The sequence below is a fragment of the Mucilaginibacter conchicola genome (assembly GCF_003432115.1).
Taxonomy (GTDB): Bacteria; Bacteroidota; Bacteroidia; order Sphingobacteriales; family Sphingobacteriaceae; genus Mucilaginibacter; species Mucilaginibacter conchicola.
In genome coordinates, this window is record NZ_QWDC01000001.1 from 1844900 (window position 1) to 1960242 (window position 115343).

Sequence of the window (115343 nt, forward strand, 5' to 3'; positions counted from 1 at the left end):
ACGTTTAACCTGGCCCTGCATGCCTGGTACGAGCCTATTGAGCGATTGGTGGAATACAGCAAGCAAAAAAACATCGACCTTTTCCTGCCCGAGCCAGGCTGCCCTACCGATGTTAGCACTTACAACTCAAACTGGTGGAAGAAATTTATGAGCGAGGGGGCATAAGCCTTGCTTGCTGTGGGTAGCTCCTAACGGAGCAAAAAAGTTAGGCTTATTATATTTCTACAAAGCGGTTGTCCCGACGGGACATTTGTTGGAATTAATAAAGTATCCCCCCACAGTGCTGCCCTGTTAGAGGCTACCGCTTTGTAGCTAATGGCAATTGCTCCTCTTTGTGCCGCAGATACAAACCTAAAATTCTTCCGAAACGGTTGCTCTAAGACACATGATTCTACCCCTTTATACTGCCTTAGATTGCCTCGTTAGAGGCTACCGCTTTGTAGCTGATGGCAATTGCTCCTCTTTGTGCCGTAGGCACAACCCTCACTCACCGCATCAAACAAAAAAAGGCCCCTCTATTGAGAAAGCCTTTAATTGCACAAGATTTAGGAGGGATATTCTTTACAGACCTTTAAAGGGTCGTATACATCATGATCAGGACAGTGCATTTCATCATGCACTGTTTTACCAATACAAATATAAAATAAGTCACCATTTAGTGACATATTTTAGTGAATATTTTTTTAGAGCTAAATGGTTTAAAACGTGTAAGTAATGCCCTATTCATTATTTAAAACGTATTTGGGTTTTAAGCGTTATCATTAAAAGGAGAAATTGTGATGGCTAATTTTAAAGATATTATTGCTTCAGAAAAACCCGTTTTGGTTGATTTTTCGGCAGAGTGGTGCGGGCCTTGTAAAATGATGCCCCCTATCCTAAAACAGGTTAAAGATGCGCTTGGCGATAAGGTTACTATCCTTAAAATAGATATCGACAAAAATCCGATGGCAGCTAATGCCTACCGTGTACAAAGTGTGCCTACTTTAATTGTATTTCAAAAAGGCGAAGCCAAATGGCGCCAAAGCGGCGTTGTACAGGCAGGGCAGTTGCAGCAGATCATCCGCGAGTTTATTTGATCTTACAAATAACTCAACCACCATTGGCGGTGTGTTTTCTTATAATTAGAAAACCACCTGCATGGGTAGTAAAGTGTAAGGATTATCCCCAACCAAAACAAATAAACTACACCGAGATTAAATCCCAATCCCGGCGGGGTAAACAGGAAAGGGTCGTTTGGTGTGATGATCTCAGATGTTTTAAATCCTTTGATAAAGAATACCGCTACCGTTACCAGCCTTATCAAATAAAAGTGCAGGATGTAATAAAAGAATGGCACGCTGCCATAAGTCTTAAAAAACGCCGCTAATTTTCCCGATGCATTCTCTGTTAAAGCCAGTATCAGCAACCCTACTGATAGCGTTAAACAACAGTACATTAATGATGGCGGATATTTGCTGATGTTAATGAACGACATGAATGTGAACACACCGTCCTTTTGCACAGCCCACGGCGCAGGGTCTCCGTAACCGTTAATAGATCGTAATACGATAAAAGCTGCGAATAACGAGAGCGAGCTGAGCATTAAAAAACGTTTGCGGCTCTCTGCCTTATAGTCGCTTTTATAAAGCGTACCAAACAGGTAGCCCAGGAACATTACTCCCGTCCACGGCAGGATGGCATACAGATCAAAAACAAAATGGCTGTTATCTAACGCAAATACCGAACCTCTGGCGGTGAAGAAGATCTTCATTAATACATCTTCTGAAGTATTTGGCGCAATTTTAAGAGTGGTTAAAGCATCGTGACCAACAATAAGCAGGATACCTATTGCACCAATAACGCGTATGGGTAACCAGCTTAATAATGCCAGCAATATCATGCTTACACCTATGGCCCATATCACCTGCAGTGCTACAGAATTATAAAGCGGGTTTAACGAGAATGCCAACGACATCAATACAATTTCTACCAATATCAGCCACAAACCACGCTTTATGAGGAAACCCGTGAGCTCACTTTTAGTGCGGCGGGTGCTTACCAGGTAAACAGACACACCGCTCAGGAAAACAAATATCGGTGCGCAAAAGTGTGTTACAAATCTGGTGAAAAACAGGATAGGCGTAGTAGTCTTCAAATTTGTTGGATCACCAAATGCACCGGCATCATGCAGAAAATCGCGCACGTGGTCTAAAGCCATTACCAGCATAATAATGCCGCGCAGTATATCAATTGATTGTATCCGCTGTTTGATGGATAAAGTGGTGGCCATTGCTTTCAGGATTTGGTTGCCTGAAAATACTTAAATTATTTAGTTTCGGCAACCGGTGCTTCCTGTTTATCAGCACGTTTGCGCAGGTACAACCACGATAAAAGATAAAGGCATAACACACCAAGTAAAAAGCCGCCCAATACATCAGTAAACCAATGCGCGCCCAGATAAATGCGCGACACCGGTATGGTAAATATCAAAAAGCCGCTAATAATAATAATCGGGTACTTTATCCATTTGGCTATGCCTTCCAGTTGCAACATCAGCAATATCAGGAAACCGAAAAATACCACATAAAACATCATGTGCCCACTGGGGAAACTTTGCTGGGTGGTTTTTAAAACTATACGCACCAGGTCTTCAGATGGCCGCGGGCGGTTAACCAGTGCTTTTACTATGGTGCTCACCAAGCCGCTAACCCCGGTAAGCAACACAAAGCCTGCCGCTTTTTTGTATTTAAACAAAAAGAACACCAAAGCTGTCGACAACACCAATATCACCGACTCCGGCATGTAGCCCGGCGTGCTGATCAAATACATCATGGTATCGATAAAAGGATTTTGATGCTCTTGTATCTCGCGCGAGAACTTAAGATCGATAGAAAGCTGCGGATAGATATGCACCACAACCGACAGCGCTATAAAGCCGACAGAAATAAGCAATAACACAAAAAGTAAAATACGCTGCCGGCGTTTATTCATGAGTTTATATCAGGTCTTTAAAATGTTTATAGTTCGATTTAATGGTATCTATCACTTCGTCCATACGGCCGTTGAGCATTAGTTTGGTCATGGATACGGCCATGCCTTTTACCTGGCTTAGCTCTACTTTTGGTGGCATGGCTAAGGCGTTAGGGTCGGTCATGATATTGATCACAGCCGGGCCATTGTACAGGAACGCCTCGCGCAGCGAATGCCTGGCCTCGTCGGGATCATTAATGGTAAATCCTTTTATGCCCATAGCTGTTGCTACCATAGCAAAATCAGGGTTCATCATATCGGTTTGCCAATCGGGCAGGCCGGCCACTTCCATCTCAAGTTTCACCATCCCTAAGGAGCGGTTGTTAAACACCACTATTTTTATCGGTAGGTTGTATTGTGTAATGGTTGCCAGGTCGCCTAACAACATGGATAGCCCGCCATCACCACAAAGCGCAACTACTTGCCTGTTTGGCATTGCCAGTGCAGCACCTATCGCCTGCGGCATGGCATTAGCCATTGAGCCGTGGTTGAATGAACCTATCATCCTGCGCTTACCAGTAGCATTAATATACCGAGATCCCCACACACATGACATGCCCGTATCTACCGTAAATATAGCATCTGTAGCGGCAATTTCGTCAAGCAGGCTGGCAATGTATTCGGGGTGGATGTTGTCTTTTCGGCCTTTGTCTTCCACATAAGTTTTCATGTTCTTCTTCACCTCGCCGTAAAACTCTAATTGGGCTTTGGCAAAACTGTCGTCCTCTTTTTGGTTAATGAGTGGTAACAAGGCGGTGAGTGTATCTTTGATATCCCCGTTCAAGCCAACTTCAACCTTAGCCCTGCGGCCAATGCGCTCGGGTTTGATGTCAACCTGCACAATCTTGCAATCGGTAGGCATAAATGGCGTGTAAGGGAAGTCGGTACCTAACAATACCAGTAGTTCGCTCTCGTGCATGGCGTGGTAAGCCGATGGCAGGCCAAGTAGACCGGTCATCCCAACTTCGTAAGGGTTATCATACTGAATAAGCATTTTAGAGCGGAACGAATACGCCACCGGCGCATGCAGTTTCTGCGACAAGGCAACTACTTCGTCGTGCGCTTCACCTGCACCTATCCCACAGAATATGGTGATCTTTTTATGCGAGTTAAGCAGATCAGCGAGTTTTTGTATATCCTCGTCAGACGGGCGGATAACAGGCACCGGATTATAATTACTGGTAGATGAGGTGATCTCCTCTGTATCCATACTCGTAACATCACCCGGCAAGCCAACTACTGCAACACCTTTACGATGCAAAGCAGCCTGAATAGCGGCTTGCATCATCCTCGGGAACTGTTTTGGCGTGGTAGCTACCTGGTTATAATGGCTGCAGTCATCAAAAAGTTTAATGGTGTTTGTTTCCTGAAAATATTCGGTACCGTACTCAAAACTGGCAACGGTTGAGGCTATAGCAATCACAGGTGCTTCAGACCGATGGGCATCATACAAACCGTTTATGAGGTGTACATGGCCGGGGCCGCTGCTGCCTGCGCAACAGGCGATGTTACCTGTGAGCTGTGCTTCTGCACCTGCGGCGTATGCTCCTGCTTCCTCGTGGCGCACGTGGATCCACTGAATGCTCCCCTCACGTCGCACAGCGTCATTCACTTCGTTTAAGCTGTCGCCGGTTACGGCATAAATACGTTTTATACCCGCGTTTACCAGCATCTGTACCAGTTGGTCTGCAATCTTGCCCATGTTATCCTTTTTGTAATAGTACAACCTGGTAAGCCGATGCGGGTTTTAAATATTTAGGAAAAGAAGCTGGTTTCTGAAATCAGAAAAATCGGGCCAACAAAAAAGCCCCGATGAAAATTCACCGGGGCTTTTGTACCTTAAAGAAGTAATATAAATTACTCGCCTTTTTCAGCGTTTTCTTCTTTGTCAGACGCTGCAGGAGCTTCGGTTGCAGGTGCTTCTTCAACTGCTGGTGCAGCCACAGCTACAGGAGCGGTTTCTTCTACTACAGCTGCTTCTTCAAAAGCAGGAGTTGCTTTAGTTTCTGCAGCAGCTTTACCTTTACCAGAACCACCACGACGACGTGATTTTTTCTCAGTTTTAGCTTCTACGTCTTTACCGTAAACTGTGTTGTAGTCAACCAGCTCAATGATCGCCATTTCAGCGTTGTCACCTAAACGGTTTTCTAACTTAACGATACGAGTGTAACCACCCGGGCGGTTAGCAATTTTCTCGGCAATTTCACGGAACAGGATGTTCACAGTGTCTTTGTCTTGTAAATAGCTAAACACTGTACGGCGAGAGTGAGTAGTATCGTTTTTTGATTTTGTTAACAAAGGCTCAACATACACACGTAAAGCTTTAGCTTTAGCCAAAGTAGTAGTGATACGTTTGTGCAGGATAAGTGAAGATGCCATGTTAGACATCATTGCTTTGCGGTGGCTGTCGGTGCGGCCTAAGTGATTAACTTTTTTTCCGTGTCTCATTTTTTTGTTGTTTGTGGCACGTGCATACCGTTGGGCGGCGGGTAAACGTCAAGCCCTCGGAATTACGCGGTGTTTGTATTTAGAATCAAGAGCCAAGAATCAAGAAACAAGACAATCTTGACTCCTGATTCTTAACTCTTGCATCTTTTACTATTCTTCGTCTAACTTAAATTTAGACAGGTTCATACCAAAAGATAAGCCTTTTGATTTAACCAGGTCCTGGATCTCAGTTAATGATTTTTTACCGAAGTTTCTGAATTTTAACATATCAGCAACGTCGTAAGAAACCAGATCTGCAAGGCTGCGGATATCAGCAGCTTTTAAACAGTTAAGTGCACGTACTGAAAGATCAAGGTCAACCAATTCGGTTTTAAGGATCTTACGCATGTGCAGGATCTCCTCATCAACTTCTTTAGTTTCTTCTTTAGCCTGCGCCTCAAGCATCATGTTCTCATCAGAGAACAGCATAAAGTGCTGGATAAGGATCTTAGCAGCTTGTTTCAATGCATCCTCAGGGTGGATTGAACCATCTGTAGAAATATCAAGGATAAGTTTCTCGTAGTCGGTTTTTTGTTCTACACGATAGTTTTCTAAAGTGTATTTAACATTTTTAATAGGCGTAAAGATAGAGTCGATAGCTATCACACCTACTGCAGCATCAGGGTTTTTATTCTCTTCGTTTGAGATATAACCGCGGCCTTTAGCAACAGTTAGCTCAACCTCAAGCGTTACTGATGAATCCATGTTACAGATAACCATATCAGGGTTCAACACAGTAAAGTTATTTGAGAATTTGGTGATATCACCTGCTGTAAAAGCATCCTGACCATTGATGATCACAAATATCTTCTCATTATCGCCCGAGTCGCCTGTTTTTTTGAAACGCACTTGTTTCAGGTTCAGGATGATCTCGGTTACGTCTTCAACAACACCTTTGATGGTTGAAAACTCATGCGTTACACCTGAAATACGTACAGATGTAATAGCAAAACCTTCTAATGAAGATAGTAAGATACGACGCAGAGCATTACCAATGGTTACACCGAAGCCTGGTTCTAACGGGCGAAACTCAAATGTGCCGTCAAAATCGTTCGATTTCTGCATGATAACCTTGTCTGGTTTTTGAAATGCTAAAATTGCCATTTATATCTTTGGTTTATGTTACTACTTGGGTTGGATTTAACCACGAAAATGATTGACATAAAAATGCCAATCATCTCCCTGGAAAATATCGTTATTATTTTGAATATAACTCGACGATTAAGTTCTCCTTGATGTTCTCAGGAATCTCATCGCGGTTTGGATAAGCAAGGAATTTGCCTGTTAACTCAGCAGCATCCCACTCTAACCAGCTATATTTATTGATCTTGCGGCCAGCTACTGAATTAGAGATAGCTTCAAGAGTTTTTGATTTTTCGCGCACTGCAATAATATCGCCCGGTTTTACCTGGTATGATGCGATGTTAACAACGTTACCGTTTACAGTGATGTGTTTGTGGCCTACCAACTGGCGTGCACCAGAACGTGTAGGAGCGATACCTAAACGGTAAACAGCGTTATCTAAACGTGCTTCTAAGAACTTTAACAAGTTCTCACCGGTGATACCTTCTTTAGCAGATGCAGTGTGGAATAAGTTCTCGAACTGACGCTCTAATACACCGTAAGTGTATTTAACTTTTTGTTTTTCCATTAACTGTACTGCGTACTCAGATTGCTTGCCTCTTCTTTTTGAAGCGCCATGCATACCCGGGCCATAGTTTTTTCTTTCTAACGCTTTATCCGGACCGAAGATTGGTTCACGGAAACGACGAGCGATCTTTGATTTTGGGCCTGTATATCTTGCCATTGTATGTGTGTTTTAAAGTATCAAACAGCCCGCAGCTGTTGAATCTTAGCTTTAAAAAAATAGTGAATTAAACTCTTCTGCGTTTTGATGGACGACAACCGTTGTGCGGAAGTGGAGTGATGTCCTTAATGGTAGTTACCTCGATACCTGTTGTTTGCAGGGTACGGATAGCAGACTCGCGGCCTGAACCCGGGCCTTTAACAAACACCTCAACTTTACGTAAACCTAAGTCGTAAGCAACTTTACCGCAATCGGCAGCAGCCTGACCGGCAGCGTAAGGAGTGTTCTTTTTAGAACCTTTAAAGCCCATTTTACCAGCTGATGACCATGAAATAGCCTGGCCGTTTTTGTTGGTAAGGGTGATGATGATGTTGTTAAAAGTAGCGTTGATGTGTGCTTCGCCTACCGGCTCAATAACAACGATACGTTTTTTGGTAACTTTTTTAGTTTTAGCCATTTTCTTAATTATTGATCTGATGGATTACTCGGCTTGCTCTGAAGCTCTGGACCCGACAGTCTTTTTGGTTAATTATATTCCTAATGACCGGAGAGCATAGACCTGATCTGTGCTCTCCAATCACTAATCTATTTATTATTTAGTAGCTTTTTTCTTGTTAGCAACTGTCTTACGTTTACCTTTACGGGTACGTGAGTTGTTTTTAGTACGTTGGCCACGTAGAGGTAAACCTTTACGGTGACGGGTACCACGGTAGCAACCTATATCCATTAAACGTTTGATGTTCAATTGAACTTCTGAACGTAAAGCACCTTCAACTTTAATTTGATCGTTGATGATAGTACGGATAGCAGTAAGTTGATCATCAGACCAATCTTGTACTTTAGTATTGAAATCAATACCTGCCTGGGTTAAAATGTTTTTAGCTGTAGTGTGGCCAATACCGTAAATGTAGGTTAAGCCTATCTCGCCTCTTTTGTTCTTTGGTAAATCAATACCTGAGATCCTTGCCATATTTTTAAATTGTTTTTTGAGTGAACAACCGAACGGCGGCTACCGTTGTACGAATTGCTCCAATGCTGTTTTGTTTACTAATTACCCTTGACGCTGTTTGAACTTTGGATTCTTTTTGTTGATAACATAAAGTTTCCCGTTACGGCGAATGATCTTGCAATCAGCGCTGCGTTTTTTAATGGATGCTCTAACTTTCATCTCGTTGCTTATTTATATCTATAGGTTATTCTACCCTTTGTTAAATCGTATGGGCTCATCTCCAGTTTCACTCTGTCGCCAGGTAAAATTTTGATGTAGTGCATACGCATTTTGCCGGATATGTGCGCAATAATCTCGTGGCCATTTTCAAGTTCAACTCTAAACATCGCGTTAGATAACGCTTCGCGAATTGTACCGTCTTGCTCAATCGAGGATTGTTTTGCCATATTTTGTTGATTATTACTTGTTTATCCGCCCACTAAAGCGGGACGCAAAATTAATAAAAATTTCTTTATTATTTATTTTTTTCTTCCAAAACTTTTTCGATATACGAAAACGTCGAAAGGATATCAGCCTGGCCCTTTTTAACAGCTACCGTATGCTCATAATGTGCTGATGGCTTTTTATCTACGGTTGATACTGTCCATCCATCGTCCCAAAACTTAACACCGGCACGGCCAGCGTTTATCATCGGTTCAATGGCTATCACCATGCCATCTTCCAGCTTAATACCTGCGCCACGTTTACCGTAGTTTGGCACTTCTGGTTTCTCATGCAAGCGGGTACCAACCCCATGCCCTACTAACTCCTTAACCACGCCAAAGCCATGGCTCTCGGCGTGCTCTTGTACAGCACTGCCAATATCACCAATACGCATACCCACTACGGCTTTCTCAATGCCTTTGTAAAGGCTCTCTTTAGTAACACGCAGTAAAGTTTGGGTAGCCTCAGGGATCTCGCCTATCGCGAAAGTATAAGCCGAGTCGCCGTAGTATTTGTTTAGCACAACGCCACAGTCAACAGATACCACATCACCCTCTACAAGCACATGCTTGCTCGGGAAACCATGTACCACCTGGTCATTAAGCGAAATACATAACGAAAATGGGAAACCGTTATAATTGAGGAAGGCCGGCACACCGCCATTATCACGTATAAACGTTTCGGCCAGTGTGTTTAGTTCTAAAGTAGTAACACCCGGGGCAATAACCTTGGCTATTTCCCCGAGTGTTTTAGAAACAAGTAAAGAACTTTCTCTTATGAGTTCTATCTCTTCGATAGACTTATAATGGATCTTTGACATGTATAGTATTAAATAACAGGCGGCGTTGCACCTGAAGCAGTTGGAACGGCTGTGCGTCCTTTGATCCTGCCTGTTTTCATTAAACCATCGTAATGGCGCATTAACAGGTGGCTCTCTATCTGCTGCAGAGTATCAAGTACCACACCCACTAAAATGATAAGTGAAGTACCGCCAAAGAATCTTGCAAAAATGCTGCTTACACCTATCATGCTTGCAAGCGCCGGTATAATGGCAACCATAGCAAGGAAGATAGAACCCGGCAAAGTGATCTTAGAGATAACATCATCGATAAAGCTGGTAGTTGGGTTACCCGGTGCAACACCTGGTATAAAACCACCATTCTTTTTCATGTCATCAGACATTTGCTTAGGGTTGATAGTGATAGCAGTATAGAAGTAAGTGAACAGGATGATCAGGATCGCGAATACCAAGTTGTGCTCCCAAGAGTTGTAGTTTGATAATGCGATAAGGATCCCGTTTGATGCTGCATTAGGGAAAAACTGCGCAATAGTAGCAGGGATAAACATCAATGCCTGCGCAAAGATGATAGGCATAACGCCCGCAGCATTTACCTTTAAAGGTATATACTGGCGCACACCGCCATATTGTTTGTTACCCACAATACGTTTTGCATATTGTACAGCTATCTTACGCGTACCCTGTACGATAAGGATAGTGAACATGATAACGCCTAACAAAGCAACAATCTCTACAATGAAGGTAATTAAACCACCGGCACCTGTAGTACGGTTGTTAAACTCGGTAACAAACGCACCCGGCAACTGGGCAATAATACCCACCATAATGATCAATGATATACCATTACCAATACCTTTATCAGTGATTTTTTCACCTAACCACATTACAAATAAAGTGCCTGCAGTTAACACGCAAGTGTTTAATATTGTAAAGTATGGGTTAGCAATAAGCATAGCATCAGCGCTTACCTGTGATTTCAGGTAACCGATAGCCTGCAAACCTGTGATAATGATAGTCAGGTAACGAGTCCATTGGTTGATCTTGTTACGGCCGCTTTCACCCTCTTTTTGTAACTTAATAAAGTAAGGTACCGCAATACCTAACAATTGCACCACGATAGAAGCTGAGATGTACGGCATAACACCCAATGCAAAAATAGAGGAACGTGAAAACGAACCTCCTGCAAACATGTTAAGCAAGCCAACCAGGCCTTCTTTGTTTTGTGATGAGTTAAGCGATGCCGCGTTTACACCCGGCAACACTATAAATGAACCAACACGATAGATCAAGAGAAATAAGAGTGTGTTTGTTATACGCACTCTTAGATCCTCAATTTTCCAGATATTGGATAATGTGGTGAAAAATTTCTTCATTGAAATTACAACTTAACGATGGTACCACCTGCTGCTTCAATTGCTTTTTGAGCAGTAGCAGTAAATGCATGTGCTTTAACTTCTAATTTGGCTTTTAACTCACCACGACCCAGGATTTTCACTACGTCGTTACGTGACACCAAACCATGTTGTTTTAGCGTATCAAAATCAACTGAAGATAATGAGAATTTTTCAGTTAATGCTTGTAGCACGTCAAGATTTACACCAACGTACTCTACACGGTTAGGGTTTTTAAAACCTACCTTAGGTACACGGCGTTGTAATGGCATCTGGCCACCTTCAAAACCTACCTTGGTAGATGTACCTGAACGTGAACCGGCACCTTTATGACCACGGGTTGATGTACCACCACGGCCCGAACCGGTACCACGGCCAATTCTTTTCCTATTTTTAGTAGAACCTTCTGCAGGTTTCAGATTACTTAAATTCATGATATTAGATATTTTCTACCGCTACCAGGTGGTTAACTTTTCTAACCATACCTATAATAGCTGCAGTAGCTTCAACTTCCACACTGTGGTTAATTCTCTTAAGACCTAAGGCCTCAACGGTTTTCTTTTGGCGCTCGCTTCTGTCGATAACGCTTTTTATTTGTGTTATTTTAATTTTCGACATAACTGATTATCCGTTAAATACTTTACCTAAACTAATACCGCGTTGCTGAGCTACAGTATGCGCATCACGCAGTTGCGCTAATGCAGATACAGTTGCTTTAACCACGTTGTGCGGGTTTGATGAACCTTTTGATTTTGCAAGTACGTTGTGTACACCTGCAGATTCTAATACCGCACGCATCGCACCACCAGCAATTACACCGGTACCGTTAGCAGCTGGTTTAATGTATACGAAACCACCGCTGAATTTACCGATCTGATCATGAGGGATAGTGCTGTTGATGATAGGAACTTTTACTAAGTTCTTTTTAGCATCATCAATACCTTTAGCAATAGCTTCAGTTACCTCTTTAGCTTTACCCAAGCCGTAACCTACTACACCGTTCTCATCACCTACTACCACAATGGCAGAGAAGCTGAAAGTACGGCCACCTTTGGTTACTTTGGCAACACGCTGTATGCTTACCAAGCGGTCTTTTAATTCGATCTCGCTTGATTTTACTCTTTTTATGTTGATTGTTGACATTTCTCTTTCTTATTAAAAGTTTAAACCACCTTCACGTGCACCTTCAGCCAATGATTTGATACGGCCGTGGTACAGGTAACCATTTCTGTCAAACACTACATCAGTAATACCGGCAGCTTTAGCTTTCTCAGCTACAAGTTTGCCTACTGCAGTAGATTGGTCTGACTTAGTACCATTAGCTGTAAACTCTTTTGATTGAGATGAAGCCGATACTAAAGTTTTACCTGTTACATCGTCAATAATTTGTGCGTAGATGCCTTTGTTGCTTCTGAATACAGATAAACGTGGGCGGGCTGCAGAACCAGAAAGACGCTTTCTGATACCTTTTTTAATCCTGTCTCTTCTTGATAATTTCATGACGATTATTTTTTAGATGCTGATTTACCTGCTTTTCTTCTTAATACTTCGCCAGCAAACTTGATACCTTTACCTTTGTAAGGCTCTGGCTTACGTAACGAGCGGATCTTCGCTGCAACTTGGCCAATCAATTGTTTGTCGTTTGATTCCAGGATGATGGTTGGGTTTTTACCCTTCTCAGCAGTGGTGGTAACTTTAATTTCTTTTGGTAGTTCAAATACATAGTGGTGAGAGAAACCCAACACTAAGTCTAAGGTATTGCCTTGGTTAGTTGCGCGGTAACCCACACCTACTAACTCTTGCGTTACTGTGTAACCTGTTGTTACACCTACTACCATGTTATTTAAAAGCGCGCGGTATAAACCGTGTAACGCTTTATGACGTTTTTGATCTGAAGGGCGTTTAACCAATAACTGGTCGCCTTCTTGCTCGATAGTGATATCTCTATCAATTGCCTGATGCAACTCGCCTTTAGGGCCTTTAACAGTTACTACGTTATCTGCCGATACGGTAACAGTTACGCCACTTGCAAGTGCTATAGGTGCTTTTCCTACTCTTGACATTTTCTAATTTCCTCCTATTAATAAACGAAGCATAAAACTTCGCCACCCACGTTTTGCTGACGTGCTTCTTTATCGGTCATAACACCTTTAGAAGTTGATAAGATGGCGATACCTAAACCATTTAATACACGTGGCATGGTGTCCATACCTGCGTATTTCCTCAAACCTGGTTTGCTGATACGGTTAATGCTGCGGATAGCAGGAACTTTAGTTATTGGGTGGTATTTTAATGCCACTTTAATGGTGCCTTGCGGGCCATTTTCCTCAAACTTGTAATTAGCAATGTAACCTTTTTCGAAAAGCACCTTAGTGATTTCCTTTTTCAGATTTGATGCAGGAATTTCAACAACCCTATGGTTGGCTTTAATAGCATTCCTTACTCTTGTAAGATAATCTGCGATTGGATCTGTATTCATTATTATTGATTATGACAGTGGTTTCCTGCAGGTAACATCCCTGCCGACCTTCTATCGGTTAATTCGTAAAAAAATTCGAGCCGCAAAAATATAAAAAAATTCAAAACAAATTGTGGTCTGTTCTGAATAACTTTTACAACCCTCATTTTAGGTAAAAGGTGAAAGGCTAAAGGTAAAAGGTTGTTATAAACCTTTCGCCTTTTACCTCTCACCTTTAAGCCCTATATTACCAGCTTGCTTTTTTAACACCCGGGATCTTACCAGCTAAAGCCATTTCACGGAATGTTACACGTGAAATACCAAACTGGCGCATGTAACCACGAGGGCGGCCGGTTAATTTGCAACGGTTGTGCAGTTTTACCGGAGATGCTGCTTTAGGCAATTTGTCTAATGCTTCGTAATCACCGGCTGCTTTTAACGCTGCTCTTTTTTCAGCAAATTTTGCTACTAATTTGGCACGTTTTACTTCACGAGCCTTTACGCCTTCTTTAGCCATTGCTATTCTGATTTTTAAATGGTAATCCAAATTGTTTCAGTAACTCCAATGCTTCAACATCGTTGGTAGCAGAGGTTACAAAGGTGATATCCATACCCTGGATCTTGTTGATCTTGTCAATGTTGATCTCCGGGAAGATGATCTGCTCAGTGATACCTAAAGTATAGTTACCGCGGCCATCAAAACCTTTATCGTTGATGCCTTTGAAGTCACGGATACGTGGCAGGGCAACAGCAATTAAACGGTCTAAAAACTCATACATTGTGTTATCACGTAAAGTTACGCGTACACCAATTGGCATACCTTTACGTAATTTAAAGTTAGAGATATCCTTTTTTGATTTTGAAGCAACTGCCTGCTGACCAGTGATGGTAGTTAACTCAGTGATGGTGTTCTCGATCAATTTCTTGTCAGTAGAAGCACCGCCAACACCCTGGTTAATGGCAATTTTCTGCAATTTAGGAACCTGCATTACCGTTTTGTACTGAAATTTATCTTTCAGCGCGGTGCGGATCTCTTCTTTATACTTTGTTTTTAATCTTGGTGTGTAAGTCATTACTTAATTTCCTCCCCTGATTTTTTAGATACCCTTACTAATTTGCCGGCATCGTTCAATTTACGGCCTACGCGGGTTGGCTTACCTGTTTTAGGTTCAACCAGCGCCAGGTTTGAAATGTGTATAGCAGCTTCCTGCTTTACAATACCACCGTTAGGGTTGGCAGCATTTGGTTTAGTGTGTTTTGACACAAGGTTTACACCTTCAACCAATGCTCTGTTTTTGTCAATAATAACCTCAGTTACTTTACCTTGTGAGCCTTTAGCGTCACCAGCTATAACCTGTACCAAATCACCTTTACGGATCTTTAATTTGGCTGGCTTTGTGTTCTTTTTGCTTTCCATATTACAATACCTCCGGTGCTAATGATACAATTTTCATAAACTGTTTCTCACGCAGTTCTCTTGCAACTGGGCCAAAAATACGTGTGCCTCTTGGCTCATCCTGGTTGTTTAACAAAACTGCTGCGTTATCGTCAAAGCGGATGTAAGAACCATCTTTTCTGCGTATCTCTTTCTTGGTTCTAACTACTACGGCTTTAGATACAGTACCTTTTTTAACGTTACCTGACGGTATAGCGCTTTTTACGGTAACCACTATCTTATCACCAATAGAGGCATATCTTTTACCGGTACCACCTAATACGCGGATCACTAAAACTTCTTTAGCACCGCTGTTATCAGCTACATTTAATCTTGATTCCTGTTGTACCATGTTATTTAGCCCTCTCTATAATTTGAACTAACCTCCAGTTTTTGTTTTTGCTCATTGGGCGGGTTTCCATAATCAATACGGTATCACCAATACCACAGGTATTTGCCTCGTCATGAGCCATAAATTTGGTAGTTTTCTTTACGAATTTACCGTAGATAGGGTGTTTTACCTTACGTTCTACGGAAACAACGATAGATTTCTCCATCTTGTTGCTAACTACCAGGCCGGTACGTGTTTTTCTTAAATTTCTTTCCATTTTTTCCGACGCTTAAAATTAATTTTTAGCAGTGGCTGCTTCAGCCTTGCGTTTTGTTAATTCAGTAGTTAAACGAGCAATGTCTTTACGTACTTTAGTGATACGTGAAGGATTCTCGATAGCTGAAACCGCATGAGCAAATTTAAGCTTGGTAAGAGTTTGTTTCTCTTCGCCCAGTTTCGCTGCTAACTCTTCGGTTGAAAGCTCTATAATTTCTGAGTTCTTCATTTTACTTTAATTAGTTGTTGTAATGTTTAAAAGTTCAAATGTTTTAGTGTTACCTAATGGCTGCAATCAACTCTTTACAACCTTTAACATTTACAACTTTTCAACCTACTGTTTACGCTTCTACGTAGTCTCTACGTGTTACAAATCTGGTTTGCACTGGTAATTTTTGTGCTGCAAGGCGTAATGCCTCTTTTGCAATTTCCAAAGGCACACCTTCGGCTTCAAAAATCATGCGGCCCGGGCGTACAACGGCAACCCAATATTCTGGGGCACCCTTACCTTTACCCATACGTACCTCTGCTGGTTTTTTGGTTACAGGTTTGTCAGGGAAGATCCTGATCCAAACCTGGCCTTCACGTTTCATGTAACGTGTAACAGCAATACGCGCAGCCTCGATCTGGCGGCTGGTGATCCATGCCGCTTCGAGTGATTTTATACCGAAAGATCCGAATGACAGGTCTGCACCACGAGTGGCTAAACCCTTCATTCTGCCTTTTTGCATCTTTCTGAACTTGGTTCTTTTTGGCTGTAGCATTTTGTTAAGCTTTTATATCCTCACGGATATACATTCTACTTTTGTTAATGAAATTATCTCCTTGGACCACCCGGGCGATTGCCGCCTTGTCCACCACGGTTACCACCCTGGCCACCGCCTCTGCGGTCGCCGCCTGGTTTGCGGTCACCTCTGCGTTCGCCGCCTCTTTCGCCACCACGAGCATTGTCGCGGCCACCAAAGCCTGCTGCGCCTTCTGGGCGTCCACCTTTACCACTTGGGTTGCTTGTGCTGCCGATGTTCGGAGACAAGTCGCGTTTTCCGTATACCTCGCCTTTGCAGATCCATACTTTAACACCTATTTTACCGTAGGTAGTTAATGCTTCTGCTAAAGCGTAATCAATATCAGCGCGGAAGGTATGTAACGGAATCCTTCCTTCTTTATATTGTTCGGTACGGGCCATCTCAGCACCACCTAAGCGGCCTGATGTCATTACTTTAATTCCTTCAGCACCCATTCTCATGGTTGAAGCAATTGTAGTTTTCATGGCACGACGGAAAGAGATACGTGCTTCAAGTTGTTTAGCAATACCTTCGGCAACTAACTGGGCATCAAGCTCAGGGCGTTTGATTTCGAAGATGTTGATCTGAACATCTTTTTTAGTTAATTTCTTTAACTCTTCTTTGATCTTATCAACCTCCTGGCCACCTTTACCTATCACAATACCCGGGCGGGCAGTGTGGATAGTTACAGTGATGCGTTTTAAAGTACGTTCAATTACTACTTTAGCTACGCCACCTTTGTTAATACGGGCTGATAAGTATTTGCGGATTTTTTCGTCTTCAACTAATTTATCGGAGTAGTTATTTCCACCGAACCAATTAGAATCCCAACCACGGATAATGCCTAACCTGTTACCTATTGGATGTGCTTTTTGTCCCATCTTAAATTAGTTGTTATCGTTTTTACTATCCACAATAAGAGTTACGTGGTTAGAGCGTTTACGGATACGGAAACCTCTACCTTGAGGTGCAGGGCGTAATCTTTTCAATTGACGGCCACCACCTACTGATACCTCTTTTACATAAAGGGTAGTATCTTCAAGGCGTACACCTTCGTTTTTGGCTTCCCAGTTTTTGATAGCCGATAACAAAAGTTTTTCTACGCGTATTGCAGCTTCCTTGTTGGTAAATTTTAAGATGCTTAAAGCTTTGTTTACTTCAACACCGCGAACCAGGTCAACTACCAGGCGCATTTTGCGCGGCGAGGTAGGGCAGTCCTGTAACTTCGCAACAGAAGCGCCACCTGTTTGAGCTTTTGCAGCTTCTTTTTGTTGCCTGATTAAAACAGACTTTTTAATTTTTGTTGTTGCTTCCATTGCGTGTTATTTTTTCTTTTCTGCGTGTCCACGGAATGTACGGGTTGGGGCAAACTCTCCCAGCTTATGACCAACCATGTTTTCTGTTACGTACACAGGGATAAACTTGTTACCGTTGTGTACTGCGAATGTATGACCAACGAAATCAGGAGAAATCATGCTACGACGTGACCATGTTTTTACAACCGATTTTTTGTTTGATTCATTTAATACCAGAACTTTTTTGTCCAGGTTATGATCAATGTAAGGTCCTTTTTTAATTGAACGTGCCATTGTTATTTCTTCCTTCTTTCAATGATGTAACGATCTGATCCTTTTTTCTTGTCACGGGTTTTGTAGCCTTTAGCTAATAAACCTTTACGTGAACGTGGGTGACCACCTGATGCACGGCCTTCACCACCACCCATAGGGTGATCTACCGGGTTCATGGCAACACCACGAACGCGAGGACGACGCCCTAACCAACGTTTACGGCCGGCTTTACCTAACACTGCGTTAGCTTTTTCGCCGTTTGAAACCGTGCCGATAGTTGCCAAACAAGTTGACAAGATCATACGGGTTTCGCCTGAAGGCAATTTGATGATAGCGTATTTGCCATCACGTGCTGATAATTGTGCGTAAGTACCTGCACTACGTGCGATAGTACCACCCTGACCAGGGTTAAGCTCAATGTTGTGGATGATAGAACCCAGAGGGATGTTCTTCAAAGGCATGGTATTACCAACCTCAGGAGCAACACCTTCGCCAGACAATACTGTCATGCCAACTGTTAAACCTTCTGGTGCGATCATGTAACGTTTCTCACCATCAGCGTAGTGTAGCAGGGCTATACGTGCTGAACGGTTTGGATCGTATTCGATTGTTGCAACTTTTGCAGGAATGTCAAACTTGTTACGTTTGAAATCAATTAACCTGTATGCTTGTTTATGGCCACCACCCAGGTAGCGCATAGTCATTTTACCGCTGTGGTTACGGCCGCCTGATCTTTTGTTGTTAGCAACAACTAAAGACTTTTCAGGAACGTTTGTTGTAATATCTGAGTTAGATACATCAATCCTGAAGCGGGTACCCGGTGTAACCGGTCTAAATCTCTTTACTGCCATGTCTTATTATATATTGCTGTAAAAATCAATTGTTTCACCATCCTTCAGTGTAATGATGGCTTTTTTGTAAGTAGCAGAGCGGCCTTGTACTGCACCTGCTTTTGTGTTGCGGGTTTTAAGTTTACCTACGTATTTCATTGTGTTAACAGCTGTAATGTTTACACCATACATAGCCTCAATTGCGCTTTTGATCTGAATTTTGTTAGCTCTGTGATCAACTTTGAATGCATAGCGATTAAGCTTCTCAGTTAATTGAGTTACCTTTTCAGTAAGTAGTGGTTTCTTTAAAATTTCCATAATTACTTAGCGAATGCTTCCTCCAAAGTTTTTACAGAACCGGTTGTTAACAAAAGTTTGCCAGCGTTTAACACATCATAAGTGTTTAACTGATCGGCAGTAACAACTTTTGCTCTTTTCAGGTTTCTGCTTGATAAATACACATTGTTATTTGCAGCAGGCAATACCAATAAAGTTTTCTCATTGGTAAGGTTAAGGTCCTCTACCAGTTTAACAAAGTTTTTAGTTTTAACAGAGTCAAAATTAAAATCTTCCAAAACCACGATATTGCTATCCTGTGCTTTGTAAGTTAAAGCTGATTTACGTGCTAAAGCTTTTAACTTTTTGTTCAGTTTAAAGCTATAGTCGCGCGGTTGCGGGCCAAATACACGGCCACCACCGTTAAACAGAGGTGATTTGATGCTACCTGCACGTGCACCACCTGTACCTTTTTGTTTATGTAATTTGCGGGTTGAACCTGCAATTTCATTACGTTGTTTTGCTTTGTGCGTACCCTGGCGCTGGTTAGCTAAGAACTGCTTTACATCTAAGTAAATAGCATGATCGTTTGGCTCAACACCGAATACGGACTCAGGAAGCTGCACCTTGGCACCTGTTTCTTTACCTGATACGTTTAATACGTTAACTTCCATCTTACTTATCCACTATTACGAATGAACCTTTAGCTCCAGGTATGGAACCTTTAACTACTATTAGGTTTTGCTCAGCAAAAACTTTAACTACTTCTAAGTTTTGTACTTTAACACGAGCGTTACCGGTTTGACCAGCCATGCGCATACCTTTAAATACGCGTGAAGGCCATGATGACGCACCCAGTGAACCCGGAGCGCGTAAACGGTTGTGCTGACCGTGTGTTTGCATACCTACACCACCAAAACCGTGGCGTTTTACAACACCCTGAAAACCTTTACCTTTTGATGTACCAACTACATCCACAAAATCGCCTGTTGCGAAGATCTCTACGGTAACAGTGTCACCCAAAGATTTTTCATCTTCGAAAGATTTAAATTCAACAAGTTTACGTTTTGGAGTAGTGCCGGCTTTTTCAAAATGGCCTTTTAAGGGAGCAGAAGTGTTCTTCTCTTTTTTCTCGCCGTACGCTAATTGCACAGCGGCGTAACCGTCTGATTCAACAGATTTTACCTGGGTTACTACGCAAGGACCAGCTTCGATTACAGTACAAGGGATATTCTTGCCTGTTTCGTCGAAAATGCTGGTCATTCCTACTTTTTTACCAATAATTCCTGACATTTTATTTATTTTATTTGTGCCCATCGAAGCAGTAGGGCTTCGTTCAAGGCAAATTTGTCCCTCTTAAGGGACGGCAAAGATAGAAATTTTGTATTAACTGTCAAATAGTTACTGAATTATTTTTTAATATTTCTGCCGCTCTTCTTCCGCTACACATCGGCATGATTATCAGGCTCAAATTTGTACTTTACCCGTACCCATCTTATCTTTACAAAGTACACTCCTAAACTTTAAACTATGGCATGGGGAATTTCTCCGCGTAAAACTGAGATCATACCACTAAATGATTACAATTCTGATCATTATTTAACCCTGCTTTACCACGCTTTTGCCAACCTTGGCTGGCATATAGGTTACTTTAACCGCGATGGCATTATTGGCTATACTAACATATCCTGGCAATCATACGCCGAAGAAGTTTCTGTACGTATTGTTGGCGATAAAGCCATAGTAAAAAGCGAATGCGTTGGTTACCAGATGCTTTTTACTGATTATGAAAAGAATAGTAAAAACCTTGGGGCGCTTTACAATGAGATAAATTACGTAGAGTTTCATCTTAAGGATACCCTGCAAGCCACCACACAAGACCTGATAGACAGCATACCCGATAGCCAGTTCATTAACCTTAACGATCCGCCACTGGGCTTTAAAGAAAAGCTAAATCATTTCTTTTCGGTATTTAATCCTAAACCCGGCTATACCGTTACGCCCATCCTGGTATTACTTAACATTGCCGTATACATAAGTATAACCATGGTTATGGTTGCCAAGATATTGGGCGCTGCCATACTGGCGCAAAAAAACGGTATTACAATACCGCCAAATATCAATATGGAAGAAATGTATCTTTCATTAGGTTTCAGCAACAGGTTGCAGGTTCTTAACGGGCAGGTTTGGCGCCTGCTAAGTAATACCTTTCTGCATTTTTCATTTATGCATATTTTTGGTAACATGATTGTGCTGATATACATCGGCTCGATGCTGGAGAGTAAATTGGGCAAATGGAATTATCTTTTCCTATATCTGCTGGCCGGCATTTGCGCAAGTGTTTCATCTGTATTATGGCACAATAACGGCGTAATGGCCGGTGCATCGGGCGCAATATTTGGCTTGTTTGGCATATTACTGGCTTTACTAAGTACTAAATTTTATGAAAGCCATGCCCGCCGTGCTTTATTAATAAGTACAGCAATTTTTGTGGGATATTGTATTATTCCAAAAGGCGGTAATATTGATCATGCTGCACATATTGGCGGCCTTGTAGCCGGGTATGTTTTTGGATGGATAGCTTACTTATGTATCAAAATCAAGAAACAAAATTTAACGGTTGCCTTTGCCGCAGTTATCGCCATCCTGTTTACCGGCATCAGCGTGTCAATGGCGCCTGTTTACCAATTAAAAGAACTACAACAGCTATCAGAAAAGGTTACCGGGTTAACCAACGACCTGAACGATAGCTTTTATCGACAAACCAACCTTAATCGTCAGGAGCACCTGGCTTTGCTTAACACAGTTGCTGTAAAGAAAATGGATACATTAAACAGCATAGGGAAACAGATCGGCAAACTTAGCCTGCCTAAGAAACAAAAGCAGATAGCACAGTTACAGGCTGCAATAGTTACTAAAGAATGTGAAATATTCGGTTTGCTTTATAAAGAATTTAAGGAAGATAATAAGGTTAAATACCGCTCAAGCATTTACACCATTACCGAACAAATGAATGATTTGCGTTATCAATGGGGTAAACTGGAAGAAAAAGAATAGTTACAAATACAACTTCGTTTGCGTTATTTGAATGTTACAGGGCTATTAAAATGAACATCATTTCTCACACCATCAACAATAAAGAAATTGCCGAAGTAAGTGCCGAACGGATACTTATCCAAAGTATTGAGGACGCCTTAGACCTGATAGGCAATATTTACTATCAGGGCTTTGATGCGATGATCGTATATGAGAAAAACCTCACGCCAGATTTTTTTGAACTAAAGAACAAACTTGCCGGCGAAGTTTTACAGAAGTTCACCAACTATCGTATGCGCCTGGCCGTTGTAGGCGAGTTCTCTAAATTCGACAGCAAAAGCCTAAACGATTTTATTTACGAAAGTAACAAAGGTAAACAGGTTAATTTTGCAGGCAGTATTGAGGAAGCTTTGGAAGCGATGGCGAAGTAAAGATATTCTAATGCCCGCGCGAGATTAGCGATAGCGTATCTCTTGTGAAAGCTTACTGCATGGTCACGGGTTGGAAACCCGCGACGGCAGGAAACCTCAAACGTCATTGCGAGCGATAGCGTGGCAATCCCCTATTTGCAGAGCGGCTCTGTATGTATGGGATTGCCACGTCGGCTACGCCTTCTCGCAATGACGGGAAACATACCTAACTCGTCATCAATCGTTTGATCAATTCAGCACTCTGCCTGTTACCTTCTTCCAGCCTGCCGGTGAAAAATGATTGTACATCGTTAAAATGTTTCTTATAGCCTTCCATATCGCCGTAGCCTATGATAGCGCTCCACTCGCGTACGGCAGAGTGAAACTCCAAGTCGTCGCCGCGGATGGTTTTATCGTAAAGGGCCGTTTCTATCGATTCTTCCAGCAGTTCCTCGTTCTTAAATAGATATTCGGCAATGCCGAGTCTTAAACGGAACGGCGGCGTTTGGCAGATCAAATTATCATAAGGGTTTACACCCAAATGGTACCAGGCATCAACCATACTTAATATACTCAAGTGCGAGTTTGGCTTTTGCTTATGTGCATTATCTGACAGGGAGAACTCGCGCATTACGGCGTCATTCAGCATAATGGGTTTGCGGCTTTCGTGGAAAACAAAATCGCGGGCCTTATAAAGCCGCTGCCTGAAATCGGTCTCCTCTTCTTGTATCATCAGCTTAAACAACTCCGACTCTGACATAGCATACTGCCTCACCTGCTGCCTCGCGTAAGGATTAAGAATAGCCAGCCCTGCGTAAACGTGCGCCTTATAACTGAAGATACGCAACGTGGTGAGGATCTTTACGTTATCGATACCACCCACATAAGAGGCATTCTCCCACGGAAAAAAACCTGCTGCTTTCCAGGCAGTGCCCATGCTCTCGAAACCCACGTGGGTAACAGCCTGTGTATCGGCTACAATCTGGTCATGCTCGTGGTAATCCTTCATCTCCACTATATCACTATCAACAGCTTTGAAGAGTGCAAGCATCTCTTCGTAACCTTGCTTATCGGTACGGTGAGGTATCAGGATCAGCTTCTGCCCTTTTACCTCAAAGCCGGGGCCGTGCATGGCGTGGAAGGTAACGATACGTGCATCTGCAGGCAGGTGCTTTTCAAACAGCGCTATTTCGGGGTGCTTTACAGATGTTTGGCCGGCTACTATGGCGCCGTATTTAGTTACAGGTCCGTACTCGGCGACTACCTGGGCCAGTTTATCGGCCTCAACAGAATAGATAACCAGGTCGCTTATGCGGGCTACATCCTTGCCGTCGTCCATCAGGGTTATACCCAACGGGTTCAGCTCATCTTCAAGGCGCTGGCGATTGGCGGGCATATCGCAACCCACAACCTTGTACCCGGCTTTTGCAAAAGCTTTGGCGTATAGTTTACCCATATCGCCCAAACCTATCATTCCTATCTGCATCGTATAAATTTGAAAGGGGCTAATATAGTGGTTTGGCAATTACACCTTATAACACGGGCTTAACATCTTTTTTATACTTTAGCCGCAAAAGTTCTGTTTTTGACGCCCGAAATCGATTTTTACGCCCATTTTTATGGTGATACATAACAGAAACTTTAAATTAAATTTTTACGTTTGACTATAATAGTTTACATCCCCATACTTTAATTATATATGATGAAGCTTTCTAACCTGTGGACACTCGTTTTATTGACCCTGATGTTTAACCTTGGCAATGCCGCGTATGCACAGGATAGTACCAAAAAGGCCAATCCTGCTGTAAAGCCTGCTCCATACAAAAAAAGCCCAGCCATACCTGCTGCACAAACACCCGTTGCAACCACGCCGGCAACTACCACACCTGTACGCACGCAAACCCAGCCTGCCCCGCAGCAACCGGTTGATAAAAGCCTACATGGCCAATACCTATATTTACTTACCAAAGTATATAATTACCAGCAGCCACTTGTTGGCGCACTGGTAAAAAACTATAACGATACGCTGAAAGCTACCCGCAAGCAATTACTGGATGCACAGGCAACGGTATCTGCGCAGGCTAAAACCATTGATACATTAAAAAAATCATCAACTAATAAAGACCAGTCGCTGGCCGATTCGCAGGCCAAGGTGAACGAAGTTAGCCTTTTGGGCATCCCTATTGACAAAGGCACTTACAATTTAATTATGTGGGGCCTGGTGATCGTGTTTGGTGCCGTTGCTGCCATAGTTATAGCCCGCTCGGGCGCGCACAGCCGCGAAGCCAAATACCGCGTTAAGCTTTACAACGAATTGGAAGAAGAATACAAAAACTACAAAGCCAAAGCCAACGAGAAAGAAAAGAAACTTGCCCGCGAACTGCAGACTGAGCGTAATAAGCTTGATGAGTTGACCGGTAAAGGGTAGCCCCCCAGCCCCCTGAAGGGGGAGTAGGATATGGAAGCATCTTTGACTAACAATATTAATAATTCCCCCTTCAGGGGGTTAGGGGGTTCCTACCTCTTTGGCTGGAACCCGCATAAATTTGAATGGGCTGATCTTGATAAAGACATTGCCCGCCTTACCGCAGGCCAAAAGGTTGAGGACAACTGGAGCGTTGCCAGCCACAAGAGCATCAAACCCGGCGACCGCGCCTATGTGGTGCGTGTGGGTGTTGAACCTAAAGGTATATTTGCATCAGGTTATGTGTCATCAGAGCCGTTCCTGGCATCGCGCAAAGGGCGCACTTATCACCGCATTAATATTGAGTTTGATGTTTTGCTTAATCCTGATAAGGAACCCATCCTCTCTTTAGATATCCTGAAAACAGGCGCACTCGCCGATCAAACCTGGACGCCACAAGCATCAGGCATATCCATCCGCCCGCAATTGGTTGAGGAATTGGAAGGGGTTTGGTTGAATTTTCTGGGAGAGCATCCTAAGTTTGGCGTTATATAAATAAACGTCGCAATTAGCCCCTTAACTTGTCGTTTTTGCACATTTGCGGGCGTTGGGTAATGCCCTACCTTTGAGTAAACTAAAAATCAGAAACTCATGGCAACTCAAATCTTTTTAAATCTACCGGTTGAAGACCTTAACAGATCGGTAGCGTTCTTTACCAAATTAGGATATACTTTTAATCCGCAATTCACCGACGAGAAAGCGACCTGCATGATCATCAGCGATACTATTTACGTAATGCTGCTCACCAAACCTTTCTTCCAGACTTTTACCAGCAAACGTATTATAGATGCCCACAAAGAAGTAGAATGTTCTATCTGTATATCTGCCGACAGCAAAGATGCCGTGAACGAAATGGTGGCCAAAGCAGAGGCTGCAGGAGCCGTTGTACCTAACCCTGCCACCGACTACGGCTTTATGTACCAGCACAGCTTTGCCGATCTTGACGGCCACCACTGGGAGTTTGTATGGATGGACCCGAACGGTGTGCCTGAGCATCAATAATAGATTTGTCATGCTGAACGTAGTGAAGCATCTTTCTGCGTTTCTTGTAGGCGTTTAGATTCTTCGCTGTCGCTCAGGATAACAACTCAGGGGCAACAAAAAAGCCATCCGTCAAATTGAGGATGGCTTTTTTGTTAATTAAAACTAAGCTATATTTAGATAGACCATAGGCAAAATTGCTTTTATAAATACAGAAGTCACCGATTTAACAACTGGTGAAATTTATATTTAACACATTTTTTAAACCAACTTTTATCATAAATTTACATGAAACCTAAACCATTATGAGAAAAATATTTATGCTTTTGTTTGCAGCTACATTCTGTTTTGCCGGATGCAAAAAGAGCACAACACCACCGGCAACCCCACCAAATTCTTTACCCTTAAAAATAGCTTTATATAGCGGCGAGTACCAAACAGCAAGGGTTGGCGAATATTTACGGGATAGTATGGTTGTTAAGGTGACAAGCAATGGCCAGCCCGTATCAAATATAAATGTAGAATTTAAGGCATCGGGATGTAATGCTGAGTTTCCGGTGGTAGTAAGCACAAAAACCGACGGTAAAGCTAAATACCACTGGCAAATGGTAGGCGAAGCCGGCGAACAAAAGTTAATGGCAGTGATTTTAGATAACGGCAAACGGGTTGACTCTGTTGCTATCACAGGAACTGCATACACCAACTCCAGTTACCCCATACTGGGTTCATGCACTCCGCCAAATTCGCTACCTATGGATATACGCCAGTTATCTACAGGCAGGTTAATTGCATGCTTTTCCGGAAAAAATGCTATCAGATACTCTGATGACTTTGGAATTACTTGGCAACCATTAACTACTTTCTACAAGGACTTTTTTGTGACTGCTTTAGTAACGACACCTAATGACGAAATATTTGCTGCCACCCAGAATAGTGGTTTATGGTATTCAAAAGATGCTGGTTCAAACTGGATAGATATCACGCCTCCAAACTATCAAAAATCAGCTTTTCCGTTAGATATTGCGTATACCAAAAGTGGCAAATTGATCCTTACAGGCGAATTTTCAGGCGTTTTTATAACATCAGATAAAGGCAAAACATGGATTCATCCCCAAACCGGGTTACCGCAACAAGAAGATTATAATATCCCGATTGAATTAGCCAATGGAGATCTTTACTTAATGGGTTTATCTTTAAACCTTTACAAATCAACAAACGGAGGAAATAGCTGGATAAAATTACCTGGTGATAAATATTTACAAACCATACAAGTTGATAAAAATGGGTGGATGTATAAGTGCTTGTATGATAATCAGGGAAGCCACATTCTAATCTCCAAAGATAATGGCGTCACATTTACAAATTACACCTTAATACCGAAACTTGTGAGCCGGATGAATATTGATGATAATGGTGATATATATTATTATAATATACTTCGTGAAACCAGCCAATTCTTCATTAAATATAATTTAGACAGACCATTTGGTTATAACCCAACCGTCTCAACCCTTACGTTACTTAACTTACCATCACAAAGAAACTGGTATATTCAGGCTGCTCCCTACAATTTCCTATACTTTTCAGGCTTCAATATTAGTCGGAATTCTAACTGAATATAAAAGCCATCTGTTAAATAACAGATGGCTTTTATATTCAGATCTTCCGGTACTATCACACTTTGATCTCAACTTCAACACCGCTTGGCAATTCAAGCTTCATCAAAGCATCTACAGTTTTTGAGTTTGAGCTGTAGATATCCAGTAAACGTTTGTAAGAACATAATTGGAATTGCTCACGTGCTTTTTTGTTTACGTGTGGTGAACGTAATACAGTAAAGATTTTCTTTTCGGTTGGTAACGGAAGTGGTCCGCTAACTACAGCGCCTGTTGGCTTTACTGTTTTTACGATCTTCTCAGCTGATTTATCAACCAAGTTGTAATCGTACGATTTTAATTTGATCCTGATTCTTTGGCTCATTTTGTTTGTTTTTAATGACCATCCCTAAGAGCTATTTATTAGGGATGATTGATTTATTGAATTAATGAATTATCGAATTAGCTTTTGAGCATTCACTCAATCACTAATTCAATAATTCAAAATTGATTTTATTCATCATCACCACCTTTACGGCGGCCTTTTGATTTAGCTACAACCTCGTCTTGTACGTTACGTGGAGCTGGTTCATAGTGGTCAAACTCCATGGTTGAAGTTGCACGGCCCGAAGTGATAGTACGTAATTGAGTTACGTAACCAAACATCTCAGAAAGTGGCACCATTGCTTTGATAACCTGCGATCCGTTACGAGTGTCCATACCTTGAAGCTGGCCACGACGACGGTTCATGTCACCGATAACATCACCCATGTTTTCTTCAGGTGTAAGGATCTCGATTTTCATGATAGGCTCTAACAATACCGGTTTTGCTTTTGGTAAAGCTTCGCGGAATGCTGAACGACCAGCGATCTCAAATGACAATGCATCTGAATCGACCGCGTGGAATGAACCATCTATCAAACGAACTTTTAAGCTGGTTAGAGGGAAGCCTGCAAGTACACCGTTGTCCATAGCTGATTTAAAGCCTTTTTCAACAGATGGGATAAACTCGCGAGGGATAGCACCACCCACAATTTCGTTAACAAATTGTAAGCCTTCTTTCTCGTCATCAGCAGGTGAAATAACAACCTGGATATCGGCAAATTTACCACGACCACCGGTTTGTTTCTTGTAAGTTTCGCGGTGTTGTACTGTACCAGTGATAGCCTCTTTGTAAGCTACTTGTGGCGCACCTTGGTTAACCTCTACCTTAAACTCGCGTTTAAGACGGTCCATCAAGATATCTAAGTGAAGCTCACCCATACCAGAGATAACTGTTTGACCAGTATCTTCATCAGTTTGTACGCGGAAAGTTGGATCCTCTTCGGCTAATTTACCTAAAGCCATACCCAATTTATCAACGTCGGCCTGAGTTTTAGGCTCAATTGCCAAACCGATAACCGGCTCAGGGAATACCATTGACTCAAGAACCAATTGGTTTTTCTCGTCACATAGTGTATCACCTGTTTTGATATCTTTAAAGCCTACTACCGCAGCAATATCACCTGCACCTACGTTAGGGATAGGGTTTTGCTTGTTAGCGTGCATTTGGAATATACGAGAGATACGCTCTTTGTTCTCAGAACGCATGTTGTACACGTATGAACCTGCATCAAGGTTACCAGAGTAAACACGGATGAAACATAAACGACCTACGAATGGGTCGGTAGCAATTTTAAATGCTAATGCTGCAAACGGCTCTTTAACATCCGGTTTAACCAGGATCTCAGCACCTGTATCAGGGTTAGTACCAACAACACCTTTTGAATCAAGTGGCGAAGGCATAAGCTCCATCACGTAATCAAGCATCGTTTGTACACCTTTGTTTTTGAAAGATGAACCACAAGTCATCGGAACGATCTTACCTGCTAAAGTAGCCTGGCGTAATGCGTCTAATACCTCGCGCTCAGTAATTGTAGTTGGATCTTCGAAGAATTTCTCCATCAAAGAATCATCAAACTCAGCTACTGCTTCTAATAATTTCTCTCTCCACTCAGTTGCTTCATCCAGCATATCATCAGGGATAGGCACTTCGGTAAAGGTCATACCTTTATCGTGCTCGTTCCAAACAATACCACGGAAGTTGATCAGATCAACCACACCTTTAAATTGGTCTTCAGCACCGATAGGTAACTGCAAAGGGATAGCAACGCTGCCCAACATTTCTTTAACCTGTTTTACCACGTTAAGGAAATCGGCACCACTACGGTCCATTTTGTTAACAAAACCAATACGAGGTACGTTGTAGTTGTTAGCTAAACGCCAGTTAGTTTCTGATTGCGGCTCAACACCATCAACCGCGCTGAATAAAAACACCAAACCATCTAATACACGCAGCGAGCGGTTCACCTCTACGGTGAAATCCACGTGGCCCGGGGTATCAATGATGTTCATGTGGTAGTTGTGGTTACGGTACTTCCAGTTAACTGTAGTAGCAGCAGATGTAATGGTAATACCACGCTCCTGCTCTTGTGCCATCCAGTCCATGGTAGCCGCACCTTCGTGTACCTCGCCTATTTTGTGGCTAACGCCGGCATAGTAAAGAATACGCTCGGTTGTAGTGGTTTTACCAGCATCAATGTGAGCGGCAATACCAATATTTCTTGTGTATTTAAGATCTCTTGACATGTTTGTTTTTTAAATGAGTGAATGAGTGACTGAGTGAGTTTGCGAATAAGCAATTTATGGATTAGGTAAATGTTACCTTTTCAATAAATCACTCATTCAATCATTCACTAATTCTCTCATTAGAATCTAAAGTGTGAGAACGCTTTGTTAGCCTCAGCCATTTTGTGCGTATCTTCTTTCTTCTTAACAGCAGCACCTTCGCCTTTAGCAGCAGAGATGATCTCGCCGGCAAGTTTCTCCATCATGGTTTTTTCGCCACGTTTACGTGCGTAGCTAATTAACCATTTCATACCTAAAGCGATTTTACGCTCCGGACGAACCTCAGTAGGAACCTGGAAGTTAGCACCACCTACACGGCGGCTTTTAACCTCTACAGCTGGCATAACGTTGTTAAGCGCCTTTTTCCAGGTATCTAAACCGCTTTCGCTGGTTTTTTTCTCAACAATGTCAACTGCGTTATAAAATATAGCGTATGCGGTAGATTTTTTACCATCATACATCATGTTGTTTACAAACCTTGTAACCAAAGTATCGTTAAATCTTGGGTCAGGAAGGATAATTCTCTTTTTTGGTTTTGACTTTCTCATTGTTTTCTATCCTCCTTTATTATTTCTTTTTACCTTTTGCAGGGGCTGCAGCAGCTTGTCCTGGTTTAGGGCGTTTAGTTCCGTATTTAGAACGACGCTGGTTACGGCCTGCTACACCAGATGTATCTAATGCACCACGGATGATGTGGTAACGTACACCAGGTAAGTCTTTAACACGACCACCACGGATCAAAACAATTGAGTGTTCTTGTAAGTTGTGGCCTTCACCAGGGATGTAGGCGTTAACTTCTTTACCATTTGTAAGGCGCACACGTGCAACTTTACGCATTGCTGAGTTTGGTTTTTTAGGGGTAGTGGTATATACACGTGTACATACACCTCTTCGCTGTGGACAGCTGTCCAACGCCGGAGACTTACTCTTGTCTTCCAGAGCTACTCTACCTTTTCTAACTAATTGCTGAATAGTAGGCATTCTTTGCTTTTTGTTTTTACAGTTTTATCCTTATTTTAAGGACTGCAAAGGTAGGCACTATTTTTTGATTTTCAAGCGCTTGAGTAAAAAAGTTTTTTGTAATTAATTGAGTGGGTGGTGCAAGTGGGCGAATATGGCTGCGGGTTACCTTTTATTAAACACTGTATCAATACCAAACCACCACATGAAAACCGTTTGGCTAAGCATTAAACAACACCCTATCCCTGCATTTTGCTACCTGTTTTATCTATTTATATGTTATGGCGCTATAAACAACTCAGCTTATCTAAGCAGGCAGATGAAACTCCATCCCGATCGTGGCGGTATAGCAAACGGCGGAGAAGCTGCTGCTCTCACAGGTGGTTTAACCTATTTCGCCGGTTTTATTTTGCTCCTGGTCTGCATCATTCGCGGTAGTTCAAAAAACGGCGATAGCAATTTCTATCTCTGGTTTGCACTTGCCATCATCATCCCGATGGTTGTTGCCGGCAATGCATCAGAATTTGTAAAGTAAAGCAACGCTATTACTACTATCTCCCGCCAGCCCCGCTTTCCGCTTATACGGCACGGGCCTTAGGCGCGGGGCAGGTATCCGCTGCAATCGGGTTTAGAGATGCAGGGCTTGTTTTGAACCATAATCTATGGGATTAGATGATTGCCATGAATCACCAAATTTGTCATTCTGAGCGTAGCGAAGAATCTATAAACTGTACAGAGAACGCGGTTAGATCTTCGCTACGCTCAGAATGGCAATCTGCCAAAACGCGGGTAAAAGCCCTACAAAAAACCGGGCCAAGGTAAAGGCCTGCGGGTGGAAGGATTTTTTTGTCTTGAGCTTTTGCTTCTTTTGTATCAAGACAAAAGAAGTAGCCTCTGCGGCAATGAGCAGACTGCCGTTAATGCAAACAAAAGCTTAACCCAGGCACACTGTTGTTCGTGCAACACTAACAGCATCCAGACAGACTTAGTGTGTGAGATGCCGAAATAAATTCGGCATGACGTTTTGGTGGCGTTCACGAGTGTTCATGATGTTCATGCGCGTTAACGTGAACATCGTACACCTTCATAAAACCCTCAATCTTTTACCGGCAACGCTTTCTTTATCCGTTTACCCACTATTTTCAACTCAAACAATGTCAATAGCCAAAAACAGCCTATTAGAAATAACGGGAGCACAAAACGGTCATAATCGTCTTTCTCCGCAAGCGAGGAGACTACCGACAATATAAACACCAATGCCAAAAAAATTACAGCTATAGTTGATAACAAACTATACCGAAGCTTATACTCAAACACTGTGGGGTCTTTTGAGAACACAATAACCACCCTGGGTAAAAATCTTTCTAAAGAAGTTCTTAGGCGCGAAAACTGCACATTCTTTTTCCCATCGTAACCTACAAATAGCTTATCAGATCCTATGTCACTTTGGGCAGATTGATAATCTAAAGGCAAACTGCGCTTAAGTGCGCGCTTGCGCATGGCTTGTTCAAGTTGTTGCCTTTCGGCATCCGTTTGTTTAATTCGCTTAAGGGTGATCATGATAAGGGGCTTATGAGCTAACGAAAATACAGATATCAGATTTTTTTTTAAATATTTTTTGCTATTAAAACAAAAATCCTACTTTTGCCACCCCAACGCGAAAGTAGCTCAGTTGGTAGAGCACGACCTTGCCAAGGTCGGGGTCGCGAGTTCGAATCTCGTCTTTCGCTCAAAAGCCTTCCCAAACGGGGAGGCTTTTTTTATTTACCCTGTTTTACTTTCACCCACTCTACAGGTATATCATTCATAAAAGCCTTATCAATGTTGCCATTGGCATCCTTTGTAAATTTGAGACTAAAACCGGGCTCATCATTATAAAATTCCAATTCCCCCGTTCTGAAAAATTCCAGCACGCCGCCGTCCCACGATTGAGTAAGCATCAGCTTACTACCTGTAGCTTTAAAGGTAAAAGAAATCGGTTTACCATTCTGAGCAAAGGTTCCCTCAAAAACTTTTAAATCAGCAGGCGTAAAACCAGCTTCCAAACTTTTGATATGGTTAATAAACGAGGAATTCTCCTTATCAATTCCCGATGCCAGTTTATAATCGGCCAACGCTGCTTTATTATAACCTGCTCCCTCATAAGTCGCAGCCAGGCTACCAAGTGCCACCGGGTTCTCTGGATACCATTTTGTTGCCTGCTTTAATACCGCAATGGCTTTTGCATAATGCTTCTGCATGGTAAGGCTCATACCATAATTAACCAGATCCCGCTCCGAAAAAGTGTAACCCCTTTTCTTTAGCACATCAAATAAGGCGGGCGCTTTCGCGGTGCCATGTTTCCGCAATTCATCAAAAAGCACGGCCATGGTTTGTGGTTCGTCATAACCCAGGTGAAGCCACTTCATGGCCCAGGTAGTTTGTTTGCCCATAAACATATCTACCAATTGGTCGGTAACTTTTAGCGCACGGTTGCCTCGGGTAAAAAATACAAAGCTTTGCCCTTTTTTTGGGTAGGCCATAAAGAATGAGTAAAAATCATCGGTACTGCCCCAGTGCCAAATGGCATCGCCTTTCTCGTTTTGCTGCAGACCGATACCTAAGCCCCAATCTATATGTGTATCAGCCGCGGTACTATCGTGCCCTGCCCATTGCGCATCGCTTTGCCTGGTAAACATCAATTGGCGGGTAGCTGGCTTAAATCCTTTGCCCGCCAGCAAGGCTTGCAGGAATATATTATAGTCATGCGCGGTGGTGAGCAGGGAAAAGGCGGCGTTGGGGTACATCCCTGCCATATCTTTGCTAATAGTTCCTAAACTCAGGCTGTCCATTTGGTTGGTTTGCACATAAGTACTGCTATTCATCCCAAGAGGAATAAAAACCTCTTGCTGCATGATATCCTCAAACGGCTTGTTTAAAATATGCTCCACCACTTTCTGCAGGAACCAGACCCCTTCTCCCGAGTAAGAGAATGTGATACCCGGCTCAAACAGCAATTTAACCTTTCCCTCGTTCATCTCAGAAAACTCAGCAAGGCCCGAGGTGTGGCTAAGCACCATCCGCGCGGTAATTTTTCTGTAACGCTGATCATTGTTGTCAAACCTATTGTAATTATCTATGTAATTAAGCAACGACTTATCCAGATCTATCAGGCCTCTGTCATACAAGCGCAGCACTGCATAGGCAAACACACATTTACCTAACGAGCCCGCCCTGAAAAGATCATGAGAAGTTAATTTTTTATCGCCGTTTGGCCGGTTAAGGCCTGCCTGGTATAAACTTGTTTTACCATTGGCTGTATAAGCTATCTGGATGCCAGGCAAATTATTATCATCTATCAACTCATTAAGCCCCTGCCTGCTTATATTTTGAGCGTATCCGCAAACAGTGATAAATAACAACGAAAGTAAAATATAATTCTTCATACAGACACTAAAGATATCAAATATGAAATTTTATATTGATTTATTAATAATAATCAGAATTTAATTCCAATAACATCAAAATATAAATTCGACCACTCTATTTCGCTATTAATTTTTAATATAATTTTTATACTAAAACAAAACACACAGAGTTATAACAACTTAACTAACAGATTTATTCAATCGGTCAGTTAATAGTTAATAAGATTTACGAAAGCAGGTTATAGCGCAAGGCCACACCTGCTTTTTTTATTTTATTTCATTTCTGATTTTTCCTGCTGACATAGGGTTGTCACCAGCCGGTTGTTGCTTTGAATTGTAAACCAAAAACAACAACATCATGTCACTTATCAATTTCTATCTGAAACAACTTAATGAAGAATCTGTAACCACCCGCCGTATGCTTGAACGCGTACCAACAGAAAAGCTTGACTGGACGCCCCATGTAAAAAGCATGGACATCCGCCGCCTGGCAACCCATATTGCCGAGCTGCCAACCTGGATCACGATGGCGATAACTACAGATGGACTCGACTTTGAGAGCAACCCTTACGAAGCAAAATTTATTGATAGTAACGAGGAACTGATGGCACTTTTTGAAGAGTCGTTAGCCGATGGCCGCAGCCAACTGCTTGCCGAAAATGAAGAGAGGCTAAACTATCCATGGATATTGCGTAGCGGCGATACCATCCTTAGCGAAAGCACAAAAAGTGGCATTATCCGCATGGCCTTATCGCAGATCATCCACCATCGCGCACAGCTGGGCGTTTACCTGCGCCTGTTGGATATCCCAATCCCGGGCAGCTACGGCCCAAGCGCTGATGAAGCTACCTTTAAGCAGGATGAAGAAGCGGTAGGGGTATAAAGCTATAAATCCAACACGTCATTGCGAGCGATAGCGTGGCAATCCCCGATATGCAGAGCGGCTTTGCATATCGGGGATTGCCACGTCGCTGTCGCTCCTCGCAATGACGTGCCAAGTAGAGTGCCCCTCTACTGCACCCACACCTTGAACACCGTATCATTAGCATCCCAGGCAACGCCTGTGGTATAAATAAATACACCCTCGGCTTGTTGCTTAAACTTAAGCGATGAGCCGTTACTGAGTAAGGCCACCTTGCTCACTTTCTCTTTTACGCCCGGGATAAATACATACGCTTCATCGGGCTGGTTAAATACGTGGGCATATAGCGTTTTTGCTTTAGCGGTAATAACGCCCCATGGCTGCGGCGATACGTAACTGCCGCGAGTACCGTAAATGCTTTCGGCGTTTTTGTTTACCCACTGCCCTACAGCGGCCAGCGTGTCGGTAAACTCTGATTGCACTTTACCATTTGGCATCGGGCCTATATTGAGCAGGAAATTGGCGTTGCGGCCTGCTGCACCTGCCAGGTAGTGGATGATCTGTTTGGTGGTTTTATAGTTGTTATCTTTAATATCAAAACCCCAGCTGCCGTTAATGGTCTCGCAGGTTTCTAATGGCAGCTTGCCAATAGTGGCATCGGCACTAAAGCCGGTGTGGTTTTGGCCGGGCAGGTCTTTCTCAAACATCTGGAAATCCTCGCCATCTTTTGGCGCAAGGTGGTGGTTATTGCCTACCATTATGGCAGGGTTCAACTTATGTATAAGTCCATAGATCTCGTCATAATGCCAGTTAGCTTTGCGGCGTTCCCAATCGCCATCAAACCAGATGCCTTTTACGCCGGGGTATTTGGTGATCAGTTCGGTTAGCTGATCCTTCATAAATTTAATATAGCTATCCCAATCGCCTTTAACCGGTTTTCCATCTACTATTTCACTGCCAAAGGCATAGTCAGAGCGCCCCCAATCCAGCAATGAGTAATAAAAATGCAGCTCTATCCCTTCTTTCTCACACTCTTTAGCCAGTTCCATCAGTGGGTCTTTATGGTAAGGTGTGGCATCAACAATGTTGTATTTTGAGAATTTGGTACCAAACATGCTGAAGCCATCATGGTGGCGCGATGTAATGGTGATGTACTTCATGCCTGCTTTCTTGGCTATCTGCACCCATTCTTTGGCATTAAATTCCTGCGGGTTAAAAAAATCGGCCAGGCGCTTGTAGTTATTGTATGGGATATTGCGGTTATGCATCACCCATTCGCCATCGCCAAGTTCACTGTATATCCCCCAATGAATAAACATCCCAAATTTCATGTCCTGAAATTTCTGGCGCTGCTCCAGGTTTTCTTTTGATGGTGTGTATTTTCCCTGGGCAAAGGTGTTAGATACGCCGCACGCAATCAGCGCAATAAATAAAAGCTTTCTCATATTGGTTATAGTTGAAAAATTTTATCCATTAACATCCATTTCGCCCCCGCAGGTGTGCCCGGCAAAGCCTGCTGGTATTTCCACATCAGCATTTCCCATTCTTGTACTTTGGGGTTAGCGGCGTCAGCAACGGCTTTGGCTTCAAAAGTGAAATCGTCATTTGCCTCAACCAATAACACGAGACGGTTGCCGTAACGGTAGATCTCCATATTAGTGATACCTATGTCGATAATACTCGCATGTATCTCTGGCCAGATGGCTTTATGATATTCCTCGTATTCGGCAATTAATTGGGGATCATCTTTCAGGTCGAGCGCAAGGCAATAACGTTTCACAGCTTAATGTATTGGTATTACAAGTAAGCAAATGTTTGCCTTAAAAACAATCCATCTGTCAAAATTTAACCTATCTGTGTGGTAGCAATCCACTTTTATTAATTTAGTTACCAGATGATCACAACAACCAATCTCACCCTGCGCCGCTTTATCTTAGACGATGCACCTTTTGTTTTTGAGCTGCTGAACACCCCCACCTGGATCCAATACATCGGCGACCGCAACATCCATACCTTGCATGACGCTGAGAACTATATCAGCATGCTGCACACCAATTTCTATGATCGATATAATTACGGCCCGCTATTGGTATCATTAAAAGAAGATGAAACCCCTATAGGTTTATGCGGTCTGTTCAAACGCGCCTACCTGGACAGCCCTGATATCGGCTTTGCTTTTATGCCCGGCCATGCAGGCAAAGGTTTTGGTTACGAAAGCTGCCGGGCTATTATCGATGATTACCCGTTTGAGGTATTGTACGCCACCACTACCGATGAAAATATCCGTTCGCAGAAATTGATAGAACGCTGTGGATTAGTATATCAAAAAGATATTGAAACGCCTGAAGGCACCTTACTTAGATTATACCAGCGTATTTTTATAAAATCATAACACAAGCATAATTAAACAGCATACTTGTTTAACAAGGGTTTAATATATTAGCAGCCATGTCAGATACCCGCAGAGATTTCTTAAAAAAGGCAGCCATGCTAACCGGTGCCGCCGGCCTTAGCAGTGTTTTACCAGCCTCAATACAAAAAGCATTGGCCATTAACCCTGCCCCCGGCAGCACCTGGATGGATGCCGAGCACGTGGTGATACTGATGCAGGAGAACCGCTCGTTCGACCATTGTTTTGGCTCGTTGCGTGGCGTGCGTGGCTTTAATGATCCGCGGGCTATAGACCTGCCCAACCAAAACCCGGTATGGCTGCAAAGCAATGCCAAAGGCGAAACTTTTGCACCTTTCCACTTAGATATTAAGGATACAAGAGCCACATGGATGAGCTCGTTACCGCATAGCTGGAGCAACCAGGTAAATGCCCGCAACGATGGTAAGTTTGACCAATGGCTGATAGAAAAACAATCGGGCAACCCTGATTATAAGGATATGCCGCTTACCCTGGGTTTCCATACCCGCGAGGACCTGCCTTTTAACTATGCCCTTGCCGATGCCTTTACTGTATGCGATCAGCATTTCTGCTCATCGCTTACCGGTACTACGCCTAACCGCAACTTTTTGTGGACAGGCACCATCCGCGCCAACCAAAATGAGGACTCACGCGCTAACGTTTGGAACGAGGATTCGGATTTTGAAGGCGCCACCTGGACCACCTTCCCCGAGCGACTGGAAGATGCCGGCGTATCATGGAAATGTTACCAAAACGAGCTATCGATAGGTGTAGGCTTTGAGGGCGAAGAAGATTCATGGCTGGGTAACTTTACCGATAATAACCTGGAATTTTTTAAGCAGTTCCATGTTAAACATCACCCGGAGCATGTTGCTTATCTAAAAAAGAGACTAAAGGAATTGCCTGCCAAGATACGTGAGAGTTCTTTGAAGATAAGAGGCTTCTCCGGCGATGCAAAAGAGATCCAAAAGCTGGAGAAAGAGCTTGCCGAAATGCAGAAAGAGCTGCAGGATATCAAAGCTGATAAAGCTATCCTGGAGCCGGGAGCTTTTGCAAAGCTGAGCAAACGCGAACAGCGCCTGCATCAAAAGGCGTTTAGCACTAACCGTAACGATCCTAATTACCATAAGCTGACTACCCTAACCTATAACGATAACGGCACCCAGCGTAAAATGCAGGTACCCAAAGGCGATGTGTTGTACCAGTTTAGGCAAGATGTAAACACAGGCAAATTGCCAATGGTATCATGGATTACCGCGCCCGAGAACTTCTCCGACCACCCCGGCGCACCTTGGTATGGTGCATGGTATTTATCGGAAGTGATGGACATCCTTACCAAGAATCCTGGGGTTTGGAAGAAAACTATCTTTATCCTCACTTATGATGAGAATGATGGCTACTTTGACCACATCCCGCCGTTTACTGCACCGCACTCGCATAAAGAGGGCACAGGTAAAGTATCTGCAGGGATAGATACCCGCGTGGAATTTGTAACGCTTGATCAGGAGCTTGACCGTAAAGGTTTCCCTAATAATTATAAACGTGAAAGTACCATAGGCCTGGGTTATCGTGTGCCGATGGTGATCGCTTCGCCGTGGAGCCGTGGCGGGTATGTTAACTCTGAGGTGTTTGACCATACCTCGAACCTTCAGTTCCTGGAGACCTTCATCGCCCGCAAAACCGGCAAAAAAATAAAAGAGACCAACATTAGCGAATGGCGCCGCACTATTTGTGGTGACCTCACCTCTGTATTTCGCCCATACAACGGCGAGCAGATAGCCAAACCGGCGCCCCTTCAAAGGGTTCCGTTTGTTGAGGGAATCCACAAAGCACAGTTTAAAGGTTTACCTACCTACACCAGGTTAAGCGACGCTGATATTAAAGCCATAAAAGCTAATCCGCGTACTGCCGTGCAATTGGCTAAACAGGAAAGAGGCACCCGTTTGGCCTGTGCTTTACCGTATGAGCTTTATGCCGATGGCCGTTTAAATGACGAGAGAACGGCTTTTGAGCTCAACTTTAAAGCGGGTAAAGATCTGTTTGGTGATGCCGCTACCGGCGGGCCATTCAACGTATATGCGCCGGGCAAATACACCAGCCTTAACGCACCGGGCAAAAAAGAAGCCGTACGTACCTGGAGCTATGCCGCCAAACCCGGCGATACCCTTACCGATAAATGGCCGCTCGCCGATTTTGAGGATGGCAAATACCACCTGCGCACTTATGGGCCAAATGGTTTCTATCGCCAGTTTAGGGGCAGCGCCAAAGACCCGGGGCTTGTAACCCATTGCGGGTATCAAAAAGATGGCAACGTGGTGCTTACCTTCTCGTTACTGGGCACTAAAAAACCTTTAACAGTCGAGGTAACCGATAACGCTTATAAAACCGCATCCAAACAATTAATTGTGCGCGAAGAAAGCTTTGCCCCTCAAACTATTAAGCTTGATCTGAGTAAACAGCAGGGTTGGTATGATTTCACCATCCGCGTAAAAGGCTTTGCCGATTTTAAGAAACGTTATGCTGGCCGCGTGGAAACAGGTAAAACAAGCATCAGTGATCCGTACATGGGTGGTGAGGTATAGGTTTTTAGATGCTGTGCTATAGTTAGAGCTAACCCCGTAGGGGTTAAAGGTCGGTAGCATATAAGTTAAAAATGTAAATCGCTCCGTTAGGTGCGATACAACAGGGTTGCATACCTACGGCATGCGATGCCCCTCTTTATTATTTCTACCGACCTTTAGCGCCTAAGGCGCTTTTCAAATGCGGGTATCTAAATAAAGAAGTGTAAGCTCATCTTACGATAACCACTTCCATTGGCGTAACCAGCTCATTGCGAGTAGCACGGTTCAGGAATTTGGGTTTTAAGCGTGATATCCAGTAGCGTTGGAAGCTCACCTGCTTTTCTACACGGTAACCTTTAGCGCGCAACGATTCGACGACTGTAGCCGGCCCGTAGAAGATAAACGGAGCTTGTGGCAATTTACCGGTACCATCTTCATTAATAACTGTGAGCGGCTGATCAATGTAAAACTCCATGGGATAGTTGGCATCTTCCCAGCTTTGCACCAGTGGTAACTTTTGCGGGTTGTGATTGTTGATCCAAACAGCGGCTTCGCTGCCTGCCTGGTATTTTAACAGTGATGGATAGAACGCCAGGTTCAGATACAAATTCACGATGAAGGCCACAATGAGTGTACGGAAGGCAGTTTGCCTGTAATCTGCAGAGGGGAAGCGATTGGGGATAACGATTAATAACCCCAGCCAAACAGCGAGCGTTATGGTATCGTCCCACTCAAATTCATCCGGCCGAAAGTAGTAGTGCAAGGCAACTATTGCCAGCAACAACAACACTACCAGTCCAATCTGCACACCGCGAACAGCGCGGATGGTACGCTCTGTTTGTAAGCCGGCCAGATAATGCGCAGTAATAATAGCAAAGAACGGGAATACGATATTCAGGTAATGCGGCAGTTGAAATTTAGAGGCCGAGAACAGCAGAAAGGTAAGCAAGCTTCCGCTGATGCAAAGCCACTCGCGCTGATGCACGCTTTTAATACCTATTTTTATAAAATGCCATATTGCAGCAAACAATATCAGCGACCATGGCAAAAAAGCCCAAAGCGTGGTATGGATAAAGAAGCTCGGGTCGCCCTTGCCCTTAATAGGCCCGGTGTTAAAGAACCGCCCGAACTGGCTATCCCAGAAAAAGAATTTGACGCCTGATACATCCGTTTGCCCGAATACTACTTTCTCCGGGTGAGCATCAAACTGTTCATATAAACAATAAATCTCGGGCAATATAAATATACCGATGAGCACCGCGGCCACCAGCCAGCGCCAGTTAAAAAGCTGTTTCCATTGTTTGGTGATAAGTAGATGACCCGCTATTGCCCCGCCGATGGGTACCAGGGCAAACATGCCTTTGGTCATAATAGCGCAGGCGGTGAATAGTGCGCCCCATACCAGTTGCCAGAGTTTGTTGCGGGTGTAAGCTAAATAGAAATAATATACCGCAGCAATGAGCAGCCCGGTGAGATAAGGCTCGGCACGAACATCGTTGTTCGACAGGATGATGTGCTGTGAGGTAAGCAAGATTAGCACGCTCCACAGCGCAACTTCTTTATTATACAGCAGTTTAGCCAACAGATAGGTGTACCATGCCCCCATCAGCATAAACAATATTCCAGGCAGCTTGTACGCCCAGGTACTTATCCCGAATAATTTAAAGGAAAAAGCCGCCATCCAGAACGGGAAATGCGGTTTATCCAGCCAGTCGGCATTGTGAACAATAAGGTTTACAAAATCACTGCGCTGTGCCATGGTTTTAGCGATAACGGCATACAGCGTACCATCGGGCGCAAGGATAGGAATGAACAATCCCGTAAAATTAAGCAGCACCGCCAGTACTATAAATAAGTACAGCCACTGGGTTTTGGTATTGCTTTGTTGCGTGGTGGTCATTGGTGGGGTAAAGGTAATGAAGTGTTGAGATAGTTAGGAGAAGGATTTTAAGGTTTCAGTGCGCTCATTAACGTTAGCCTGCTCATAGCCGCAGGGGCCTATTACTTTTTCCTTGATGAAAAAGTAACAAAAAATCAAGACAAAAAAATCCTTCGGCCCGCAAGCATTTACCCTTTGCCCGGTTTTTTGTCGGGCCTTTCCCCGCATCTTTACTACTTACTGTCATTCTGAGCAATAGCGAAGAATCTAACAGCATTTTCTTTATTCTGTAAATCCTTATTCAAAAATCCCGCGTTAGCGATCGCAGCGGATACCGGCCCGCGCTTAAGGCCTGCAGGCGTATGAGCGGAAAGCGCGGACCATAGGTAACGCCACAATCAGGGCAACCAACACTCGCCTTGCTGCGTCTTTATAAAACAATATAACTATTTAACAATCCGGCAAATACTCCTTGCAAACCAATAATTTATCATTAATTTTAAATATCCGCCATCACCCCTGTCGCGGTTTAATTGCAATATTTTTTATGAAAAAACTAAGCCTCATGCTCCTGATGCTTTGCCCTGCGCTTTTGTTTGCGCAAACGGGCAAGGTGTATGACAATCTCACGCTCAACAGCAAGATCCTGAAAAGCGAACGCAAGTACGCCGTTTATCTGCCGCCCGATTATGAAACCAGTGGTCGCAGCTACCCTATCCTGTACCTGCTGCACGGTGCCGGCGATGACCAGACCGGCTGGGTACAATTTGGTGAAGTGCTGAACATTACCGATAAAGCCATCCGCGATGGGATTGCCACCCCTATGATCATTGTAATGCCCGATGCCAACACCGGTCGCAGGGGGTATTTTAACGATATTAAAGGCGATTGGAACTACGAGGATTTCTTTTTTAAAGAACTGATGCCTTTTGTAGAGAAGAAATACAAAGTAAAAACGGACAGGCGTTACCGTGCCATTGCCGGCCTTAGCATGGGTGGTGGCGGCAGCTTTGTTTACGCATTGCATCACCCTGAATTGTTCTCGTCCGCTTGTCCGTTAAGTGCGGCTACAGGTTTTTTGAGTCTGGATGATGCAAAGGTTGCCATTAGCAAGAACACCCCGGGACTTGCAGATAGTACCGTAAGCAACTTTTATAACAGGTACAGCGTAATCCCTTTGATGAACGCCATGCCCGATGCCAAAAAGAAAGATGTACGCTGGTACATTGATTGCGGCGACGATGATTTCCTTTACGAAGGCAACGGACTGGTGCATAACCTGATGCGTAAAAAAGAGATTCCTCACGAGTACCGCATACGCGACGGCGCCCACAACTGGACGTACTGGCGCGCATCATTACCATCGGTGCTGGAATTTGTAACGCAAGGGTTTCATCAGTATTGATTAGCTAATAGTTGATAGTTCATGGTTCATGGCAGGCTTTCGGGTAACTATGATCTATAAACCATCAACTATGAACTCAGAGAAAAATCTAATCCAATCCTAATCCGATAATTATTTAACTGAATAAAATAACATCTACCTTTAACTAATTTATTATCAACATGCAACGCCGTAAATTTTTAATAAATACAGCATTAACTGCAGGCTCTTTTTCTTTACTGGGAAACAGGAGTCTGGCTGCTATGCTGGCTGCGCCCGAATACAAGCTTACCCCGCTGCGTAACAACGTGGGTATTTTTACCGAACAAGGCGGCACTATCATCTGGATGGTGAATAAAGAAGGCATTGTTTGCGTGGATGCGGAGTTTCCGGAACAGGCAGGACATTTGATAACCGAGCTGAAAAAGAAATCAGAACAACCTTTTCAGTGGCTTATTAATACCCACCACCACGGCGACCATACCAGCGGTAACATTGCTTTTAAAGGCCTGGTTAAAAACGTGGCGGCACATGCCAATTCGTTAACCAACCAAAAAGCTGCGGCGCAAAAACAGGGCAATGACGACAAACAGCTTTACCCCGATACTACTTATACCAACAACTGGAAAGTAAAAGTTGGCGATGAGCGCATCACCGCCCATTACTTTGGCGCGGGCCATACCAATGGTGATAGCTTTATCCATTTTGAGAATGCCAACATTGTGCATTGCGGCGACCAGGTGTTTAACCGCCGTTACCCTTATGTAGACCGCTCGGCAGGTGCATCATGCAGGCACTGGGCTGTAGCTTTAGAGGCTGCGCAGAAGCAGTTTAACAAGGATACCATATTTGTGTACGGCCACGCTTTTGACCCTGAGAAAGTGGTAGGCACTATGGCCGACCTTAAAGCCATGCAGAACTTTATGGAGCGGCTTGTTGACTATGTTGGCAGTAGCATAAAGGCAGGCAAAACAAAAGAGCAGATACTGGCCACAACCGCTATCCCCGGCGTTACCGAATGGAAGGGCGACGGCATTGAGCGCGGCTTAACTGCCGCTTATGAAGAGCTTACTGCTTAATTTGACAAACAATAATACCCCTAATAATAATGAAGCACTTAGTATCCATCATCACGTCCATCATCACCTTGTTATCGGTGTGGGGCTTTACTTCGCCAAAGCAATTAACTTCGGCGCAGGTGATCAAAAAGATGTACACCCGCTATTATAACAAGTGGCACACATCATTAACCTTTACCCAAACTACCGGCCGTTACCGTAATGATACGCTGATAAAAACCGATACATGGTACGAACGTATTGTTTACCCCGATATGCTGCGGATAGATTTTGGCGGCGATAACAGCGGCAATGGCGTGATATATCGTGGTGATTCGTCGTACGTTTTCAGGAACAATAAAGTAGTACGGGCAGCCAAGGACGAGAACGAGTTGATCTTCTTTTTAGGCGGTATGTACTTTCGCCCGATAGATAACGTTTTTGACCATTTTAACCAGCTGCATTTTGATCTTGGAAAATTTCATGAAACCAAATGGAACGGTAAAGATGTGTATGTGATTGGTGCTGCTAAAGACGGCGAAAAAGTAAACCAGCTTTGGATAGATAAAGAGAAATTGGTTGCTGTACGTTATTTTAAATATGAAGGCAGTACCAAAACCGAGGCTACTTTTGAGGAACACAAAATGGTTGAAGGAGCCTGGAGCGAAACGCTGTGCAAATTTTACATCAACGATAAGCTTTTACAAACCGAGGTTTATCACGATATAAAAGCCAACCAAGAAATTGATAAAAAGATATTTGACCCTGCTTTGATAGGTAGCTAAGCATATTTTCAATTTAAAAAGAAAGGCCCCGATATTATCGGGGCCTTTCTTTTTAATATCCTATAAACTCCTTTTGCTTTACCTCTACCGATCCTTTATTATTATCGGTACTAATGAGCATAGTGATGTTGTAAAACTCGTTATCAAACTTATAGATGTTATTGTTTTGATCCTGCCCCTGAAATTTCATGATCAGTTTGGCGCGTTTAGCCTGGGCTATCAAGTTAACAATATGCTGCGGATCTTGTGTGGTGTAAAACACCGTACGCAGAATAGTTCGGTTAGCAGTTATCTCATTCTCGCCTATCATAATGGTCTGCGGAGCAGCCTTAACTGATTTTGATTTAAAATACTCTATCTTTTTACCATTCACTTCCTGCACATAATCCTGTTTAAATATGCCACCTAAAGCCAGGTAAGTATGCGCTTGCCCGTCACTAAGGTTAGTGAGGTTGGTTAAATCAAAAAAGGATATACTTTGCCCGTAAGAGCGCGTAGTGGCACAAACAGACAAGACAAGGAATAATGCTGTTAAGTATTTCTTCATCAAAAGCTTAAACAAATATAGCAGAATTTTGATTGGATTATTCCCGTATACTCTAATCTTTCTGCTTTGTTAAACACTGAGGTTTTAGCTATACATTTCTGCTATAACCTACTGTATTTCTGAAATTTGTATTCAAAAATAGTCAGCCCCTTAGCTATAAATATCACATCGTGATTTCGGGTGTTTTTGATAATCGCGGTGATAGTTTGGTCAGCTTAAAAGCAACTTGCTTATACCTTTTTATGCGTTTAAACATCATATTGTAACATTCTTGCAATAATTACCGTCATAATAACAATATATTTTTACGCCCGTTATTCATTGTGTACCTTTGACACTTATGATTATCTAACCGCAAAGGAATAATTTTTGCGAAGATGATAATCACACTCAAAACATATTGAAAAAAGCAGCCGCAAAGGCTTCGCTATAAAGAGCTTGGGTAAACACATGTTATCTGAGGTTTAGTTGATTAACATTATTTGAGAGATAATGTTATAGTGCGTTCCGGGGTGAGATACGGAACGCATTTTTTTTGCTTCCTTTTACCAAATCCAACTAATCTCAAATCACAAATCAGCTAATCTCTCTTATACCTCGCCATCAACAGCAACACCATACGGTTATAGGTTTCTAATCCTTGCGGTTGGTTGTTCGCCTTTAAAAAATTATCATAAAACACACTGCTCACCGCATTCAGTTTGGTTTGATAGGATAGCCAGTACTGCCGCTCGGCTTTAAAATCGGCACGCACCTGCGGGGATATCGTCTCTCGCAGTTGCTTAAATATAACGGTATCGGTAAAGCGCATGGTACGCATAAGCTCGCCCACAGCGAGGTTGTAGGCCGAGTAGCGCAGCAGCCTGTCTTTTGAGCCGGAAGCCGCCAGGTAACCCACAAAGTTAGCCTCATCCTCGGGGCCGTAACCCATCTGGTGCGACATCTCGTGGCAGGCCACAAAGGGGCGGTTAAAAACCGGCATCTCGTAGTTCATCTGCGCCTCGCCGGTAAAGGGGTTGTAATAACCCGATGTGCCAATGTAATTCATCACAAAAGTGATCATAGATGGCTTTATCCGCGGGCTGTACGTTTTAAATTCTTCTGATGTATTGGACAGGGCTATTATAGCCTGCTTAGCCCTGCTGTAGATGGTATCATTTCCCGTTTGCAGATCGGCAGACCGAACGCGACTACGGGTACTATTGGCACTATCGATAAGGATAGCTGTAACGCGTTGCAGTTCGGCAGTGGTATAGGTGCTGTCGCGCAAGTTCAAACGCTCAGCAGCAGAGGGGCGGAAATAGTTCAGTCCCCAGAAAACATAAAATATCAGGATGCCTGATTGTACACCGATGGTAACTTTCAGCACCAGCAAACCAGCTTCGGCCCAGCGTTTTTTAAAACAATGTTTAATGAACTTTACTACCGCAATTACCAGGAAGATGATCACCGTTAAATAAACCAGATCGCCAACACTAAACGGGAACAGGTTAAAAATCGGGTGGAGCACATGGCAGATAAAACGGTATGTGCTTTTTGAATAGTACTTTTCTACCGCTGCAGGATGATCGGCAAAGAGAAACAGCAGATTGCTAATGAGGAACAGAGCCAATATGGCTATCCCGCGTTTAATGAAAGCTTTTTTTACGTTATGCCTCTGCATTTATGCAGTAAATATATAATGTTTTGGCGGCTGTGCATAAACTAAAAAACCCCGGCGTTTGGCCGGGGCTTTTATCATATTCAGATAATTAGTCTATCCATTCAAATTTGGTGTATGGCATCAAGGCCTCAGGTATTTTAATACCCTTTTCGGTTTGGTTGTTCTCCAGTAACGTAGCTACAATACGCGGTAATGCCAGTGCACTACCATTTAAGGTATGGGCTAACTGGGTTTTACCTTCTGCATTACGGAAACGCAATTTTAAGCGGTTAGCCTGGTAAGTCTCAAAGTTTGATACTGATGATACCTCTAACCAGCGTTGCTGTGCTGCACTCCAGGTTTCCATATCATAAGTTAAGGCGCTTGTGAAACCCATATCACCACCGCAAAGGCGCAATACGCGGTAAGGCAGGCCAAGCTTCTGCAGCAGGCTCTGCACGTGCAGGCTCATGCCTTCCAATACTTCATAAGATTGATCGGGGTGTACTATTTGTACTATCTCCACTTTATCAAACTGATGCAAACGGTTCAAACCACGTACGTGGGCACCGTAAGAGCCAGCCTCGCGGCGGAAACACGGTGTATGTCCACAATTCTTAACAGGCAACTCCTCACCTTTCAATATCACATCACGGTACAAGTTGGTGATAGGCACCTCGGCCGTTGGGATAAGGTAAAGCTCATCCTCGTTCACAAAGTACATCTGCCCTTCTTTATCCGGCAATTGACCCGTTCCAAAACCCGAAGCCTCATTTACTACCAACGGCACGCCTACTTCGCTGTAGCCTGCTTTTTCGGCCTCATCAATAAAGAAATTGATCAAGGCACGCTGCAGCTTGGCACCTTTATTTTTATATACAGGAAAACCTGCACCCGTGATCTTTACGCCCAGTTCAAAATCTATCAGGTCATATTTAGCAGCCAGTTCCCAGTGCGGTAAGGCATTGGCAGGCAGTTCGGGTTTGCTTCCGTTCTCTAAAACAACTTCGTTATCATCTGCAGATACCCCCTTTGGCACTGATGTATGAGGAAGGTTTGGTAATACAACCAGTTTATCCTGAAGCTCGGTTTCCAGCGCGGTCAGTTGCTCGGCCAGTTGTTTAATTTCTTCTTTCCATTTACCGGTGTTGGCTTTAATGGCTTCGGCCTCATCCTTTTTGCCGTTGCGCATCAGTTCGCCAATTTGCTTAGCGGCCGCGTTAGCCTGCTGCGATACGTTATCCGACTGGTTTTGGGTTTGGCGGCGTTTCTCGTCCAAAGCAATTATCTCATCAACCAATTCGGGCTGTTTAAAATTTTTAACAGCCAAACGTTCTAAAACTTTATCCCTGTTATCGCGGATATAACTAACTTGCAGCATCTTTTTAAGATTAAAAGGCAAAGATATTTTTTAAGTAGCAGTTTTAAGTAGCAGTTGCAGCTTTTTTTAATTTTATACTGCTACCGCAACTGCCACTGCAACTATTAAATATGGACCAACCAACAACCGGAAAACTATACTTAGTGCCTACGCCTATCGGCAACCTCGAGGACATGACCTTCAGGGCCATACGTGTATTAAAAGAGGCCGACCTGATACTGGCCGAGGATACGCGCACATCGGCACCTATGCTGAAACATTTTGATATACAGAACAAGATGTTTGCGCACCATCAGCATAACGAGCACCAGAGCAGCAACGAGATCATAAAGTTTTTACTGATGGGGCAGAATATTGCGCTGATATCAGATGCAGGCACACCGGCCATATCTGACCCCGGATTTTTCCTGGTGCGCGAGGCTTTGAAATTTAACATCGCCGTTGAATGCCTGCCCGGTGCAACCGCTTTTGTACCGGCACTGGTAAATTCGGGTTTCCCTACAGATAAGTTTTGTTTTGAGGGATTTTTACCACTTAAAAAAGGCCGCCAAACCCGCTATAAATTCCTGGCTACCGAAGAGCGCACCATTATACTTTACGAATCGCCGCACCGTTTATTGAAAACGCTTGAGGAAATGGCCACCTATTTTGGTGCCGACAGGCAGCTTTCCGTATCCCGCGAGCTTACCAAGATGTTCGAGGAAACCGTACGCGGTACCGTAACTGAAGTAAAAACTTATTTTGAGACCCACCCCATTAAAGGTGAGTTTGTGATATGCGTAGCGGGCGCTGAAGAAGTTGAGGGGAAGAAGAAAAAGAAATATGGGAACGAGGAGGATGATTAGTCATAAAAACCCATGTCATTGCGAGCGACAGCGTGGCAATCTCGTCGCATGCAGATGGAACGCCAAGAGATTGCCACGTCGCTGTCGCTCCTCGCAATGACATAATAGAAGATATCAAATGAAAAAAAACATACTCCTATCCATATTCTCGGGCTTGCTGCTTTGGATAGCCTGGCCGCCTACGCATTACACCACGTTTATGCTGTTCATTGGCTTTGTGCCAATGCTGGTGGCGATGGAGAACATCATTACGTCGGATAGTAAAAGCAAGGGGAAAAAGATCTTCAATACCACCTTTCTGGGCTTTTTTGTGTGGAATACGCTTTGTGTTTACTGGGTGTACAATGCCTTAAAGATCATTGGCCCGATAACAGCCATACCTGTTACACTGATACCTTATGCTCTTGGCCCTGTGCTGATGGCTACGGCTTGCTGGTTGTATTACCGGCTGCGTTTAAAAATCAATCGCGCCATAAGTTTGGCCGGGCTGGTTTGTTTCTGGATAGGTTATGAATACCTGCACCAAAGCTGGGACCTCAACTTCCCCTGGATGACTTTGGGTAACGGGCTTGCCACTACCCACCAATGGGCGCAATGGTACGAGTACACCGGCGTTTACGGTGGCACCATTTGGATCTGGGCCATCAATATCCTTGTATTCCTCATTTATATCGGCCTGCGGGAATCGCAAACGAAGCAAACGAGATTGAAGCTGATAGCCGCTTCGGTTCTGGTATTTATCCTGCCAATAAGCTTTTCGCTTTATAAATATTACAACTACGAAGAGCGCTCGAATCCATCAAACGTGGTGGTTGCGCAACCTAATATAGACCCTTATGAAAAGGAAGGTACCGTGCCACCTGCTGAACAAATAGCCATCCTCACAAAACTTTGCGACTCCATCGGCCAGCGTAATACCGAATATTTTTTATGGCCTGAGACCGCCATTGTAAATGACATGGATGAAGATCGCATCCGCACGGATAATTCATATCTGCAGGTAAAACGTTTTTTAGAGCCATTCAAAAATGCGAACGTACTAACCGGCGGCGAGACACATAAATTTTACACAACCCGAGCAACTGCAACAGCCACCCCAATGGAAGATGGTGCATTTTACGACAGGTTCAGTACCGCTATCAACATCGAAAATTCCGACAAGGTACAGTTCTATCATAAATCGCGGCTGGTGCCGGGGGCCGAGTCATTGCCTTTTGGTAACGCTTTGTCTTTTATAAAGCCGGTATTTGAACACCTCGGCGGGGCGGTTGGTGCTTACGGTTTGCAAAGCGAACCAAGTGTATTGTTCTCACAAAGCGGCATAGGCGCAACGCCTGTTATCTGCTACGAATCGCTTTGGGGCGAGTGGGTGGCAAAATCAGTGAAACAAGGTTCACAATTCATCGCTATTATCACCAACGATGGCTGGTGGGAAAATACATCAGGCAAGGACCAGCACCTTGATTATGCCAAGCTGCGCGCCATAGAGAACCGTAGGTGGGTATGCCAGTCGGCCAATACGGGTATCTCGGCATTTATCAACAGCCGTGGCGATGTGGTTCAGCAAAGCAAATGGTGGGTACGTACTGCTTTAAAACAGGATATCAACCTCAATAGCGATATTACCTTTTATACTGACCATGGCGATTATCTGCCGAAGACAGGCAGTGCCTTAGCAGTTTTGGGGATGGTGTTTTTGTTGATAAAAATTAGAAGGAAATAACGGATGATCACCGCGCCGTTGTTGGTGTTGTCACCAACAACTCTCCACGGGCAATAACCCGTTGCTCTTTATACGGCTTGTTGGTGACAACACCAACAAGGGCAAAAAGGGAATAGAAATCTTTAGATAATTTTAAACTTCTAATTCGCCATATCCCTCTTCAGGATAAACTCCTGCAGATCATTAATAGGCTGGCGGATGATCTTGCCTACATGCACACCGTTCTCCCTGCAAATGGTAGTCAGTTCATCGGCAAAAACGTAGGCAATGGAGCCAACAAAGTGGCACTTAAATTTCTCGTACTGTGGGTATGATTGCTTTACGTTGGTATCAACAAATTCCTTCAGTCCGCTTCTTAAAATATCTTGTCCGTATTCCGTAGGGCGTATCTCGCTCAAAAACTTGGAGAACGAAGCCAGGTAAGCGTTACCTCTTGGTTTACGGTAAACGTTCTCAATAACGGCATCTTTGGTTGGGTTAAAGGTCTTTTTAAATTTCGCAGAAATATCGGCTGGCATGCGGTCATACAGGTAATCGGTCAGCAATGCTTTGCCAAACCAGGTACCGCTACCTTCGTCGCCTAATACGTAGCCCAGCCCATGCTGGCCATCGTGGATATCTTCGCCATCGAAAAACGAAATGTTTGAGCCGGTACCCAATACGCAACAAAAACCTTTTTCGTGGCCACAGGTTGCATAAGCCGATGCCAGCAGGTCGCTGTCGACACTTACATAAGCATCAGGAAAAAGAGTACTGATGGCGTTGGTAACTATCTCATGCCTATCCGGACTGGAGCAGCCCGCGCCAAAAAAGTAGATCTCGGTAATATCCTTAGCCAGGGCAACCATCTCCGGCACCTGTTCCTGAATGATCTTAACGATCTCTTTTTCGGTTAAGAAATATGGGTTTAAACCGGCACATTTAAATGCCTTATTGCCTTCGCCGGGGATGGCTAACAGCCAGTCTGTTTTTGATGATCCGCTATCTGCTACTAATATCATGTAGTAAGTTCTCCCAGCGCCTCATGCGTTAACGGCTTATGAACAAAGCGTGTAACATACCGGTTTCCCAGTGAGTTGTTCATATCCGTCGGGTCAAGCGACGATGAAAGCATAAATATTTTGGTGTGTTCTTTATCGATACCAAGCTGCTCGTAAGCCTGCAAAAACTCAAAGCCACTCATTTGCGGCATTCTGATATCCAAAAATATCACATCAGGTTTTACTGTTCCGTTATCAAGGGCATCAAGCGCCTCAACGGGAGATTGTATTACAATTATCTTTTCTGCAAAACTGCCGCTCTCCAAAATCTTGCGCGTAACAAAGTTGTCGATGTAATTATCGTCAACCAGCAAACAGGTGTGAAATTGGAACGCCATTTTTCAAAAGTATACATTTTTGGTATATTATTGTATACTTATACTGTTAGTAATCTGCTGCAAAGTAACCTCGGCCATTTTTGATTGATATAAGGCATTAGAGTAAACAGATTGTGCATTCAGATAATTACGCTGCGCCTCGCGGATCTCTAAAGGCGTAATATTTCCCAGGCGATATTTTTCCAAAGATATCTCCAGGTTCTTCTTAGTAAGGTCAACGTTAGATTGGCTCAGCTTTATCAGATCCAACCCTGCAAGGTACGCAACAAAGAAATTACTTATCTGCGCCTCAACATCCAGCTGGGTTTGTTTTTGGCTGATGCCGGCATTATCTATCTGCAGCTTTGCATTACGCTCTTTTCGCCACTGGTTAAAACCATCAAAAATATTAATGGACGCGGTTAAACCGTAAGCCAAGCCGTGCGTATTCTGGCTAAGCGTAAAGCCTGCCGGCGTACGGCTGTTAGTGAAAGTATAGCCCGATGTTACTCCTACTACCGGGTAACGGGTAGAGCGTACCTGTTTCAAATTGATCTCGGCCAGGCGTTTGTTGATCTGCGCCGCCAATATTGCCGGGTTTTGCGTTTGCGCCTTTGAAAGGATATCGCCCAATACCAGCTGGTTGCTTATAGTGAGCGTACTATCTACCGTAAAATCTGTCTGCAGATCGCGCACCAGTAATTGGTTCAATTGGATTTGTGTGGTTTTAAACGCCTGTATCTGCGTTAGCAAACTTGCGGTATCGGTATTCAAAGCTATCTGCGCGTTGTATACATCCAAACGGGAAATACGGCCTACTGCAAACTTATCATTGGCATAACGCAATTGCGTGCGCGAGATATCGATAGCTCCTTTTAAAGCCTGTATCTGCACATTTTGCGCTACCAGGTTGTAGTAGGTAGTGATAACCCCTGCAATGGTTGCCTGTATGGTATCCTGTAAACGGATGGCACCTAACTTATCCATCTGCTTGAGCATATCATAATTGGCAAACATATTAAAGCCATCAAAAACCGTCCAGTTAAGGTTTACGCCGTAGTTGTTGTTTGTGTTGTTTGCGTTAAGGTTATTAACGGTACCATCATTACGTGTCTGTTTCACTTTTTGGCGACTTCCGTTTAAGGCAGCATCGCCGGTTACCACAGGCAGCATACCTGCGTTGCCAATTGTAACGTTGTTTTTTGCTATGGTTGAGTTATTCTGCGACAGCTTAATGTTATAATTATTCTTTAACGCCAGCTCAACAGCATCCTTAAGCGATAAACGCGGCGCCGCCGGGTTGGTAGTTGTTTGCGCACGCAGGCCCGTTGCCAAAGCAACAAGGCAAACCATCAAACAAAGTGTTTTTCTGATATTCATTATTGCTTAAAGTTTTTCTATTAATAAAGGTGCTTTAGGTTCAGTATCCTCATCGGGTTCCGCATCAGGGTCGCGGCGTGTTTTTGAGGCAAATACCATGTACATGGTTGGGATAACATAAAGCGTTAATACCAATGAGAACAGCATACCGCCAATAATTACAATACCTAATGATACACGGCTTTTTGCACCGGCACCCAACGCCAGCGCAATTGGCACCGAACCTAATACCACTGCCAAACTGGTCATCAAAATAGGGCGAAGACGCGATGTTGCCGCTTCTACCACCGCCTCGTATTTACTTAAACCATGCTCCATGCGCTGGTTGGCAAACTCAACTATCAAGATACCGTTCTTGGTTACCAAACCCACAAGGGTGATGATACCTATCTGACTAAATATATTAAACGTTTGATCGAACAACCAAAGCGATATAAAGGCACCGGCAATAGCCAGGGGCACGGTAAGCATTACAATAAACGGATCTACAAAGCTCTCGAACTGCGCAGCCAATACCAGGTAAATAAGCAACAATGCAAAACCAAATGCGAACAGTATGTTTGATGAACCTTCTGCGTAGTCACGAGAAGGGCCGGAAAGGTCGGTACTGAATGTTTCATCAAGCAAACCTTTGGCAATACGATTCATCTCGGCTATACCATCACCTACAGTATGACCCGGTGACAGGCCGGCTTGTACCGTTGCCGATTTAAAGCGGTTAAAGTGATAGATGGATGGCGGCGTAGCACTTTCTGATACCTTTACCACGTTATCCAGTTGCACCAGGTTGCCTTTGGTACTGCGTACGTAGATAGATTTCAGATCGAGCGGCTGGTCGCGGTTGGCGCGGTCAACCTGGGCTATAACCTGATATTGTTTACCGTTGATGAGGAAGTAGTCCAATCGGCCGGCACTATAGTACAGTTGCAGCGTCTGTGCAATATCTGCTACGGATACACCCAGGTCACGGGCACGTTCGCGATCTGTTGTTACCCTAAGCTCAGGCTTGGTGAATTTCAGATTCACATCCGTTCCCTGGAAAACGGGGCTTTTTGAAACCTCGGCAAAAAACTCGGGCAGTACCTTACGGATCTTCTCAAAATCCTGGTTCTGGATAACGTACTGTACCGGTAAAGATGTACGGGCACCACTACCACCACCGCTTATGGTTTGCTCCTGCACCACAATGGCGCGGGCATCAGGCATCTTAGCAAGTTTCTTGTTCAGCCAGTCGGCCAGTTGTTGCTGGGTACGCTCGCGCTGATCTGGCGCTACCAAACCTACGCGACCAAAACCGCTGTTGGCCGAACCACCACCGAAGGATGGCGATACGATCTCGATATTTACATTAGCCTCGGGCATAGAATCGGTAACCAGGTTGGCCACTTTATCCATGTATCGGGTCATATATTCATAAGTAGCACCCTCAGAACCTGTAACCGAATAACGCAGCAAACTACGGTCATCCAGTGGTGCTAACTCTGATGGTGTTGTTTTTAACAAGATACCTGTTACGAGCAATGATGAACCCAATATCACAAATGATACCCAGCGGCGTTTCATGAATTTCACCAATGATTCGGTGTAACCGTTGGTCATATTCACAAAGAACGGCTCGGTAGCAATGTAGAATTTTGATTTCTTTTGCTCCTTACGGATCAGCTTCACGTTCAGCATCGGTGTTAAGGATAGTGATACGAAAGCCGAGATCAATACCGAACCGGCAACCACTACCGCAAATTCGCGGAACAAGCGACCGGTAAAACCCTGCAGGAACATGATAGGCAGGAACACTGCTGCCAGTGTTATTGATGTGGATATAACCGCAAACAATATTTCTGCCGAGCCTTCAAAAGCGGCTTTACGAATAGCCATCCCCTCTTCTACCTTTTTATAAATGTTCTCCGTTACCACAATACCGTCATCCACCACCAAACCCGTGGCCAGCACAATACCCAGCAGCGTAAGGATGTTGATAGAGAACCCGCATACATACATGATAAAGAATGCACCTATCAGTGATACCGGTATATCAATCAGCGGACGGAAGGCGATGAGCCAGTCGCGGAAGAACAGGTAGATAATAATTACAACCAGTACAAAGGAGACGATCAGTGTTTCTTTTACCTCGGTGATGGAGTTGTTAATGAACTTGGTATTATCCAATGCCACTTTCACGGTAATATCAGGCGGCAGGTCTTTTTCTATCTGTTTTAATCGAACGTAAAAATCTTCGGCAATTTGCACGTAGTTGGCACCGGGCTGCGGCACCACGGCCAAACCTACCTGCGGCACACCCGATTCTTTAAATGCGGTCTCTTCGTTTGCGGATCCTAATACGGCGTAACCCACATCGCGCAAGCGAACCACGCGGTTACTATCGGCACGGATAATGAGATTGTTAAAATCTTTCTCATCGGTGAGTTTGCCCAACGCACGGATAGTAAGCTCGGTGTTATTACCTTCAATTTTACCTGCAGGCAGCTCCACGTTCTCACGGCTTAGCGCATCACCAATATCGGTAGCAGTTAATCCCAAGGCAGATAGCTTATTAGGGTCTATCCATAAACGCATGGCGTACTGGCGCTGGCCCTGTATGTTAATAGCACTTACACCGGGGATGGTTTGTAAGCCTTCCTGCAAAACGTTCTCGGCATAATCATTCACCTGCATAATATTACGGGTGTTACTGCTTACAGTAAGGGTAATGATCTGGTCGGCGTTAGCATCGGCCTTGGTTACTACCGGCGGGGCGTTAATATCCTGCGGGAGCTGGCGCGCTGCCTGGCTCACCTTATCGCGCACGTCGTTAGCAGCGGTCTCCAGGTCGGCATCCAGATTAAACTCAACCGTAATGCTGCTTTGCCCAACCGAGCTGGTTGATGATATATTACGGATACCCGGCACACCGTTGATGGCTTTCTCCAGCGGCTCGGTTATTTGTGATTCTATTACATCGGCGTTGGCACCGGAGTAGCTTGTAGATACTGAAATAATGGGCGGATCTACAGAAGGGAAATCGCGCACGCCCAGAAATTTGTAGCCTATGATACCAAATACAACTATCACAACAGACATTACTGTTGCAAGTACGGGTCGTTTTATACTTACTGACGATAAACTCATACCTGTGCTTATTTGATAACTTTAAGAACTTTCAATGGCGCCTTAGGGCGGATCTGGATCAAGCCGGATACCACCACACTATCGCCCGATTTTAAACCGTCAACTATTTGCACCTTGGTATCGGTACGCAGGTCGGTTTTTACGTTTTTGGCCAGCGCTACGCCGTTGTGGTACACGTACACCTTGCTGCTTTTCAGGTCGGGTATAACGGCCTCGGTCGGCACCATAATGGTTTTCGGTATCTGATCTAACGTTAAATTTATCTTGGCAAATGCGCCTGCAGTAAGCAGATTTTTAGGGTTCGGTGCCTTTGCACGTACCGTTATGGTGCGCGATGTTGCATCCAGCGCCGGCTCAATGGCATAAACCGTTGCAGCAAATTTATCCTGCGAACTCTCTATGGTAAAACTTACCTTACTGCCCGTTTTTATAAGCGGCAGATAACGCTCAGGCACTGAAAAAGTAACCTTAGCCGGATCGATATTTACCAGTGTGGCAATTGGCGTGGTTGGCGAAAGGTAGCCACCTGGGCTGATGCTTCTTAACCCGATAACCCCGCTGAACGGCGCACGTATCTCGGTGCGGCTTATTTGCGCACGCATATTATCGGCCTGTGCCTTAAATGCATTGTATGATGATTGCGAGGTTTCGTATTCTTCTTTGCTGATAGCTTCTTTCTCTACCAGTATTTTGTTACGGCGGTTAATATCTTTGGCAAGTGCCATTTGGGCTTGTACCTGCAGCAACGATGCCTGCAAGTCCTGATTGTAGACTTTCACCAGCAGCTGGCCTTTGCTTACACGCTGGCCTTCGTTAAAATATATACCGGTTATAGCGCCTGCAGTCTGGCTCACCAGGCTAACTTTCTCATTGGCATCAATGGTACCGGTAATATCTATCTGGTTTACTACGGCGGTATCATGCACTATCATCACGTTGACAGATACCGGGCCATTTTTCTTTTTGCCCTTGCCTGCTGTAGCCATTTTGTTTTCCTCAGCATGCTTGCTAAAGAATTTGTTGTAGATAAGGAACGCTACCAGCAGCGCCAATAAAGTGTATATTACGTAACGTGTTTTCATTTGAGCAGTGCTGCTTCAATTTATGGTTTAATAATTTGCGGCACCAGTACACCATAACTGATATACGGAGCAGATGTTTTGCAATATTAACGAGTTCATTCTCAAATTGCTTGCGTGTATCATCCATTTTACAACGTAACAGGTTTTTGACGATTTATTTAAGAATATTATTTTTTTAACTTGCAGCATGAAAAAACTGACCTCATCAGCATTAGCTTATTTAATTACACTTTTTATGACCTCTGCTTTTGCCGCTGCGCCTGCTCCTGCTAAAATTTCTTACAACGTTACTTTCCCCGAAGCACAAGCGCATTATGCCGAAGTTGAAATGAATATTACCGGCCTTGCACAACCCTCGCTTGAGGTAAAAATGCCGGTTTGGGCACCCGGCTCGTACCTGGTACGCGAGTTTGCGAAAAACATCGAATCGCTTAGCGCCAACACCAAAGGCAAAGCCATTGCGGCCAGCAAGATCAATAAGAACACCTGGAAAATTAACACGACCGGCATCAGCTCGGTAACGGTTAAATATAAAGTTTACGCGTTTGAGCTATCTGTACGCACCAGTTTTATCGATGCATCGCACGCCTTCCTTTCAACCACAGGTATTTTCCTGTACCCTAAAGGCATGGTGAGCAGCCCCTCAACCATCCACATCTCACCTTACAAAGACTGGAATAAAGTATCAACCAGTTTAGAAACCGTAAATGGCGATACCTTTACCCGCACTGCGCCAAACTTTGATATCCTTTACGATTCTCCGTTAGAGATAGGCACCCAGGATGTTTTTGATTTTGATGTGGATGGCACACATTACGAAGTGGCTATGTACGGCGGCGGTAACTACGATAAAGAACGCCTTAAAGTTGATATGGCTAAAGTTGTACGTGCCGAGGTTGCCGTATTTGGCGAGAACCCTAACAAGCATTACACTTTCATTGTACATAACAAACAACGCAACGGCGGCGGTCTGGAGCACTTAAGTTCTACCGTTTTAGGTGCCTCGCGCGAGCAGTACAGCTCACCGGGCGGTTACCGTGGCTTTTTGAGTCTGGTTGCACACGAGCACTTCCACCTGTGGAATGTAAAACGCCTGCGCCCTATTGCTTTAGGTCCGTTTGATTATGATAACGAGAACTACACCACCAACCTTTGGATAGCCGAAGGCTTTACCGCCTACTACCAAAACCTGATACTGCGCCATGCTGATATCTCTAACCAGCAGGATTATCTTGGCGACATGACCGGCGACATTAACACTGTTGAGAACCAGCCGGGCACACGCGTGCAGCCATTATCGGAGTCGAGCTTTGATGCATGGATAAAAGGCTACCGCCCTAACGAGAACTCATACAACACCGGCATCTCTTACTATGATAAAGGTGCGGTTGTAGGTATGTTGTTAGATCTGGAGATCATTAACGACAGCAATGGCAAATTCTCATTAGATGACGTAATGAAGTACATGTACGATACTTATTACAAGGGCAAAAAACGCGGCTATACCGATGCCGAATTTAAAGCAGGCTTTGAGAAATTTGCAGGTAAAAAACTGGACGATTTTTATGCTAAATACATCAACGGCCTTGATGCTATCGATTACAACAAATACCTTAACTACGCAGGTTACAAATTAGTTGATAACCTTGCTGACACCCAGGAGCCATCATTGGGCGTGTTCACTAACTCGCGCAAAATAATTACTACCGTATTGCGCGATGGTGCGGGTTGGGTTGATGGTTTGAACGTTAACGACGAGATAACTGCTATTGACGATACCCCTGTAACCGATATGGCTGCCATTTTAAAAGGTAAAAAAGTGGGCGATAAAGTAAACGTTACCGTAAACCGCGACGGACAACGTTTTGTTATCCCTGTTACCCTGCAACGCAACAACAACGTTAAATACAGCATTAACGAAATTGAAGGCGCTAACGCTAAGCAATTAGCAGTGCGCAAAAAATGGTTAAAACTGTAATAACTGCAAAGTAATCATTGCCGTTGGCTTCAGCCAACGGGATAAAGCAAAAAACTCTTTCACCGTCGGCTAAAGCCGACGGCAATGAACAGGCCCGAATTTAAAAAGCCCTCTCCGTTTTGCGGAGAGGGCTTTTTTGTTTGATGTGCAGGGTGGCAAGCATTTTGTTATGTAAATGTTATTAAACAATAAACCCACATCCACCAAAATGAACTCATTATTATATACCATTGCCGTTGTACTGGTTATTTGCTGGGCAATAGGCTTCTTTTTTGCTGCATTGGGTGGCATTATCCACCTGTTACTGGTTATAGCTATTATCATTATCCTGTTAAAGATCATCCGCAGGCCCACGGCTGTTTAAGCATTACACCTATGAAGATCCCTTTAACACCACAGCTATTAGGCGACCTGATTGAGAAAGGCTACACCTATGTATTATCAAACAGTAAAGACCTGCCCGATGAAACAGACGGCGGCTATATTATATTAAAACCCCTGCGCGAGAAACCGCAGTTGAACAACCTGCCCGATGGTTTTGAAACCTTTTACCGCATCACCCGCGAACCTATGCAATTGGCATGCGGTATTGATGGCGTAACCGTTGAGGTTGATTATCATACCATAGATTCCTCAATTACCGGAGAGGATATTTTTGAGGACAGTTACTTTAGGATAAGTGAAGATTTTTATCACCAGGTGCTGGATAGCCTTGAAGATTATGCCGTGATAACTACTGATAAGAACGGCGACATTAACAGCTGGAACAAAGGTGCCGAAAAGCTTTTGGGTTACACCGAGCAGGAAGTGATAGGCCACAGCGCCAAAGTGTTCTTCACCCCCGAAGACAAAGCCACAGGCGCCCCGCAGATAGAAATGGAAACCGCCATGACCGAAGGCCGCGCCATTGACGAGCGTTACCACATGCGCAAAAACCAATCGCGGTTTTGGGGTACGGGCTTGATGTTTCCGCTGTATGATTATTATGGCAAGCACCGCGGCTTCACTAAAATAATGCGCAACATGCGCGAACAGCAGGAAGCCGAAACACGCGGCGCCCCACATTAAAAAAAGCCGGGCTATTTGGCATAGCACCGGCTTCTCATTTTTGGGATATGGTTTAACTTAACTGATTTGACTATTTTATCTTGATCTGGTATTGGGATTTAGCTTTGGTAGTTACTTCTACAACACCGGCTTCACCATCTTTGCCATATTTTAATAAAGCATTTTTATCTTTCAATACGGTGATAGACTGGATATCATTAGGATTGAGATTATTTACGGAAGCTACCTTGGTGCCATCTACAATATACAAAGGTTGTTTGTTGCTTTTTAATGAGATCCAGTTTTTGCTGCTGTCGGCCAGTATGGTATAGTTTTTAGGCTGATTATCGGGTATGTAACCCATTTTCTTTTCTTTACCACCATCCTGCACCTCAAGTGCAAAGTTGATAGGCACTGCATATTGTACCCTCACCGTATGCCCGTTTTGAATACCTGGTTTCCATTTTGGCGAACTCTCTAATACACGCATAGCTTCTTCATCCGTTCCGTAGCCAACACCGCGCACAATTTTTATATTCGATAATGAGCCATCTTCTTCAACAATAAAAGAAGCTATCACACGGCCCTGTATATTTCTTTCTCTGGCCTCTTTAGGGTACTTAACAGTGTGGCTGATAAATTTAGAGAAAGCTTCTTCTCCGCCGGGGAAAGATGGTGATTGTTCAACCGCTGTAAACACCGGTTTACCATCTAATTGCTGTTGGGTTTCTACAGATGCCTTTGCATCAGCAGCTAATGTAAAATTGATCGGCACACTCATTTGGCTTCTTACCGGTTTCCCGTTGCTGATACCGGGTTTCCATTTCGGTGAAAGTTTAAGCACCCGTATAGCTTCTTCATCGGTACCGCTACCAACGGCTTTGGCTACCTTAAAATCAGACAGTGAACCATCCTTATCAACCATAAAGGTAATAACAGTACGCCCTTCTACTTTCTTATTCCTCGCTTCAGCGGGGTATTTAACATTCTTAGCCAGGAACTGCCCGAACGCTTTATCGCCCCCGGGGAAAGCAGGCATTACATTAACAATGTATTTGTCCTTACCGGGTACTGTATCCGCCGCAGCATTGTAACTTGAATGTTCATCGGGTTGCACAGCATCGGTAAGTAATTTATACTTACCCGTTACCGAACTTTCTAAAACGGCATCGGCTTTTTTGTTGATGGTTTCAACCGCTTTGCTGTTGCTGATAGTTGCTGATGATAACACCAGCATCAACACAAATAATGGTGCAGATAAGCCATACTTGATGAGCTTAATACGCTGCGACTTGTTTTTCTGTAACATAATGATACGTTGTTTGAGTAGACTATGATTAAAGAACGGATTAACCAGGCCGTGCGCAGGCGTATCAAACGTTTGGCTCAGCAGCAACATGGCGTAATCTGCCTTGTTTGTTCCGGTATCGAGGGTATGTTTATCAGCAATAAACTCGTGCACGTGCTTAATGGCGCGGCGGTACAGGTAAACTATCGGGTTAAACCAGTTCATGATCATTACCGCTTCAATGATCAATACATCTGCCGAGTGAAACTGGCGGGCATGCACCAGCTCGTGGTTATGTATCACTTCCTGCCCGTCTATCTCCTGCCCTACTTTTATCTTGTTAAAGAAAGAGTATGATACTTTTGGCGATGGATCATTGATAACCCTGCGTAACAGCACCAGTTGTATCAACAGTTTAGCTATCAATATAACAACACCGATGGCATACAGTACGCCCAATACTTCGCCCACGGTAAGCGGGTTATCTTTAAGCGGTGTAACGTTGGCTAAAGTAATAGCGGTGGCACCATAAATAGAGTACTGCACCTGCTTGGTAATAAACAGATCCTGCACCCAGTCACTATGCATCAGCGGGATAAAGAACGACAATATGGCCGTCCCTACCAGGTAGATCCTGTTCAGCTGAAAAAAGGTTTCGCGGCGTAACAGCAAGCTGTAAAAGCCGTAGAACAGGCACAGGTAAATATTTACCAGTATTAAATAATGCCACCAGCTCATAACTATTTCTCTTTAAGTTTTTCAATCAGTTTCATGATCTCATCAGCCTCTTTAAGGTTGATCTTCTCTTTCTTGGCGAAGAACGACAGTATCCTGTTTACCGAATTATCAAAGTAGCCGCTCAAAAGCTTTTCGGCCGCAAAATCCTTATAGGCGTCTTTGCTTATGAGCGGGTAATACTCATGACTTTTACCAAAAGCATTATGGCCAACAAAGCCCTTGGTCTCCAGTATCCTGATAATGGTTGATACGGTGTTGTAAGCTGGCTTGGGTTCTGGCAAAACGTCTAAAACGTCTTTTACAAAGCCCTTATCCAGCTGCCACAGCACCTGCATAATTTGTTCTTCGGCCCGGGTTAACTCTTTAATTTCCATGGATCGTGCAATAATTGTAAGTACTTAAATCTAAGGTATAACTAATAAACTAATTATACAACTAAAAGTTTAGTTAATTTTAAAAGAAACTTTAATTCACCATTTTTGGTTACCTGTAACAATCAATTATAAATGGAAATAACCTTTCACGGTGCTGCCCGTAACGTTACCGGCAGCAAACACCTGCTTCGCTTAAATGATGGCACTACGGTTTTATTAGACTGCGGCATGTTCCAGGGTCTGGGCGAGCAAACCGAAGACATGAACGAACACTTTGGCTTTAACCCCAAAAAGATAGACTACCTTATACTCTCGCACGCGCACATCGATCATTGTGGTTTGATACCCCGCCTGGTTAAGGAAGGTTTTGAGGGCAGCATCTTCTGTACATCTGCAACAATGGACCTGGCGCGTATCCTGCTCATGGACTCGGCCAAAATACAGATGCAGGATGTGGAGTACAGCAATAAGCAGCGTAAAAAACGCGGTCAGCCTTTACTGGAAGGGTTGTACACCGAAGATGATGCCATGGAAGCCATGCGCCTGTTTAAGATAGTAGACTACCACCAGGAGTACGCCATCAACAAAAACCTGCGCTTTAAATTTACCGATGCAGGGCACATTTTAGGCAGCGCTGCAGTGCACCTTACCGTTGTTGAGGACGACAAAGAAACCCACATTACCTTTAGCGGTGATGTTGGCCGTTACGGCGACCTGATACTGAAAAGCCCGCAGACTTTCGAGCAGGCAGATTATATTCTTTTAGAGTCTACCTATGGCGACAGCCTGCATAAAGACATCGGCCCTATTGAGGACAATCTGCTTGAGGTGATCAAAGAAACCTGCGAGCGCAAAAAGGGGAAAGTAATTATCCCGGCTTTCAGCGTTGGCCGCACGCAGGAGTTGCTGTACGCATTAAATGCATTAGAGCTGCGCGGCGAATTGCCGGATGTTCCTTATTATGTGGATAGCCCGCTATCAGAAAAAGCGACTGAAATACTAAAAGACCATCCCGAGGAGTACAATAACAACGTGAAGAAAGTATTGCGCGTTGATCCGGATCCGTTTGGGTTTAAAGGCTTGAGGTTTATCGAGTCGACACAGCAATCCATCGCTTTGAATGATGATCCTCGCCCGTGTGTTATTATCTCTTCATCCGGCATGGCCGAGGCCGGCAGGGTGAAGCACCACATCAAAAACAATATCAATAATTCTAAAAACACCATCCTGCTGGTTGGCTATGCCGAACCTAACTCGCTTGGCGGCCGCCTTGCCCGCGGCAATAAAGAGGTACAGATCTTTGGCGATGCTTACCAGGTAAATGCCGATGTACGCTCCATCAAAAGCATGAGCGCCCACGGCGATTACGAAGACCTTCTGCACTTCCTCAACTGTCAGGATCCTGCAAAAGTGAAAAAGATATTCCTGGTACACGGCGAGTACGAAGTACAACAGCACTTTGCCAATACTTTAAAGCAGCACGGTTTTAAGAATATCGAGATCCCGTACCAGCATGAGAAAGTGGTGTTGGATTAAAAGTTAACAATGTCATTTCGAAAGGGCCAAGTCCTTCCCCGCGCGTCATTGCGAGGAACGAAGCAATCTCTACATAGGCAGGTTTGCTCTGTATAGTTTGGAGATTGCTTCGTTCCTCGCAATGACGCGGTATTTATCGCTCGTTCGAAATGACAAAATCATTTGTTTATTTTGTATCAGACTAATAAACCTTTGAATGAAACTTCTGATAATCTGTATATCGCTTTTTACTTTATTTCCGCGTTGCGCTAACAATGCTCAGCCTGAAGCCACGGAAAAAGTAGCTGAAGTTTACAATGCAGAGAAAGGGGAAAAATTATTCAGGTCGAAATGCGGTGCCTGCCATGGTATTGGCATACGGATGGTCGGGCCGGCACTTATAACCTTCGACAACGTAAATAAAGCTTACGATCCCAAAAAAGAGCCACACAGATCCACAAAGGTTACTCCGCAAGAGTTAAAACAGATATCTGACTACGTTGACAAAAACAGAGTTTTTATCGACAACAAATAAAGCGGATATTCTGACAAACAGAAGAGCGGACATCCTTCCCCCGCGCGTCATTGCGAGGAACGACGCGGTATATGCAGCTCGCTAAGAATGATCCAATTTTCGTTATCAATTGATAAACAGACGTTTAAAATCTACGGTGACACAATCATGTCAGCAAAAAACAACTGATTATCAGGCGTTCACGAGTGTTCACGATGTTCATGCGCGTGAACGTGAACACCTATCAATCGTTGACAAACTCTACTCACACTCTGTCATTTCGAGCGAGCAGAAGGGATGGACCCAGGCGTGGGGGCGACGAGAAATCTTCTGCACCGTAAGTATCGCGCGTAGAAGATTTCTCCTCGCTGCCGCTCATTCGAAATGACATAGTCTGTTGTAAAAACAAAAAGTCACCCGCCGTCGCGAGATTAGCGCAGCGTATCTCGTGTCTAACCATGTGGTTAGACACGAGCTGAAAGCTCGCGCCAGCATTTATTAAATTAAAAAGCCCCGCAGTGCAGGGCTTTTTAATTTTGACTTTTAAATTTTTACTTTTTCAAGCCTATTTCTCTCAGGCGCTCATCAAGGTATTCGCCTGCAGTGGTATCGGTGTATAGTTTTGGGTGCTCCGCATCAATGGTCGATGGCAGACTGGTCAAATCCATGGTTGATTTTGGGTGCAGAAAGAACGGTACAGAAAAACGTGAGTTCTTCATTTCCTCGCGCGGCGGATTTACTACCCTATGCGTAGTTGATTTTAATTTGTTGTTGGTTAAGCGCTGCAGCATATCGCCTACGTTAACCACCAGGTCTTCGCCATGTGCCTTAACCGGGAACCAGCTGTTATCGCGGGTAAGTAACTCCAAACCATCGGCACTGGCACCTATTAATAAGGTGATGAGGTTGATATCCTCGTGCGCACCGGCGCGTACAGCATCAGGAGACAAAGCATCAGGGTTCTCTATCGGGAAATAATGTAGTGTACGCAAGATAGAATTACCGTTGTGTACTTTATCGTCAAAGTAATTCTCATCCAAACCTAAATACACGGCAATAGCGCGTAACAGGTGGATACCTGCTGCTTCCAGTTTCTTGTAAACCTCAAGCGTTACGGCATTAAACTCAGGCTGCTCGGCAACCTGCACGTTATCAGGATAAAGTTCCTTTTCGGGAGCGTCATCAGTAACGGTCTGGCCTATCTGCCAAAACTCTTTCAGATCGGGCACTTTAAAGCCTTTAGCCGTTTCCTTGTTTTTACCCGTATAACCACGCTGACCGGCCAAACCCGGGATCTCGTATTTCATCTTCACATCCTCGGGCAAAGCAAAAAGCGATTTTACGCGGGTATAAAGGCTATCTATTAATTCTTTACTTAAGCCATGGTTGGTAATGGTAACAAAGCCGGTTTCATTAAAAGCCTGGCCAATAGCATCAGAAAAGGCTTTACGCTCTTCGGCGCTGCCATTTATATAAGTGTTAAGATCCAAGCGAGGGATATTTACTGTGCTCATAGTCGATATAAGTTTAAAGCCAAAATTATCTATTTTTTTCCTGAGAACGTACTTGCTACTTATAAAATAAGCTGTGCTATGTAAATGTTTTATGACAATGGCTATAAAACATTTATAGGGTTAAACGTTTGTGTTAATGGTTAGTCTGTAATATAAAACCATACTAAACCAATACTACTAAACATGAAAAAATTAGGAAAAATATGGGGAATAGCCTTAGTGGCATTCATGCTGATGGTATCAGCACCCAACAAAATATTTGCCCAGGGATATGTATCAGACCAGGAGTTTTATGATGAACTATCACCCTACGGCACCTGGGTTTACGATCAGCAATACGGTAACGTATGGATACCTGATGTTGACCAGAATTTTCGGCCTTATGGCACCAACGGCTACTGGGCGTTAACAGAATATGGTAATACCTGGGTATCTGATTATCCATGGGGATGGGCTACTTTCCATTATGGTCGCTGGAGATTTGACAACTATTATGGCTGGGAATGGATACCAGGTAACGAGTGGGCACCCGCCTGGGTTAGCTGGAGAGATGGCGGCGGTTACTATGGCTGGGCACCAATGCAGCCGGGTATTGATATAAGCCTGTCATTCGGTGGAGGCTATTCTGTACCTGATAATTACTGGATATTTGCTCCGCAGCAATATATCACATCGCCTAACATATATAATTATTATGTGCCGGCTTATCGTGCGCATACCTATATCAATCGTACCACTTACATACGTAATACCTATGTGCATAATAATATAACTTATATAAGTGGCCCGCGCCGTGAAGATATCCAGCGCATTACGAGGCGCCCTGTAAGGGTTTATAATATTACCAATATTAACAGACCATCGCGTACAACTATTAATAACAATAACATTAATATTTACAGGCCAGTTATAAGGAAGGATGATAATGCCCGCCCTACCCGCGTGGTTGATGCTGCGGCATACCGTCGCGAAAACCCGAGCCAGCGTATAGCCGGCGGCAATGGCCGAGGTTACAACCAGGCAAATGCTTCTAAACTTGCGGCAACCGCACGTAGCAGCAACCCTAATACTAATGTTGTACGTGTAGATAACAGCCGCGGTAACGCCGATGGCCGCACAGCACGCCCCGGCACACCGGCCACAACAACGGCCGATCAGCGTAATGTTGAAAGACAGCAGAACGGTCGCCAGCCTCGTCAACAAGTGCAGCCGCAACAACAAACTGATCAGCAGCGCCGCGAGGCACAACAACAGGTACGTGATCAACAACGTCAGCAAAGTCAGCAGCAGCGTGAGCAACAACAACAACAGGCTGAGCAGCAACGCCAGCAGCAAAATAATGCCCGTACCCGCGAACAGGCCACTGACCAGCAACAACGCGAACAATTGCAACAGCAAAGGCAACAAATGCAGCAGCAACGCCAGCAACAGCAAGACCAAATACGCCAGGCCCGCGAACAGCAGCAACAACAACGCGACCAGCAATCTGCCGAGCAGCGCCAACAGGCTCAACAGCAAATTCGCCAGCTGCAACAACAGGCCCGTGATGAGCAGCGCCAGCAACAAGAACAATTGAGGCAGCAACGCTCTCAGGTGCAAGATCAGCAGCGCCAGCAACAAATGCAACAGCGCCAGCAGCAAGAGCAGGCAAGGCAACAGGAACAACAAGCCCGCCAGCAACAGCAGCAATTGCAACAACAGCGCCAGCAACAGGAACAGCAACGCCAGCAAATGCAAGAGCAGCAACGCCAGCAGCAACAGGCTCAGCAGCAGCAGATGCAGCAACAACGCCAACAACAGGAGCAGCAGCGCCAACAGCAAGCGCAGCAACAACAACAGCAGCGCGAGCAACAAAGGCAACAACAGGAACAACAACGAGCCCAGCAACAGCAACAGCGCGAACAAGCTCCGGCGCGTAACGCACGCCCTGCAAGGCAATAATTAAATACGCATAAAAAAGAAAGGCTCCCGAAATTCGGGAGCCTTTTTCAATCTGTTACTTTTAATTGCTTACGTGGTCACAATAAATGAACCTACAACTAAAGCGGTTACCTGCTCTTTGGTCAAAGGCTCATCAAACGATGCTGATGCAATCGCGTTTGAAACTTTCAGCGCAGCAACCAGATCAACACCTCCCTGGCTTACGTTTTCTTCACCAGCATAGTTAGCATTTGCAGCAGCAACACCGGTATCATTACCTAAAGTAGCTGTGCTTACTATCCACGGTTTGGTATTGGCATCCTGGTTAAGATCATGGCGCAGTTTTCTTACCGCCGATGCGTGGCGGGCCTCAACAGCGTGGATTCCAAGGGCTGCTGTTAAAACAACCTGGTTACCTAACAAAGCCGGTGCCTGCCCTTTATATGCACGCACACCTGTATCTTCAAACACCTGTGCAACAGCAAGAAATTGGGCATAATCTGTAAACACAGATTTGAACGGGCCATTGCCTTTATTGTTACCACCGGTAAAATCATAGGTACCTGCAGTAACAGCGGTACCATTAAGCGATGTGATCACGTCTTGTAAAAATTTAACGTGAGCAACCTCGTCTCTTTTTATCAATGCCAGATAGCTTGTATTAGCGGCAGGCACTAAACCTGCTTTTGCAAGGCCTTGGGTATAAAAGGCAGCTTCGAGATGCTCCAAGGTTAATGCATAGTTCAATACATCAAGCACAGTTGAGCTTGATTGGCCATAGGCTTTCTTGAACATTGTTCCTAAAGCAAATGGCAATGCGGCTGCGGCTACTTTTGAGCCAAAGCTGGTAATATTTTTAATGGCCGCACGACGAGGATTTAAACGCTCGTAAACTTCGGGATCCACTTTTTCTATTTCTTCTATTATGTTGAATACATTCATGGCGATATCGATTAACCGTTATAATTAAATGCTTTTGCAGTCACTTTTGTCTTAAGGAAGGTGTTAGCAATAGGCAACACCTGCGCAATGGTTGCAGACTTATTTAAACCATTACCATCAACCTGATCGTCGGGTACAAAAGATCCCGGAGAGATCAAATTAGCTATCAGCGCTGCGTGTCTTGCCTCAACAGATACAATTTTACCCGCTATAGTAAGATACTCTGGTGTTTTGATAAGAAAACCGGCACCATCGTAAGCTTGCACCCCAAGGTCTTCAAAGGCCTTGGCTGTTGCCAGCACACTGGTTCTGTTTGAGAAATCTATCTTGCTAAAATCAGGCGTTAAAGACATGATAGCATTAGACTTTAAAGCGGCTTTAAAAAATTCGCGGTGTACTACCTCATGATCGCGGATATCGGTCATATAGTTTAATTCAACCGTTGAGATACCTGTGTACGCATGGGCAACAACTTCGGTGTAAAAAGCTGCCTCAAGTTGCTCAAGTGCGTAAGCGTAGTTAAGGATACCTATATCGTCAGAACCAATGTCGGATGTACCGCCCGGGTTAACAATAACACGGTCTTTGTGGCAGGCTGTTACACCTACAACGGCTGCAGTAGCAACGCCGGCTCCTGCATAACGCAAAAACGACCTGCGGGCCATATTCACATTACCGGTAATTGGGTTAATGTCTGTTTTCATAAAATTTGTTTTAGTTTATTACAGTTTAAGACCAATTACGCGCGTTTGTTCTGGCCGGATTGGCGATTCGGATGCTTTATAGCAAAGCAGAGTTGTTATAGCAAAGCAGAGTATTCGATAATAGAGTGGGCACTCAAAAACAGAGTAAAAACAATAAAAAAGGCCGGAAGACTCTCGCAGTCTTACGGCCCTACATCTACCTATGAAAAACTCCCTTTGAGAAGGGTATTAATACTTATACAAACCTGATGCCCTTTTCACAAACGTCTTCAAATTGCTTAAAAAGGCCTGTTTTTAAATTAATGGAAATAAATATCGTAGAATTTTCGTCCCAAGATGTAGAAATTAACTCAAAGGCTATCTCATGCTATCAAACGAAATATTTGAACCTTAAAACGGATTTTATAACGTAATGGATAAACACGAATGAGCGAAAACTGCGGTAAATAAAAAAGGCCGAAAAACTCTCGCAGTTTCGCGGCCCTACATCTACCTATGAAAAACTCTCCCTTTGAGAAGGGTATTAATATATATACAAACCTGATGCCTGTTTAAAAAACACCCTAATTTGCCTAAAAGGCGCCTTTTTTAAGTATGCCGATAATTTTAGTGTAGAAACCGCTTCCCAATGTGTAGAAAATTAACTCAAACGCTACATCAGTAACGAGGCAACCGGGATAAAATTCTAAATACGGGATTGTATGATCATGAAAGGAAAGCCGGGTAAATAAAAAAGGCCGGAAGACTCTCGCAGTCCTACGGCCCTACATCTACCTATGAAAAACTCCCTTTGAGAAGGGTATTAATACTTATACAAACCAGGTGCCGATTCCTGATACCATCCAATTTGCCTTAAAAAGGGGCTTTTTTAAATGTGCCGAAATTTTTATCGTAGAACTTACTTCACATTATGTAGAAAATTAACTCGTAAGCCATAATACACAACTATAAGTACTAAACTTTTGATGATATTTTTTAGAAACTTATTAGAACTAACTATGTTACAATAGGTATGGATTACAATGTGTATTTATTGGCGACAGACCCCAGCAACCCTTGCCGGGATGTAATACACTCAAGAGATACCAGTTTGAAGATACGAGTGTATTGTTTAAGTGAAGATCAGTTTACCCCAAGTGATAACGAGATACAGCTATATGGGTATGCGCATAATAAGCTATATGCGTTTGAAACCATTAACATTAATGCCGAAGATGCCCTTGACGTAGTAAGCGCTATACAATGGTATGCCGACTATATTGAGTATCCTGAGATGGAAATTTTGCCCGAAGACCCGCGCGGGAACCACGAAATTGCCATGTGATAAAATTTATTTCATTGCTTTTCTGCCACTTATATTTTTTTTGAAATATTTTTTTGACACATTAAAAGTAAACTCTATATTTGCATTCCCAAACGCAAGGGAGCTCAGCTAATCAGAAATGATTAAAAGGGCAAACAAAAAGGGAGCATAGCTCAGCTGGTTCAGAGCATCTGCCTTACAAGCAGAGGGTCACAGGTTCGAATCCTGTTGCTCCCACGAAAAGAGAGTCAAACAGNTTAGCTTATCTACTGATAATTTGTTTACGCAAATCAGATGGCTACAATGCAATTATTACTATAGCTTACTAAGCTCAAGCTTATAAATAAAACAATTACTAACTTTTACCGCATAATACAAGCATCCACCTCAATTGGTGATGAATATCAACCCCACCCCCTGCAGATTATCGTAAACTTGCTTTAGATTTATTGTAAAACCGAGAACACCGGTATATTTACAACAACTGATGAGGAATTTTTTAAAGATCTTAAGGATAGACGAATATTCTATTACACCCTACTACGCCCAGATATACAACTCTATACTGCGCGCCATTGAGGATAACCTGATAGACAAGGATGATGTACTGCCTTCTATCAATGATCTGAGTATTGCGCTCGATATCTCCAGAAACACCATCACCCGTGCTTACAACGATCTTAAAAAGATAGGTGTTATTAATTCGGTGCCTGGCAAGGGATATTTTATCTCAAATACACGGGTTGACCAACCTGTGCGTGTTTTACTCTTGTTCAACAAACTCAGCGCACACAAAAAGTTATTGTATGATGCTTTTGCAGGTGCACTCGCTAACAAGGCCTCTATTGATTTTTATATTTATAACAGCAATTTCAATTTCTTTAAAAAACTATTACTCGAGAAGCAGGATAAGTACGATAAAGTGGTGATAGTGCCCCATTTTAGAGATAAGGCTGATAATGCCTTTGAGGTGATAAACGAGGTGCCAAAAGAAAAGCTGATACTGATGGGCAAACTGATTGACGGGGTAACAGGCCAATTTGGTGCGGTTTATGAGGATTTCCAGAACGATATTTATAATGCCCTAACCAACCTGGCTGATAAAGTACGCCAGTACACTTCGTTAACCATTGTATTCCCTAAGCAGAGCTATTTCTCTACAGATATACTCATCGGCTTCCTCAACTTTTGCAAGGCACATAACTGCGATTATGATATCATCTCAGATTTTAAGTCGGAAACCATCCTCAAAAACTCGCTGTATATTACGCTTACCGAAGATGACCTGGTTGAACTGATTGATAAAGCCCTTAGCATTAACTATAAAATGGGAGAAGATATCGGCATTATATCTTATAACGAAACCGCTTTGAAGCGACTGATACTTAACGGCATCACCACCATATCAACCGATTTTGGTTTTATGGGCGAAAAAGCGGCAGAACTGGTTTTAAATAACTCAACAGAACACCATAAAGTACCGTTCAATACCATCATCAGAAACTCTATATGATGCGCTGTAAGGGTAGCCCCTAAGGGCAAAATTCTCACTGCTGTTTACTCTACAAAGCGGTTGTCCCTACAGGACATTTATTACTTTTTTAATCTGAAGCATTATATTTTCATCATCCTTGCGCAAAACTACCCCATCGGGGCTAACGCTTTGTAGAAAATAAGACGGATACTCCTCTGCTCCGTAGGAGCTACCCTGCCTGCTAACAAGAACATCCCGATTGCCAGTCGGGATGTTCTTATTGTATATCGCATTACTTTAATAACTCACCTTAAACTGATAGCTGCCGGCAGCTACAGAGTAGTTTGCTGTATTTTTTATCTGTGCGTTATTTAAATAAACCTTTGCCTTTGCCGCATCAGGGAAGGTTATGGTTGCCGATGAATTTGCCGGGATGGTAACTTTATACATCACATCCTGCCCCTTACGCTCCCATGATGAAATGATCTTACCGTAAGGCCCGTTATGCGATGCCGTGAAGAAGTTTAAACCCGAAACAAAATTTGGCTTCAGCAACACGTTTTTAAAGCCCGGATGTGCCTCATCGGGCAGTATGCCGCCCAGGCCTTTAAAGAACCAGCCGCCTATTTCACCAAACATCATGTGGTTTAACGAAATGTCGCGCTCGGCTTGTATGTTCCAGTTCTCGTAAAGCGTGGTTGCACCGTTCACTATCCACCACCCCCATGATGGGTAGGTATCCTGCGAAGCCAGTTTATAAGCTGTTTCTGCTTGTCCGTTATTGCTCAATGCATTCAGTACAGCCTTTGCGCCTAATACACCAACATCAATATGCATTTTATCGTCTGCTACTCGTTTCGCAAGGTTTTGGGCCACTTTGGTTCTGTATTCGTCAGGTACAACATTCCATTGCAGGGCCATGCTGAGTTCCGTTTGCACGCCGCTGCCGTAAATGGCTGTAGCTTTGTTAAAATACTTATCGTTGATGGCTTTTTTGATCTTAGCCGCCAGTTCGGTATAATGGGTATAGTCTGCCTGTTTACCAAATAATTTGGCTGCCTTTGCCAGAATAGTTGCATCTACATAAAAATAAATTGACGAAGTGTATTCCAGCGACGATGATGACTTAACCGGCACCCAATCGCCCCGGCCAAACGTTGTCAAATTATTTGTGCTGATGCCATCTACATAATTCACGTACGCGCGGATATTATCATAATTATCAGCCAAGGCCTTACTGTCGCCATAAAACATATACAGGTTCCATGGAATAATGGCAATGGTACTTGTCCAGTCGGTGCCGTTTGCTGTGCCATAGCCCCAGCCGCCGGTCGGGATAATATCTGGCAGTACACCGTTGGGTTGTTGTTCATCACGATGATCGCCAAGCCATTTTTCGTAGATAGTGATGCCATCAAAATTGAACAAACCGGTTTCTACGGCGAAGTGACCATCGCCTGTCCAGCCGTTCTTTTCGCGCTGAGGGCAATCTGTAGGATAACCAAAAAGGTTTGATAAATAGGAGTTATTGGTGGCCCACCACAAACGGTCTATCAACGGGTTTGATGACGTGATCTTACCTGCGGGCTCCACATCGCTGTGCATAAAATACCCGGTAACGTCTTCTTTCTTAAGGTCGATAGGTTTGGTGCTGGTTACTTCAACATACTGGAAACCTTTATAGTTGAATTTCGCCATAAACTCAACCGTACCTTTACCATTAAGGGTGATGATATCCGTACCAAAAGGATCGCTTTTATCTTTAGGTCGATAGTAAACATCAATGTTCGACATATCTACATGTCCATCAGGGTAAAGCCTTTCGCCATGTTTAACGCGCACTACTGTCCCGTCATCGCCTTTTAGCTTCACTTTAGTTACACCCGAAATGTTCCTGCCCAGGTCAACCACATAAGTGGTATCATTAAATTTCTCAATAGATTTCGCCTCTATCTCATCCACATTGCGGATAGGCTGCATTACCTGGCTAACAATTTGTTTTGACGGTGCGGCACGTAACATTACTTCCTTCCAGTCTTTATCATCAAAATCAGGCTTATTCCATCCGGGTAATTCCAGGTGGCTGTCGTAATGCTCGCCGGTGTAAATACTGTTGAAGGTGATGGGGCTGGCATGGGTTTTCCAGCTATCGTTGGTTGCAACTGTCGCAATTGTCCCGTCGGTATAGGTTATCTTCAGGTCCATACAAAAGGTTGGCCTGTTACGCCACGGGGCACGGTCAAAGTTCCATACGGCTATAGATTGCATGTTGTACCAGCCGTTACCTAACAATACCCCTATGGCATTTTTGCCTTGCTGCAGTTGCTTGGTAACGTCATAACTTACATAAAGCGTGCGCCTGTCAAAGCGGGTATACATAGGATCTAAACGGTGGTTACCTATTTTTTGCCCGTTGATATACAGTTCATACAAACCGCCAACGGCTATATACGCTCTTGCCGACTTTACCTTTTTCCCTGCCGTAAATGCCTTGCGGAAATAAGGCGCAGGCAGGGTATTGATGCTGCCCATATCGCTTATCCACGAGCCTTTCCAGTTATTAGCGCCCATCAGCCCGGTCTCAAAACTGCTGATCCGGCTATCTGGCAATTGTTTGCCGCTGCGGCCCCAGGTGCGCACCAACCAGTAATATTTAACTGAGGGCTGCAAGGCCTTGCCCTGATAGGTAATATTGCTTACCGATGATGTTATTTTGCCGGAGTTCCATACCGCCGGTGATTTTGCCAGTTGCACCGAATCGGTACCTACCAAAACCTGATAAGCAGATTGCGCCGCACCTGTGCGGCTATCTTCCATTTGCCATGAAAGGCGTGGATGACGGGCATCAACCCCTATGGGCGATACCAGATGCTCGCATTGCAAAGCCGTTGTGCGTTGTGCGTATGCAACAGAGCTTGCTAACATGATATAAATGACCCCTAATGTGGTGATGTAATTTAAACGCTTCAAAATATTCCTATTATAATTTATTGTTTGCCACCGCCTAATTTCCCTATCCATATATTGATCAACACCTTTATTATAAGTGTGTAAAAAGGCATGTATTATCTTAATGACACCCAAAACTAACATAATGCAATAAATGCAAGCATGGCCACTTTTTAAAAAGTGTATCCATACCCTTTGATCATCGGAGTTTTTTGGGGTTAAACTGCGCCTGTTATTGGTTTAAAAGACGCTCTTAGTTAAGCTTACCGAAAATATTCTAAATAATTAGCTCAACTATACCCAACTCTACCATTGCCATACAACTAAAGCAGCATGGTAACAGATAGGCATAGTTAAATAAACACTTAACTTTATTATTGTAATAACCATTTATAAACCCTTTTTAGAGAACCTTGAATTATGCAGGCATTGTTTGGCGTTATTCTGCACTTTATCGGCGGCTTTGCTTCCGGGAGTTTTTACATTCCCTATAAAAAAGTAAAAGGCTGGGCCTGGGAAAGCTTCTGGATAGTAGGCGGTATTTTCTCTTGGCTTATTGTGCCACCTGTTGCCGCCTGGTTAACCATACCCGGCTTTACAGATATCATAGCGCAAACTAACGGCAAAATATTAACACTCACCTATTTCTTCGGCCTGCTTTGGGGCATAGGCGGCTTAACTTATGGTTTGGGTGTACGTTATTTGGGCGTATCATTGGGCAGTACCATTATACTGGGACTTTGTGCGGTCTTCGGTTCTATCATTCCATCTGTTTATTATAACTTTTTCCCGCAGGAAGGCAAAGACAGTTTCAGCATGATGCTGCATAGCCATTGGGGGCAAATGGTGCTGCTGGGTATAGTAATATGCAGCCTGGGTATCATCATTTGCGGTAAAGCAGGTACTATCAAAGAGAAAGAACTGGCACAAAAACAAACCGTTGCCGAAGAGAATAAAGACTACCGTTTTGGTCTGGGCATATTTGTAGCCATTGTATCGGGCGTGTTAAGTGCTTGTTTCAACTTTGGTATAGAGGCGGGCAAATCAATGGCCGATGTAGCTAACCAGGCCTGGCAAGCCACGCACCCAGGTCAGGGCAATTTCCTGTTCCAGAACAACGTGATCTACGTAGTGCTGCTTTGGGGCGGCCTTAGCACCAACTTTATATGGTGTATGATCTTAAACGCCCGCAACAAAACGTTCGGTAACTATACCGATGGTACAAAACCGCTGTTAAAGAACTACATCTTTTCGGCACTGGCGGGCACAACCTGGTTTTTGCAATTCTTTTTTTATGGCATGGGCGAAAGCAAACTGGGCAACGGTGCCAGCTCGTGGATATTACACATGGCGTTTATTATCCTGATAGCTAATATATGGGGCCTGTTATTAAAAGAATGGAAAGGCGTAAGCAAAAAAGCAATCTATACGGTGATGGCAGGCATAGCTACTATCATCGTATCGGTATTGGTGGTGGGTTATGGTAATTCGATAAAATAAGCCTCAGCCCGCCCTCTCCAAAAGAGAAGATTCTGAGAAGTATGTTTTTAAAGCCCTCTCCTTTGGAGAGGATTTAGGTGAGGCTAAATAAGACGCAAGATCAAAACAGATAAAAACAATAATTCATAAAATCGACAATTCAGTAATTAATAAATATGTCTGCTACAAAACAATTTAAACATGTAAGCTACTTATGGGACGAGGCCAAAGCTGCAGAGCTGGCGGGAGATGAAGTAGCTTTATTGATATACCGCTCAAACCTGCTTGGTGCCGACCTGCGCCTTACCAACTACGGCGGCGGCAATACCTCATGCAAGGTGTTTGATAAAGACCCCTTAACCGGCAAAGAGGTTGAGGTAATGTGGATAAAAGGATCGGGCGGTGATATTGGTACGCTAAAAAAAAGCGGACTGGCGGCTTTATATGTTGACAGGTTACGCAGCCTTAAAAACGTTTACCGAGGTATCGAGTTTGAAGATGAGATGGTGGAACTTTTTAACCACAGTATTTTTGACCTTAGCTCAAAAGCACCTTCTATTGATACACCACTACATGGTTTCCTGCCGTTTAAACACATTGACCACCTGCACCCCGATGCAGCCATTGCCATTGCAGCAGCTAAAGACGGCGAACAAATAACCAAAGAATTATTTGGCGGTACTATTGGCTGGGTAGGCTGGCAGCGCCCGGGTTTCGACCTTGGTTTGCAATTGAAAGAGTGCCTGGATAACAATCCCGGTATCCGCGGTATCATGTTAGGCTCGCACGGGTTATTTACCTGGGGCGATACCGCTTACGAAAGCTACATCAATACCCTTGAAGTGATCGAAAAATGTGCCGAATACCTGGAGCAAAACTACGGCAAAAAAGGCCCTGTATTTGGCGGCCAAAGGCTACAAAGCCTTGCTGCTGATGAGCGCAAAAAACAGGCGGCTGCTTTGGCCCCTGTTCTGCGTGGTTTCTGCTCATCAAAGGTTTCCATGATAGGTCATTTTACTGATGATGCACGCGTGCTGGAGTTTACCAACTCAAACGATTTGGACAGGCTGGCTCCGCTGGGTACCAGCTGCCCGGACCACTTCTTAAGAACCAAGATCAGTCCACTGGTATTGGATCTTAAAGCCGGTGATGACCTGAGTGATGTAGCTGCGCTAAAAGATAAACTTGCCCCTGCGTTTGAGGCCTACCGCCAAATGTACACCGATTATTATAACACCTGTAAACACGATAACAGCCCTGCTATCCGCGATGCTAACCCGGTAGTGATCCTGTATCCCGGCGTTGGTATGTTCACCTTTGCAAAGGACAAACAAACAGCGCGCGTTGCGGCCGAGTTCTATATCAACGCCATTAACGTAATGAAAGGCGCTGAAGCTATCTCTCAATACACTTCCCTGCCCCGCCAGGAAGCTTTTGATATTGAATACTGGTTGTTGGAAGAAGCTAAATTACAGCGCATGCCAAAACCAAAAGCCTTATCGGGCCGTGTGGCTTTGGTAACCGGTAGTGCAGGCGGCATCGGCAAAGCTATCGCCAAAAAGTTTGCCCAGGAAGGTGCCGTTGTTGTATTAAACGACCTGAACGAAGAGCGTTTACAAGGTGCCGGCGAAGAATTTAAAGGCCTTTTTGGTAAAGATGCCTACGCCTTAGCTGTTATGGATGTTACCAATAACGACCAGATACAAGCGGCTTTGGATGTTGCCGCATTGCAATTTGGTGGTGTAGATCTTATAGTGAACAACGCGGGGCTTTCTATCTCTAAAACTATCGGCGATACCACCGCTACAGACTGGGACTTACTTTATGACGTTTTAGTAAAAGGCCAGTTCTTTGTTACCCAGGCTGCTGTAGCTGTGATGAAAAAACAGGATATTGGTGGAGACATTATTAACGTAGTGAGCAAAAACGCGTTAGTAAGCGGCCCTAATAATGCCGGTTACGGTAGCGCAAAAGCGGCGCAATTACACCTTAGCAGGCTAAACGCGGCTGAGTTGGGTGGCGATAAGATCCGCGTTAACGTAGTTAACCCCGATGCGGTGATCAGCGACAGCAATATATGGGCAGGCGGCTGGGCCGAAGGCCGTGCAAAAGCTTACGGCATCACAGTTGATGAGTTGCCGGCCTACTACGCCAAGCGTACATTATTGAATGAAAGCATCTTACCTGAAGATATTGCTAACGCCTGCTTTGCATTTGCAGGTGGCTTGCTTAACAAATCAACCGGTAACGTACTGAATGTTGATGGCGGTGTAGCAACGGCTTTTGTAAGATAAAGACTTCTCCTTCCCTCTCCAAAGGAGAGGGAAGGAGAAGTAAATTGATGATTCTAAACCTTTTGGTGCACCAATCACTAAAGGGCTTTATACCTACATAATTATGCAGATAGAAAAATATTTGATTGATGAGCACAACCATCAGTTATCCACAAAACACCAGCGTAATTTTGAGCACGTTGCGGCTGATATAAATAATCTTGATGGTGTTTTAACCAAACTACAGGCCTTTAATGTGGCTATCCCGAGCTGGGCTTTGGGCACAGGCGGCACTCGTTTCGGCAGGTTTAGCGGTGGTGGCGAGCCGGGCAGTCTGGAAGAAAAAATTGAAGATGTTGGTGTTATCCATGCATTGAACAGATCGAGCAACTCCATATCACTGCACATTCCGTGGGATATTCCTGACAATGCGTCGTCGATAAAACAACTGGCCACACAACTGGGGCTACATTTTGATGCCGTAAACTCCAATACCTTCCAGGACCAGAAAGATGCCGAACACAGCTATAAGTTCGGCTCGTTGCACCATGTAGATAAAGTGGTGCGTGCGCAGGCAGTTGAGCATAACATACAGGTAATTAACTACGGCAAAGAGCTTGGCTCAAAAGCGCTGTCGGTTTGGTTGTCTGATGGTTCCAACTTCCCCGGGCAATTAAATTTCAGAGAAGCATTCCAACGTACACATGAGAGTTTGCAAGAGATCTACAACGCTCTCCCTCATGATTGGAAGATCTGGATAGAATACAAACCTTATGAACCCAACTTCTACTCAACCACCATCGGCGATTGGGGGCAATCCCTGTTGCTGGCCAATAAATTGGGCGATAAAGCGGCTACCCTGGTAGATCTGGGCCATCACTTGCCAAATACCAATATCGAGCAGATCGTATCACTCCTGTTGATGGAAGGTAAACTGGCCGGCTTCCATTTCAATGATTCAAAATACGGTGATGACGACCTTACCGTAGGCAGCATCAACCCATACCAATTGTTCCTGATATTTAACGAACTGGTGGAAGGTATGGATGCCCGCGGCATGGCGCACGCCACTTCAATCGGCTGGATGATAGATGCATCGCACAACGTAAAAGACCCTATTGAAGATCTTTTGCAATCTGTACAGGCCATAAAAATTGCTTACGCACAGGCTTTACTGATAGATACCCCAGCATTAAAAACAGCCCAGCAAAATAACGATGTGGCACTGGCCCAGGAAATATTGCAGCAGGCCTACCGTACCGATGTAAGGCCATTGATAGCTGAGGCAAGCCTGCGTGAAGGTGGTTCGTTAGACCCAATAGGTGCTTACCGCAAACTTGATGTGCGCAACAATCTCATAAAAGAGCGCGGCTTAAAAACTGTTGCAACAGGTTTATAAAAACAGGCAATATGAGTGCAACACCCGTTATAGCCATATTTGATGTTGGGAAGACCAATAAAAAACTATTCTTGTTTGATGAGAACTACCAAATAGTTTTTGAAAAGACCGCCCGTTTCTTGGAGACGGTTGATGAAGATGGCTTCCCCTGTGAGAATATTGAGAGCCTGAGGCTTTCGGTGTTCGATTCGCTGAGCGAGGTTTTCAGGATGCCTCAGTTTAAAGTAAAAGCGGTAAATTTTTCGGCCTATGGCGCAAGCTTTATTTACGTTGGCGAGGATGGCAAACCGCTTACACCCTTGTACAATTACCTGAAAGAGTTTCCCGAAGAACTGAGCGAACAGTTTTACGCCAAATACGGCGGTAAAGATAAAGTAAGCGTGCAAACAGCATCACCTGCACTGGGTAGTTTAAACAGCGGTTTACAGCTTTACCGTTTAAAAAAAGAACAGCCGGATGTATTCAATCGCGTGGCGAACGCGTTGCATCTGCCGCAATACATGAGTTACCTGCTCACCGGTAAAGCCTATTCTGATCTCACCAGCATTGGCTGCCACACCTGCCTTTGGGATTTTGAACAGAACCGCTACCACGAGTGGACACAGCAGGAAGGTATCGCGTTAAAACTGCCATCCATCCAACCCGCCAACAAGGTGATGCCGGTTTTATTTCCCGGTAATAATTACAAGGTGGGTATTGGTTTGCACGATAGCTCTGCTGCGCTTATCCCCTACCTGGTTAACTTTCATGAGCCTTTCATACTTATAAGTACCGGTACCTGGTGCATCAGCTTAAACCCTTTTAACCAGCAGCCTTTAACCACCGATGAGTTAAAAGACGATTGCCTCAGCTACCTGCAATACCAGGGCAAACCGGTAAAAGCATCGAGGTTATTTTCTGGTAACGAGCACGAGCAACAGGTAAAACGCATTGCCGCCCATTTTGATACGGATATCATCAAATACCGCAACGTTGTTTTTGACCCTGAGATCATCAATTATTTAAAATCGAAAGAGTTATCAGTAGAGCAGGATCCACGCGCCAAAATCTCAGCCTTTGGCAAGAGGGACCTTTCTGAGTATCGTAACGATACTGAGGCCTACCATCAACTGATCCTTGATCTGGTTAACATCCAGGTATACTCTACAGGGCTTGTGTTAAAAGGTACCAAAGTGAAGCGCATATTTGTAGACGGCGGCTTTAGTAAAAACAGTGTGTTTATGCACCTGCTGGCGCAGGCATTTCCAAACATAGAAGTATTCTCGGCGTCAATGGCGCAAGCTACCGCGGTTGGTGCTGCGTTAGCTATCCACAAAGAATGGAATTCCAAACCTGTCCCAAATGATATAATTCAATTAAAATATTATTCGGCCAACCAAACAATTGATATATAAATAAGCAATTGCCGTAGAGTATCGCGAATATTAACCATCTGTAACTACTTAAGAGTAAGCATATCTTGAACAAGGTGGCTTTTCTTTAATGCACCTGCTTATGCAGCCATTTGTTAAGCTTAAAAGTTAAGAACGCCGAGCCTGCCCCTACCAGCGCGCCACCTAATACATCGCTGGGGTAATGCACACCCAGGTACATACGCGAGTAACCCACCGCAGATGCATAAGCAAAAGATGGTGCTATCACATACCATTTAGGAAAGCTCAAACTTAACGATGTAGCCGTTGCAAACGCTGTTGAGGTATGGCCTGATGGGAAGGAGTAATCGGTAGCGTTTGATTTGCCGTAAAACAACTCCGGATGTGCGATATATGGCCTGTCGCGGTGAACAACATTCTTTAGCAATACGGTTGCACCCTCAGCTAACAATACAGCGCCGCCGGTTTCAAGTGCTTTTATTTTCAACTCTTTATCGTTTGTGGCAAAGCCTGTAGCCAGCATGGCAACAGGTGCGCCAAACACTACTATGTAATCGCTTTTTGATACGCCTTTCCAAAAACCATCAGCACCGGATGGCGGGCCATTGAACTGTTGCAGTAAACGAATATCTAAATTTTGCGCCCCGGCACCTATCGAACTAAATACGCAGATAACAAGAACAAATGCATTTCTGAACTTTCGCATTCACTAAAGAATGCCTTAAATCTGTTTAAATTCTGGAATTTTTATTAGAACATTGGCCGGGCATAATCCCTATATTTAAAAATAATGGCAGGGCAATTAATTTCCACAAAATTTATCCAGAATTGATGATGAGCTTTGAAACCATTGTGAAAGTATTGGTAATTGAAGACGAGCCGGGCCTGCGCGACAGCATCCGCGATTATTTTACCGAGGGCGGTAATATTTGCGAAACTGCCCATGATTATGAGAGCGCGCTGCAAAAGATAAACCTTTACAGGTACGATTGCATCCTGCTGGATATTACCCTGCCCAACGGCAACGGCCTTGATATACTGGAAACCCTGAAAGCCAACCATCACCCTGACGGGGTATTGATCATCTCGGCCAAAAACTCGTTAGACGACAGGCTGCACGGCCTTGATCTTGGAGCCGATGATTACCTGACCAAGCCTTTTCACCTTTCAGAACTGAAAGCCCGCGTTATGGCCATCGTTCGCCGTAAATCATTTAACGGTAACCGCGAGATCATCTTTAACGAGATAACTGTTGACCTTTTAGCCAAACAGGTTTCTGTAAACGAAACACCGGTTAAACTCACCAAAAAAGAGTATGCGCTATTGTTATATTTTATCGCCAATAAAGGTAAGGTGATCTCTAAAAATGCTATTGCAGAACATTTATGGGGCGATGAGATAGATATATCAGACAACTTTGATTTTATCTATTCGCACATCAAAAACCTGAGGAAAAAACTGATAGATGCCGGTGCAGGCGATTACATTCAATCAACTTACGGCATGGGCTATAAATTTGGCGAACATTGAAATTAATAGACCGCTACAACCGCATAAGCCTATTGGTGACAATTGCTATTATCATTGTCACGGGTTTTGTGTACTATCTCACCATCAGCTATATCCTCACCAACCGGGTTGATCGCGACCTTCTTGTTGAAGAGAACGAGATCTTCGCCTACGTAAAACTGAATAAAGCCCTGCCCCAGGTATTTAAATCAGATGGCTTAAAGATCAGGTTTGTGCCTTCTGCAACAGACGATATTGCCCGCAGTTTTGGCAACGCCATGTTTTATAACGAGGAAGAGAACGAGCAGGAAGCCGGGCGCATGCTCACCAGTTCGGTAAAGGTGGGCGGCAAAACTTATCGCATCGAGATCATTGAATCAAAAGTGGAGACCGAGTATCTGATCAGGTTTATATTTTTCATTACACTGGGCATTATACTGGTACTGCTAACACTTTTGCTTATTATTAACCGCATTTTGGTGAGGCGTTTATGGAAACCTTTTTACCGCATACTGGAAGGTATTAAACTTTTTAACCTGGCTGATAAAAACGGTATTAACCCGGTAACAAGTGATATTGACGAGTTCAGAGATCTAAATGTAGAGGTTACTGCCATGTCTGGCCGGGTGATGAATGATTATCAATCACTAAAAGGTTTTGTGGAGAACGCCGCCCATGAGTTGATGACACCCTTGGCTGTGATCAACTCCAAACTGGATACCCTGATGCAGGTAGGCGAAATGACCGACAAGCAAGGCGAGATCATCAGCGAAGTGTATCACACCGTGGGCAGGTTAAAAAAGCTCAACCGCTCAATGTTGCTCCTCTCGAGGATAGAGAACAAGCTAATGGCCGAGCGTGAAACGATAGACCTTGCTGAGTTTATTGACGATAAGCTTAACGAATTTCAGGAACTGCTGGCAGAGCGTGGCATCGGTATCAGCAAAGATTTAAAACCGTGCCCCGTAACCATTAACCGCGACTTATTAACGGTGATGCTAAACAACCTGTTGGGTAATGCTATTCTGCACAATACAGCAAACGGGCAAATTGAGATCCGTTTAAACCAAAATGAACTGGTAATTTCTAACACGGGTGCCAACACTGCCTTAAACGAGCAAAAGGTTTTACAGCGTTTTTACAAATCGCCAGAGTCTGAAGGCAGCGGCCTGGGCCTTACCCTGGTGAAAGAAATCTGCGATAGTTACGGCTATCTGTTCGGCTATAGTTTTGAGGCCGGGCTGCATTTATTTGAGATAAAATTTCAATAGCCATACGCATCCAAAATTTATCCAGAATTGGCATTTAGTTTCGTTGCATGAAGCAACGATATCTCTTCTTGTTCCTCATACTCATAAGCACTGTTGCCAGGGCGCAAAATCATACGCTTGACGATTTTGTACAGTCGGCCATCAAAAACAGCCCCCTCATACGCGATCTGAACAACCAGATCCTGGCCGGCCAGATAGATAGTGTGCGATTGCGCGCAGGTTTCAGGCCACAAATTACAGGCAGCGTAATGGGGCTATATGCACCTGTTATAAAAAGCTACGGCTACTCCACCGCTATCACCAACGGGCAGCAGTTAACCGGACTGGTTACTATAGATAAGCAATTCATAGGCAAAGGATATCTGAATGCGCAATTGCTCAGCATCCTTAATCAAAAAGATTCTATAAAAAACACCATCCGCCTCTCTGAGCAGGACCTGCGAAAAACTATAGCGGCGCAATATATAACCGCCTACGGCAGCCAGGAACAGCAACGTTTTAATGCCGAAATTGTACAGCTACTTACCAAAGAAGAGCAGGTACTGTTAAAACTTACCCGCAGCAATGTTTACCGACAAAGTGATTACCTTACCTTTCTGGTAACCCTTAAGCAGGCCGAGCTACAAAAGAAACAAGCCGAACTGCAATACAAAGCCGATTACAGCACCCTTAAATACCTTGCAGGTATGCGTGATACCGTGTTGGATACCCTGAGCAGGCCCGACATCAGAAACACCTTACTCGCAGACAGATCATCCAGCATTTTCTTTAAGCAGTTTCAGTTGGATAGCGTCAGGATCAAAAATGCGCATCAGTTGATTGATTATAGTTACAAGCCCAAATTCCACCTTTTTGTCGATGGTGGTTACAACTCAGATCTTACGGTTGATTATTATAAAAACCTTGGCGCCAGCGCGGGCTTCGGGTTAAGCATCCCTATTTATGATGGCGGGCAACGGAAGCTGGCGCACCGTAAAATTCAGTTAGAGGAGAATACCCGCCAGCAATACAAGCAATTTTTTGAGCAGCAGTACAGCCAGCAAATTTATCAGTTAAAAGATCAGATAAAAGGCTACGACCAGTTACTGGCTGATATTAAAAGCCAGTTCAAATATTCTGAATCGCTTATTAAAGTTGATACCAAACTGATGCAAACCGGCGACCTTAAAATTGCCGACCTGATATTGGCCATCAACAACTACCTGTCTACTAAAAACCTGTTGACCACTAACCTTATAGCGCAGCTACAACTCATTAATCAATTGAATTATTGGAACAAATAATATGACCAGGCACCACTATATTTTAATGCTCGTTTTAAGTGCTTTTGCGTTCTCATCCTGCTCAAGCGGCGGCAGCACAGCTGAAGAGGAAAGCACGCCGACCGCTGTAACCCATGTAACCGTTACCCATATAGAGCAAGGCGCGCTCACAGACACCATAACACTCAATGCAACCTCAACATTCCTGCAAAAGAATTACGTTAAGGCCAATGCCATTGGCTATATCAACAAAGTAAACATCAAGCCAGGCGAATATGTGCATAAAGGCCAACTGCTTTTTACGATTAAAACCAAAGAGGCGCAAAGCATTGGCAACACTATCAATGTTCTGGATACTACTTTTAAATTTTCGGGGGTTAACCGCATTGTTGCGTCAACCAACGGCTATGTAACGCAATTAACCCACCAACTGGGCGATTATGTGCAGGATGGCGAACAGTTAGCTGTTATAAGTGACCATAACAGCTTTGCTTTTCTGCTGCAGGTACCTTATGAGTTGCACCAGTTGATGGCACATAACCAAACCCTGCAACTCACCTTGCCCGATGGCACTCAATTAAACGGGCAGGTAGCATCAACTATGCCATCGGTTGATTCGCTTGCCCAAACCCAGGGCCTGGTGATAAAAGTGAATAGCGCGCAGCCTTTGCCGGAGAACCTGGTAGCCAAAGCACGCTTGATAAAAGCGGCAAAGAGCAATGCGGCCATGCTGCCAAAATCTGCCGTGTTAGCCAACGAGACGCTGACTGAGTTTTGGGTAATGAAGATCATCAATGATAGCACGGCAGTGAAGATACTCGTGAAAAAAGGCATCGAGACCAGCGCTAAGGTAGAACTCCTCTCGCCGGTGTTTCAGCCGTCAGACAGGATCATTGAGACCGGAAATTATGGATTGGCCGATACCGCCAAAATAAGGATAACACAATAATGAGAACAGCTGAAGACTTCTTTGTACGGCACAGAAAGCCGGTGAGCCTGCTACTGCTCATTATATTGCTGGGAGGCGCCTTTGCCTACTCGCGCATGCAAACTTCCCTTTTCCCCGAGATCACGTTTCCTAAAATAAAGATCATTGCCGATGCCGGCCTGCAGCCGGTTGATAAGATGATGGTAAGCGTTACCAAACCTCTGGAGAATGCGGTTAAACAGGTACCCGGCCTGCAATACGTGCGCAGTACCACCAGTCGCGGCAGCTGCGAGATCTCGGCCTTTATGAACTGGAATGCTGATATCGATATCAGCCAGCAACGGATAGAATCGAGCATTAACCAGATCAAAAACAACCTGCCGCCAGAGCTGAATGTGACGGTTCAAAAAATGAACCCATCTATATTGCCGGTAAGCGGGTACACGCTGGAGAGCCATACTAAATCGCCAATTGAACTGAAACAAATAGCGACTTATACGGTAAAACCTTTCCTGTCGCAGGTTTCGGGCGTGTCTGATATCCGTGTTATAGGTGGTAAAAACAAGGAATACTGGCTTATCCTCAATATCCAAAAAATGAGCGCGCTGGGCATTACGCCTGATATGGTGAGCAACGCGCTTACGCAAACAAACTTCATCAAATCAGAAGGGTACCTTTCGGCTTATAAAATGCTTTACCTCACGGTGATGAACGCTACGGTAAGCACCCGCGACCAGCTTTCTGAAGTGGTGATCAGCAACGACCGCAAGCGCGTGGTACAGCTAAAAGACATTGCCGATGTACAAATAAACCCGGGGATTGAATACACCAAGATCAACGCAAACGGACACGATGGTGTGCTGGTAGCAGTCATTAAACAACCTGATGCCAACCTTGTGCAGTTATCTGATGATATGGGTAAAAAAATCTCGGCGCTGCAAAAGATCTTGCCCGCCGGCGTAACCATTAAACCATATTACGTACAGGCCGATTTTGTGAATACCGCCATCCGCAGCGTAAGCGATTCGCTTTGGATAGGTTTGGCGCTGGCCATTGTGGTGGCTATCATCTTCCTGCGCTCGGTAAAGGCAAGTGCCACTATCTTGATAACTATTCCGGTTACATTGGGGCTTACATTGCTCATTCTTTATGTACAAGGCTACACGCTCAACATTATGACGCTGGGTGCCGTTGCCGCAGCCATAGGTTTAATAATTGATGACGCTATTGTAGTGGTTGAACAGATCCACCGCACACACGAAGAGCATCCCGAAGAATCTACTAAAACCCTGCTGCATAAAGCCATCAGCTATTTACTTCCAGCAATGATAGGCTCATCTATCAGCACCATAGTTATATTTGTACCCTTCATATTGATGACCGGTGTGGCGGGTGCCTATTTCAAAGTAATGACCAGCACCATGATCATTACGCTCATATCATCATTCTTCGTCACCTGGTTAGGTTTGCCTATTATCTATTTGCTGCTTACCAGGCATAAACCAAAAAAAGCAGCCCTAAAGCAAGAAGAGCATCATGTAAAAAAACAGCGCTGGGTATCATTTTTCATCCACAAACCCGTGGTCAGTATTGTGTTCGCATTGATATTAATAGCCGTTATAGCTTTCATACCCGGCAGGCTGGATAGTGGCTTTTTACCCGACATGGACGAAGGCAGCATTGTATTGGACTATACCTCGCCGCCGGGAACCTCTTTAGATGAGACAGACCGGATGCTGCGCGAGATTGAAAAAGCTATTATTAAGCACCCCGATGTTGCGGCCTACTCCCGCCGTACGGGTACACAAATGGGATTTTTTATCACCGAACCCAACACAGGCGACTACCTGATACAACTAAAAAAGAACCATAAAGAAACATCAGAAGAAGTTATCAGCGATCTGCGTACAGCCGTTGAAACAAGTCAACCGGCTTTACGGGTTGATTTTGGCCAGGTGATAGGCGATATGCTGGGCGACCTGATGACCTCTACCCAACCCATCGAAATAAAAGTTTTTGGCGATAACCAGGCTACACTGCAAAAACTCTCCAAACAAATAGCAGATGTAGTAACGAAGGTAAAAGGCACAGCCGATGTATTTGACGGCATAGTGATAGCTGGCCCATCGGTTGAGTTGCAGCCTGACTACAGCAAGTTGGCGCAGTACAATTTAACACCAAATGCTATACAAACACAGTTGCAAAATGCCTTAGATGGCACACAGGCCGGCATTGTGATCGAAAAAGAACAGCAATCTCCCGTGCGTATGGTTTACCCGGGGAACCGCTCGCTGGATATTAATGGCCTATCTAAACAAAGTATCTTTTTGAACGATGGTCGCCTTTTACCACTTTCAGAAGTAGCAAAAGTTAATATACATGCCGGCGATGCCGAGATACAGCGCGAAAACCTGCAGGCTATGGGCGTTATCACCGCCCGATTAGACCAGGGTAGCTTAGGCAGTGTGATGCCTGTTATCCAAAAGGAGATCCAACAAAAGGTCAACTTGCCATCGGGTTATCATGTAGCTTATGGCGGTGCTTATGCCGAGCAACAGCAATCATTTAAAGAACTGCTTATCATCCTGGTAACGGCAAGTTTGCTGGTATTTTGTGTGATATTGTTTCTGTTCCGCGAGGTTAGGGTGGCATTTATCATTCTGAGTATAGCTGTGTTGGGTATCAGCGGGAGCTTTCTGGCTTTATTTTTAACGCACACGCCTTTAAACGTTGGCAGCTATACGGGCCTCATCATGATAGTAGGTATTATTGGCGAGAATGCCATTTTCACCTTTTGGCAGTTCAGGGAAAGTGCACGTGAGGGTTCTGTTGATGATGCCATAGTGTACTCGATCTCTACTCGCTTAAGGCCAAAATTGATGACAGCCCTCGGTGCTATCATCGCCCTGATGCCACTGGCCTTGGGTATAGGCGCGGGTGCACAGTTGCATCAGCCGCTGGCCATAGCCGTAATTGGTGGCTTTATAGTCGCCCTGCCCCTGCTGTTGGTTGTATTACCAAGCATGCTGAGGATAGTTTATCGTAACAAACCTTTGACAGAATAAGGCCGCATTTTACAGGATTAAAACAGATTTGACCATCATCATTGTCATAAAAAATAAGATATGAAAACACTAAGAAGATCAGCCTTTATAGTTGCAGCGATGGCCTTATCAGGCACTGCATTTGCGCAACAGCATAATTTGCATGTAAGTAACTCTTTCCCCATTAAAAGCAATGGGGGCTGGGATTATCTTACGGTTGATGCGCCGGGTAAACGCATCTTTGTATCGCATGGCACACAAGTAAATGTGATAAGCACTACCGGTGATTCGTTAGGGGTGATAAGCAATACTGCCGGTGTGCATGGTATTGCGCTTGTACCGGCTTTAAACAAAGGTTATACCAGTAACGGTAAGGCCAACGCCTGCACCGTATTTGATATGCAGACCTACCAAACTTTGGGTACTATCCCGGTTGGCACTAACCCTGATGCTATATTTTACGATGCTTACTCAAAAAAGGTATTCGTATTTAACGGCAAAAGCCAGGATGCCACGGTGATAGACCCGGCAACAGATAAAATAGTTGCTACCATCCCGTTGGGCGGCAAACCCGAAACCGGCGTATCTAACGGTAAAGGTTTGGTTTTTGTAAATTCAGAAACTACTAACGAGGTGGTGGTGATAGATGCTAACGCTTTAAAGGTAGTGAAGCGCTTTAAACTTACCGGTGGCGATGAACCATCGGGCCTGGCTATTGATGTGGCTACCAACCGATTATTTGCGGGCTGCGGCGGCAATGCAACCATGATTATTCTGGACGCCACAACAGGTAAAAACCTGGCAAAATTTAAGATAGGCGATTGCGACGGAGTAGCCTTTGATCCTGAGTTAAAGCAAGCTTATTCGTCTAATCATGAAGGCACGTTATCGGTTATCAAAGAGGTATCGGCAAACAAGTTTGTTCAACTGGCCGATGTAAAAACCGAACCGGGTGCACGCACAATTGCGCTTGACGCATCAACCCATAAAATATACTTGCCTACCGCAAAAACAGAATCGGTACCGGCAGGCTCAACAGAGCGCCCCAAAATGATACCGGGGACATTCCATGTCCTTGAAATAAGTAAATAATCCTTGACTGATAAAAAGAAGCCTGCAATTATGAATTGCAGGCTTCTTTACGTTAAGGCGATATTAATTATCTGGGACTTTCAAATTGAGAACTGATCTGCTTTTTTCTCCAGAATTTCTTCAGAATTGAAGGAGACATTAGCCGATTGTGATAATCCCCAAAAAGAAAGACCAAACAAATGAGGTACGCCTTTTCAAAAACCGACAGGGAAAGAAGTTTAAAAATTTACATCGCAGCATCACTTGAACATAACGGCGTTTCAAAGGCAAGCAGCAAACTGGGTGTTATGTCTGATAAGATCGTACTTATATACAAAGAGCTTGAGGAGATCAACGATTATATTTCGGCCGAAGATTTCAGGATCCTCTTCATTTCAAAACAACTTCCAAATATATCTATCGGCACTTTCTATAAATATTTACAATGGCTGGCAGATATCGGGATGGTGCACCGCCAAAAGCATCACCATAAACCCGACCTTTTTAGAGCTATTGGAACAATAATTACCTAAGGCAGCCCACATAAGCAAAAAGCTGCCGAATTTTTCCGGCAGCTTAGTTTATAAAACATACTTACTCTTAGTTTCTTAAAAACAGAGATCAGTCTGCAGCAACTTTGATAAAATTACCGCTGCTATCAAACAATATATCTTTTCCGTTCACCTCAGCTTCGTAATTAACTTCGCCATTAGCTTTGGTTATCTTTGCCGCCTCTTTTATCTTGGCGCCTTTATAATGGTCTTTTATGTAAACCATTACATTACCGGGCAGGTCGGTTGGTTTTATCTCTGCTTCTGTTTCGGCCAAACTGCCATCAGCTTTAAATACGGCCGACATTTCTGTTGCACCTTGTTTAAAACCAGCCTCAAAATCGCCCTTTTCTTTTTCCCACTTTACTCTCTTAACCGCCGGGAACGTTTTCTCAAACGTAGCTTTAACAACCTGAGGTACCTGAGTTGATGGGATTGACTGCGCCATACCTACCGAACCGATGGCAATTGCTACAAGAGTAGCTGCGGTGATCTTTAAATTTTTCATACTTAGTTTTTTTACTAAGCTGGGCTACAAATCTGAAGAAAGGTTGGATGAAACCTGTAGAAACGTAGGAAAAAAATAAAACTTTACAGAGCAACTAACTTGTACTACAAAGGCAAAATACAAACGTGAAAATACAATCGTAAAAACAACAATAAACACTCACCTTTTTACTCAAACCGGCTTATTTTATTGGCAAAATTGCAGCGGATAACTAAAAACAGTAATGTGGCACAAGAAAACAAGAAACTTGTATCTTCGTCAGTACAATTTTAGTGTCATTTATTTACCCCTCAGGCCCCTATTATTCAGTAAAATGGGACTGACGAGGCGAAGCTTTGAAAAAAATTAACCGTTGAGCTCTAAAGCGATCCAAATTCAAAACCTGTCAAAAGCCTATCAACTTGGCGAATTTAGTTCAGGTACTATTTCACGAGATCTGCAGAGATACCTCGCCCGTATACTTGGCAAGGAAGATCCCCTGTTAAAAATCGGGGAGACGAATGACAGGTCGACAAAAGGAAAAAGCGATATAGTCTGGAGCCTGAAAGACATTAGCTTTGAAGTTGAGCAGGGCGATGCTGTTGGTATTATCGGCAGGAACGGGGCCGGAAAAAGCACTCTCCTTAAAATTTTAAGCCGGGTTACCTCTCCTACTACAGGCTCTATAAAAGTAAAAGGCCGCATAGCAAGTTTACTGGAAGTAGGCACGGGTTTTCATCCCGAGCTTACCGGGCGTGAAAACATTTATCTTAACGGTGCTATACTCGGAATGCGCAAAGCAGAGATCACCAGGAAGTTTGATGAAATAGTTGATTTTTCTGGTGTTAGGCGCTATATAGACACCCCTGTTAAACGTTACTCTTCGGGGATGTATACACGTTTGGCCTTTGCCGTTGCAGCTTATCTCGAATCGGAAATATTGATAGTGGATGAGGTCTTAGCTGTAGGCGATGCCGAGTTTCAGAAAAAATGTCTCGGCAAAATGAACGATGTGAGCAGGAATGAAGGCCGGACGATATTGTTTGTAAGCCATAACCTTTCAAGTGTTATGAAACTTTGCAACAAAGGCATTATACTGGTAAACGGTGAAATAACAGCCTATGACGATGTAATAACGGCAGTACAGAAGTATAATAGTAGCGATGATGAAGAAAATTTACTTGAGAAAACCGTTAACCCTAATGTTTATTTTAACAAAATAAGGTTTTACGATCGGGATAATATTACCAGGACAGAGTTTTTGCATACCGAGCCCATAAAAATAGCTTTCAAGCTAACTGCGCCTAATCTCGATAAGCATTATAGAATATTTGTAACCATACTAAACGCTCAAAAAAATAAGATATTTAGCACCGAGGTTGACATTTTAGAAGGGAAGAGCGATTATGAGCTAACCATCAACTCTCACTTTTTAGTTAGAGGTGCTTATTCGCTTAACTGCTTTATACACTCGCCGCTTGTGAGCCTGATAAGCGAGGTTGAAGACTATTTTAATTTTACTATTATTGACGATAATTCAACCTTTGCGTTATACGGCCCTTTTGATTACGGAAACGTTTTTGGTAACTGTTCCTGGCAATAAAACAAACCTCTCTCGGTTAGCCCGTAAATAGGCTAACAATTTCAAAAAAAACCTTTAATGATCTATCTAATTAAAAAAGCTGTAAAAAAAGTGGCGGCATGGTTTAAACCTAACCAGTCATCAAACTTAACCTACAGCCAAACTGGCGAGGATGTAATAGTAAGACATATATTTTCACAGTTAGGTATTTATAAACCTACTTATATTGATATTGGCGCACATCATCCTACCTATTTAAATAATACTTACTTGTTTTATAAAAGCGGGGCATCAGGGTTAAACATAGAACCAGACCCCTTTCTTTATACTGAATTTACCAAAAAGCGCCCCCGGGATAAGAATTTAAATGTTGGTGCTTCTTTTAACGGCTTAGAAGAAGATCTGGATTTTTATATCATGTCTGCCCGGGCCTTAAACACTTTCTCAAAAACAGAGGCCGAACGGGTGGAGAGTTTCGGCAGTTACACTATAAAAAGCGTATCAAAAGTGCGTACGGTAAATCTTGATAGTGTATTTAAGCAACATTTCAAAGATGGCAAGGTTGATTTTCTGACTATAGACGTTGAGGGGCTCGACCTTGAAATTGTTAAAACTATTGATTTCGATTTCCTTAAGCCCAAGGTTATTTGTTTAGAAACCATAAACTATGCAGAAGACCGGTCTGAAAAAAAGAATTACGATCTGATAAATTATGTTACGGCTAAAAATTATTTTGTTTACGCCGATACTTACATCAATACCATCCTGGTAGACAGCACTGTTTGGGCAAACCGTTAAATATCAAAGAGTGCCAATAACTTTAAAGCAAATTGTATTGCCTTTCGTAAATTATTTGCGCAGAAAGCGCAAATTGATATGGTTTTATAAAGATTTTGAAAAATTCAAAAGCATGAATGCCAATAACAGGCTTCCTGTTTCAAAAGATCTGTTTCCATGTCTTGATGACCGTACAACAACAACAAGTTTCGACAGGCATTACATTTATCACCCTGCCTGGGCTATGCGCGTTATTAAAGCTATCGCCCCAAAAAAACATATCGATATTTCATCTACGCTAACCTTTTGCTCAATGCTTTCTGCTTTTGTAGAGACGGAGTTCTATGACTATCGCCCAATAACACTCTCGCTTGATAATATTGTTTGCGGAAAGGCAGATCTGGCATCGTTGCAATTTGCTGATAATAGTATTGAAAGTTTATCATGCATGCACTCTATAGAACACGTTGGTTTAGGCCGGTATGGAGATGCGGTTGACCCTAACGGCGATATCAAAGCTATAAATGAATTAGCGCGCGTATGTGCACCTGGGGGCAATTTATTGATTGTGGTACCTGTTGGTATTCAAAAAGTTGTATTTAATGCGCATAGAATATACCAGGCGGCCTCTTTTACGAGCTACTTTAAAGACTTTACACTTAAAGAGTTTTCTCTTGTTGATGATGATGGCATCCTTTTACGCAATGTAGATCTATCGCTGGCCGATAACCAGTCTTACGGATGTGGCTGTTTCTGGTTTATGAAAAACACAAGATGATAATAGTTAAACTACTTGGTGGTTTAGGTAACCAGATGTTTCAATATGCAATAGCCCGGCATCTGTCAAAAAAAAACAATGACACGTTAATAATTGATAGCTCTTTCCTCAACATTACAAATGCCACAGGCTATACATTGAGAAGTTATGAGCTTGGTATATTTTCTATTGATGCAGGCATTTTGCATAAGGAAAAATACTTTGGTAAAAAATTGATCTCGCGTATACGCCCCGTGCTTTCAAGAACTAAATATGTTAATGAGCAGTCATTCAAATTCGCTCCCGAAATTTTTAATATCAAAGGCAATATATATTTAGAAGGCTATTGGCAAACCGAAAAATACTTTCGCGATATAGCAGATACCATTAGGGAGGATTTTACATTTTTACCCGCTCTAAATGATATCAATACTAAAGTTGCCGCGCAGATAAAAGCTTGCAACGCGGTATCTATCCACGTTAGGCGTACCGACTATGTAGGCGCCGACGGTGCTGCAACATATCATAGCATTTGTTCAGCAGCATATTATCTTAACGCCATTGAGCAGATTTGCGAAACTGTCCCGGATGCGGTCTTTTTTGTTTTTTCGGACGATATACCTTGGGTAAAAGAGAACATTCAAATCAAATACCCACATCATTTTATAGATCACAACAGTGGCAAACAAAGCTATATAGACATGCAATTGATGAGTATGTGCAAACATCACATTATTGCAAACAGCAGCTTTAGTTGGTGGGGCGCTTGGTTAAATAACCACCAACAAAAAACTGTTATTGCTCCTAAAACTTGGTTCAACAACCCCGATATTGACACCTCTGATATTTTACCGGAATCATGGTTGAAACTGTAACATCGTGTTTCTTTTCGGTGATAATGCCCGCTTTTAATGCAGCAGAATTTATAGAAAGAGCCATCGTATCTGTACTGAAACAAACGTTTTCACACTGGGAACTGATCATTATTAACGATGGTTCTACAGATGGTACACCGGATATTGTTAACAGGTACAAGGAACAAGACAGCCGCATTCGTATAATTAACCAGGCAAATAAAAAACAGGGCGCTGCGCGCAATGCCGGTATACGTGATGCTAACGGCTCATGGATAGCGTTTCTGGATGCGGATGATGAATGGCTGCCGCAAAAATTGACTTATCAATATAACATCATTCAAAGCAACCCGGATATTGATGTCATATCCACTTCTGGCTATACAAGGTTTGACCAAGAACCGGTAAACGCATACTATCACTATTCCCTTAAGCCGGGGCGCTTTGAGGGCAAAGACATGTATGCACTGGAGATGTTTAACAACTACATCCCTATTTTATCAGTAGTTTTTAAGCGGGAACAGATAGATAAAGCTGGCCTTTTTGATGAAAGCCCGGATGTACAGGGCTGCGAAGATCATGATTATTGGTTACGATTGGCAAAAGCCGGGGCAGTTTTTTTTAATAGTGATGAACGAACGTTTATCTACTATGTTCATCCCGGAAACATTTCTAACCAATACGGGAAACAAAGTTTTAGCTCAGCAAACGTTCGTTTAAAAAATTTCGATAATCACTTATTAAGCCCTCAGCAAAGTTCTGATCTGGCGCATGATATTACAAAAACAGTGCGTTTTTTAAGATCAAACCAAATGGCAGAACAGGCTGATGCACTTGCTGGTAAATTGCAAAAATTAAGTATAAAATATCTACCTGTTTACAAGCAAAAAACGTTGGGTAGCGGGATTAAAAATAAATCAAAGCAGGTGTTAGCAGGGATTTTTAAAACCTTTGTTTTCCCATTAAAAAAGAAGATTGCAAAATATAATTTAAGGATAGCTGCCGAGTATCAAAAATGGCTATATCAATCCAACTTTAAAGTTAAAGGGCCGCTCACGATCAGCCCGAAAGCGAAAATTGATTTTGGGCACAAACAAGCGCAAATTATTACCCATGGCATGCAAATAGGCGATTTTACCTATTTAAATTTAACTACAAACAACTCAGAATTAGTTACAGGCAGCGGCTTTGTACTTAATAAATTCAGTAACTTTAATATACTGGGTAAGGTTCATATTGGCAGCAACGTGCTTTTTAATAACTATTGTACATTACATTGCTTCTCTGCTATTAATATTGGCGATAACTGTTGGTTTGGCGAAAGCGTAAAGCTATACGATCACAACCACCGTTATAAAGTAAAGGACACTCCATTTACCAGTCAGGGCTACACAACTGGTAAAATAGTAATAGGAAACAATGTTTGGGTAGGTAGCAACACCGTTATCCTTCAAAATGTAACCATTGGCGATAACTGCGTTATTGGTGCCAATAATATAATTCACCGTTCAGTTCCGGCAAATACGATAGTTAAGTCGGGGCAGGAGCACACTTATTGAAATTAACGATCCCCTTAATAACAACCGATGTACGGATTTTTTAAATCAGTTTTAAAAAAGGCTTTAAATTTAAGCACACCCCTAACTGTAGGTACAAAAAACGAGGAAACACGTAATAATTGGATAAAAAACACCTTGGTGAAAATTCCGGCCGGTGGCAGAATACTTGATGCCGGCGCTGGCGAACAACCTTATAAAGTATTTTGTGAACACCTAAGCTACGTTAGCCAGGACTTTGACCAGTACAATGCCGGTGGGGATGGCGTTGGATTACAAAGGCCGTCATGGGATTATGGTAAATTGGACATCATCTGCGATATTGCCTCAGTACCCGAGGCCGATAATTCATTTGACGCCATTATGTGTACCGAGGTTTTTGAACATATCCGCCACCCACGCGAAGCCGTTAAAGAGTTTACCCGGCTGTTAAAACCCGGAGGATACCTGATTTTAACAGCCCCCTTTGCCAGCCTCACCCATTTTGCCCCTTATCATTTTTACAGCGGCTTCAATAGTTTCTTTTACCGCGAAGAATTAGAAGAGGCAGGCTTTGATATTTTAGAAATGGAAGCTAACGGCAATTTTTTTGAATTTTTGGCACAAGAAATAAACCGCATTAGTGGTGTAGCTGCATCATATTCAAAAGACAGTTTAAGCCTTAAAGAAAAGCTGGCATCTAAAGTTCTGTTGAAAGCATTACAACGCTTTTCGGGAAAGGATAAAGGATCATCTGAACTGCTTAACATGGGCTTTCATGTACTGGCAAGAAAAAAGTAAATAACCAAACGACTTAGCTTAGGTGATTATAACTAAACTACAAGGTGGATTGGGAAACCAGTTGTTCCAATATGCAGTGGGCAGGCATCTTGCGCTTAAAAATAACGCACAATTAAAATTTGATCTGTCGTTTTACGGCGTACCCGAAAACGCATCATTCCGCCCGTTTGAGCTTGGTTCTTTTCAACTGGCTTCAACCGTAACTCCTAAAAATAACAGGTGGAATTACCAACTTAAACGCTTAGCCGGAAAACTGGGACTTATTAAGCTGATTACAGAACGTAATACATCGTACAACCAGTCTGTTTTAGCGGCTAAGGGCAATGTGTATTTAGAAGGGTATTGGCAAAGTGAACGGTATTTTGCCGCTATTAGTGATACCATCAGGCATGACCTTACTTTCCCTGAACCTGTACCTGAAGATCGACTTGAAATCATTGACCAGATAAAAAAAAACTTATCCGTGGCTGTTCACATCAGGCGTGGAGATTATGTAAAGCTTTCTAATTATGTTGATCTTGGTGAATCTGACTATTATAAAAAAGCGGTTGACCTAATAAGCAGCAAGTTGGATAACATAGTTTATTTTATATTTTCTGACGATATAGATTGGGTTAAGCAAAATATCCACCTGCAGGGTAATTGTGTATACGTCGAAAAGAGTGAGAATGCACTGGTTGATTTGCAGCTGATAAGCCTTTGCCAACATCAAATTATAGCTAACAGTAGCTTTAGCTGGTGGGGGGCCTGGTTAAACAAAAATCCAACCAAGACCATTATCGCCCCAAATCGTTGGTTTTCTGATCCTCAAATTAATACCAGTGATATTATCCCATCAGGCTGGATAAAAATATAATTATCTGTAATGATAGCTTTTACCATTTGCGCCAATAACTATATACCAAAAGCACAGGTTTTAGCAAGTTCCATACGTAACACCTCTTCTATACCGGTGTACCTTGTACTGGCCGACTCGCTAAATGATACAATAGATTACTCTCTCTTAAATTTTGATGGCGTTATAACCGTTGAAGAATTGGGTATACCCAACCTGCAATGGATGAAAGAGAATTATCACGTTGTTGAATTTAGCACAGCTGTTAAATCATTTGCATTTACGTACTTTTTTGAGAAAACCTCTGCTGATCATGTTTTCTTTTTTGACCCTGACATAAAGGTTTATTCACCGCTGCAAGATTTAGCTGCTTATTGGGACCACGCCTCGGTATTACTTACGCCACATATTTTAACCCCCATACCGTTTGATAATAAGTTCCCGGGAGAGAACCTTTTCCTGAACCATGGTATATATAACTTAGGATTTCTGGGGTTAAAAAGAGGAGATGTAACAAATACTTTATTGGCCTGGTGGAGTGCGCGTATGAAAGAGAATTGTATTATCTCATTAGCACATGGTTTCTTTGTAGATCAACTATGGTTTAACCTTGCCCCAAGTTTATTTGGCGACGCTAAGGTTATAGAGCAACCAGGCTGCAACATGGCTTATTGGAACCTGCATGAACGGGATGTCACTTTGTCTGATGGTCAATTCCGGGTTAATAATCAACCTCTGTATTTTTACCATTTTAGTGGCTTAGATACCAGTTTAACGCACATTTGCACCACAACAGACTATCGTTATACTTTCCACGAAAAACCAGGCCTGAAATTGCTTTACCAGGATTATGTAGATAACATTAACCAATTTACCCCGGGCCTGTTCAGCAATATCAAATACTTTGATGGTAAATACCCTATCCTGCCGCCAACGCCATCTTTATTTCAAAGGCTGGTTAAAAAGATAAGAGCCCGGTTTTAGTTAATGCCTGTTACTACCGTTTATTTTATTTCTGAAACTGCGCCAGTAAATACCCACGCCAGTTCGGTTGTTTTTTACCGTCATCTCAAAAAATTATCTGAAGATGGGTACCGTGTTGTATGGATAACAGATAACAATTCATATCAGGCTGCAAAAGGCAATGTAGAGCAATGGGAATCTATCGTATTGCCTAACAGGCAGTGGCATTTGCCTCCTTATCGTGGCAAAGGTTTGGCACAGCTATACCGTTTCAACTATTATTATCGCAATTATCTGAAACAGCACATCCAAAAAGATAATGCTATTTTAATAACACATATCAGCGGGCAGTTTTTGGCCCCGTTCTCTGCCTTTGTTCATAGGCGCACAAATTTGCCTTTGGTCAGCTTTTTTCACGACGATATTTTAGAGCTAAATTTTCATAAAAACGCGAAAACGCTGATTCAAAATACGCAAAAAGTTCTTGAGGCCAGTTCCATAGTACTTACTGTTTCTAAAGCTTTTGAAAACAATTGGCCGCAGTACGCTTCAAAATTCAGAATACTTTACCCGGTACCCCATCCTCATAAAGTTTCAGGGAAACCAAAGACCGCATCAAAGGCCATAACAGTTGGATATTCGGGAGCCATATACGATGAAACCCTACCCTATTTTAAACAGGTTTTGCAAAACTTAAAAGGTGCCGATTTTAAATTGGTGATCATCGGCGACAGGAAAAAAACCGATTTTTTAAGTGACCTTTTTCCGGAGTCGTTAACCTGTATAGATCTGTTTGATACTCCTGCAGAGGCATCTCAATTTTTAGTAGATAATTGCGATGCCATGCTTATCCCTTATCCGGGAACAATTGCAGAAATGCCCTGGATAGCTACTTGTTATCCAAGCAAATTTATACAGTATTGCCAGCTAAATTTGCCTACCATGATCATTGCCCCTACTTCTTCGGCAATAGGCGAATGGTGTATCACTAACCAGTGGGGGCTTTACTCAGATAGCTATGAGTCAAATTCGTTACATAAGTTATTAAATAACATAAGCAGCCAAACGATAATAACGCAAATGGCAAACCTTAATGCCGGCGAGTTTAAACCCGAACGTATTTTTCAGGAGCTTGATGATATTTTGCAAAGCATACTTAAACAGCATAATTAAATGCCTGTAGATATTTCTATCATCATACCCTGTTTTAACCGTGTAGCGCTCTTGAGGCAAACCCTCAAAAGTGTAGAGGCAGCAATAGGTGGACTAAATGCAGAAGTTATATTAGTTGACGATGGGTCTGACAGGCCAATTTCTGAGCAGATCACTGATTTTGCTCATCTGCCGCTTGTGATCAGCAGGCAAAAAAATGCGGGCTTAACTACTGCAAGATACAACGGCTTGCTGATGGCAAAAGGAGAATATATACAGTTCCTTGACTCTGACGACCAGGTGGCGGCTAATAAATTCGACGTTCAGCTTAAACAAATGCGGGCTGTTGATGCCGACGTTAGTTACACTGATATTGCAGAATGTTTTATCGCAAACGAAACGGGTAAGCTAACAACAAAACACATATCGCAAATACGGCGTGTTGAAGAAGCGCCCTTGTTTTATATAAAAGTACAGCCGGCTCCGCACAGCCCTATATTTAAGCGGGAATATTTAACATCGGCCATTGCTAAAAGCTTCATCGCATTAAGTCGCGATTATGACCCTATTGCAGAGGTTTGGTTTTATTATAATCTATCTATCCATCCGGCTAAAATAATTAAGATAGATGAACCCTTAACACTATACATCCACCACAACCAGGAACGTATAACCAACCATTGGGAGTGGCAAGGTTTAAGCGCGTTGATGCTGATGCACCAATTTGCGCAGCATTTACCTGGTAATCATGATGTTTATGTTGAAAAGGCTAAAAATTACGTTGCTATAGCCGCATTTAATACCTATCGGGGCTTGCCTTATAACATAGATGCCATGTTACAAGAAGCATTTATTGATATTTGGCGAAAACTGGGAAAAAGTAAAATATCCGATTTGAATGGTGGCAAATATTTTACTTTCTTATCTAAGATCATCGGCCCTGTTACTACTTCCAAACTCTTTAAAAAACTAAATAGAAATAACTATCAACATACAAGAACGGTATCGAAGGCAGAGTTAGACGCTAAGCTTAAGCCGGTTTTGAAATTGATAAAATCATAGTTTACAGGATAACATTCCTTTTTTAAGTGACTAAAAGTACCCTCTGTTATAATTCAGAAGAGATTAAGAGAGCAACACCATCTAATTATTTAGACGGGGAGCTGGATTTTTGCAGAGATGAGTTTTCATACCAAACCAACCAAATCACTATAACCAATTATAAAAATTGTTACGTTACTTTTAGGGGGCATCTATACAACAATAATTACTCACTTGTAAAGAGATCATTAATTGCCAAGCAATTTGATAACAGCGGGTTTGTTAATTATGTAAGGAAAATTGTGCTGGGTAAAAAACGTTTACTAACAGCAGGTAAAACATATCTTCTATGTTTTGATGAGTGGTCTGGCAATCATTATCACTGGATAAATGATTTTTTAACGCGCCTGTGCGTAATAGCCGATCAACTGCATAATTATACCCTCTTATTGCCCGATGTGGCTTACATAAAAAATATAGGCGTTTTGCTATTACCCTACTTCAATTTGCAGCCAAACCAGATAGAATGGATAAAGCCGAACGAAGTTTTAAAAGTAGCTAACCTTAACTTTGTTTCTCACCCGGTGATTACCGGAAAAACGCATGACCGACTTGCTTACGCTTTAAAGAAAAGATTTGTACCACCGCCCGATTGTTCGGTTGACAAAAAACGCAGGATATACATTAGCCGGAGTAAATCATCGCAAAGATTTGTGCTTAATGAAGATGAGGTTATTTCTTTACTAAAACGCTTCGATTTTGAGATTATACACTACGAAGACCTTAATATCCACGAACAAATTAAATTAACCTGCCAAGCCAACATGCTGGTTTCTATACACGGAGCAGGGCTTGCCAATGCAATTTTTATGTCCGACGATAGTGCCGTGCTTGAGTTTAGGCGGGATAATAAGTATATAAATCAATGCTATTGGCACCTCTCATCGGCTTTGCATTTAAAGTATTATTATTTATTTGGTGAACCCGACAGCGATATAGCAATTGAAGGGCATGGCTGTAATCTTACCATTCCGTTAGATAAGTTACAGTTAACTATTGAAAAGATGATAAGCGATCTATCAGATAAATAACCTGTTTATTTTAACAAAGATGCTTAGCGTACAAAACCATTAAATGTCTGTTCTGGGGAAAATAGCATATCACGTTTATCACAGGCCAATAGGTGAACTTCGCCGTATTAAAAAGTTGGGGGTGTTTAACGCTATCAGCATAAGTTTAGCACGCAGGCAAATGGCTTCGGCTTCGCTTAATTTAAAAGAAGTAGCAGATCCCAACCGCCCGGCCTTTCCAATTTACATTTTAACGGGCAAAAAATATTGGTACCAAACCTCGTTTTGTTTATACTCGCTACAGAAAGTATCGCGCAGTATTCAAATCAACGCCGTTTTGTTAGATGACGGTAGCTTTGACGATAAATTGATACGGCAAATTCGTTCACAATTTCCCGGTGTTAGTATTCAAACGGCAGCAGATCTGGAGAAGAAGATGAATGATTTTTTGCCCGTTAGCCGCTATCCTATCCTCAGGAAAAAAAGAGAAACTTATCCCCACATAAAAAAACTTACCGATGCACATGCAGGCGAAAGCGGGTGGAAAATGGTGATCGATTCTGATATGCTATTTTTCAAAGAGCCTGCCTTACTTGAAAATTGGTTAAAGAATCCGTCGGCTCCATTCTTTTTACAGGATCCACAATACGCTTATTATTATACCCCTGATTTGATGACATCATTGGCAGGCGAGCCCATTCATGCAAATTTGAACGTAGGGATGGTAGGCCTTAACAGTGAAGGTATTGATTGGGATAAACTGGAAACCTGGATAGCAAAACTGGAAGCAAGCCAAGGTTCAAACTACCTTTTAGAACAAGCGCTAAGCGCTATGCTTGTTGCCGGCAAATCAATAATCGTAGCGCCCGAAAAAGATTACAGGGTGTTGCCAAACAAACAGGAAGTATTGGCCCCGCATGCCGTGCTTCATCATTACGTAGCAGAATCTAAGGAATGGTACTTTAAAAAAGCGTGGCAGAAACTGTTATGAATTATCCGCTGGTATCAATAATAATCCCTGTTTATAATGCCGAAAAACACCTTGCTCAATGCATCGAATCTGCCATGGCGCAAACGTGGCCAAATAAAGAACTCATTATAGTTAATGACGGCTCAACCGATGATTCATTTAAAATTGCAACATCTTACAGTTGTAGTTGGATAAAAGTATTTGACAGGCCGAATAAAGGCGCAAGCGCAGCAAGAAACGAAGGGATGCGAAACGCACAGGGTGAATACATACAATTTTTAGACGCCGATGATCTTATAAGCGCCGACAAAATTGAGAAACAGGTAACGGCACTATTAGGCGATAGCAACAAGTTAGCGGTTTGCAGTACCGTACATTTCTTTGATGATGATGACCCGGCGCTTAGCAGTGCTTCTGCTTATGAAGACCGTTTTTTAATAGATGCACCACCCGAACATTTTCTGATAAACTTATGGGGCGGATACAGTGATAGTGGTTCGATGGTTCAACCCAATGCCTGGCTTATACCGCGGGGTATAGCAAACAAAGCCGGCTGGTGGGATGAGCAGCTTAGCCTGGACGATGATGGAGAATACTTTTGCCGGGTGGTTTTAGCATCAGAAGGCATAAAAAAAACCGAGGGATATAATTATTACAGGAAATACCGTAACCAAAATAGTCTCTCGGCATTTAAGTCGCATAAAGGGATGAATAGTCTTTTACTATCCGTTATATCAAAAAAAAGCAACCTCTTAAAACGCAGCCAGGCAAAAGAGGCCCGGTTTGCTATCTACAAGTTGTTAATGGATATAATGGTTTCTTCATATCGCCGGTATCCCGATATCTACGCACGGGCTTTGAAAGAGCTTCCTGCGCATTCTCCATCGGGTTACAAGCCATCAATTGGTGGGCCTTTGGCTTCATTAGTTGCCCGTATTGCGGGTTGGAAAACAGCACGCACTTTACAATTAGCTTTAAAGGGCTTAAAAAACGTCAAGTTCAAACGCTGAGTATATATATCCGGGATTAACTAAATTTTAATCGTCGCAATGATCACCCTTAATTTATTTTACGAAGAACCAGACCCGGATCGTTGGTTTAAATTTGATAGATATCCGCGTAGATACATAAGGAGATTGATAAGAGGCAGATCAAGACCGGGCGGCCCCCAAATGGTTGCTATAAATTTGATAAAAGGCTTAGACAAAATAGGCGCACCCTATCGCATAAATGACTATCGGTATATAAAAAAACATCCAACAGAGATAGCGTGCATTATTGGCAAACCTCATCTGTTGTTTGATAAGAAATGGAAAAACCCGGTAATCTTGGGTGCCGCTATATATTCACACCCGGTTGACCATCCGGACCTGTTTAACAAATATCCGCAGGTAAAACGTGTTTTAGTACCCGGTGAATGGATATGTGATATGTTTAAGCCTTACTATGGCGATAAAGTAATTGCATGGCCGGTGGGCACAGATACTACAGATTGGCAACCTTCAGACCATGCACCAAAATATGATTTCCTGGTATATAATAAACTACCTAATTCTCCCTACCAGAGTGTACTGTTAAAACCAATATTGGAGCTACTGGCAAAACGAGCGTTATCGTATCAAATAGTTACCTACGGCAGCTATGATCAGCAAGAACTAAAAGAAAAATTAAGCCAATGCCGGGGTGCTATTTTCTTATCGCGAAGCGAAACACAAGGGTTGGCATACCAGCAAATATTAGCTACAGATACACCGATATTAGCCTGGGACCGTGAAGGATTTTGGGAAGACCCGGAATATTACCCGCATAGGGTGCAATACCAACCTGTGTCGTCTGTCCCCTATTGGGATAAGCGTTGCGGAGTAAAATTCAGCGGGCCTGACGATCTTGAAGCACAGCTCGATTTGTTTTTAAAAAAAATACAGGATTTTAAACCACGGGAATATATTCTGGAAAATTTAACACTTGAGCACTGCGCTCAAAAGTATGTCCAAATTTATAAAGAGGTTTTAAAAGAATTAACTTGAGAATATTACTGATCATGGACCCGGGGATACCGGTGCCCCCTAAACTATATGGCGGGCATGAACGACTGGTATACCTTTTTGCCGAAGAATATGCAAAACTGGGGCACCAGGTAACTTTATTGGCCGGGCCCAATTCGCATATCAGCGGGTCGGTTATAACGTTTGGCGTCAACGAGATCAACAGATCAAAAAGGCAACGTTTTAAAGAGGTACTTTTCGCCTGGAAATGGCTGCATAATAACAGCACTGGGTTTGATCTTATACATAATTTTGGTCGGCTTGTTTACTTGTTGCCGCTTTTAAACAGGCCTGCAAAAAAAATAATGACCTACGGCCGACCGGTGTCGCAACGCGGTATCCGGTTAGTTAATAAGTTGCCTAACCGAAATATGATATTTACTGCCTGTAGTAATTATTGTGTATCAACAGGTAATGTGGCCGGCCGGTGGGAAACGGTTTACAATGCCATTAATTTCGCAGATTATCAATTGGTAGAGCAAGTTGATGACGAGGCTCCGCTAATGTTCCTTGGGCGGTTGGATCAAATCAAAGGGGCGCACGTGGCTATTCAGGTAGCCAAAGCTACCGGGAAGCGCTTGTTACTGGCCGGAAATATTTCTGACCAGGAAGATGGCAAAGCTTACTTTGATTCAGTAATAGCACCACAGATAGATCAACAACAGATCATATACCTTGGCCCGTTAAATGACGAACAGAAAAACCTGTACCTGGGGCAAGCATCGGCTTTGCTTTTCCCGATAAGCTGGGACGAGCCTTTTGGTTTAGTAATGATAGAGGCAAATGCCTGCGGCACTCCGGTAATTGCTTTTAGGCGCGGCTCCGTTCCCGAAGTAATTGAACCGGGGGTAAACGGAATAATTGTAGATAACGTTGATGAGATGATAATTGAGGTTGACAATGCTTTAAAGATAAACCGTAAAAGCTGCCGCCAGCGGGCCGAACAGCGTTTCGATGTTAAAAATATAGCACTTGATTATTTAAACCTGTGATAGAATAGCTTGCATCCATTATTGTTAAATGTCTAAAATAGTTATTATCACATCCGGGCAGCCTGCCTTAAACCCGCGTTTAGTGAAAGAAGCTGATGCGTTGACAGAGGCCGGGCATAAAGTGGTAGTAATTTACGCCTACTGGAACAGATGGGGGCATTTATTTAATCAAAAATTACTGGAAGAAAAATCATGGACAACGATTTGCGCAGGGGGCAATCCAGAAACAAATAAAGTAATCTACACACTCAGTAAGATAGTTTATAAACTCAGCACATTATTTACCCGGCTCACCGGTAAAATGTGGTTGGCAGAATGGGCTATTGGCCGCCCGGCGCCCTTCTTAATGCGGGCTGCTGCAAAACAAACTGCAGATCTTTACATTGGGCACAATTTAGCAGCGTTACCCGCTACCATTAAAGCTGCAAAAAAGCAAAAGCAACCATGCGGATTTGACGCCGAAGACCTTCACCGCTATGAAGTTAGTTCGGATCCAAATCATCCTGATGTTATCTTAAAAAGTTTTATCGAAGATAAGTACCTGCCACAACTGGATTACCTTACTGTAAGTAGCCAACCTATTGGGAGTGCTTATCAACAATTATTCCCGTTAAGTGCACCGAAAATAGTGCGCAACGTTTTCCCAAAGAGCGATATAACCCCGCCGCCCTTAAACCGCCCTAACATGCCAATAAGGCTATTTTGGTTTTCGCAAACTTTAGGTAGCCAACGCGGGTTGCAGGATATAGCAGGTGCTTTAGCAAAACTATCACGGGAGCGCTTTGAGCTGCATTTGCTTTGCGATCAACCAGCCTATACTCTGAGTTTTAAGAAAGAGCTGATAGCGTGCGGGATAAATATCTTTTTTTATGATCCTTTGCCTGCTGATCAGATCGTGGCCTTTGCCTCGCAATTTGATATTGGCCTGGCCACAGAGCCGGGGTTTAGTATCAACAATGATTTTGCATTAAGCAATAAGCTATTTACATATTTACAGGCTGGGTTATTTATTATAGCAAGTGCCACTACTGCACAAAAAGCCTTTATTGAACAATATCCTGATGTTGGTAGTTTGTTCCAGTCTGGTAATATTCAAGCTTTGATTACGCTGCTATCGGCGTTAGAGGATAATCCGGTTACTATAAAAACGGGGCAAGCGGCCTCCATTAAATTAGCCCGGACAGAACTAAATTGGGAAGCTGAAAAATTGGTGTTTTTATCAGCAACAGATGAGGCAATGAAAAGATGAAGCGAGTACTGATCATCAGCCCTAATTTCCCGCCATCAAATGCTGCAGATATGCAACGCGTTAGGATGAGTTTGCCCTATTTTAAAGAGTTTAATTGGCAAGCCGAGGTAGTTGCTGTAGATGAACGATATTCTGACTTGGTTAAAGATGAACTTTTACTTGAAAGTTTACCCATTGAAGTCAAAATTCACAAGGTAAAGGCGCTGGAAAAGAAATGGACCTCAAAGGTTGGTTTGGGTAGCCTCGCCTTAAGATCAATGTGGTACTATCGCAAAAAGGTAAATTCTTTGCTTAAGGCCCGTAAGTTTGATCTTATATATTTTTCAACTACGGAGTTCCCGGTATGTATACTTGGAGCTTATTGGAAAAGAAAATTCGGGGTTCCTTATATTATAGATATGCAGGACCCCTGGCATTCAGATTATTACCAGGATAAACCCAAACATCAACGCCCCGCTAAATATTGGTTTTCATACCGTCTTAATAAATACCTTGAGCCTATTGCCATTAAAAGCGTTGATGGCTTAATAAGTGTATCTGAAAGTTACCTTAAAACTTTGAATAACAGATACCCAATTTTAAAAAATATCCCCCAGGCTACCGTCACATTTGGTGCCTACGAAAAAGATCTTAAAATAGCGCTTGATAACAGCCATAGATTTGCGCCGTTATTAGACTCTGCATTTAAAAATATTGTTTACGTTGGCAGAGGTGGTGCAGATATGCGTAAAGCTTTAGAAATGCTGTTTGAGGCTTTAAAACAAAAGACTCTTGAGAACGCTGAACTTGTCAATAAATTGAAATTTTATTTCATCGGTACAAGTTACGCGCCTAAGGGCTTGGGGCAAGCCAGCATCTTGCCTATTGCTTACCAGTATGGGCTACAAAACAATGTTATCGAGGTTACGGATAGAATAAGTTACTATCACACCTTGTTGACCTTAAAACAAGCTGATGCTTTATTTATTCCGGGATCTGACGATCCGGGTTATACGGCATCAAAGATCTATCCCTATTTACTAACTGCTAAACCATTGCTTGCAATTTTTAATAGACAAAGCAGTGTGGTGCCCATCTTAAAAAAATGTACTATACACGCCACAATTTTAACACTGCCTGATGACGAAGAAGGAGCCGATAATGCGATTTTACGTTCTTTAGTAACCAATTGGGCAAATAATGATTTTAAGAATATAGAGGTCACAAGCGAATTTGAAAATTACAGCGCGCGCACTTTAACTCAAAAACAGATTGAATTGTTTAATAAGGTAAATATGAACCATACAGAAGATAACTTTACCGCGATTTGAAAAAACTGGCTATTATTTCAACGCATCCAATTCAATATTATGCGCCGGTATTTAAGTTATTGGCCAAAAGGAATATAATCTCTGTAAAAGTGTTTTATACGCTTGGGCACCAAACTGAAAACTACGACCATGGTTTTAACCAAAAAATTGCATGGGATATCCCCTTGTTAGATGGATATGACTATGAATGGACGAAAAACACATCCCAATCTCCTGGCACACATCATCCCGGGGGGATTGTAAACCCGGATCTAATTAAAGAGATTGAAGAGTTTAAACCGGATGCTTTATTAGTATTTGGCTGGAACTATCGCAGCCATTTAACTATTTTAAAATACTTTAAGAATAAAATACCTATACTATTCAGAGGCGATTCAACCCTGTTGAATAAAACTAACCCTATAAAAGAGATACTAAAGACATTTTACTTAAAATGGGTTTATAGCCATGTTAGTCACGCGTTTTACGTTGGCAAACGCAATAAAGCCTACTTTAAAAAATATGGCTTAAGAGAAAATCAGCTATCATTTGCGCCTCATGCAATAGATAACGAAAGATTTAAAGTTAACCGCACACCGGAAGTTATTCTCCTTAGGGAATCATTGCAGATAGGACCAGACAGTGTGTTAATTGTATACGCAGGAAAATTTGAACCTGTCAAAAATCTAAAACTGCTGGTATCTGCTGTAGCAAGCTTAAACACACCTGATATTCATTTGCTATTGGTTGGAAACGGAGAAAACGAAGCCGACTTAAAGTTGCAAGTTGCTTCTGCTGGCGTTCAATCTAATATTCATTTTATGAATTTCGTGAATCAATCATACATCCCTGTCATTTACCAAGCTGCTGATATTTATTGTCTGCCATCTATGTCAGAAACATGGGGATTATCTGTAAACGAGGCAATGGCTTGTAGAAAAGCAATTTTGGCTTCTGATAAAGTGGGTTGCGCTATTGATTTGGTTAAAAATGATTACAACGGACTTATATTTAAAAGTGATAATGAACTTAGCCTTATGAACGCACTTACCAGGCTAACTCGATCTAAGCAAGCTTTGAAAATTTATGGCGAACGTTCTGCAGAACTAATCGAATCCTGGAATTTCAAATCAATTGCAGAAGCGATCGAAAACCACATGCAGACGAAATAAAAAATTAGCTATTGAAAAGCAACACATCAGAAACGATGCTAACTATTTAAAAATACACCTCTTTTGAAGCCTAAACTACGGGCTTGAAACATCTGCCGCATTCCTACCCATCTAAACCTGCCGCCCGGCACTCTCACACTTCTTTTAAAGATAAAAATCAGACGATTGTAAGTATATTTTGGTCGTCTTACTTTAATTCTTTAGGAATATTTTACTCCCCTTCATAATCTCGTCTCCTATTTAACGTCCCGTTTTACAAAAAATCCTAAATCTAACTGTTGAATCAGTATACCTAACCTTCCCAAGCAGAGACTTTTGTAACTAAAAATTAAAACCAACGTACAACCTATCTGTTTAAAAGATAGCTAAGGCATTGGGGGATGGTTATGGGAAGGAAGGAAGATAAGTTATCTTATTTCAGCATTGTTAGCTTTGCTTTCATTGCGATGTGGTTTTTATGTGCCCCTTTCGAAGTTAAGGCTCAACAGGGTTGTTACGTGAGTGCAAACAATACAATTTACACAAATGGATTCCTAAACGTACTCAATGTCTATGTAGGCGGAACACCTCACACCACTAATTGCCCGGTAGGCTCAACACCGGCAACTCAAGTTTATATACCTGTTGCTACCAATGGTGATGGATGTCTTGTAGCACTATCGCCGGGTAGTCCGTTAAGCCTTGGTGCTATGTATACGTACAGAATATCTAACTGTCCACTGGATGATTATCTGCCTTTATTATTGGTCACGGTAGTATTAATCACCATTACACGTCTAAGAAAAGCGCGACGAGTGTATAGCACCTGATGCCGAAAAGCATTAACAATAAAAGCCTGTTTATTTTATAAATACTTAATGAAATAATAGCAACAGTGGCTACTTTCAATCAGTTCAATTTGCGTATTATTGCGTAACAAAATTAAAAAAACTGCGTATAAAGGCATGTTTTTTAATTGGCAGTAATATCGGTGCATGGAAGCAAGAGAAAAGAGTAAAGGTCTATTTTTTATTAGTATTAAGAAAATCGTTTTTGTTATCCTATTGATAAGCATCAATCTTAAATCAAACGCACAGGCGGGTCAGGGTTGCGTGGTAAGCGATATTTTTTTTGGGACAAGAATTTATGTTAGCTATACAGGCGATCGTACCTTTATTACGAACTACCCAATTTACGAGGATGTCTTTTCAGTTGCTTGTGCAAACGGAGCAACCAACCAGATAAAAAAGCTTGGCACGGGTGGTACCCAAAATTGTGCGATAGGCTCTGTCTTTGTTTATCAGACTGGTAAAATTTATAATTATACTACCTTTACCTGCCCTTTAGATGATTATCTGCCTTTGCTGTTTGTGCCTATTGCGTTGGTTGGGGTTTGGAGAATAAAAATGGCTAATAAGAAAAGGCAATCTTTTTCTTCAAAACTAAAGTATTAATCTTAGATGCTAAAAATAAATCGTTTTCTGATAATGTACATACCTACGCATCCGAAAACGATCAACAATATCGCTGAATAAGAATCAAGAGGGCAGCTATTATCACTGTCTAGCCATGTAATCACAGCAGCATAAGTAGCAACCCCTATAATATCACATGCTTGATATGGGCTAGCAAATTTGTATTTATTATCACGTACACCACACCCTAAGTTTTCTTGGTCATAAGTCCTTAAACGAATAGAGGATCCACTTTGATAAAGCCAATTGCCATTTATAGGATTTGTACTTGGAACTGTATTTCTTATTAGATAAATCCTGTTATTATAAAGGCAACCTGTTCCCCCGAAACCTTTAGTTGTAAATATGAGGGCAATCATGCAAACAATACATACTCTTAATAAAAATTTCAAGCGCATAGTTCAACAGTTAAATTTTTCAGCAAACAAACTTAAAACAAAAAAAGTGCCTTAGAAACTATTTGAATGTTATTGATAACACTAAAAGTTGTAATTCGAGTAAACACAGTAATCACATTTAAGTCCAGTTAACGAAACAAGTAACTTTCTTTAAAAACACGATCCTTTTTACGTATTCTTAAATCGTCTGGTTTTAGTCAATAGGAATAAAAATACCCGTTTTGTGTAAGGTATTCCCAAATCAAGCTTAGTTAAAACCTCTTGCTCGTGTTAGAATATTTGTCAGAATCTCAAGGGCTGCCTATTTCAAACTTAATTGCATTAATCTTGCTATCTTTATATTCTCTATAAACGTTAATGGAAAATCATTCTACAGAAATAAAAAGATCCATAAGTCAAACTATTGATTTCTACAAAATTTACCGGGTATTTTTAAGTCGTTGGTATTGGATATTGTTCTGTTTGATATTTGCACTTGGCATCGCAAAATTAAAACTGCTTTACGTTAAACCAGTGTACGCTGCCAGTAGTTCTATGAAATTGCAAGATGCTTCACAAGGTCTCAATAATGCAAGTGCAAGTGGTTTCCCACAAACGTTTAACTACACTGATAAGATCCAGGCAGAAAGTTACACCATCCGCTCAAACCAGGTTATCCTGGATGCTATTGCTAAATTGAATTATAAAATTTCTTATTATATAGTTGGGAGGATTAATTTAACCGAAGTTTACCCAGACGTTCCATTCAATATAGACATTTTAAAACAAGATTCAGTAAACTTTAGCAGAGAAGTTTACCAGGTTGAAGATATCGACGGAAAGACTTTTTCCCTTAGCAATCCCAACGATCTTAAAAAAGACGGCAAAAAATATCGATATGGCGAAGTGATATCACTTGGCAACATGCAATTCAGTATTGTTAGCCAAATACCGGCAAAAGCGACCTACAGGTTTAATTTCAATGGCAATCAAGATTTTATAGGCAGAATATTGAGTGGACTTTCTATTGGCGAAGCTGCAAAATTTACGAATGTGATGAATTTGTCTCAAACTGATGGCAATGCAGCTTTTGCG

Annotated in this window: 115 protein-coding genes and 2 tRNA genes (2 of these 117 running past the window's edge); 58 read left to right on the forward strand and 59 right to left on the reverse strand. The window is 43.1% G+C overall.

Going from position 1 to position 115343, the window contains the following annotated elements:
• Positions 1-165, forward strand: partial view of an MBL fold metallo-hydrolase gene (locus D0C36_RS08275; protein WP_117391065.1) — the 3' end only. The gene continues 837 nt to the left of window position 1, outside the view; only the last 165 of its 1002 coding nucleotides appear in the window; the start codon falls outside the window, past its left edge; it ends in the stop codon at positions 163-165.
• 614 nt (positions 166-779) lie between these two features.
• A complete protein-coding gene (gene trxA / locus D0C36_RS08280) occupies positions 780-1076 on the forward strand; it encodes a thioredoxin (protein ID WP_117391066.1) in 297 nt (98 codons plus the stop codon).
• Positions 1077-1078: 2 nt separating this feature from the next.
• Here the strand turns inward: trxA and D0C36_RS08285 are convergent, their stop codons facing one another.
• The 32 genes from D0C36_RS08285 to rplC form a co-directional block, all read right to left on the reverse strand.
• Positions 1079-2269, reverse strand: a complete 1191-nt coding sequence (locus tag D0C36_RS08285) for a DUF1624 domain-containing protein (RefSeq protein WP_117391067.1) — start codon at positions 2267-2269, stop codon at positions 1079-1081.
• A gap of 35 nt (positions 2270-2304) precedes the next feature.
• Positions 2305-2970: a phosphatase PAP2 family protein gene (locus tag D0C36_RS08290; RefSeq protein ID WP_117391068.1), complete on the reverse strand. Its 666-nt coding sequence runs from the start codon at positions 2968-2970 to the stop codon at positions 2305-2307.
• A gap of 4 nt (positions 2971-2974) precedes the next feature.
• Positions 2975-4711 carry a thiamine pyrophosphate-dependent enzyme gene (locus tag D0C36_RS08295; RefSeq protein ID WP_117391407.1) on the reverse strand — a complete coding sequence of 579 codons (1737 nt, stop codon included), beginning with the start codon at positions 4709-4711 and terminating at the stop codon, positions 2975-2977.
• A gap of 155 nt (positions 4712-4866) precedes the next feature.
• Positions 4867-5457: a 50S ribosomal protein L17 gene (gene rplQ, locus D0C36_RS08300; protein WP_117391069.1), complete on the reverse strand. Its 591-nt coding sequence runs from the start codon at positions 5455-5457 to the stop codon at positions 4867-4869.
• Between the two features lie 150 nt (positions 5458-5607).
• Positions 5608-6600, reverse strand: a complete 993-nt coding sequence (locus D0C36_RS08305) for a DNA-directed RNA polymerase subunit alpha (protein ID WP_117391070.1) — start codon at positions 6598-6600, stop codon at positions 5608-5610.
• A 94-nt stretch (positions 6601-6694) separates the two neighbouring features.
• The gene (gene rpsD / locus D0C36_RS08310; RefSeq protein WP_117391071.1) at positions 6695-7303 is read right to left on the reverse strand and encodes a 30S ribosomal protein S4; all 609 of its coding nucleotides are present in this window, start codon (positions 7301-7303) and stop codon (positions 6695-6697) included.
• A 67-nt stretch (positions 7304-7370) separates the two neighbouring features.
• Positions 7371-7760 (reverse strand): 30S ribosomal protein S11, encoded by a 390-nt coding sequence (gene rpsK, locus D0C36_RS08315; RefSeq protein WP_095703479.1) that lies wholly within the window; start codon positions 7758-7760, stop codon positions 7371-7373.
• A gap of 135 nt (positions 7761-7895) precedes the next feature.
• Positions 7896-8273, reverse strand: coding sequence for a 30S ribosomal protein S13 (rpsM, locus tag D0C36_RS08320; RefSeq protein ID WP_117391072.1), 378 nt, complete (start codon positions 8271-8273; stop codon positions 7896-7898).
• A gap of 81 nt (positions 8274-8354) precedes the next feature.
• The gene (gene ykgO / locus D0C36_RS08325; protein WP_022833269.1) at positions 8355-8471 is read right to left on the reverse strand and encodes a type B 50S ribosomal protein L36; all 117 of its coding nucleotides are present in this window, start codon (positions 8469-8471) and stop codon (positions 8355-8357) included.
• Positions 8472-8479: 8 nt separating this feature from the next.
• On the reverse strand, positions 8480-8698 hold the full coding sequence (gene infA / locus D0C36_RS08330) for a translation initiation factor IF-1 (RefSeq protein ID WP_022833270.1): 219 nt from the start codon (positions 8696-8698) through the stop codon (positions 8480-8482).
• A gap of 68 nt (positions 8699-8766) precedes the next feature.
• A complete protein-coding gene (gene map, locus D0C36_RS08335) occupies positions 8767-9555 on the reverse strand; it encodes a type I methionyl aminopeptidase (protein WP_117391073.1) in 789 nt (262 codons plus the stop codon).
• A gap of 8 nt (positions 9556-9563) precedes the next feature.
• Positions 9564-10907: a preprotein translocase subunit SecY gene (gene secY / locus D0C36_RS08340; protein ID WP_117391074.1), complete on the reverse strand. Its 1344-nt coding sequence runs from the start codon at positions 10905-10907 to the stop codon at positions 9564-9566.
• Positions 10908-10912: 5 nt separating this feature from the next.
• Positions 10913-11359 carry a 50S ribosomal protein L15 gene (gene rplO, locus D0C36_RS08345; RefSeq protein ID WP_095703475.1) on the reverse strand — a complete coding sequence of 149 codons (447 nt, stop codon included), beginning with the start codon at positions 11357-11359 and terminating at the stop codon, positions 10913-10915.
• Between the two features lie 4 nt (positions 11360-11363).
• Positions 11364-11543: a 50S ribosomal protein L30 gene (rpmD, locus tag D0C36_RS08350; protein WP_095703474.1), complete on the reverse strand. Its 180-nt coding sequence runs from the start codon at positions 11541-11543 to the stop codon at positions 11364-11366.
• A 6-nt stretch (positions 11544-11549) separates the two neighbouring features.
• Positions 11550-12068, reverse strand: a complete 519-nt coding sequence (gene rpsE / locus D0C36_RS08355) for a 30S ribosomal protein S5 (RefSeq protein ID WP_095703473.1) — start codon at positions 12066-12068, stop codon at positions 11550-11552.
• 12 nt (positions 12069-12080) lie between these two features.
• Positions 12081-12425 (reverse strand): 50S ribosomal protein L18, encoded by a 345-nt coding sequence (gene rplR, locus D0C36_RS08360; RefSeq protein ID WP_117391075.1) that lies wholly within the window; start codon positions 12423-12425, stop codon positions 12081-12083.
• 5 nt (positions 12426-12430) lie between these two features.
• Complete coding sequence (gene rplF / locus D0C36_RS08365; RefSeq protein ID WP_117391076.1) at positions 12431-12988, reverse strand: 50S ribosomal protein L6; 558 nt, start codon at positions 12986-12988, stop codon at positions 12431-12433.
• 17 nt (positions 12989-13005) lie between these two features.
• Positions 13006-13404 carry a 30S ribosomal protein S8 gene (gene rpsH, locus D0C36_RS08370; RefSeq protein ID WP_117391077.1) on the reverse strand — a complete coding sequence of 133 codons (399 nt, stop codon included), beginning with the start codon at positions 13402-13404 and terminating at the stop codon, positions 13006-13008.
• A gap of 226 nt (positions 13405-13630) precedes the next feature.
• A complete protein-coding gene (rpsN, locus tag D0C36_RS08375; protein ID WP_095703469.1) occupies positions 13631-13900 on the reverse strand; it encodes a 30S ribosomal protein S14 in 270 nt (89 codons plus the stop codon).
• Positions 13893-14456 carry a 50S ribosomal protein L5 gene (gene rplE / locus D0C36_RS08380; RefSeq protein ID WP_117391078.1) on the reverse strand — a complete coding sequence of 188 codons (564 nt, stop codon included), beginning with the start codon at positions 14454-14456 and terminating at the stop codon, positions 13893-13895. The genes rpsN and rplE overlap by 8 nt, the downstream gene beginning before the upstream one ends.
• The gene (gene rplX / locus D0C36_RS08385; protein WP_117391079.1) at positions 14456-14800 is read right to left on the reverse strand and encodes a 50S ribosomal protein L24; all 345 of its coding nucleotides are present in this window, start codon (positions 14798-14800) and stop codon (positions 14456-14458) included. The genes rplE and rplX overlap by 1 nt, the downstream gene beginning before the upstream one ends.
• 1 nt (position 14801) lies before the next feature.
• A complete protein-coding gene (rplN, locus tag D0C36_RS08390; RefSeq protein WP_067059744.1) occupies positions 14802-15170 on the reverse strand; it encodes a 50S ribosomal protein L14 in 369 nt (122 codons plus the stop codon).
• 1 nt (position 15171) lies between these two features.
• Positions 15172-15426, reverse strand: coding sequence for a 30S ribosomal protein S17 (gene rpsQ / locus D0C36_RS08395; protein ID WP_117391080.1), 255 nt, complete (start codon positions 15424-15426; stop codon positions 15172-15174).
• 18 nt (positions 15427-15444) lie between these two features.
• Positions 15445-15654: a 50S ribosomal protein L29 gene (gene rpmC / locus D0C36_RS08400; RefSeq protein WP_117391081.1), complete on the reverse strand. Its 210-nt coding sequence runs from the start codon at positions 15652-15654 to the stop codon at positions 15445-15447.
• A gap of 112 nt (positions 15655-15766) precedes the next feature.
• A complete protein-coding gene (rplP, locus tag D0C36_RS08405) occupies positions 15767-16189 on the reverse strand; it encodes a 50S ribosomal protein L16 (protein ID WP_117391082.1) in 423 nt (140 codons plus the stop codon).
• 53 nt (positions 16190-16242) lie between these two features.
• Positions 16243-17091: a 30S ribosomal protein S3 gene (gene rpsC / locus D0C36_RS08410; RefSeq protein ID WP_117391083.1), complete on the reverse strand. Its 849-nt coding sequence runs from the start codon at positions 17089-17091 to the stop codon at positions 16243-16245.
• Between the two features lie 6 nt (positions 17092-17097).
• The gene (gene rplV, locus D0C36_RS08415; RefSeq protein WP_117391084.1) at positions 17098-17526 is read right to left on the reverse strand and encodes a 50S ribosomal protein L22; all 429 of its coding nucleotides are present in this window, start codon (positions 17524-17526) and stop codon (positions 17098-17100) included.
• 6 nt (positions 17527-17532) lie between these two features.
• A complete protein-coding gene (gene rpsS / locus D0C36_RS08420) occupies positions 17533-17799 on the reverse strand; it encodes a 30S ribosomal protein S19 (protein ID WP_095703461.1) in 267 nt (88 codons plus the stop codon).
• Positions 17800-17801: 2 nt separating this feature from the next.
• Complete coding sequence (gene rplB / locus D0C36_RS08425) at positions 17802-18629, reverse strand: 50S ribosomal protein L2 (RefSeq protein ID WP_117391085.1); 828 nt, start codon at positions 18627-18629, stop codon at positions 17802-17804.
• Between the two features lie 6 nt (positions 18630-18635).
• Positions 18636-18926: a 50S ribosomal protein L23 gene (rplW, locus tag D0C36_RS08430; protein WP_095703459.1), complete on the reverse strand. Its 291-nt coding sequence runs from the start codon at positions 18924-18926 to the stop codon at positions 18636-18638.
• A gap of 2 nt (positions 18927-18928) precedes the next feature.
• Positions 18929-19558 (reverse strand): 50S ribosomal protein L4, encoded by a 630-nt coding sequence (gene rplD / locus D0C36_RS08435; RefSeq protein WP_117391086.1) that lies wholly within the window; start codon positions 19556-19558, stop codon positions 18929-18931.
• Position 19559: 1 nt separating this feature from the next.
• Positions 19560-20177, reverse strand: coding sequence for a 50S ribosomal protein L3 (gene rplC, locus D0C36_RS08440; RefSeq protein WP_117391408.1), 618 nt, complete (start codon positions 20175-20177; stop codon positions 19560-19562).
• A 237-nt stretch (positions 20178-20414) separates the two neighbouring features.
• Here rplC and D0C36_RS08445 point away from each other — a divergent pair, with 237 nt between their 5' ends.
• Together D0C36_RS08445 and D0C36_RS08450 are read left to right on the forward strand one after the other, a co-directional pair.
• Positions 20415-21941: a rhomboid family intramembrane serine protease gene (locus tag D0C36_RS08445; RefSeq protein ID WP_117391087.1), complete on the forward strand. Its 1527-nt coding sequence runs from the start codon at positions 20415-20417 to the stop codon at positions 21939-21941.
• A 50-nt stretch (positions 21942-21991) separates the two neighbouring features.
• Positions 21992-22351: a DUF4180 domain-containing protein gene (locus tag D0C36_RS08450; RefSeq protein WP_117391088.1), complete on the forward strand. Its 360-nt coding sequence runs from the start codon at positions 21992-21994 to the stop codon at positions 22349-22351.
• A 205-nt stretch (positions 22352-22556) separates the two neighbouring features.
• Here D0C36_RS08450 and D0C36_RS08455 read toward each other — a convergent pair whose 3' ends face one another.
• The gene (locus D0C36_RS08455; protein WP_117391089.1) at positions 22557-23816 is read right to left on the reverse strand and encodes a prephenate dehydrogenase; all 1260 of its coding nucleotides are present in this window, start codon (positions 23814-23816) and stop codon (positions 22557-22559) included.
• 213 nt (positions 23817-24029) lie between these two features.
• On the opposite strand from D0C36_RS08455, the gene D0C36_RS08460 reads away from it, so the two are divergent.
• The 4 genes from D0C36_RS08460 to D0C36_RS08475 all read left to right on the forward strand — a co-directional run bounded on the left by D0C36_RS08460 (position 24030) and on the right by D0C36_RS08475 (position 27391).
• Positions 24030-24758 carry a hypothetical protein gene (locus tag D0C36_RS08460; protein WP_147321962.1) on the forward strand — a complete coding sequence of 243 codons (729 nt, stop codon included), beginning with the start codon at positions 24030-24032 and terminating at the stop codon, positions 24756-24758.
• A 30-nt stretch (positions 24759-24788) separates the two neighbouring features.
• Entirely contained in the window at positions 24789-25289 is a 501-nt protein-coding gene (locus D0C36_RS08465) for a hypothetical protein (protein ID WP_117391091.1), read from the forward strand.
• A gap of 96 nt (positions 25290-25385) precedes the next feature.
• Positions 25386-25796 carry a VOC family protein gene (locus tag D0C36_RS08470; protein WP_117391092.1) on the forward strand — a complete coding sequence of 137 codons (411 nt, stop codon included), beginning with the start codon at positions 25386-25388 and terminating at the stop codon, positions 25794-25796.
• Between the two features lie 284 nt (positions 25797-26080).
• Positions 26081-27391, forward strand: coding sequence for a sialidase family protein (locus tag D0C36_RS08475; RefSeq protein ID WP_117391093.1), 1311 nt, complete (start codon positions 26081-26083; stop codon positions 27389-27391).
• 58 nt (positions 27392-27449) lie between these two features.
• Here D0C36_RS08475 and rpsJ read toward each other — a convergent pair whose 3' ends face one another.
• The 4 genes from rpsJ to rpsL form a co-directional block, all read right to left on the reverse strand.
• Positions 27450-27755, reverse strand: a complete 306-nt coding sequence (rpsJ, locus tag D0C36_RS08480) for a 30S ribosomal protein S10 (RefSeq protein WP_022830652.1) — start codon at positions 27753-27755, stop codon at positions 27450-27452.
• 128 nt (positions 27756-27883) lie between these two features.
• The gene (gene fusA / locus D0C36_RS08485) at positions 27884-29998 is read right to left on the reverse strand and encodes an elongation factor G (protein ID WP_117391094.1); all 2115 of its coding nucleotides are present in this window, start codon (positions 29996-29998) and stop codon (positions 27884-27886) included.
• Positions 29999-30117: 119 nt separating this feature from the next.
• Positions 30118-30585: a 30S ribosomal protein S7 gene (rpsG, locus tag D0C36_RS08490; RefSeq protein ID WP_095703447.1), complete on the reverse strand. Its 468-nt coding sequence runs from the start codon at positions 30583-30585 to the stop codon at positions 30118-30120.
• A gap of 19 nt (positions 30586-30604) precedes the next feature.
• Positions 30605-31018 (reverse strand): 30S ribosomal protein S12, encoded by a 414-nt coding sequence (gene rpsL, locus D0C36_RS08495; protein ID WP_079717716.1) that lies wholly within the window; start codon positions 31016-31018, stop codon positions 30605-30607.
• A 184-nt stretch (positions 31019-31202) separates the two neighbouring features.
• On the opposite strand from rpsL, the gene D0C36_RS08500 reads away from it, so the two are divergent.
• Complete coding sequence (locus D0C36_RS08500) at positions 31203-31532, forward strand: hypothetical protein (protein WP_147321963.1); 330 nt, start codon at positions 31203-31205, stop codon at positions 31530-31532.
• Between the two features lie 560 nt (positions 31533-32092).
• Here the strand turns inward: D0C36_RS08500 and D0C36_RS08505 are convergent.
• Positions 32093-32557 (reverse strand): hypothetical protein, encoded by a 465-nt coding sequence (locus D0C36_RS08505; RefSeq protein WP_117391096.1) that lies wholly within the window; start codon positions 32555-32557, stop codon positions 32093-32095.
• 97 nt (positions 32558-32654) lie between these two features.
• Here D0C36_RS08505 and D0C36_RS08510 point away from each other — a divergent pair.
• Positions 32655-32727, forward strand: a tRNA-Gly gene (locus tag D0C36_RS08510).
• 30 nt (positions 32728-32757) lie between these two features.
• Here D0C36_RS08510 and D0C36_RS08515 read toward each other — a convergent pair.
• The gene (locus D0C36_RS08515) at positions 32758-34422 is read right to left on the reverse strand and encodes a serine hydrolase (RefSeq protein ID WP_117391097.1); all 1665 of its coding nucleotides are present in this window, start codon (positions 34420-34422) and stop codon (positions 32758-32760) included.
• 340 nt (positions 34423-34762) lie between these two features.
• On the opposite strand from D0C36_RS08515, the gene D0C36_RS08520 reads away from it, so the two are divergent.
• Positions 34763-35287 carry a DinB family protein gene (locus D0C36_RS08520; RefSeq protein WP_117391098.1) on the forward strand — a complete coding sequence of 175 codons (525 nt, stop codon included), beginning with the start codon at positions 34763-34765 and terminating at the stop codon, positions 35285-35287.
• A 128-nt stretch (positions 35288-35415) separates the two neighbouring features.
• On the opposite strand, the gene D0C36_RS08525 is transcribed toward D0C36_RS08520, so the two are convergent.
• Together D0C36_RS08525 and D0C36_RS08530 are read right to left on the reverse strand one after the other, a co-directional pair.
• Positions 35416-36711 (reverse strand): alpha-L-fucosidase, encoded by a 1296-nt coding sequence (locus D0C36_RS08525; RefSeq protein WP_117391099.1) that lies wholly within the window; start codon positions 36709-36711, stop codon positions 35416-35418.
• A gap of 5 nt (positions 36712-36716) precedes the next feature.
• On the reverse strand, positions 36717-37046 hold the full coding sequence (locus D0C36_RS08530) for an L-rhamnose mutarotase (RefSeq protein ID WP_117391100.1): 330 nt from the start codon (positions 37044-37046) through the stop codon (positions 36717-36719).
• A 114-nt stretch (positions 37047-37160) separates the two neighbouring features.
• Between D0C36_RS08530 and D0C36_RS08535 the strand changes: the two genes are divergently transcribed.
• Both D0C36_RS08535 and D0C36_RS08540 read left to right on the forward strand, forming a co-directional pair.
• Entirely contained in the window at positions 37161-37658 is a 498-nt protein-coding gene (locus tag D0C36_RS08535; protein WP_117391101.1) for a GNAT family N-acetyltransferase, read from the forward strand.
• A 56-nt stretch (positions 37659-37714) separates the two neighbouring features.
• On the forward strand, positions 37715-40258 hold the full coding sequence (locus tag D0C36_RS08540; RefSeq protein WP_117391102.1) for a phosphocholine-specific phospholipase C: 2544 nt from the start codon (positions 37715-37717) through the stop codon (positions 40256-40258).
• Between the two features lie 208 nt (positions 40259-40466).
• Here the strand turns inward: D0C36_RS08540 and D0C36_RS08545 are convergent, their stop codons facing one another.
• The gene (locus D0C36_RS08545) at positions 40467-42137 is read right to left on the reverse strand and encodes an ArnT family glycosyltransferase (protein ID WP_117391103.1); all 1671 of its coding nucleotides are present in this window, start codon (positions 42135-42137) and stop codon (positions 40467-40469) included.
• 526 nt (positions 42138-42663) lie between these two features.
• Here D0C36_RS08545 and D0C36_RS08550 point away from each other — a divergent pair.
• The 3 genes from D0C36_RS08550 (at position 42664) to D0C36_RS08560 (ending at position 45343) form a co-directional block, all read left to right on the forward strand.
• A complete protein-coding gene (locus D0C36_RS08550; RefSeq protein ID WP_117391104.1) occupies positions 42664-43521 on the forward strand; it encodes an alpha/beta hydrolase in 858 nt (285 codons plus the stop codon).
• A gap of 161 nt (positions 43522-43682) precedes the next feature.
• Entirely contained in the window at positions 43683-44579 is an 897-nt protein-coding gene (locus D0C36_RS08555; RefSeq protein ID WP_117391105.1) for an MBL fold metallo-hydrolase, read from the forward strand.
• Between the two features lie 29 nt (positions 44580-44608).
• Entirely contained in the window at positions 44609-45343 is a 735-nt protein-coding gene (locus D0C36_RS08560; RefSeq protein ID WP_117391106.1) for a hypothetical protein, read from the forward strand.
• Positions 45344-45395: 52 nt separating this feature from the next.
• Here D0C36_RS08560 and D0C36_RS08565 read toward each other — a convergent pair whose 3' ends face one another.
• The 3 genes from D0C36_RS08565 to serS form a co-directional block, all read right to left on the reverse strand.
• Positions 45396-45890 (reverse strand): hypothetical protein, encoded by a 495-nt coding sequence (locus D0C36_RS08565; RefSeq protein ID WP_117391107.1) that lies wholly within the window; start codon positions 45888-45890, stop codon positions 45396-45398.
• A 580-nt stretch (positions 45891-46470) separates the two neighbouring features.
• Positions 46471-47553 (reverse strand): DUF3810 domain-containing protein, encoded by a 1083-nt coding sequence (locus tag D0C36_RS08570; RefSeq protein ID WP_117391108.1) that lies wholly within the window; start codon positions 47551-47553, stop codon positions 46471-46473.
• Between the two features lie 88 nt (positions 47554-47641).
• Positions 47642-48913: a serine--tRNA ligase gene (gene serS / locus D0C36_RS08575; protein WP_117391109.1), complete on the reverse strand. Its 1272-nt coding sequence runs from the start codon at positions 48911-48913 to the stop codon at positions 47642-47644.
• A 110-nt stretch (positions 48914-49023) separates the two neighbouring features.
• Here serS and rsmI point away from each other — a divergent pair, with 110 nt between their 5' ends.
• Positions 49024-49758: a 16S rRNA (cytidine(1402)-2'-O)-methyltransferase gene (rsmI, locus tag D0C36_RS08580; RefSeq protein ID WP_117391110.1), complete on the forward strand. Its 735-nt coding sequence runs from the start codon at positions 49024-49026 to the stop codon at positions 49756-49758.
• A gap of 118 nt (positions 49759-49876) precedes the next feature.
• A complete protein-coding gene (gene lnt / locus D0C36_RS08585; RefSeq protein WP_117391111.1) occupies positions 49877-51481 on the forward strand; it encodes an apolipoprotein N-acyltransferase in 1605 nt (534 codons plus the stop codon).
• A gap of 140 nt (positions 51482-51621) precedes the next feature.
• Here lnt and D0C36_RS08590 read toward each other — a convergent pair whose 3' ends face one another.
• From D0C36_RS08590 to D0C36_RS08610, 5 genes are read right to left on the reverse strand one after another with little or no spacing between them, the layout of a single operon-like run.
• Positions 51622-52482, reverse strand: a complete 861-nt coding sequence (locus tag D0C36_RS08590) for an N-acetylglucosamine kinase (protein WP_117391112.1) — start codon at positions 52480-52482, stop codon at positions 51622-51624.
• On the reverse strand, positions 52479-52859 hold the full coding sequence (locus D0C36_RS08595; RefSeq protein WP_117391113.1) for a response regulator: 381 nt from the start codon (positions 52857-52859) through the stop codon (positions 52479-52481). Before D0C36_RS08595 ends, D0C36_RS08590 begins: the two co-directional genes overlap by 4 nt.
• Positions 52860-52886: 27 nt before the next feature.
• Positions 52887-54218, reverse strand: coding sequence for a TolC family protein (locus D0C36_RS08600; RefSeq protein WP_233524450.1), 1332 nt, complete (start codon positions 54216-54218; stop codon positions 52887-52889).
• A gap of 6 nt (positions 54219-54224) precedes the next feature.
• On the reverse strand, positions 54225-57344 hold the full coding sequence (locus D0C36_RS08605) for an efflux RND transporter permease subunit (RefSeq protein ID WP_117391115.1): 3120 nt from the start codon (positions 57342-57344) through the stop codon (positions 54225-54227).
• A gap of 8 nt (positions 57345-57352) precedes the next feature.
• Entirely contained in the window at positions 57353-58426 is a 1074-nt protein-coding gene (locus D0C36_RS08610) for an efflux RND transporter periplasmic adaptor subunit (RefSeq protein ID WP_117391116.1), read from the reverse strand.
• A gap of 187 nt (positions 58427-58613) precedes the next feature.
• Between D0C36_RS08610 and D0C36_RS08615 the strand changes: the two genes are divergently transcribed.
• The 3 genes from D0C36_RS08615 (at position 58614) to D0C36_RS08625 (ending at position 61472) form a co-directional block, all read left to right on the forward strand.
• The gene (locus D0C36_RS08615; RefSeq protein ID WP_117391117.1) at positions 58614-60404 is read left to right on the forward strand and encodes a M61 family metallopeptidase; all 1791 of its coding nucleotides are present in this window, start codon (positions 58614-58616) and stop codon (positions 60402-60404) included.
• Positions 60405-60612: 208 nt separating this feature from the next.
• A complete protein-coding gene (locus D0C36_RS08620) occupies positions 60613-60768 on the forward strand; it encodes a lmo0937 family membrane protein (protein ID WP_117391409.1) in 156 nt (51 codons plus the stop codon).
• An 11-nt stretch (positions 60769-60779) separates the two neighbouring features.
• Positions 60780-61472: a PAS domain-containing protein gene (locus D0C36_RS08625; RefSeq protein WP_117391118.1), complete on the forward strand. Its 693-nt coding sequence runs from the start codon at positions 60780-60782 to the stop codon at positions 61470-61472.
• A gap of 70 nt (positions 61473-61542) precedes the next feature.
• On the opposite strand, the gene D0C36_RS08630 is transcribed toward D0C36_RS08625, so the two are convergent.
• Together D0C36_RS08630 and D0C36_RS08635 are read right to left on the reverse strand one after the other, a co-directional pair.
• Complete coding sequence (locus D0C36_RS08630; protein WP_117391119.1) at positions 61543-63477, reverse strand: M56 family metallopeptidase; 1935 nt, start codon at positions 63475-63477, stop codon at positions 61543-61545.
• Between the two features lie 2 nt (positions 63478-63479).
• Positions 63480-63851 carry a BlaI/MecI/CopY family transcriptional regulator gene (locus D0C36_RS08635; RefSeq protein ID WP_117391120.1) on the reverse strand — a complete coding sequence of 124 codons (372 nt, stop codon included), beginning with the start codon at positions 63849-63851 and terminating at the stop codon, positions 63480-63482.
• Between the two features lie 132 nt (positions 63852-63983).
• Between D0C36_RS08635 and D0C36_RS08640 the strand changes: the two genes are divergently transcribed.
• Positions 63984-65387, forward strand: coding sequence for an MBL fold metallo-hydrolase RNA specificity domain-containing protein (locus D0C36_RS08640; protein WP_117391121.1), 1404 nt, complete (start codon positions 63984-63986; stop codon positions 65385-65387).
• 196 nt (positions 65388-65583) lie between these two features.
• Positions 65584-65901 carry a c-type cytochrome gene (locus D0C36_RS08645; RefSeq protein WP_117391122.1) on the forward strand — a complete coding sequence of 106 codons (318 nt, stop codon included), beginning with the start codon at positions 65584-65586 and terminating at the stop codon, positions 65899-65901.
• A 530-nt stretch (positions 65902-66431) separates the two neighbouring features.
• On the opposite strand, the gene D0C36_RS08650 is transcribed toward D0C36_RS08645, so the two are convergent.
• Positions 66432-67394 (reverse strand): isopenicillin N synthase family dioxygenase, encoded by a 963-nt coding sequence (locus D0C36_RS08650; RefSeq protein ID WP_117391123.1) that lies wholly within the window; start codon positions 67392-67394, stop codon positions 66432-66434.
• A 183-nt stretch (positions 67395-67577) separates the two neighbouring features.
• Here D0C36_RS08650 and D0C36_RS24510 point away from each other — a divergent pair, with 183 nt between their 5' ends.
• Entirely contained in the window at positions 67578-69335 is a 1758-nt protein-coding gene (locus tag D0C36_RS24510) for a DUF6600 domain-containing protein (RefSeq protein WP_158557093.1), read from the forward strand.
• A 69-nt stretch (positions 69336-69404) separates the two neighbouring features.
• On the opposite strand, the gene D0C36_RS08665 is transcribed toward D0C36_RS24510, so the two are convergent.
• Positions 69405-70256: a ferritin-like domain-containing protein gene (locus D0C36_RS08665; protein ID WP_117391125.1), complete on the reverse strand. Its 852-nt coding sequence runs from the start codon at positions 70254-70256 to the stop codon at positions 69405-69407.
• A gap of 11 nt (positions 70257-70267) precedes the next feature.
• Positions 70268-70960 (reverse strand): ferritin-like domain-containing protein, encoded by a 693-nt coding sequence (locus D0C36_RS08670; protein ID WP_117391126.1) that lies wholly within the window; start codon positions 70958-70960, stop codon positions 70268-70270.
• Positions 70961-71972: 1012 nt separating this feature from the next.
• On the opposite strand from D0C36_RS08670, the gene D0C36_RS08675 reads away from it, so the two are divergent.
• From D0C36_RS08675 to D0C36_RS08685, 3 genes are all read left to right on the forward strand, one after another.
• Positions 71973-72284 carry a hypothetical protein gene (locus tag D0C36_RS08675; protein ID WP_147321964.1) on the forward strand — a complete coding sequence of 104 codons (312 nt, stop codon included), beginning with the start codon at positions 71973-71975 and terminating at the stop codon, positions 72282-72284.
• A 141-nt stretch (positions 72285-72425) separates the two neighbouring features.
• Positions 72426-72500 (forward strand) — tRNA-Val (locus D0C36_RS08680).
• Positions 72501-72750: 250 nt separating this feature from the next.
• Positions 72751-73776 (forward strand): GntR family transcriptional regulator, encoded by a 1026-nt coding sequence (locus tag D0C36_RS08685; RefSeq protein WP_117391128.1) that lies wholly within the window; start codon positions 72751-72753, stop codon positions 73774-73776.
• Between the two features lie 258 nt (positions 73777-74034).
• Here the strand turns inward: D0C36_RS08685 and D0C36_RS08690 are convergent, their stop codons facing one another.
• A complete protein-coding gene (locus D0C36_RS08690) occupies positions 74035-76662 on the reverse strand; it encodes an alpha-L-rhamnosidase (protein ID WP_117391129.1) in 2628 nt (875 codons plus the stop codon).
• A 444-nt stretch (positions 76663-77106) separates the two neighbouring features.
• On the opposite strand from D0C36_RS08690, the gene rhaT reads away from it, so the two are divergent.
• The 4 genes from rhaT to D0C36_RS08710 all read left to right on the forward strand — a co-directional run bounded on the left by rhaT (position 77107) and on the right by D0C36_RS08710 (position 83231).
• A complete protein-coding gene (gene rhaT / locus D0C36_RS08695; RefSeq protein ID WP_117391130.1) occupies positions 77107-78186 on the forward strand; it encodes an L-rhamnose/proton symporter RhaT in 1080 nt (359 codons plus the stop codon).
• Positions 78187-78341: 155 nt separating this feature from the next.
• Positions 78342-80459, forward strand: coding sequence for a bifunctional aldolase/short-chain dehydrogenase (locus tag D0C36_RS08700; protein WP_117391131.1), 2118 nt, complete (start codon positions 78342-78344; stop codon positions 80457-80459).
• Between the two features lie 103 nt (positions 80460-80562).
• A complete protein-coding gene (locus D0C36_RS08705) occupies positions 80563-81837 on the forward strand; it encodes a TIM barrel protein (RefSeq protein WP_117391132.1) in 1275 nt (424 codons plus the stop codon).
• Positions 81838-81848: 11 nt separating this feature from the next.
• Complete coding sequence (locus D0C36_RS08710; RefSeq protein ID WP_117391133.1) at positions 81849-83231, forward strand: FGGY-family carbohydrate kinase; 1383 nt, start codon at positions 81849-81851, stop codon at positions 83229-83231.
• A gap of 85 nt (positions 83232-83316) precedes the next feature.
• Here D0C36_RS08710 and D0C36_RS08715 read toward each other — a convergent pair whose 3' ends face one another.
• Entirely contained in the window at positions 83317-83916 is a 600-nt protein-coding gene (locus tag D0C36_RS08715) for a phosphatase PAP2 family protein (RefSeq protein ID WP_117391134.1), read from the reverse strand.
• Between the two features lie 146 nt (positions 83917-84062).
• Between D0C36_RS08715 and D0C36_RS08720 the strand changes: the two genes are divergently transcribed.
• From D0C36_RS08720 to D0C36_RS08750, 7 genes are all read left to right on the forward strand, one after another.
• On the forward strand, positions 84063-84740 hold the full coding sequence (locus D0C36_RS08720) for a response regulator transcription factor (RefSeq protein WP_117391410.1): 678 nt from the start codon (positions 84063-84065) through the stop codon (positions 84738-84740).
• Positions 84737-85990: a sensor histidine kinase gene (locus tag D0C36_RS08725; protein WP_117391135.1), complete on the forward strand. Its 1254-nt coding sequence runs from the start codon at positions 84737-84739 to the stop codon at positions 85988-85990. The genes D0C36_RS08720 and D0C36_RS08725 overlap by 4 nt, the downstream gene beginning before the upstream one ends.
• Before the next feature lie 47 nt (positions 85991-86037).
• On the forward strand, positions 86038-87273 hold the full coding sequence (locus D0C36_RS08730; protein ID WP_117391136.1) for a TolC family protein: 1236 nt from the start codon (positions 86038-86040) through the stop codon (positions 87271-87273).
• 1 nt (position 87274) lies between these two features.
• Positions 87275-88201 carry an efflux RND transporter periplasmic adaptor subunit gene (locus tag D0C36_RS08735; protein WP_199501975.1) on the forward strand — a complete coding sequence of 309 codons (927 nt, stop codon included), beginning with the start codon at positions 87275-87277 and terminating at the stop codon, positions 88199-88201.
• Entirely contained in the window at positions 88201-91245 is a 3045-nt protein-coding gene (locus tag D0C36_RS08740) for an efflux RND transporter permease subunit (RefSeq protein WP_117391137.1), read from the forward strand. The genes D0C36_RS08735 and D0C36_RS08740 overlap by 1 nt, the downstream gene beginning before the upstream one ends.
• Before the next feature lie 60 nt (positions 91246-91305).
• The gene (locus D0C36_RS08745) at positions 91306-92316 is read left to right on the forward strand and encodes a YncE family protein (protein WP_117391138.1); all 1011 of its coding nucleotides are present in this window, start codon (positions 91306-91308) and stop codon (positions 92314-92316) included.
• A gap of 179 nt (positions 92317-92495) precedes the next feature.
• On the forward strand, positions 92496-92828 hold the full coding sequence (locus tag D0C36_RS08750) for a transcriptional repressor (RefSeq protein WP_117391139.1): 333 nt from the start codon (positions 92496-92498) through the stop codon (positions 92826-92828).
• Positions 92829-92916: 88 nt separating this feature from the next.
• Here the strand turns inward: D0C36_RS08750 and D0C36_RS08755 are convergent, their stop codons facing one another.
• Positions 92917-93354 (reverse strand): PepSY-like domain-containing protein, encoded by a 438-nt coding sequence (locus tag D0C36_RS08755; protein ID WP_117391140.1) that lies wholly within the window; start codon positions 93352-93354, stop codon positions 92917-92919.
• Between the two features lie 352 nt (positions 93355-93706).
• Between D0C36_RS08755 and D0C36_RS08760 the strand changes: the two genes are divergently transcribed.
• From D0C36_RS08760 to D0C36_RS08850, 19 genes are all read left to right on the forward strand, one after another.
• Entirely contained in the window at positions 93707-94936 is a 1230-nt protein-coding gene (locus tag D0C36_RS08760; RefSeq protein ID WP_117391141.1) for an ABC transporter ATP-binding protein, read from the forward strand.
• A gap of 57 nt (positions 94937-94993) precedes the next feature.
• Positions 94994-95713: an FkbM family methyltransferase gene (locus D0C36_RS08765; protein WP_117391142.1), complete on the forward strand. Its 720-nt coding sequence runs from the start codon at positions 94994-94996 to the stop codon at positions 95711-95713.
• A gap of 112 nt (positions 95714-95825) precedes the next feature.
• The gene (locus tag D0C36_RS08770) at positions 95826-96470 is read left to right on the forward strand and encodes a DUF268 domain-containing protein (protein WP_117391412.1); all 645 of its coding nucleotides are present in this window, start codon (positions 95826-95828) and stop codon (positions 96468-96470) included.
• The gene (locus D0C36_RS08775; protein WP_158557094.1) at positions 96467-97324 is read left to right on the forward strand and encodes an alpha-1,2-fucosyltransferase; all 858 of its coding nucleotides are present in this window, start codon (positions 96467-96469) and stop codon (positions 97322-97324) included. Before D0C36_RS08770 ends, D0C36_RS08775 begins: the two co-directional genes overlap by 4 nt.
• Positions 97309-98862: a glycosyltransferase gene (locus D0C36_RS08780; protein ID WP_117391144.1), complete on the forward strand. Its 1554-nt coding sequence runs from the start codon at positions 97309-97311 to the stop codon at positions 98860-98862. Before D0C36_RS08775 ends, D0C36_RS08780 begins: the two co-directional genes overlap by 16 nt.
• 27 nt (positions 98863-98889) lie before the next feature.
• The gene (locus D0C36_RS08785; protein ID WP_117391145.1) at positions 98890-99639 is read left to right on the forward strand and encodes a class I SAM-dependent methyltransferase; all 750 of its coding nucleotides are present in this window, start codon (positions 98890-98892) and stop codon (positions 99637-99639) included.
• Between the two features lie 22 nt (positions 99640-99661).
• Positions 99662-100495: an alpha-1,2-fucosyltransferase gene (locus D0C36_RS08790; protein ID WP_117391146.1), complete on the forward strand. Its 834-nt coding sequence runs from the start codon at positions 99662-99664 to the stop codon at positions 100493-100495.
• A 9-nt stretch (positions 100496-100504) separates the two neighbouring features.
• A complete protein-coding gene (locus tag D0C36_RS08795) occupies positions 100505-101458 on the forward strand; it encodes a hypothetical protein (RefSeq protein WP_117391147.1) in 954 nt (317 codons plus the stop codon).
• Between the two features lie 3 nt (positions 101459-101461).
• Positions 101462-102610, forward strand: coding sequence for a glycosyltransferase (locus D0C36_RS08800; protein ID WP_117391148.1), 1149 nt, complete (start codon positions 101462-101464; stop codon positions 102608-102610).
• Complete coding sequence (locus D0C36_RS08805) at positions 102611-103651, forward strand: glycosyltransferase family 2 protein (protein WP_117391149.1); 1041 nt, start codon at positions 102611-102613, stop codon at positions 103649-103651.
• Between the two features lie 26 nt (positions 103652-103677).
• Positions 103678-104721 carry a glycosyltransferase family 61 protein gene (locus D0C36_RS08810; protein WP_117391150.1) on the forward strand — a complete coding sequence of 348 codons (1044 nt, stop codon included), beginning with the start codon at positions 103678-103680 and terminating at the stop codon, positions 104719-104721.
• A gap of 43 nt (positions 104722-104764) precedes the next feature.
• Positions 104765-105691, forward strand: coding sequence for a glycosyl transferase (locus D0C36_RS08815; RefSeq protein ID WP_117391151.1), 927 nt, complete (start codon positions 104765-104767; stop codon positions 105689-105691).
• Complete coding sequence (locus D0C36_RS08820) at positions 105673-106680, forward strand: glycosyltransferase family 2 protein (protein WP_147321965.1); 1008 nt, start codon at positions 105673-105675, stop codon at positions 106678-106680. The genes D0C36_RS08815 and D0C36_RS08820 overlap by 19 nt, the downstream gene beginning before the upstream one ends.
• A 285-nt stretch (positions 106681-106965) precedes the next feature.
• Positions 106966-107697: a glycosyltransferase gene (locus D0C36_RS08825; protein WP_147321966.1), complete on the forward strand. Its 732-nt coding sequence runs from the start codon at positions 106966-106968 to the stop codon at positions 107695-107697.
• Positions 107694-108707, forward strand: a complete 1014-nt coding sequence (locus D0C36_RS08830) for a glycosyltransferase (protein WP_147321967.1) — start codon at positions 107694-107696, stop codon at positions 108705-108707. The genes D0C36_RS08825 and D0C36_RS08830 overlap by 4 nt, the downstream gene beginning before the upstream one ends.
• Positions 108708-108735: 28 nt before the next feature.
• Entirely contained in the window at positions 108736-109956 is a 1221-nt protein-coding gene (locus D0C36_RS08835; protein ID WP_117391155.1) for a glycosyltransferase family protein, read from the forward strand.
• A complete protein-coding gene (locus tag D0C36_RS08840; RefSeq protein WP_233524451.1) occupies positions 109953-111266 on the forward strand; it encodes a glycosyltransferase in 1314 nt (437 codons plus the stop codon). Before D0C36_RS08835 ends, D0C36_RS08840 begins: the two co-directional genes overlap by 4 nt.
• A complete protein-coding gene (locus D0C36_RS08845) occupies positions 111263-112417 on the forward strand; it encodes a glycosyltransferase family 4 protein (RefSeq protein WP_117391156.1) in 1155 nt (384 codons plus the stop codon). The genes D0C36_RS08840 and D0C36_RS08845 overlap by 4 nt, the downstream gene beginning before the upstream one ends.
• Positions 112418-113391: 974 nt before the next feature.
• Positions 113392-113850, forward strand: a complete 459-nt coding sequence (locus D0C36_RS08850; RefSeq protein ID WP_117391157.1) for a hypothetical protein — start codon at positions 113392-113394, stop codon at positions 113848-113850.
• A 2-nt stretch (positions 113851-113852) separates the two neighbouring features.
• Here D0C36_RS08850 and D0C36_RS08855 read toward each other — a convergent pair whose 3' ends face one another.
• Entirely contained in the window at positions 113853-114269 is a 417-nt protein-coding gene (locus tag D0C36_RS08855) for a hypothetical protein (protein ID WP_147321968.1), read from the reverse strand.
• Between the two features lie 357 nt (positions 114270-114626).
• Between D0C36_RS08855 and D0C36_RS08860 the strand changes: the two genes are divergently transcribed.
• On the forward strand, positions 114627-115343 hold the 5' portion of the coding sequence (locus D0C36_RS08860) for a GumC family protein (RefSeq protein WP_117391159.1). 1710 nt of this gene lie beyond the right edge of the window; only the first 717 of its 2427 coding nucleotides appear in the window; the start codon lies at positions 114627-114629; its stop codon lies beyond the right edge, outside the window.

Coding starts and splice junctions, on each gene's coding strand:
- trxA (WP_117391066.1), top strand. CDS start 780: ATGGCTAATTTTAAAGATATTATTGCTTCAGAAAAACCCGTTTTGGTT.
- D0C36_RS08285 (WP_117391067.1), bottom strand. CDS start 2,269: ATGGCCACCACTTTATCCATCAAACAGCGGATACAATCAATTGATATA.
- D0C36_RS08290 (WP_117391068.1), bottom strand. CDS start 2,970: ATGAATAAACGCCGGCAGCGTATTTTACTTTTTGTGTTATTGCTTATT.
- D0C36_RS08295 (WP_117391407.1), bottom strand. CDS start 4,711: ATGGGCAAGATTGCAGACCAACTGGTACAGATGCTGGTAAACGCGGGT.
- rplQ (WP_117391069.1), bottom strand. CDS start 5,457: ATGAGACACGGAAAAAAAGTTAATCACTTAGGCCGCACCGACAGCCAC.
- D0C36_RS08305 (WP_117391070.1), bottom strand. CDS start 6,600: ATGGCAATTTTAGCATTTCAAAAACCAGACAAGGTTATCATGCAGAAA.
- rpsD (WP_117391071.1), bottom strand. CDS start 7,303: ATGGCAAGATATACAGGCCCAAAATCAAAGATCGCTCGTCGTTTCCGT.
- rpsK (WP_095703479.1), bottom strand. CDS start 7,760: ATGGCTAAAACTAAAAAAGTTACCAAAAAACGTATCGTTGTTATTGAG.
- rpsM (WP_117391072.1), bottom strand. CDS start 8,273: ATGGCAAGGATCTCAGGTATTGATTTACCAAAGAACAAAAGAGGCGAG.
- ykgO (WP_022833269.1), bottom strand. CDS start 8,471: ATGAAAGTTAGAGCATCCATTAAAAAACGCAGCGCTGATTGCAAGATC.
- infA (WP_022833270.1), bottom strand. CDS start 8,698: ATGGCAAAACAATCCTCGATTGAGCAAGACGGTACAATTCGCGAAGCG.
- map (WP_117391073.1), bottom strand. CDS start 9,555: ATGTCAAAGATCCATTATAAGTCTATCGAAGAGATAGAACTCATAAGA.
- secY (WP_117391074.1), bottom strand. CDS start 10,907: ATGAAGAAATTTTTCACCACATTATCCAATATCTGGAAAATTGAGGAT.
- rplO (WP_095703475.1), bottom strand. CDS start 11,359: ATGAATTTAAGTAATCTGAAACCTGCAGAAGGTTCTACTAAAAATAGG.
- rpmD (WP_095703474.1), bottom strand. CDS start 11,543: ATGTCGAAAATTAAAATAACACAAATAAAAAGCGTTATCGACAGAAGC.
- rpsE (WP_095703473.1), bottom strand. CDS start 12,068: ATGTCAACAATCAACATAAAAAGAGTAAAATCAAGCGAGATCGAATTA.
- rplR (WP_117391075.1), bottom strand. CDS start 12,425: ATGAAATTATCAAGAAGAGACAGGATTAAAAAAGGTATCAGAAAGCGT.
- rplF (WP_117391076.1), bottom strand. CDS start 12,988: ATGTCAAGAGTAGGAAAAGCACCTATAGCACTTGCAAGTGGCGTAACT.
- rpsH (WP_117391077.1), bottom strand. CDS start 13,404: ATGAATACAGATCCAATCGCAGATTATCTTACAAGAGTAAGGAATGCT.
- rpsN (WP_095703469.1), bottom strand. CDS start 13,900: ATGGCTAAAGAAGGCGTAAAGGCTCGTGAAGTAAAACGTGCCAAATTA.
- rplE (WP_117391078.1), bottom strand. CDS start 14,456: ATGACTTACACACCAAGATTAAAAACAAAGTATAAAGAAGAGATCCGC.
- rplX (WP_117391079.1), bottom strand. CDS start 14,800: ATGGAAAGCAAAAAGAACACAAAGCCAGCCAAATTAAAGATCCGTAAA.
- rplN (WP_067059744.1), bottom strand. CDS start 15,170: ATGGTACAACAGGAATCAAGATTAAATGTAGCTGATAACAGCGGTGCT.
- rpsQ (WP_117391080.1), bottom strand. CDS start 15,426: ATGGAAAGAAATTTAAGAAAAACACGTACCGGCCTGGTAGTTAGCAAC.
- rpmC (WP_117391081.1), bottom strand. CDS start 15,654: ATGAAGAACTCAGAAATTATAGAGCTTTCAACCGAAGAGTTAGCAGCG.
- rplP (WP_117391082.1), bottom strand. CDS start 16,189: ATGCTACAGCCAAAAAGAACCAAGTTCAGAAAGATGCAAAAAGGCAGA.
- rpsC (WP_117391083.1), bottom strand. CDS start 17,091: ATGGGACAAAAAGCACATCCAATAGGTAACAGGTTAGGCATTATCCGT.
- rplV (WP_117391084.1), bottom strand. CDS start 17,526: ATGGAAGCAACAACAAAAATTAAAAAGTCTGTTTTAATCAGGCAACAA.
- rpsS (WP_095703461.1), bottom strand. CDS start 17,799: ATGGCACGTTCAATTAAAAAAGGACCTTACATTGATCATAACCTGGAC.
- rplB (WP_117391085.1), bottom strand. CDS start 18,629: ATGGCAGTAAAGAGATTTAGACCGGTTACACCGGGTACCCGCTTCAGG.
- rplW (WP_095703459.1), bottom strand. CDS start 18,926: ATGGAAATTTTAAAGAAACCACTACTTACTGAAAAGGTAACTCAATTA.
- rplD (WP_117391086.1), bottom strand. CDS start 19,558: ATGGAAGTTAACGTATTAAACGTATCAGGTAAAGAAACAGGTGCCAAG.
- rplC (WP_117391408.1), bottom strand. CDS start 20,177: ATGTCAGGAATTATTGGTAAAAAAGTAGGAATGACCAGCATTTTCGAC.
- D0C36_RS08445 (WP_117391087.1), top strand. CDS start 20,415: ATGGCATGGGGAATTTCTCCGCGTAAAACTGAGATCATACCACTAAAT.
- D0C36_RS08450 (WP_117391088.1), top strand. CDS start 21,992: ATGAACATCATTTCTCACACCATCAACAATAAAGAAATTGCCGAAGTA.
- D0C36_RS08455 (WP_117391089.1), bottom strand. CDS start 23,816: ATGCAGATAGGAATGATAGGTTTGGGCGATATGGGTAAACTATACGCC.
- D0C36_RS08460 (WP_147321962.1), top strand. CDS start 24,030: ATGATGAAGCTTTCTAACCTGTGGACACTCGTTTTATTGACCCTGATG.
- D0C36_RS08465 (WP_117391091.1), top strand. CDS start 24,789: ATGGAAGCATCTTTGACTAACAATATTAATAATTCCCCCTTCAGGGGG.
- D0C36_RS08470 (WP_117391092.1), top strand. CDS start 25,386: ATGGCAACTCAAATCTTTTTAAATCTACCGGTTGAAGACCTTAACAGA.
- D0C36_RS08475 (WP_117391093.1), top strand. CDS start 26,081: ATGAGAAAAATATTTATGCTTTTGTTTGCAGCTACATTCTGTTTTGCC.
- rpsJ (WP_022830652.1), bottom strand. CDS start 27,755: ATGAGCCAAAGAATCAGGATCAAATTAAAATCGTACGATTACAACTTG.
- fusA (WP_117391094.1), bottom strand. CDS start 29,998: ATGTCAAGAGATCTTAAATACACAAGAAATATTGGTATTGCCGCTCAC.
- rpsG (WP_095703447.1), bottom strand. CDS start 30,585: ATGAGAAAGTCAAAACCAAAAAAGAGAATTATCCTTCCTGACCCAAGA.
- rpsL (WP_079717716.1), bottom strand. CDS start 31,018: ATGCCTACTATTCAGCAATTAGTTAGAAAAGGTAGAGTAGCTCTGGAA.
- D0C36_RS08500 (WP_147321963.1), top strand. CDS start 31,203: ATGAAAACCGTTTGGCTAAGCATTAAACAACACCCTATCCCTGCATTT.
- D0C36_RS08505 (WP_117391096.1), bottom strand. CDS start 32,557: ATGATCACCCTTAAGCGAATTAAACAAACGGATGCCGAAAGGCAACAA.
- D0C36_RS08515 (WP_117391097.1), bottom strand. CDS start 34,422: ATGAAGAATTATATTTTACTTTCGTTGTTATTTATCACTGTTTGCGGA.
- D0C36_RS08520 (WP_117391098.1), top strand. CDS start 34,763: ATGTCACTTATCAATTTCTATCTGAAACAACTTAATGAAGAATCTGTA.
- D0C36_RS08525 (WP_117391099.1), bottom strand. CDS start 36,711: ATGAGAAAGCTTTTATTTATTGCGCTGATTGCGTGCGGCGTATCTAAC.
- D0C36_RS08535 (WP_117391101.1), top strand. CDS start 37,161: ATGATCACAACAACCAATCTCACCCTGCGCCGCTTTATCTTAGACGAT.
- D0C36_RS08540 (WP_117391102.1), top strand. CDS start 37,715: ATGTCAGATACCCGCAGAGATTTCTTAAAAAAGGCAGCCATGCTAACC.
- D0C36_RS08545 (WP_117391103.1), bottom strand. CDS start 42,137: ATGACCACCACGCAACAAAGCAATACCAAAACCCAGTGGCTGTACTTA.
- D0C36_RS08550 (WP_117391104.1), top strand. CDS start 42,664: ATGAAAAAACTAAGCCTCATGCTCCTGATGCTTTGCCCTGCGCTTTTG.
- D0C36_RS08555 (WP_117391105.1), top strand. CDS start 43,683: ATGCAACGCCGTAAATTTTTAATAAATACAGCATTAACTGCAGGCTCT.
- D0C36_RS08560 (WP_117391106.1), top strand. CDS start 44,609: ATGAAGCACTTAGTATCCATCATCACGTCCATCATCACCTTGTTATCG.
- D0C36_RS08565 (WP_117391107.1), bottom strand. CDS start 45,890: ATGAAGAAATACTTAACAGCATTATTCCTTGTCTTGTCTGTTTGTGCC.
- D0C36_RS08570 (WP_117391108.1), bottom strand. CDS start 47,553: ATGCAGAGGCATAACGTAAAAAAAGCTTTCATTAAACGCGGGATAGCC.
- serS (WP_117391109.1), bottom strand. CDS start 48,913: ATGCTGCAAGTTAGTTATATCCGCGATAACAGGGATAAAGTTTTAGAA.
- rsmI (WP_117391110.1), top strand. CDS start 49,024: ATGGACCAACCAACAACCGGAAAACTATACTTAGTGCCTACGCCTATC.
- lnt (WP_117391111.1), top strand. CDS start 49,877: ATGAAAAAAAACATACTCCTATCCATATTCTCGGGCTTGCTGCTTTGG.
- D0C36_RS08590 (WP_117391112.1), bottom strand. CDS start 52,482: ATGATATTAGTAGCAGATAGCGGATCATCAAAAACAGACTGGCTGTTA.
- D0C36_RS08595 (WP_117391113.1), bottom strand. CDS start 52,859: ATGGCGTTCCAATTTCACACCTGTTTGCTGGTTGACGATAATTACATC.
- D0C36_RS08600 (WP_233524450.1), bottom strand. CDS start 54,218: ATGAATATCAGAAAAACACTTTGTTTGATGGTTTGCCTTGTTGCTTTG.
- D0C36_RS08605 (WP_117391115.1), bottom strand. CDS start 57,344: ATGAGTTTATCGTCAGTAAGTATAAAACGACCCGTACTTGCAACAGTA.
- D0C36_RS08610 (WP_117391116.1), bottom strand. CDS start 58,426: ATGAAAACACGTTACGTAATATACACTTTATTGGCGCTGCTGGTAGCG.
- D0C36_RS08615 (WP_117391117.1), top strand. CDS start 58,614: ATGAAAAAACTGACCTCATCAGCATTAGCTTATTTAATTACACTTTTT.
- D0C36_RS08620 (WP_117391409.1), top strand. CDS start 60,613: ATGAACTCATTATTATATACCATTGCCGTTGTACTGGTTATTTGCTGG.
- D0C36_RS08625 (WP_117391118.1), top strand. CDS start 60,780: ATGAAGATCCCTTTAACACCACAGCTATTAGGCGACCTGATTGAGAAA.
- D0C36_RS08630 (WP_117391119.1), bottom strand. CDS start 63,477: ATGAGCTGGTGGCATTATTTAATACTGGTAAATATTTACCTGTGCCTG.
- D0C36_RS08635 (WP_117391120.1), bottom strand. CDS start 63,851: ATGGAAATTAAAGAGTTAACCCGGGCCGAAGAACAAATTATGCAGGTG.
- D0C36_RS08640 (WP_117391121.1), top strand. CDS start 63,984: ATGGAAATAACCTTTCACGGTGCTGCCCGTAACGTTACCGGCAGCAAA.
- D0C36_RS08645 (WP_117391122.1), top strand. CDS start 65,584: ATGAAACTTCTGATAATCTGTATATCGCTTTTTACTTTATTTCCGCGT.
- D0C36_RS08650 (WP_117391123.1), bottom strand. CDS start 67,394: ATGAGCACAGTAAATATCCCTCGCTTGGATCTTAACACTTATATAAAT.
- D0C36_RS24510 (WP_158557093.1), top strand. CDS start 67,578: ATGAAAAAATTAGGAAAAATATGGGGAATAGCCTTAGTGGCATTCATG.
- D0C36_RS08665 (WP_117391125.1), bottom strand. CDS start 70,256: ATGAATGTATTCAACATAATAGAAGAAATAGAAAAAGTGGATCCCGAA.
- D0C36_RS08670 (WP_117391126.1), bottom strand. CDS start 70,960: ATGAAAACAGACATTAACCCAATTACCGGTAATGTGAATATGGCCCGC.
- D0C36_RS08675 (WP_147321964.1), top strand. CDS start 71,973: ATGGATTACAATGTGTATTTATTGGCGACAGACCCCAGCAACCCTTGC.
- D0C36_RS08685 (WP_117391128.1), top strand. CDS start 72,751: ATGAGGAATTTTTTAAAGATCTTAAGGATAGACGAATATTCTATTACA.
- D0C36_RS08690 (WP_117391129.1), bottom strand. CDS start 76,662: ATGTTAGCAAGCTCTGTTGCATACGCACAACGCACAACGGCTTTGCAA.
- rhaT (WP_117391130.1), top strand. CDS start 77,107: ATGCAGGCATTGTTTGGCGTTATTCTGCACTTTATCGGCGGCTTTGCT.
- D0C36_RS08700 (WP_117391131.1), top strand. CDS start 78,342: ATGTCTGCTACAAAACAATTTAAACATGTAAGCTACTTATGGGACGAG.
- D0C36_RS08705 (WP_117391132.1), top strand. CDS start 80,563: ATGCAGATAGAAAAATATTTGATTGATGAGCACAACCATCAGTTATCC.
- D0C36_RS08710 (WP_117391133.1), top strand. CDS start 81,849: ATGAGTGCAACACCCGTTATAGCCATATTTGATGTTGGGAAGACCAAT.
- D0C36_RS08715 (WP_117391134.1), bottom strand. CDS start 83,916: ATGCGAAAGTTCAGAAATGCATTTGTTCTTGTTATCTGCGTATTTAGT.
- D0C36_RS08730 (WP_117391136.1), top strand. CDS start 86,038: ATGAAGCAACGATATCTCTTCTTGTTCCTCATACTCATAAGCACTGTT.
- D0C36_RS08735 (WP_199501975.1), top strand. CDS start 87,275: ATGACCAGGCACCACTATATTTTAATGCTCGTTTTAAGTGCTTTTGCG.
- D0C36_RS08740 (WP_117391137.1), top strand. CDS start 88,201: ATGAGAACAGCTGAAGACTTCTTTGTACGGCACAGAAAGCCGGTGAGC.
- D0C36_RS08745 (WP_117391138.1), top strand. CDS start 91,306: ATGAAAACACTAAGAAGATCAGCCTTTATAGTTGCAGCGATGGCCTTA.
- D0C36_RS08750 (WP_117391139.1), top strand. CDS start 92,496: ATGAGGTACGCCTTTTCAAAAACCGACAGGGAAAGAAGTTTAAAAATT.
- D0C36_RS08755 (WP_117391140.1), bottom strand. CDS start 93,354: ATGAAAAATTTAAAGATCACCGCAGCTACTCTTGTAGCAATTGCCATC.
- D0C36_RS08765 (WP_117391142.1), top strand. CDS start 94,994: ATGATCTATCTAATTAAAAAAGCTGTAAAAAAAGTGGCGGCATGGTTT.
- D0C36_RS08770 (WP_117391412.1), top strand. CDS start 95,826: ATGAATGCCAATAACAGGCTTCCTGTTTCAAAAGATCTGTTTCCATGT.
- D0C36_RS08775 (WP_158557094.1), top strand. CDS start 96,467: ATGATAATAGTTAAACTACTTGGTGGTTTAGGTAACCAGATGTTTCAA.
- D0C36_RS08780 (WP_117391144.1), top strand. CDS start 97,309: ATGGTTGAAACTGTAACATCGTGTTTCTTTTCGGTGATAATGCCCGCT.
- D0C36_RS08785 (WP_117391145.1), top strand. CDS start 98,890: ATGTACGGATTTTTTAAATCAGTTTTAAAAAAGGCTTTAAATTTAAGC.
- D0C36_RS08795 (WP_117391147.1), top strand. CDS start 100,505: ATGATAGCTTTTACCATTTGCGCCAATAACTATATACCAAAAGCACAG.
- D0C36_RS08800 (WP_117391148.1), top strand. CDS start 101,462: ATGCCTGTTACTACCGTTTATTTTATTTCTGAAACTGCGCCAGTAAAT.
- D0C36_RS08805 (WP_117391149.1), top strand. CDS start 102,611: ATGCCTGTAGATATTTCTATCATCATACCCTGTTTTAACCGTGTAGCG.
- D0C36_RS08815 (WP_117391151.1), top strand. CDS start 104,765: ATGTCTGTTCTGGGGAAAATAGCATATCACGTTTATCACAGGCCAATA.
- D0C36_RS08835 (WP_117391155.1), top strand. CDS start 108,736: ATGTCTAAAATAGTTATTATCACATCCGGGCAGCCTGCCTTAAACCCG.
- D0C36_RS08840 (WP_233524451.1), top strand. CDS start 109,953: ATGAAGCGAGTACTGATCATCAGCCCTAATTTCCCGCCATCAAATGCT.
- D0C36_RS08850 (WP_117391157.1), top strand. CDS start 113,392: ATGGAAGCAAGAGAAAAGAGTAAAGGTCTATTTTTTATTAGTATTAAG.
- D0C36_RS08855 (WP_147321968.1), bottom strand. CDS start 114,269: ATGCGCTTGAAATTTTTATTAAGAGTATGTATTGTTTGCATGATTGCC.